Below are 115,343 nucleotides of genomic sequence, written 5' to 3' on the forward strand. Positions count from 1 at the left end.
CCATTCTGATAATTGGAGTAACGGAACGAGTAAAAGTACCTTACTACTTCAAGAGGAGGAGCGACTGATTATTCATTTGTTTAGTGATCAATCATCCATTGAATTGTTTACGGACAACTATAAAACCAATCATAGTCTAAATGTCTTTGCAGGAAGTGATCAAAATAAGAATTTTTTGTCGGTAGATAAAGGGCAGCTTGTAGTAGAAGAGCTTGTCACTTGGAGTTTGGCTAAAACGATGCTGTAATAATGCTGGCGTGAGAGTATAGCTCAAGTATTTTGAAAATGGAGGATTCTAATGAAGACAATTGATGTAACGGCCCTAGGAGAAATTTTAATTGATTTTACCGAAAATGGTGTCAGTTCTCAAGGTAATCCGATAATTGAAGTCAATCCAGGTGGGGCTCCTTGTAATGTCTTGGCAATGCTTCGTAAATTTGATCGGCAGGTAGCATTTATTGGAAAAGTAGGAAATGATACGTTTGGGCATTTCTTAAGGCAAAGAGTTTCTGAGCTGGGGATCGATACCCAACATTTATTTATTGATAAAGAGGTTCATACTACCTTGGCTTTTGTTCATACAATGAAGAATGGGGATCGTGATTTTTCGTTTTACCGTGATCCAGGAGCTGATAGGATGCTAAATGAGTTTGAAATAGATGAAGACTTGATCAAAAAAACGAAAATTTTTCATTTCGGCACGCTATCAATGACTCATGTAGGAGTGCGCAAAGCGACATTGAAGGCTTTATCTATTGCTAAGGAGAGCGGCTGTATCATTTCTTTTGATCCAAATATTCGTGAACCTTTATGGAAGTCATTAGAGGATGCAAGGCAACAGGTGGAAACAAGTCTGGCGTATTGTGATGTTTTAAAGATATCTGACAATGAAATCCGATGGTTTACGGGAGAAAATGATTTTTCTGCTGGAGTGAATAAGCTACGAGAAAAATTTGACCTTCCATTGATTTTAGTTTCCATGGGTGAAAAAGGGAGTAGAGCCTACTATAAAGAGTTGATTGTTGAGTCAGAGGCATTTCGCAATAAAAATACAATCGATACCACAGGTGCTGGTGATACTTTTTTTGGCTGTGTTCTTAACTACATTTTAGACTGGGGCTTGGATGAGCTTGATGAAGGGAAGTTGCGCTCAATGCTTCGCGTTGCAAATGCAGCTGCATCATTGATAACAACGAGAAAAGGTGCGTTATGCTCAATGTTTGAGCAAGAAGAAATTCAGTCATTCATTGAGTCAAGGAAAATAATGAATAGTGAAAAATACTAAGGGAAAAGAAGCTGTATTAACTAACAAAATCAAGATGAGCTCATCATAAAAAAGAACCGATGGAGCATGTCCATCGGTTCCAGAAATTATAACGTCTATAAGGATATTAGACACTTTTTTCAATTAGAAACTATTGTATTGCTTAATTAATAATTTCTATCCGGTTATTAAAAGTACTAGAATAGCCATTAATAAGTTTAGTATCTACATAACATCGGCTTACTTTCTTGTTTTTCAATAGTAATCAATCCGGTTTGCTCCCTGATTATAGTATCTTTATCTGCTTCTGGCATATAATTCGGGTGATATACTTCTATTTCAGACAGACAATGGACCTTGATATTCAATGACTTTGTTGTCTTGAGTGCCATTAGCTCATAAGAAATGGCTGCTATTTCAGTTCAATGCGCTAATTGAATTTCATCACTTGTATTGTTCCTTCTGAACCAATAGGCAAAGGATCGTTCAAGCTATTATTTTTGTGAAGTGCAACACTATAAGTTCTACCTGCAATTAGAGAACTAATATGATTGAACAGGACCTTGTCTTCAGTTACTGTATGTGTACCTAGTGAACCAGATAAGACAAGACTGAAAAATGTGTTGTTATTTCCTTTAGTTCGCTCAACTCTGGTTACATAAAGCTCAGATTCTTCCGGTGTGAAGCTAAACTAATCCAAACCTCCTGAGTATTCTGTAGTAGAATCAACTGCTTCATTTAAGTTCAGTTTTGTTGCAAAGCGGAAATCATTACTGTAATCATCAGAAACTTCAATCCGCTGGTTAAGCACATTAAAAGTGCCTTGAACAAATGTAGTACTCACGTAGTATTGACTTACTCCTTGGTTTTCAGCGGTAATCAGTCCGGTTTGATCGATACTAATATTGTTTTTGTTCCACTCAGTTGCATACTTTAGTTTATACACCTCTATTTCCGGTGGGCAATCTACCTGTACATTCAGGGATTTGGTCGTCCCAAGTGCCATTAGCTCATAAGAAGTGACTGCGGATTTTAGTTCAATACTTCGGCTGAGCTTCATCACTTTTAACGTTCCTTCTGAGCCGGCAGGCAAAGGATCATTCAAGCTATTATTTTTGTGAAGTGCAACACTATAAGTTCTACCTGCAATTAGAGAACTAACATGATTGTACAAAGACTTATCTTCAGTCACTGCATACGCGTCTGTTGAACCAGATAAGACAAGACTGAAAAATGTGTTGTTATCTCCTTTGGTTCGCTCAACTCTGGTTACATAAAGCCCGGATTCTTCCGGTGTGAAGCTAAAATAATCCAAATCTCCTGAGTATTCTGTAGTAAAATCAACTGCTTCATTTAAGTTCAGTTTTGTTGCAAAGCGGAAATCATTACTGTGATCATCAGAAACTTCGATTCGCTGGTTAAGCACATTAAAAGTGCCTTGAACAAATGTAGTACTCACGTAGTATTGACTTACTCCTTGGTTTTCAGCGGTAATCAGTCCGGTTTGATCGATACTAATATTGTTTTTGTTCCACTCAGTTGCATACTTTAGTTTATACACCTCTATTTCCGGTGGGCAATCTACCTGTACATCCAGGGATTTTGTCGTCCCAAGTGCCATTAGCTCATAAGAAGTGACTGCAGATTTTAGTTCAATACTTCGGCTGAGCTTCATCACTTTTAACGTTCCTTCTGAGCCGGCAGGCAAAGGATCATTCAAGCTATTATTTTTGTGAAGTGCAACACTATAAGTTCTACCTGCAATTAGAGAACTAACATGATTGTATAAAGACTTATCTTCAGTCACTGCATACGCGTCTGTTGAACCAGATAAGACAAGACTGAAAAATGTGTTGTTATCTCCTTTGGTTCGCTCAACTCTGGTTACATAAAGCCCGGATTCTTCCGGCGTGAAGCTAAAATAATCCCAATCTCCTGAACGGTGTGTAGTAAAATTGACCATCTCATTCAATTCAATCTCTGTCGCAGAAGTATGGTCATCACCATGATCATCATTTTCTGTAACAGTAATTATACTGGTGGCAGTTTTATTCCCATCTTCTGCTGTTGCAGTGATAGTTGCGGTTCCTGTTTTGATTCCGTAAATGTTGCCTTTGTCATCGACCGTTACAAATTCAGGGTTGGAGCTTGTCCATGTAATTTTTTTATTTGTTGCATTTTCAGGAGTCAGTATTGCCGTCAGCTGTTCTTTACCACCAATCGGAATATCTTTAGATTCCGGAGACAGATGAATAGCTGAGAGTGGTTCCAAATTATCTGTATACGCATTAACGTATAGATTTCCTTTGAAGCTACCACCAAAAAGATCACCATCGGAGATACCACGCCAGAAAATTCTGTTTTCGGCATTTTCATAACTGACAAAAGTTCTACCAGCAGGTAGATCTGGGAAACTACCATTTTCGGCACTTTTGACTGCTTGGAACACTGTATGGAATGAACTGATATCTTTAGGATAGTTTACTTTAATGATGATCGAGTAATCTGATTGTTTCTCTATTTCTACAGATTCTGTTGGAATTTCCTTCATTCCGGCTGAAGTTACTGTGCCGGTGGCAATTTTGGTCATATTAGCATGGTTGTTGATAGTTTCCCAACTACGAATCCCTTTGTTCAAATAGTAGACTTCATAATCAATGCCTTTTTGCTCACTATAGAAAGACACGGCCTTTAGCAATTCGGTCTTTTCTTGTGTACTGTAGGTGCTAGCTAAATAAACGGAATTTGTGTTTGAAGAAAAATTATAATAGTTACTTCGTTCTTTATTGACATAGGTTCTCACGTTATCAAATTGCTCCATTTTTGTATCTGCTGCATAGATCTCTGAACATAGTACATAAATATCTTCATAACTGATATAAAAATATCCAGCACCTATTGGCTCTTCTCCCCAAGAATTCTTCACGAGAAATGCTCCATCGTTAGTTGGTGTAATAGTAAAGTTGTCTTTGCTGTAGGTGTTGTCCCAGCCAACGATTGTAACGCCGTGATTCACACGGGCTAAATCTGTTCCTTGTTTGGGAACTAATGCTGTTCCAACATCTGAGACCGGAACAAAACTACTTTTAAGTTGATTATCGTAATACTTACTATTATGAGTCGATTCCTCGTAATATGAGAAGGCGACTGCCCCATATTCATATATTTTATTTTTCATTTCCTCAATCTTAGCTTTTCGAGAAGCTTCAGAACTATTATAAGAAATTGCTGGAATTTTTTCTATACCTTCAACATATATCGGCGACTTTTTCTCTTTGATTTTTTCAAAATCGGCTAGTGGCATTGGCGTATTCAGCGCTGGGTCTAAGGGTGTTGGAAAGTCTTCTTCCAATGTTCCATTGTTGTTTAAGGCACTTTGAAAGAAAAGAGAAGCATGCGTACCCCCGTCATTCAAAGCTCTGTCTCCGTAAGGATTGACCGCATCAGAGAATGATTGTCTGCCTGAATAATAATTGTAATAATTAGGTGAAAGTGTGTATTCTACACCAAATTCTTTTTTGTTAGAAGAAGTAATGACATCTAATGCAGAATAAGCCCAACAAATACCTACTCGTCCTTGATCCCTCATTATTGTCTGAACATTACCGGAATTAAAATCAAATTTTTCTGGCAATAAATTTTTAGCTTTATTTACTGCTTCATTTGTTTGAGGAATAAGAGGGCCATTTTCTTGGGTTATGCCAGCCCCTTCTTCAATTATCTGCTCAACATTCTCTACCTTAAGTACCTGCTCTTCTGCGAATCCTTGCTGCCCGAAAAAAGACAAACTCAGGAAAAGAGCACTTATACTTAGTAAAGCTCCTTTTTTTACTCTCATTGTATATCCAACTCCTCATTCATTTTTTACTCTCTTTTTTTGGACCAACAACTTTCTTTTCTTTTCAGAGTTCCTCCTCCAATCTTATGTTTATTAGTATAAAACTGCATGGTCCAGACACCTTTATATTAGCAATAGTAGCACATTTTAATGAGTGTTTCCCATCAAAAATATATCATTCAATTTATTTAAAAATGATTTTTTGAAATTTAAATAAAAATGTTAAGGGATTGGTATTCTGTTTTAAGTAGATTTTTTCGAACAATCAAGAGAAGGTGTTTAGATATATCGTCATTCTTGTGTATGTTCGTCATTTCATTTAGTTGTTATTTTTTTATAAATTCAAATCTGAATGGCCATCGAAAAGATTTAAAATGAAAGCAAATAAAGTGACACTTCGTCACCGTCTGTGATATGCTTTTTGTAGATAGGGTGACAAAGTGTCACTTTGCTTTTGTTTAGAGGAACGGGAGGCGTATTATGCCAAAGCAGACATTTTATCATTTGCCGAGTGAAAAGCGCTTGATGATCGAAGCAGCGTTGCTAGATGTTTTTTTCGAGCAACATATCAGTCAGGTGACAGTTACTCAAATCGTTGAAAAGACAGGTATTTCCAGGGCAGCTTTCTATAAATACTTTCCAACTCTTGAAGATGCGCATCTTTATATGATTAAGAAGATAGCGATGACCATCCATCAGGATATTCTGAGGTATATTGAAGAAAATGAACGGGATTTCTTTGGAGGAATCAGTGAGTATTTACGCTATTGCGGGGAACTGGATCATAAGAGTGATTATTGGAAAGGGCTCAAGCTGTTGATCAAAGGCGAGAATACGATCATGCATCAACGAATGTCACCTACAAATGATTCCGAGATGAGTCAGGAGTGGCTGGGCATATTGGAGCGAAATGGATTTCAGATTACGGATTCAGAAGAAGCCATCTGTTTTTTATACTTTGTCATGGACATAGTCATTGATTCGTTGACAGCTTTTATTGTAAACGATTGGGCAACAGAGGAACTGCTCAAGGAATTTTCGTATAAGAAAAAATGGTTGATACGAGGTATCAAGTAAGGACATTGGCAGTGTGGGACAGAAGAGCTTAGGTGAAATAAGCTGCGAGTACATTTGCCGCAAAATAGAGAGAACATGAAGTGATTCAGGAGGAAAGAATGATGAAAAAGCTAGTGCGAGTAAGTATGATGTATATGATTTTAGGCTTAGTATTCGGTGTTTACTATCGAGAATTTACAAAATTGAATGGTTTTACAGGTGTGACACAGTTAAGTGTGCTTCACACGCATACGTTGATTTTAGGAATGTTTTTCTTTTTAATCGTTTTGTTGCTGGAAAAGAATTTTCAACTCATGAAACATAGAAATTATAAGAAATTTTATTTATGCTACAATATCGGCTTAGGTGTCACCTTGTTAATGCTATTCGTACATGGAACGATGACTGTTTTAGGGTATGCAGATCATGCAGCAATAGCTGGAATTGCCGGCTTAGGGCATATTATGTTAGCTGTTGGTTTAGGCTATTTTTTCAATGTACTGTATGGATCGGTCAAAGATTGAATGATTAGGAGCAATGTGGCTTAGAGCACTTGGCTGTCGTGGGTATAAGGCTAGAAGGAGAAGGACCACGAATAGGAGGGCTTAAAATGAAAAGAAGAACCTTGATAGTATGTGCGAGTCTGCTTTTTGTCGTAAGTTGCTTTGTTTTCCTCGCTGTTTCTAAAAAGGATGTAGATCCCTCAATTACAGTCGAACAATTATCATTGGACGCATTGCCATTTGAAATTGCAGAATTAGGAAAAGAGCTCGAGGGTGAAGGGGCTGAAGAGCTTAAATATTTTGAAATAAGTAGTATTGAGGAAGAGCTTTTATATGTAGAGTTATCTGGAAGGCGAGTGTTCCAGAATGGAGATGTCAGTGAGTTTGAGGTGTTTTTACAATTTCCACAGGACAAAGAGCGTTTGGTTTCGAAAACCTATCAAAATAAAACTCTTATAGTTAGCTATAGAACAGAAAGTACATTGCATGAACACATGACAAACAGTCTGTCTACCTCAATGAGCAATGCGGCTTCTGTCGATTTAGGCAAGAAATATTGTGCATTCATACCAGCGATAGGACCCGTAGAAAAGGACGGAACAAGGTTAGGGTATGCTGTTTTCTCCGATGATCAAATGATCATCGACTCTATGAAGGAAGATCCGGATAGTATAGAGAAAAAAATTTCAGAAGATGATTTTGTGTATGAATACCGACTCACTGCTGAACTTATAAAAACAGAGACTTAATTGAGGTAGCTGGATAAAATTTTTGTTATCGAAAAATTGCTTCATTAAATAAGAAGAAGTCGAGGCGTATGGATGCCTTGACTTCTTTTTTCTTTTACTTCATCGTAATCAATCAGCTTTTGTGGGTGGACAAGCTGAGCTGATAGCGAGTGATTGCCGCTTTTGCCAACTTGTCGAAATTAGGTGTAGTCAATGATACGTCTGTCTTCAGCTCATTGATTGTTTCGATGATTGCCGCTATTTCTCCAAAATTCCCTTCTGCCATGTTCATCACCGGTGTAAGGTACAAGAGCTGTAGCACTCGCTTTGCTCTTGTAGGATGACCGAATAGCCATTTTTGTGATCTAGGGACAATTGCGTGCCCTTTTGCTTCGAGTAGTGTGAAAACCTCATGATACGCATGAGCAGCTGCGTTTAGAAAATCTTTAGAGTGTCGGATTTTCTTGGAGTTGTTATCAAAAAGGTAGTCGAGACTATTCATTATCATGATCAACACGCCGTGACTTTTCAGCCAATCATCTAGCTGAGGCTCTTCTTTCCAGGTATACTGGGTTTGTTTAAAGACTTCATCTAGTGTCTTGTGGATGGTCATTTTTTCTACCATCGAATGAATTTTCATATTTCCTTTGCCGAATCGAAGAATCGTGAAGGTAACACCTTTTCGAGTACCGCCAGTGTTTTGAAAACCAAAGAGAATCGTTTTAGCGGTCGGACTTTGGGTCATTATTTTTTGTTCAAGCTTTTTTGCGTTCATTTGATTGCCGACAAAAATAATCGTTTGACTGCAATTTGCTGCTAAAGGCTCGACCACCGTGTTGAAGTCATTGTATTTCATCGTGACAAAAATCAAGTCAAAAAAGCTATCTGGTACTAATTCTGAAATAACGTTGACAGAGTCGTGTGTTTTCTTTTTCTGCAGCTCATGGCTGAGTACTAAACCATGCGTTTCTAAATCTATTTTTCGTTGTCCTCGTGCAAGCATCGTGACATCATTGTTTTTATTCTTTAGTAGTGAGTGGGCCAGAAAGCTCCCTTGGATGCCGGCACCATAAATCAAAATTTTCATTGTATCCCTCCGTTAATGGACAGGTGTTGATTAATCGCCTGTTGTCTATTATAGTAAAGACAATAGAGCGTAGGTACAAGCAACAGTTTGCTTGTTTTGTTGAGTATTAGACAATCAAGAAAAAGTGTTGAGAGGAGTGAGGAACATTGGATCGAAGAAAAAGGAAAAGCCGCTTGGCTATCAAGGAAGCCTTGTTTCATTTGTTAGAGAAGCAGGAATTCAGTGCGATCAAGGTCAGTGAAATCTGTGAGGTGGCTGACATTAATCGTGGTACCTTCTATTTGAATTACTTAGATAAGTACGATTTGCTGGAAAAAATCATTCACGAGCAAATCGATTTGTTAGTCGATTACTGCAAAAAACATCCGCATGATGGTTCTTCTTCGCTGAAACGAACGTTTCAGTATATCGCGGAGAATAAGGGGCTATTTCAACAGTTGTTTACCGCAGATTCTCAAGGTGTATTTAATCAATACCTGACACATCATGTGATGACTGAATTATCAGAAGAGAGCACAAATACCATTCAGGCAATTTTTGCGGCAAGTGGTGTCACCGGTATTTTAGGCTGGTATTTGACGAATGAGACAGTTGAGGTTGAGCAGCTTTATGAGATCGAAGCAGTTATTGCCAAGCTGCAGTAATTTTTTATTTATTGAAAAGCCTGATGTTCGCAGGATTGGACAAAAAACAATAAAAGAAATCGTTTATACTGATTGACTGACCTAGTAAAAGGGAGTGAATGGTATGGATAGAGTAACTGCGGAAGAACAAGCCAATTGGAAAGTGACGAAGAAATTACTGCAGGAGAGAAAAGCTGAGATCGATGCCGAAATATCAGGTTTTCTTAAAGAATCAGAGCAGTTCCAACATTATTTGACAGATTACAGGGGTGAGATAGATCCACATGAAATGTTCACCAATCTCAGACTTCAAGAGCAACAATTTATAGTAGGCAGCTTTCGTTTTCGTCAGCTTGAAAAAATAGAGAAGCAGCTGCAGCAGCCTTATTTTACTCGGGTGGATTTTGTTTTTTCCGGAGAAACGACGGCTGAGATCATTTACATCGGTAGTTTTTCCTTTGCGGCAGGGAATGGTGAGTTGCTTATTTACGATTGGCGCGCACCGATCGCCGGGATTTTTTATGATTTTGATATTGGTTCGGCACGCTATCAAGCGCCGAATGGGATGGTTTTTGGGGAGATCACGCGAAAAAGACAGGTTAAGTTTGTTGAGGGAGCGGTCGACTATGCCATTGAGACAGAGGCGACCTTGTTTGATGAGGTGCTGCAAAAGGAATTGATGAATCAGCGCGGTGGTAAAATGTCGACGATCATTCGCACGATTCAAAAGGAGCAGAATCAAATTATTCGAAATCATGCGAGAAAAAGTATGATCATTCAAGGTGTGGCCGGCTCTGGAAAAACTTCGATTGCATTGCACCGTATCGCGTTTCTTCTTTATCAGCTTCGAGAACAGCTGACCTCCAATGAAATCTTGATTTTATCCCCTAACAAGGTGTTCGCCGAGTATATTTCTGAGGTCTTACCAGAGCTTGGTGAAGAGCCGGTAAACGAGTTCAGCATCGATACATTTATCGCTGAGATGACGGGAGTCCAGCCAGAAATTTCCCGATTAGAGGAGACGGAACAGGCGTTGCTTACTGGAGAGGCTGAGGAAGAGCTCGTCTATTTAAGTACGGCTCGATGTGTGCAAGAGCTGGATGCATTCTTAGAAGCGTTCCAGCGAACAGGTTTTCGACCGAAACCGGTAGTTATCGGAGAGTATACATTTGAAGAAGAGTACTTGCTTAAACGATTCAACGCCTACCGAAAGCAGCCGATTTTGGAACGTCTGGAGCGAATGGCGGGGGATATGCTGGAAGCAGTTGCGACAAAGCCCTTTCAGCCGAAAAAGAAACCGACGATCAGAGGCTTGAGTAATCAATTGAAAAGCCGGCTGAGGTATCGCACAGCCGAAGAAGCCTTCGCAGGATTTAGAGATAACCTGCCTTTTTCTGTTGGTAGAAAAGGGTATTCTGTTTTATTTGTTTTAGCCTATATCCAACTGTTTTTTGAGAGAAATGAGTTGCTTCAGGACATGAAATATATTGTCATTGATGAAATGCAGGATTATACACCGCTTCAATTTAACGTTCTCCAACGAGCCTTGCATTGTCCCGTTCTTTTGATTGGTGACTATACACAGCAGATCGTCGACAGAAATGAGATGACATTGGATAAACTCACGGAGTTGTTTCCAAAAGCCAATGTGATGAATCTGAGCAAGAGCTATCGGTCTACGTATGAAATCATGATGTTTGCGAAGGCGTTGATCAATGATGACGTTATTCAACCAATGGTTAGACATGGGGAAATGCCGAGAAGAATCATTGTGAAAAATGTCGAAGAAGAGAAGGGGGAACTTTTAAATGTGATAGACAAATCACTGAAACTGCATGCAACGATTGCCTTGATTACGAAAACACACCGGCAAGCAGAAAATTGGTATAATGAATTGAAGCACTCAATAAAGCTTGTTTTACTAAATGAGCAGGCGACCACGTTGACGAATCAAGGGGTCGTGATTTGTTCTGTAGCGATATCAAAGGGTTTAGAGTTTGACCATGTGATCGGATTGGATACACAAGAGGAAAATTTTCAGGGAGCAGCGGGGAAGCAGCAATTGTTTGTGATTGCGACTCGAGCCTTGCACCTCCTGACTTTTATCGAAAGGAGCGACGAATGAATAGACGACAAATCATACAAGCGACGGTCGGGTATGTAGAAGAGCATTTGGCGCTTCCGCTGTGTATAGAGGAGATTGCCGCGTCCATTTATTATTCCAAGCATCATTTACTTCATGAATTTTCTAGTTACACAAAATTTTCATTGTATGATTACATCAAGAAGAGACGACTTCACGAAGCAGGGATGTCTTTGTTGGAAACACCTGCATCTATCATTGATGTCGCTTTGGCATCAGGATATCAGACGCAACAATCCTTTTCCAAAGCTTTTTCGCAAATCTATAAGCTCTCACCTAAGGAATTCCGCAAAAATAATCGAGTTTTCGGTATATTAGAATCCATGAATAACAATGATTTTCCAAGGGATCATGAGCTATCGAAAGTTGCGGTTCAGGTAGCAGCCGAAGGAGATAGGAAGGGTATCCTTAATCATATGAAAAGCTGTCAATGGGCTTTTCCGTATTGGGAATCATCTGTATTTGATCAACAAATCTACTCTCGGATAAAAAATCAGGAGGTCGTTATTGCAAAAATAGCGGAACAAATTGTGGGTGTCTTGGTTTTTGATTCGAAGAACAGGCATATCGACGGGCTGTCTTCTTTGCCGCTTGTTTGGGAATATGGGGTGGAACGTTCGATGCTTCAGTATCTTTTTCGAAAAAGAGCAAGCTTGCCCAATGGGGTAACAACTACTAGTTTTCGAGCAGAAGATAAGCTGGATATTGGCTATCATGCTCGTTTGCTGAGTCTAGGGTTTCGGCCCATGGAGCTTCTTGAAGAATATAATTACCCGACACAAAGATTTGTACTTACGAATGATTTACGGCAAGTAAATTGTAAAACGGGTTCTATTTAAGACTTGATACACAACGATTTTCGTCAGTGTGCCAAGTCTTTTTTTTGTGAAACGATTTAGCTGTTCTTACAACAAAATTAAATTTGCCTAATTATTATACTTGTGTTATATTCAACTTGTATAATATAAAGGGGTCGATAGTAATGTCGTTAAAGCATGGATTATTAGGTCTATTGAATGCCGGGCCGATGACAGGGTATGAATTGGATCGTTCATTTAAACGATCGTTGGCACATTTTTGGCAGGCTCAGACGAGTCAAATTTATCGAGAATTAACTGCCATGGAGGACAAAGGCTGGTTGCGAAGTGAGCAAGTCATTCAGACAGACAAACCGAACAAACGAGTTTATTCGCTGACCGAAGAAGGAAGACAGGAATTGCAACGATGGCTTTCAACAACGGATGCAGATATTGCTAAGGCAGTGACCGTCCGAAGTGCCTTTCTGATGCGCGTTTTTCTTGCCAGTGAAATGCCGAAAGATAAGACACTTGTGATGCTCTATGCATTTAAAGAGACCTGTTTACAAGCCTTGGTTTCATTTGATTCTGTTCGAGAAACGATTTTGCAGTATGGTGCTGTAGCGGAGCATGCGGATCGAGTGAAGTATTGGAAACTGACAGCGATGTATAGCGAAGGACAATGCCGAGCGGCTCTGGAATGGGTAGAACGTGCGATCGTCATGCTAGAGGAAGATATAGAGAGTTAAGTAAGTACTCGATGGCCGTGTAAAAGCTCAGAGAGCGAGAAGCAAGAGTATATGAAATGAAAGGAGCAGCACAAATGAGAGATGCAACCTATTGGGCAGAAAAGTTTAAACAAAAGGACATTAGCCTAGTTGAATATTACACAGAGTTGGATAAGCGCGTACGAGAAATCAATCCGGAGCTTAACGCATTCGTCGAATGGGATAAAGAGACAGTCTTGGGGGCAGCGAAAACTTTCTCCTTACGCGAGGATCAGCCGTTTTCTGGTGTGCCGATTCCGTTGAAAATGCTTGGTCAAAATAAAGCAGGGTGGAAAAGCACATTTGGCTCACGACTGCTGGCAGAACACCGTTCTTCAAGAAATTCCAATTTTGTATCCCGCTTGGAAAAGCTTGGCTTTGTTCCGGCAGGACAAACGAATACGCCGGAGTTTGGCCTTAAAAATATTACGGACCCAGTATTGTATGGTCCCGCGCGTAATCCTTGGAACACAGCCTATTCACCAGGAGGCTCGAGTGGTGGAGCTGCTGCGGCTGTAGCAAGCGGTTTGTTTCCAATTGCTGGAGCGAGTGATGGCGGAGGCTCCATTCGAATGCCTGCTGCTTTTTGCGGATTGATTGGCTTGAAGCCAACGAGAGGCGCTATGCCGACTGGCCCAAATGGGTACAGAGGATGGCAGGGAGCGGCCATTGATTTTGCAGTGACGGTTTCCATGAGAGATACTGAAACGCTGTTTTACGCGATGAGAGGAAATGATAAAGCTTCACCCTATCACCCACCGCGTGATGAATGGCAAGTGCATGAGAAGGACAGACCATTAAAGATTGCCTATTTGACGGCTTCACCCGTTGATACACCTGTTTCTGCAGAAGCTGAATTAGCACTGGCGCAGACAGCCACAGAGTTAGAGAAGCTGGGGCACGAGTTGACGGAGGTAACGTGGCCGTTTAATGGCAGAGAAGTGATGGAGAGCTATTATGTGATGATGGGGGCTGAAACATCAGGAATGTTTGATGGGATTCAGCAAACGTTGGCGCGACAGTTGACGATGAATGATATGGAGCTTTTGACTTGGGGGCTGTATAAATATGGGGAAACCATCCCGGTAAAAAGATATATTCATGCCCTGAATGTGTGGGACGCAACATCTTTAAAAATGGAGCAGCTGTTTTCAACATATGATTTGCTTTTGACACCAACTACAGCAAATTCTGCGCCAAGGATCGATCAGGAGTTTCAAAGTGACAGGATTCGAGCAGTGTTAGGCTATGCAGAAGAACTGAAAGAAGCTGAGTTGGCCCAGCTGGTTTATGAGATGTTTTATAAAGGCTTGTCTCTTACTCCATATACCCAACTGGCTAATTTAGCTGGACAACCTGCAATCAGCTTGCCGACTCATATGACCGCAGCAGGAATGCCTTTTGGGGTTCAATTCATGGCATCTAAAGGAAGAGAAGACCTACTATTCCATATTGGAAAACAGTTAGAGGAACAGCAACTGTTCCAGTTACCTAAAGCATACAGCGAAGGATAGTGTAATACTTTAGCGAGCAAATAATAAAGAACCGTATTGAGAAGACTGAGGGCAAATGCCTACTTCTCTATACGGTTCTTTCGTTTATGGATTCAGTAAAGTTGTGTTGAAACCAGCTGGTAACTCATATTCGCTCGGCTCAGCTTGATTTAGTAAAGCCTCTGTCAGCTGAACGGAGAATACCTCTGGTGTAGTATAAGGGTTAAAGTAATAGCATTGATTTTTCGTATCGAGGACAGCACGATACTGTGTATAATCCGTCGCACCATCATTTTTGATATTTACCCCTTTTGGAATGGTCACATTGTCCAAAACATGAAATATTCCAGCTAGAGCGCCTTCGTTTGTTTCAATGTTAGATAAATAATTTCTTAAATAGGTTGCACGAACGAATCGTTCAGGTGAGGTATATCCCCCAGGTAAGCCATAAGTTCCGGAGCCTTGACCAAACGGAGCGGCAGGCAAATTCCCAAAAGTTTTCACAGAGAAATTCTGAGGCTGTAAAAATAGGTAGTTATTGAGATTCTGTAAATGCCATTCAAAGCGAGGACTGTTGGTCATCACATGGACTGGATTTTCTTTGATCGTCAGCGTTTGATCGTGTGTTTCAACAACAACCACTTCTCCGGTAACGTCAGTTAAAATGAAATGCAGTGGAAGAACCACACCAAGCAGATGATTTTCTGCATGAATAATTGCTACTTCATCAATTCTACGCTTCAGCTCGTCGATACTGCCGATATTTCCTAAGACCCACATAATGAATTCGTGAGGAGCGAGTCCTATTTTTTCCGGAGCTGCCGTTTCAAGATAACTGGCTTCTGTTGGAAAATAAAGCTCTGCAATTGCTAATCCTTTTTCGTTGACACCATCCGCAAATAAATAAGAGTTGAGTTTTCTTCCTGTTCCGACAAAGCCTAGTGGAAATGTAAGTGTATCTCCTTGATCGGTAGTGAATGCGTAGTTTCTAGGGATCACGATAGGGCGTCCATCCAGTTCAAAGCCAAAATCCATTGTTCGGGCGAGATAATTCGTTTGTTCATTAGCTAACGTAATACTTGTACACATAAAATTCCCTCCTTTATGCAAAAAGTATACGCTTGATTGAAAAAAATCACAAAGAAGAGGATATTTTTAGAGAAAAATCTTTTGAAAGCTAAGTAAGCTGGATATAGCGTGGTAATGATTGATTCACTGAGTATTTATGAAAGAGTATCTCAACTGTTCGATTGCGAAATAAATAACAGGTAAATCAGCTAAATCATTTGAAGTATTTTCCTACAAGCGTTATTCTATATAAGGATCAGCAGAGGCTGTGAAAGCTGTTTCTATGGTATGAATCACTATAGATCGACCATGTTTTTAGTATAAAATGAACGGAAAAATGGTTGTGCCGTTTTTATAAAGAATGATTTATTCAACTAGTAGGTGGAGAAGACAAAAAGGTCATAGTTTTCTCAATAATAGAAAAAAGTTTGGGGTAGAGGGGAAAGATGCGTGATGAAAAAAGAATCAGAATTTCAATTACCTGAGGAAATATTGCAGGAAATCGATCTTGAGCAACAAAATGAAATGGACTTGGATGTCCAAACTGGAAAATTGACGATCAGAAAAAAAGATAAAGGCGCAATGGAGGGACAGACAATTTCTTTGAGAGGGTTTCTGTTGCCGACAATCATCGCAACGATCATTTTCTTCTTATTCTTTTATCTGAAAGAGTATACGTATGTACCGTTGGTTGGTCGACCATCCATTGGTGAGCTCGTCAATACGGTTGGTGTGCTGACAGGGATCATTACGTTGATCGTCACATTTATCGGTGTCAAAAAAGGAAGAACTTCCTCGCAGGCGAAGAACCTCTATTGGCGAAATTTCCCAGCACTCGTAATTTCTTTTCTGATTATTCTGTTGTTAGGCTCACTATTTCTTTTTAGGCTGTTAGGCTATATGTTTCCCGGTATCTCCTTTGATTTATTTACCGCCACGCTATTTTTCTTTGTGATCATGACTGTCATCAATTATCTGATGATCTATATGGTTTTAGAACTATCACCGATGTTACTGACCAATATTTTGACGATAGTGATTGTTGGCGGGGCCTTAGGTGCCATGCTTACGAATCGAGAAAAGCAATGGTGGCAGCACAATTTCAGCTTTTTGGGGACAGTGGAAGCGACAAGTAGATGGCAGTTCAATTTGACGCTGATTTTATCTGCTGTATTGATGATCGCATTGATCGATTATTTATTTGTTAATTTGAAGCAAAAATACAGTGGAATCAAGCTGACGATCCTGCGTTGGCTGTTGATTCTTGTCGCACTGAATCTTGGTGGTGTAGGTGCTTTTCCTTATCAGGATGACTCTATCTATGGTGTGATCCATAATCAGGTTGCTGCCAATTTGGTCTATCTGATCATTATTTTGATTATCGGTATGCATTGGCTGTTGCCGAAAGTCACCAAAGAGTTTCAGGTGACATCGTATGTGATCATGGGATTGCTTGTTTTGACCGTCGTTCTCTTTCAGGGAGTGCATTATTTTTCATTAACAGCCTTTGAGCTAGTATCCTTTTTGATTGCATTTGTATGGTTATTACTGCTCTTTCAGTACTTGCAAAAACTGATGCTCGAAAATACAGAGCGAGAGCACATAACGATTTATTTAGAAAATACAGGAAAAGAAATAAAATAATAACAGCGCAAATGGAAATAGCCATGGGAAAGACGTTTTCGTCAATACCCATGGCTGTTTATTTATTTAGTCATTCAAATAAGATCCGTCTGTAGAAACCAGCAGATCGATGTCATACTCAAAGCCATTTGAATCACTCAGCTGTTTATAGAATTCGCCACTTTTCTTGATGGTTCTTTTCTGCGTAGCTAAGTCTAATGAAACTAATCCATAGCGATTTTTGTACGCATTGATCCATGACCAGCAGTCAATGAAGGTCCAGAGATGATACCCCTTGATATTGCAGCCATCGTCAATGGCTTTCCACAGATAGGCCAAGTGATCTTTGATATAAGTGATACGATAGTCATCTATTACTTGCCCTTGTTCATCCATGAAGCGTTCTTCGTCAGCAACACCCATCCCATTTTCTGAGATAAAGGCTTCGATATTTCCATAATTGTTTTTGATATCCATGCATAGGTCGTAAATCCCTTTTTCATAGATTTCCCATCCTCGGTATTCGTTCATTTTTCGTCCCGGCATGATATGCGGCTCGAAAAACCATTCCGGAAGAAAAGGACCATCTGGATTAACAGCGCTCAAACGAGCTTTCACGCGGCGCGGCTCATAATAGTTGAGTCCGAGTATCTGTGCTGTATTTTCTTTGATAAGAGCCAAATCAGTCTCTGTGATATCCTCTGGAAGCTGCCCATATTCCTCCAATAGTCCAGTCAATTTCTTTGGGAAGACACCTTTGACCATCGGATCAAGGAAACTACGTGTATAAAATAAGTCTGCGATTTCTGCTGCTTTGATATCTGCCGGATTTTGACTGCGGGGAAAGGTCGGACTAAGATTTAGAATGACCCCGATCTTACTTTGCAGCTGCTGCTTTTTGTGTGCAGCAATTGCTTTAGCGTGGGCCAATACAGTAAAGAACGCTGCCTGAGCACCACGTTTAAAATCGATGATATTTGGGTAATGGAAATCTTCGAGATAGCTTCCTAGAATTGGGCCTAAGGGTTCATTGAATGTGAACCAATGATAGACTAAATCGCCAAATTCTTTAAAGCAAGTATCCGCAAAATGAACGTATGCCTCAACAACGTCTCTAGATTCCCAACCACCTTGATCCTGCAGCTTCGCCGGCATATCAAAGTGATAGAGATTTGCGAAAACCTTGATTCCTTGGGCGTTCATCTCAGTAAAAAGGTCACGATAAAAGGTAATCGCTTTTTGATTGACCGCTCCTGTACCATCCGCTGGAAACATGCGTGCCCATGAGATCGACACGCGAAATGAGTTGTGTCCGGTCGCCTTCATCAATTGAATATCCTCTTTATAACGATGGATATGATCCGTCGTTATTTCTGAGCTGATACGATTATAAAAACGGTAAGGCTCCTGCTTATACCAACGCTCCCAAACGGTCTCTGCTTTTCCGGTCTCTCCACGTCCTTCTGCCTGTTCTGCAGACCATGCAGAACCCCACCAGAAATTTTCCGGAAATGTTAATGTTTGTTTATTCATAGTTGCCCTCCTTCGCTTTCAAGAAGTATCATACCACCAAAAAAAATAAAAATAAACATTTTTAATTAAAGATATATAATTTTAAAGAAAATGATCCGTTTATACTTGGTGGGTATTGAAAAAAAAGATTAAAAGTATATAATAAAGTATAGTTTTATTTGTCAGGATATGGAGAGAATGCTATGAAAAAATTGCCGAAATACATGGAAGTGTATGTAGATATCAAAAAAAAGATTGAAGAGAATGTGTATAAAATCGGGGAGAAGCTGCCACCGGGAGATGTGTTGGCACAAACCTATGATACCAGTAAGTTGACTGTGAAAAAAGGATTGGATCTATTGGTTTCAGAAGGGATATTGCATAGCCGCAGCGGTTTTGGTACAGAAGTCCTGCGCAAGCCAATCGATAATTCCAAGGTATTTGGTCCGAGTGATGGACTGTTCAATGTTGTGGGGGAAGAACATGTCCATTCAGAAATCCATACCTTTTCGATCGAGCTGCCTTCCCAAAAGGTACAGGAAATGTTGAAAATCGGGGAGAAGGAATACATTTACAATATTGTCCGCAGCCGTTTTATCGATCATAATCCCTATTCTCTTGAGCAGACATTTATGCCGCTTTCGATCATTCCCGGCTTAGAACCGAAGCATCTGGAGAAATCAGTTTATTCGTATATCACTAAGGATCTGGGCCTGGAAATAAAGGCTTCACATATCTGGATAAAAGGCGATAAAGCGACAGAGTTTGACGCGAAGGTCTTGGGGATCGCGCGTGATGAGTTTATGATCGAGGTCGAAAAAGTCGTCTCTTTAATCAGTGGCACACCTTTTGAATATTCGGTCACACGACATCTTTATGATGATTTTGTTTTTGAAGCTGTTTTTGTAGAAAACTAATCGAGGTTGGGACAGAAGTGTTCAGCTTCAAGCACCAGGTAGGTACTTTTCATCATCTGTTCTGCTCAAAAGAGCAGTCACAGTGATTCTAAGCAATAAGGCGGAATTCACGAAAATGACAAGAAACACGGAATGTTTCATTCCGATGTTGATTGATTCCTACTTGGTGCATCACAAATTTTTGTTGAATTTTGACTTATTGTCGAAGAGCCTTGAAACACAGTGGTTTACCACTGATGTTGAGCGGACATCGACGCAGCTCGCTGCTAGTAGTTGCTTCTGTCCCACCGTTTATTCGGTTTTAGATGTATAGAGGTGTGTGGGATTGAGTTATGTCCCACACACTTTTTGTTTCTATCGAACAAAAGTGTATATTTTTAAATAAAGTTATTTACTTTATTTGTTTTTGGTAGTATGATGAGAACCAGTAAGTGCTTACAGAAAAAATAGAAGGAGATCAATCATGGAAAAATCGAATAAAAAAGATCAGATTTTTGAGAAATTCGGAATGGTTGCGACAAAATTGGGGAATCAAATCCATCTTAGAACCTTGCGTGATGCTTTTGCTACCTTCATGCCATTCATGATGCTAGCCGGATTTGTTACATTGATCAATTATGTCATACTTGAACCAACGGGCTTCATGGGGAAAATCATCGCTCCGGAAACACTGACAACGATTCAGGAAATAGGGATATCAATAGGGAATGGGACTTTAAGTATCACTACGCTATTGGTCGTGGCTGCCGTTTCTTATCATATGTGTATCAGTCGCAATTATTCCAATCATATCGCTGCTGTTTTAGTTGCTATTTCTACATTTGTTGTTTTGACACCAATGAAAACAATGTTTACTCCGGAAGGGGCAGGAGAGGCGATTGAAGTCAGCGGCGTGATCCCTGTTTCTCATACAGGAGCCTCAGGTATGTTTGTCGGGATATTTGTCGGTCTGCTTGCGACAGAGCTATTTATTAAATTATCCAATAATGAAAAACTGCAGATCAAGTTATCTGGTAATATACCACCAGCTGTTTTGAAATCCTTTAATGTGTTGATCCCAATTATCATTACAGTTACGAGCTTTTCGATCCTGTCTTTTGCAGTTAATCAACTGTTCAGCATGGACGTAAATGGGTTGATCACTCAAATCGTCACTGTACCATTAAGTAAGGTGACAACTGGATTGCCTGGCTTCTTATTGATTACATCGATTGCCAATCTGTTCTTTGGGTTTGGTATCCATCAGGCGGTCATTTCCGGCTCCCTGCTTGATCCATTTTTGATTCAAAATATGCAGGAAAATATGGCAGCATATGCCAATAAAGAAGAAATTCCGCATATCATCAATATGGCTTTTAAAGATACCTTTGCGGTTATGGGCGGTTCTGGAAATACGATTGCTTTACTGATTGCGATCTTCATTTTCAGTCGTAGAAAAGATTATAAGGACTTTGCCAAATTGTCTGTTGCACCGGCGATTTTCAATATCAGCGAACCGATTATTTTCGGTCTGCCAATTGTCTTCAATCTGAGCTTGATCATTCCTTTTGTTCTGGCACCGATTTTTTCTTTAACGATTGCTTATTTCGCGACAGCAGTAGGCTTGATCAATCATGTGGTCGTACAGATTCCATGGACGACACCACCCGTTCTCTCTGCTTTTCTGGCAACCGGCGGCGATTGGAAAGCAGCCGTACTGCAAATTTTGATCATCATTGGCTGTGTATTTATCTATCTGCCGTTTCTGCGAATCGATGAAAAGGTGACCGCAAAAATGGGTAGTGAAGAAGCAGCAAATTAAGAAAAATACGGGAAGCGCAAGTTCAAGACAAGCGACCACATCGTTAATGTCTGGAGCTTAGCGCTTTTTTGTCTTTTATTCCAAAGAACAATGGTATACTGTCTGTGAGAATGAAAAAAGAGAGGTGCCCCATGACACATCGCATATATACAATGAGTTTTGCCAGTGTTTATCCGTTATACATTAAAAAAGCCGAGCGCAAGAACCGGACAAAGGAAGAAGTGGATACGATCATTTTTTGGCTGACAGGCTATGATCAAGCTGGATTGGAGGAGCAGTTGGAGAAGCAGCATGACTTCACCACTTTTTTTGAACAAGCACCAAAGCTGAATCCAAATGTTTCTTTAATAAAAGGGGTCGTTTGCGGGGTTCGTGTGGAAGAAATCGAAGAACCGTTGATGCAGAAAATCCGCTATTTGGATAAACTGATCGATGAGCTGGCCAAAGGAAAGAAAATGGAAAAAATCCTTCGAAGTGACGGATAAATAAGAACAATGAATAAGAACAAGTCCAATCAAAAGCGGACTTGTTTTTTTGTTATCCATTGAATAATTTCAATTTGGCTACATCAAGTAGACGTTAGTATGATACGATTGTTGTACTAGCGTGGATATAAACGATGCTGAACGCGCTCAAATGAAATCATTTAATATAGGGTGCTGAAAAACATGAGGGTGTAAAGCTAAGGAAGAAGGGATGAAGGATGATGTATGAAATGAAGGCAATTGGACAGGTCAGAAATGCGCATTCAGAACGAAAAGATGTCGGGTGGGGCACCGATATTTCTGATATTGTTTTGTTGGAAGAGTATAAAGGAGGCTTGAAAGGATTGGAAGATTTTTCTCATGCAATCATTGTTTATTATTTGCATGAGGCTCGTTTTGATGCGACAAAGCATTTGCAGAGAAGACCTCAAAATAGGGAGGATTTGCCGTGTGTTGGGATTTTTTCGCAAAGAGGCAAGGATAGACCTAATCAAATCGGTATGACTACTGTTGAGATCGTTAACGTTTCAGAAGGCCAGCTGACCGTAAAAGGGTTGGATGCGATAGCGAATACGCCAATATTAGATATAAAACCCTACTATCCAATGTATGATTTAAAAGAGCAAGCTACTGTTCCAGCATGGGTAATGGAATTAATGAAAAATTACTTTTGATATTAGAATAGTTTAACTGAGTTGAAATGAATCGATGTTATTTAGAGCTAAATGAGATATAGGCTGGATCGAAAGATAAAAAAACTTGTTGAGCGTTGCATTCGTTAGATGATTGTAACTAAAAAATTTGTAAAGGAGAACGGTATGAAAAAAGATGATGGTGGTTCTTTAGCAATAGGAATTTCATTAGGGCTGATATTTGGGTTGCTTTTTGATAACCTGGCGATTGGTTTAGCCCTCGGTGTAGCGCTGGGAGTTACTGGTGTATTTGCAAGCAAAGGAAAGAAAAAGAGCAATAAAGAAGACTGAAAGAAGTGTATTCAATGAACCAAGCAAAAGAAACAAAAATAGTCTACATCGCAACCCTCAAGGGTCATGAGATATTCTACTACGATTTTACTTGTCCGGAATGCAAAGAATCAACTGTTTTGGCGACGGGAATCGGACGATATGGGAATTTGGGCGCGTTTAATTGTCCACACTGTGAGCAATCCTTTTACGCGACAAACGATGATTTTCCGAGAGCTTGGCTATACGTGGATCGACCAACAAGAAATATCGTTTTGACGCCTTTAAGCAAGGAGGAGCTGCAAAAATGAACTGCACAATCCGTTCGCTGTATTTATGTGTGACAGATATGGATCGCGCCATCCGTTTTTATGAGGATTTTTTTGAATTACCAGTAACGGAACGGGACGCCATTTATAGTGTTTTTGATATTAATGGCTTTCGTCTAGGGCTGTTTGCATTTAATGAAATGAATGAAAGCCATTCGTTTGGTAACAATTGTTTGCCGAGCATTGAAGTGCCGAGCCTTTCAATCCTTCAGCGAAAACTGAGTGATAAAAAAGTGGTCTTTCCCCTTAAACGAATCGGTATCAACTGGGTTTGCGAATTCTGCGATAGCGAGGGAAACCATATTGAGCTAACTGCTCCTGTGGAATAGAAAATCAGGAACAAGTGGGAGGAATGTAGGTGAAGATCATTATTTATCTAGGCTTGATCGTGCTACTTTTGTGGGGTCTGTTTCGCTATTTGCTTCAGCAATCAAAGCAACCGACTGGAATCGTTGGGGGATACATGATGAAGCTGTGGAATAAAGTCTATCTGCCGATGGTCGAGTGGAGCTTAGCGTATATACCTGAATACGAGATAAAAAAGATATTAGATGTAGGCGTCGGAAACGGTCAGTCTACCAAACGACTTGCCCAAAAATTTCCTCATGCCCATATATATGGGATCGATATTTCAGAAAAAGCAATCGAGCAAGCCAAAAAAATGAATGCGAACACAAAAATTACTTTTGAACGAAAGGATGTTGTGGAAACGAGCTATCCAGCAGACTATTTTGAGTTGATCTGTGTGTATCAGAATCACTTTCATTGGTCTGACCTCGATAAATCTTTGGCTGAGCTTAAGCGTGTGTTGGCCACGGAAGGAACGATCATTATTGCTTGTGAAATCTCAAAGGCCAATTATTATTTGCCGGATTTCAAGAAGGAAGAAAATTTTGCTATCTATTTGCATTCCGTTGGATTGTCTTTGATTCAGATGAAAAAGACAACAAATTGGGTTCTTTATGAACTTAAAAAACTGCATAAGTAATTTTCAGAAGCAAAGTATTCAGCTTGCTTGTTGGGCCATCAAGTGTTCTGTGTATGTTTAAATCATCCTAAACCGCCGAGGCTTCATTTCTTTCAAATGGGCATCTTTGTGCTATGCTTGGAATGAAAAAAGAGAAAGAAGGATGAACATGGCTAAACTGAGACTTTTTGAAACCCCAATCCAGGCAAAAGTAAAGTTGAAAACGATGTTTCCAGTATTAGATGAAATTTTGAGAGAGTATTGTAAAACAGTCACGTATTGGAAAGTGTATACAGTCAATCACACGACGGTTATTTTTGTTAAAAATAATGTGGAAACCGTGGTGCTGTTGGCAAATCCAAAAGTGAAAATCACTGAGGCGGAGGTTGCTTTTGTTAAAGAAAAACTGCTCACAGCAGGTGATGCAGATAAACTGCAAATTCCGCACGAGGTACGAGACAAGTATGAAGCACAGCATGATAAACACTACAAAGATATCGTCCTGTTAAAACAATACTCTATTGATTGATTTCTTGGAACTATTGATTGGCGTTGAAACGAAGACCTGTAAATCACAGCTCTTCGTTTTTTTCTTTAGAAAATAACAGGATCACGGTTTTTTCAATAAACCGATCTCTCTGCTCCTTTTTCATTAAATCAACGCCCAATTCAGTTGAGCTTTGATTACGCCGTAAAAAAGCTGTTTGAATCGTGTTTACCAGAATAAAAACCTGTCCATCCAGCTCATTTTCAGTCGATACAAAAGCTGAAAATTCAGAAATGATTTTATTTGTATTATCGGTTGGTTTTGGACTTCTCATGTCTTCTAAAATCGCTATTTCTGAAACCGCGGCGTGTGTGAATAAACGATCTGCAAACTGTTGGCTGAAAGCAATCAGGTCTTGAAGTGTATCCCCAGTTCGCTGATCTAGCAAATTTTCTTTTCTTTGTTGCTCAATCATTCGCTGAAGGCCTATTTCAATCAGCTTATCTTTAGATCGAAAGTAATAATTGATGGCGCCAACGGCTACATTCGCTTTTTCTGCAATCATCCTTGTTGTCACTTTTTTTATATTTCCGTCAGAAGCTTGAATAAGCGTCATCGTGGTAGAAATAATTCGTTCTACCACATCCTCATGAATCGTCATAAGAGCCTCCTTAAAATTACAGTCTTCTTGTTGCATTGTCTATTTCATTATAGAAGCAAGTTGCTTTTTTTGTCACTATTTATCTTTTGATTTATTTTTTTAAAGAATCTGGTTCTGCAATTCTTACCGGTACCATGATCTCGATCTGAGAATAGCCAAGAGCCTCTGCAGCATCAGAAGGCGTCATGACTGTACAGAGATCATAATGATTTTCTCTTTCATCTAAAATAAATCGTTCACTATCGGCAATATATTTTTTAATTTCTCCATAAACCTGCTGTTCATCCTTAAAGCTGCCGGCATTAGCTGCTGCGCAAGCATATAGACCACCTTCCAACTCCACGACTTCCCACGGGGAGACATCCTGGTCGAAATCATCTGGAACAGCATAGTACCAGATCATCGCATCCTGCTCTCTTCCATACATTAAATAATCGCGTGAATACCAGTTGTCTACTCTACTTTGATCTAGCTTACTCCAAAAGGAATCGAACAGCTCCAGCTTGCCATTTTTTTGAAAAGGCTCCTCATTATAGGCATAGCCTGAAGTTATCGCTTTGCACTTTGGTAATCGAATAAATCTAATAGTCTCCATCTGTTTCATCCTCTCTTCAAAAAAAGTTGAACGTAGTTTTGAACGTTGTTCAAGATAAGTATATAATGAATCCAACTGACTGTCAATCAGCCAAAGTGTACTGGGTCTTCTATAGAAAATATAGAAGCTCAGTTTTTTATGTTTGACCTTAAAGCAACCGGTCTTCCTTTTAGAAACTTGTAAAAAAGTGAATAGGATAATGCTATCTTTTTTACGTGGATTAGGAAATCAACAGTTGTTAAATCTTGTTGATTGAAAAAGTACGATGAAAAGTGGTCAAAAAAAGCTGTTTAGGAATAGGAAAGCAAAATGAACAAGTTCAGCAAAGTGTTGGACTTGTTCATTTATCATCAATTATCTGCCTATTTTCTCTTAAAAAATTGAATTTTGAATTATAAAACGATAAAAAGACGTTTATTTTATCAAAAATGGAAAAATTCATTGACTAAATCCATTTTATCTACGATAAATAGAGGTATACAGTTACAAATGATCGGATTAACTGTATATATGCATAACTAGACCGTTTTTTCTAGGTTTAATTTATGACTAAAAGTATAAAGGAGGGTAGAAAATGAAAAAGAAGTATATTTGGGTATGTCTAGTGCTCGTTTTCTTTTTGAGTGCATGTGCACCGAAAAAGGCAGGGGACATTGAGACAAAGATTTTTAATTTGGAATCTGATTTTAAAGAGAATTATCAGCTTTGGGTGGATATGAAGGCCGATGGCAGTATTCAGTACAAAGAATATGTCACGGATTTGAAATCAGTAGCAACAAAATTCAACACTATTGGGGATAAAGCAAAATTATCAAGCTACAAAAAACTGTTGTCAGAAGAAGACCAAACGATTTATGAAACCTATCGTTTATTGAGTAAAGACATTAAGAACATGGCGACAGCGATTCACAAAAAAAACTATGAAGAAGCAGATAAAATTTATCAAGGGATTTTGGACACAGAAGAAAATTTGAAGGAGTAGAAAATGAAAAAGAAAAATTGGAGAAAAGTGTTAATTTCTTCTATTGTGTTTTTCCAGTTTGGGGCAGTGGTTCCTTGGGGATTGGTACCAGTATTTGCTGAAGAAGTGCTTCCGTCAGAATCGACGTCGAGTCATCCGCCTTTGACAGAAGGGGATAAAGTAACGAAGGATGAGCTTCCGCAAGAGGTGCAGGATAAATTGGAACAGGCGCAACAGTCAGAAGGGTCACCGGAAGCTGGTTCTGCAACTGACGCTGGAAACAATGAAGTATCAGAAGAAATTTCAGAAAAATTTGAACAGTCAAAGCAAACGACGTTAGAGGAAATAAAAGAAAGCGCGCTTCAAGCTGGGAAGGAAGAGGTACTGGAAGATCGTAGTGATTATTCAAAGACCTTCATCCATCCTGAGACAGGTGAAGGTGAAACGATCCTGTTTACCCGTCCGATCCATGAGCAAGACGATCAAGGGAACTGGCAGGAAATAACAACGGAGTTTGTTGAGGATACAGAAGCTATTACGGGCACTGGGGATGTACCGGTCGTTGTCCCGAAAACGGTGACGACAGAAACGCCAGTTCAGATCAAGGATGACAAAGAGGCTGTGGAAATCGTCCTGCCAAAGGAAACCTATGAAGTCTCAGCTGTAAAGGAAGACCGTGTTTTGCTGGCTTCAGATAAAGAGACAGAGCCGGTAGAAATCGCGATGCACGATGGTGTGGTTGAGTTCTTGCAATATGTAGACGCGGATTCCGCGCTTCAAACCATTCGTTACCAGCTACAGTTATCAGAAGGAAAAACAGCGAAGGAAGAAAAGGATAAAGGGATCATTGGGATTTATGAGCAGGAGCAGTTGACAGAGGTCATTCCGATGCCGATGTTGCTAAATCTGGATAATGATCTAATTGCTCCTTTGAACTATACCTTCGATGAAGAAACGGCAACTATTCAGGTGACTGAAATCAAGGAAGAGCAAGTCCAACAAGCAAAACAGGCAAAAGTTTCATTGCAGGTCATGCCATTAACAAAGGTCACTGTAAATGGAGTAGATTCCACAAGTATTCGCCAATATGACGATAAAATGAGCTATGCCTTTCAGCCGTACATGATGATCGGGTATGACAATGGGTATAGCTCTGGTGATGATGGAGCGGGGCACTTTCAGACATACGGTGTATTGAAGATCCCTAATCAGAAATTCAAGGAAATCAGCAAACAGCATGAAATCATGTCCGCTACGCTAAAAATGAAGCGTGTCGGTGATCCCGGCTTTTGGGGCGATACCGCAAAAGATGGTAACGGAAAAGTCGTTACTCGCTTTTTTGAAGCAGCTGGAATAACCAAGGATGTTGGCGCTTTCTCTTCTTTGAGCTATGATAAGTTCATCAGACAGCTAGGCAGTCCCTATGGTCCACCAGCGTATGAAGATGGCAAAGAGACAAAAATGGCAGGGATCGACACCAATAACCGTTGGGTCGATTTCGATATTACTACCTTGGCAAATGATTGGAAAAACGGGTTGGAAAACCACGGTGTATTGGTTAAAAACAACAAAATGTCAGCACACGAAATGCCATATTCTCAGGCAGAGCTGTTCGGCGGAAAAGGCTGGACGGGTGGAGAGCCGTATGTTGTTTTGGAGCATCGTGAAAAACCACCGATCGACAAGAATATGCCGTTAGATCAAACGACCTTGAAGCTGCGACCATTCGTTCGTAGCGACAATGACGGGCTGGTACAATTTGCAGCACTTGGTCTTGATGGGATCGGTCGTCCTGAAGCAGAAATCACTTATCGTTTAAAAGATAAAAACGACAATAATAAAGTGATTTATACAGGAACAGAGCCATCGATCGGCAGAGATTATTTGTACCCGAACTATCCGGTTTTATTTAAAGATGCGCAACGGTATTTGGACTTGTCCAGCAACTGGCAAACCAAAGAACTATTGACCACTGTCTTGAAAGAAAACCATCTGTATCAGGCAGAAGCGACTGTTACGTACAATAAAAACGGGAAAAACGAAAAAGCAGAAAAAACGTATGATAACTTCCAATTGTATAAGGTATCAAGTCAGGATACGTTGTCTCGATTACTGGCCTTTTATGGATTAGAAAAAAATCGTGCCAGCTTCATGAGAGACAACAACATGAAGGATGAGATGCTAACGCAAGGAAATGTCGTGTTTATTCGGAATCCCAAAAAGAATGCCGGAAAAGCGTATACGCCAAAACCCTTGACAGATGCAGAAAAGATCCGATTGGACTCTTTATCTATGGGACGTGGAAAGCACTGTCAGTTCAATTTTGAACCGATCAATATCGGCAGCGGAAATCTTTTGTATGAGATGACAGACGGCACGTGGTATGACAATGAAACAGAAGAACGGTTTACTAGAACCTATAATGCTATGGGCGAGGGCCAGGATAGTCCGATTGGGCGAAATTGGACCTTGAATCAACTACTTAGTTTGAATCAGCTGGCAGATAAAAGCATGATGCTGACATTGGAAGATGGCGGCAAGGTCTTTTTCACTCGTAAAGATAACGGCAGTTATGTGGTCGAAGATGCGTTGCCTTACGAATTGAGCAAAGTAATGGAGACCGTAGATGAAGTGGAAAAGCGGACGTTTGTCTTGAAGGATACACAGAAAAAATGGACGTACACTTTTGATGCGACGGGGCAGATTCGCTCGATTCAGACGAGCAATGGCACAAAGAAAGAGTACAGCTATGATGGCGAAACAGGCTTCTTAAAGGAAATCAAACTATTTAACGGGAAGAAGCTGCAATTTAAATGGGATAGCAATGCGCATTTATCGGAAGTTACTTTCCCAGATGGAACCAAAAACCAGTACACGTATAGTGAAGCAGGAGATTTGACCAAGGTCGTTGATGCATCAGGTAAGAAATTCACCTATGCCTATGACGATCAGCATCGTATGCTCAGCTATGCCGGCGACGATGGTAAAACGATCTATGCCAATGAATATGACAAAGAAAACCGTGTGATTAAACAAACCGATGCCGAAGGAAATGTCGTGACACTTTCATATGGCAAAGGAACAACCACGACAGTTGATGGCAATGGCAATAAAACGATCACTACGTACAATGACCATTATCAACCAACAAAAATCGAGTATGCAGATGGTACAGCAGTAACGAATGTTTACAATGACCAGTACCAATTAACGGCGTTTACTGATCGAGATGGTCAAAAAACGACGTACAGCTATGATGAAAAAGGCAATCTGACTAGCACCGGCTATTCAGATGGAACGAAAGAAACCACAACTTACAACGAATGGAGTCAACCGCTTGTTGAGACGGATCGTCAAGGGAACACTATTCAGCATAGCTATGACGCTAAAGGAAATGAGATATCACTGACCGATCAAAACGGACACACGACTCATTTTGAATACAACGCATCAGGGGAGAAAATCAAAGCAACCAATGCCTTGGGACAAATGACGAGCTATACCTATGAAAATGGGAACTTGACGAGCGAGACAGATGCTTCCGGACTGATCCGAAGCTATACCTATGATGCTCGTGGGCTTTTACTCTCAGAAACAGACGGAAATGGCAAGACAAAAACCTATGAGCGCAATGCGCGTGGTGAGCTGGTAAAAGAAAGTAACTTCAATGGACAATTTAAAACCTACACTTATGACAGTGAAGGCAATCAAACCAGCGAAACTGATTTTAATGGCAATAAGACGAGCTATAAATACAATGCGATCGGGCAAGTCATCAGTGAGACCAATGCTGTCGGAGGGGTGAAAACCTACAGCTATGACGGCAACGGCAATATCATCAGTGAAAGCGACTATCTTGGCAACTTGAAGAAGATGTCCTACAATGCCTTGAATCAACGAACGGAAATAGAGTTTCCGGATGGAACCAAGGCGAAATATCAATATGATAAAGCCGGCAATGTCACGAAGGAAATCATGCCGAATGGGAAGACGACGACCTATACGTATGATGTGAACAACTTTGTAGCGACAGAAAAAGACAGCCTAGGCCATGTGACGACCTACGAACGAATAGCCAATGGCTCACCGACGAAGATCATCTTTGCAGATCAGACGACGGAAGAGTATACGTACGATGCTTCCGGCAACTTGCTGACGAAAAAGGACAAGGGTGGCAAAGTAACGACCTATACCTATAATCAGCAGCACCAACCGATTTCAGTCAGAGATGGCGAAAGAGAAACAAAACAGAGCTTTGACAGTCGGAGCAACCGAACCGAAGAAACGAATGCACTGGGGCAAAAGACTGGGATCACTTACGATGCCGGAGGGTTTGTAAAAGAAAGTACTGCGGCAGATGGTACGAAAACCCTATATGAGTCAGATGGGGAAGGCAACGTGCTGAAAATTACAGAGGCCAACGGTGCTGTCTACCAATTTGCTTATGACGGCAATGGCAACAAAGTAAAAGAAATAGGGCCGGATAAGACAGAAACGTTGTATACCTACAATGCCTTAAACCTTCTTGAAACCCAAGTGTGGGCGACAGGTGCCATCGAACAGTACAAGTATGATAAGAATGGCAGCCTCATCGAAAAAACTGATCCAATGGGCAACCGTACAACATACAGCTATACAAAGACCAACGAAATCAAGACGATGACAGATGCTTTAGGAAACGAGACCTCTTTTACCTATGATGAAGGCGGTAACGTAACGAGTCTGACCGATTCTTTGGGGAGAGTAACGACCTATGCCTATAATAAAGCCGATCAATTAGTGGAAGAAACCACTCCGATGGGGGTTGTAACCAATTATACGTATGATAAGATGGGCAATCTTACCCAAGTTTCCGACAGTACGAAGCAGGAAGAAACGTATTCTTATGATGCGATGGGACAGCTGCTGTGTGTGACAGATAGTCAGAAGAGACAAGAGACGTATGCCTACAATCTGTATGGCGAACTAATCGCTGAAACAGATATCGCAGGGAATAAAACCTCTTATACCTATGATGCACTGGGGCAACTGCTCCAAACGACGAGTCCTCAAGGAACGGTCGAATCGAACACCTATGACAGCCGTAATCAGCTGACAGCGATTCAAAAGCATAACGGTGGAAGTGTCGGCTATGAGTACGACAATGTTGGAAATCTCATCAAAGAAATCAATAATGGGAAAGATACGAAATCCTATCAGTACAATTTAAATCGGCAACTGATCCAACTGACCGATGAGAACAATGGACAAACTAGCTTCGTTTATGATGCATTAGGCAGAGTTATCGAAACCAAGGATGCACAGGGGTCTGTCAGTAAACAGAGCTACGATACCAATGGCAATATCACGAAAGAAATAGACGCTCAGGGCAATGAAACGACGCATGGGTATGACGCACTGGATCGTCTGGTGGAAACTGTTGATGCGAAAGGCTTCAAGCAAGTATTCACTTATGATAGTGCCGGACGTAAACTAACGGAGAGCGATTTTAAAGGGAATCTGACGAAATATGCGTATGATGCTGGCAATAATTTAGTGGAAACGACTGATCCGCTCAATCGTAAAACCAGTTACACGTATGACCTGCGGAATCAATTGACAAGCATCACGGATGCTGCCGGAGCAAAAACCAGCTATACGTATAATGATGATGGAAGCTTGGCGAGTGAAACCAATGCGAAGGGTTATGAAAAGCTATATGCCTACGACAAATTTTCTCAATTAACGGAGATTTCTGACGCGATTCACAAACAGCCGTTAAACACGTATACGTATGATCAATTTGGTCAGTTGACGAAAGAAGTCAAGGCTGGTACGCAGGAAACCAGCTATGTCTATGATAAAACAGGCCGCATGACTCGCATGACCTATCCGAATAAAACCAGTATTCAGTATGAATATGACTTATTGGATCGTGTGCAAAACATGATCGATATTCGCGGCAACAAGACAGCCTTTGTTTATGATGGCTTAGGCAATGTGAAGGAAATGATCGCACCAAATGATGCGCATACGACTTATACGTATGATAAGAACGGAAATCTATTAAAAGAAACGGATCCGCTCGAATTTGCGACTAGCTTTGCGTATAATAAAAATAATCAGTTGATTCAAACCACCGACGCAACGGGAGCTGTGACGAAGCAAACGATCGACAGCAGAAATCAAGTGTCTGGCATTACTGATGCGCGCGGGAACAAGCAAACCTTTGCGTATGACGGCAACGGCAATCAGACGAAAATCACGGACGCAAAAGAGCAGAGTCAGGTTTTTGCTTATGACAAGGCCAACCGCTTAACAGGAATGACCAACCGTTTGGACAAAACAACGACGTATGCTTATGATGCGCAGGACAATCTGACGACGATCACCGATGCCAACAATGGACAGACCAAGTTGGAATATTCACCAGTAGGAGAGCTGGAAAGTCTGACCAGTGCAAATGGGAAAAAAGAAGCCTATAGCTATCGATTGGATGGGCAATTATCTGAAAACACCAAAGTAGACGGAGCAAGGATTGCGTACAGCTATGATGAGCTAAACCGTATGGTTGGGAAACAGATGAACAATCAGGATTTTGTCTTTGAGTATGACGAGAATGATCAGGTGACAGAAGCGGCTCTTACAACGACCTTTGATTTTAGTGAAATAGAAGAGCAGGCAATCAAGGATCAATTGCCTACAGGTCATACGCTGCACTTTGAACGCAATGAATTTGGTGATTTGACGAAGGCTGTGACCAATACGGGAGAAGAAGTGGGCTACGCTTACGATGCTTTTGGCCGTCGTACAGAGATCCACTATCCGAATGGCACAAAAACAGCCTATGAGTATGACAAGAAAAATCAATTGACCAAAGTCAAGGATGCAAATGGGGAAACGACGTATCGTTACGACGGACTTGGACAAATTTTGGAAATCCAATACGCAGATGGTACGAAATCCACGTATAGCTATTTGGCAACTGGAGAAATCAGTGAAGCTGTTACTCAAGATGCTTATGGTCAGGAACAATCCAAGCAGACCTATGCCTATGATGAAAACGGCAACCTTATCAACGAAACACTCAAGTATCCGAAGTTCTCGCTGGAGAAAGCCTATGAGTACGACAAAGAAGACCAACTGATCAAAGCGACGGAGAAAGAAAGCAAGACGACCAGAGTTACCTACTATATTTATGATAATGTAGGGAATCGAGTAGGTGTTAGACAAGAAGTCAATGGCAAGTCTAAGGGCGCACAGGAATGGACGCACAATGCGGACAACCAGCTGGAAGAAATCACCGGTGAAAAAGGTGCTGTTTACGAATATGACGCCAACGGTCATGTGAGTAAAAAACAAAGTGCTTCCGGAGAAGTGACCAGCTATGTCTATGATGCAGAAGGACGTTTGATTCAAGAAAGCAGTACGTGGGGCAAACAGCTATTTTATTATTATGATGCCCTTGGTAATCGCGTGTCTAAAACAACTGGAACAGAAAACGACCGCAAGCTGAAGACGGACATGATGGAATGGATGAAAGGCACAGACAGAGAGGCACAACTACGCCTAAGCAGCAGCGATGTTACGTTGAAGGATGCGTTGACAGCGAAGTTCTCATTATTCTGCTTGCCAATGAAAGATCGGACTTGGCGGATCGACCATGAAGCGAAGCGTCGAGAAGTCAAAGAAGAAAAAATGAAGAAAGCATTGGATAAGGATCATACGATCGAAATGATCCAGTATATCAATGACTATACGCAAGAGTATGTCAGTCCATTGCAAATGACGACGACTTCCTACGACAAGCGAATCAAGACGACCGAAGAAGCCACGCTGTTTTATGATGAGCGAGGGACCGCGATCGGTGACGACCTGGACAATTATCATCAAGACGGTTTGGGAAGCAACATCACTCAGACAGAGAAAGCAACAGGCAGACTTTATTCCAGTAACCTGTATCAGGAATTCGGTCGCAGTGAACGACGGATCGACAACCAAGCAGGCTACCGTAGTCAGTACCATGACAACTGGAAGCAACAACATCTGCGTGCCAGAGAATACGATACAACCACTGGTCGCTTCACTCAGCAAGACACCGTACTTGGTCAACAGGATAAACCAGTGACCCAGAACAAGTACACCTATGCCAATAATAATCCGTTCATGTATCGTGACGATGCCGGACGTTGGGGTTGGTTTGGTAAGGCTGTTAATGCGGTGAAGAATGTGGCGAAGAAAGTCGTCAACACCGTCAAACGAGTGGTGAATACGGTTGTCAACACAGTGAAACGAGTTGTTAACACCGTTGTTAATACCGTACGACGTGTTGTCAATACGGTTTCACGAGCAGTGAGTCAGGTAGTCAGTTATGGCAGCAGTGCGGTTCGAACGGTTCAGCGAACCTATAATGCGGCAGTCAGCTACGCTTCTCAGGGAGTTCGCTACGTCAGCAATCAAGTCAATTACTATGCTGGACAAGCCACACAGTGGGTCGCAACGAAAGCCCAACAAGCGCAAATCGCTTATCAACAGGCACGTGACTATGCGATTCAAGTTGCCCAAGAAACACGTGTGAAAGCAGAAGCACGCATTCGTAAAATGTGTGAAGGCGCGAGTACGTTGTGGAAGGGTGCAACCAAAGCAGTTGGCGATTTTGTGAAAGAGCATGAAGGAGCAATCAAGACTGTTCTAGGCCTGGGAACAATTATCTTAACCGTTATCCCAGTAACTGCTCCATTAGGTGTTGCTCTAGGAACGACTCTAGCAGTTGGTAGCGTGAGTAATGCAGTAACGGGTGAAGATTGGCTGACAGGAAGAGAATTGAGTACCACTGAGCGAGTAGTCGAGGGCGTCTTTGGTACAATTGGAACTGTTGCAGGGGCAGGAACCATAGCTAAACAGGCAATCAATACTGGTTTAGTAGACGATGTCGTGAAGTTGGTCACCCCAAGTGCAAGCGTGGCAGATGATGCGGTAAAAGCCGCTGTTGACAGTGGTAAGACAACTACAGGGACAAAACCACCATTGAAGATGGATCTGCAATATTTTGCGGATAAAGGCGATGATGTGGCGAAAAGTATCAATACGAGTGACATACGATATACACAGGATAGTATTTCCAAGAATTTTAGTGATGGAGCAAACGCTGTGGATGATCTGGTTTCTGGATTGAAATCAGGAGATATAGATCCTAAGTCAATACCAGAAATACGAATATTTGAAAAAGATGGTATCATACACTCTTTGGATAATCGACGGCTATATGCTTTTAAAGAAGCTGGAATAGAAAATATTAATTATAAATGGGCAACTGAAAAGGAAATTCTTGAAGAGAGTTGGAAAATAACTACGAAAGATAATGGATTGAGTATAGTAGTACGGGGGAAATAGAAATGGAAATTAAAATTTTGAATAAGGACATAATTATAAATACAGTGCCATTAGAAAAAATAGTGATAGAAGATAATAACATTGAAATTCATTTTGATGATAACAATGATGTAAGATTTGTTTTTGAGACTTCTTCTTATCAGGCGATTAGAGTAACTACTAGGGACTGCATGAATGCAAGTGACTATATAAATGAACTGAATTTTTATGATGGACGTTATCATAATTATATGCTGGAGATACTAAACTCATCTTGGATAAATGAGTTGAAGCAAGTAAATGAAGGGAAGCAGGTTGAGTTTCTAAATGAATCTCATCATTATTTCTTACTTTTAGGAGATAATGTTGTTGAAATAATCGCATACAATAATTTCAATTTGAAGCAGTTAGGTAATAGTTAATAAATACTTGTTTTAATGTTATTAACTAGATATAAATTTTTTGATTTAGTTCAAGGAGTTTGTTTTTTTATCGATAGATCCGAACTCCTTGACATACATAATCTGCAATAGTGATCTAATAAACACATTGTGGAAGGGTGCAAGTATAGCGATTTAATGTAGACAAAACCGTTGGCGGAGTTATTTCGGATTACAGTAAAGGTGCTGCAGCAGGGGTTATCAACTCGCTTGCTAATTCTAATCCTGGAAAAGCGATGGCAGAATCGGTAACCGGAGAAAAAATTCATGCTGATCTTAGCGGTGGAAATAATAGTCTTGCTTACAATCTAGGAGAACTAACCTCTTCTTTAGTCATCGGAGTAGGTGTCGTTATTTTAGCAACAACTGGAGGAACTGTATTTACTGGAAGTGGGGCGGGAACTGTTTTTTCAGAAGGTTCCGCTACACCAGTAACTGTACTAGGAATGGCAGCAGGTGCTACTATGGTTGTTGCAGGAGGGTCAATAGCAGTTGGAGCAGGAGTAAATGCCATTGAATCCGGACAAAATGTTATTCAAAACATTATTGGTGGAGATGGGGGCTCTGATAGAACAAACCCTACAGATGAAAATTTGGAAAAATGGGGCGAAGGGACTTTTGATTCTCCAGAGGACTCACTGGAATATCATTTTGGCGAACACGGAGAAGAAGTTGGTGCTAAAGATATCGATCAATATATCAGAAAAGCAGAGGATTTTGCTAGAACAGTTAAAAAAGGGTCAAAGAAATCATATCCAACCAATGGAACTCCCGGCGCAATTAGATATACTAAGAATGGTAAGTATGTCATAGTAGGACCTGATGGTAAAATTTTATCATTTGGATTAGAAAGGTAGGCATGATTTATGGGGACACAACATAGTTTCTATTTAGTCAATAAAGAAGTTGGTTGGAAAAATATACCAAGTAATTCTAAATATGTAAAATTATCAGAAAAGTTAATTCTACAGTTATCAGACTATTTATTATGGATAAAGTTTACAAGAGCTAACAGAACAGTTACAAATGGATTGGATCCGTATGGTGTATCAAGTATAGACGGGGACAATTTAAATGAGTTTGCAAGCTTAATAACCAATCTATACAATCTTTTTAAATTATCTCCAGAAACTTTTGAATTAACTGGTGATTTTTTGGCCAACGAGGAGGTATATGAGAAAAATGAGTTTAAAAAGCAAGAAGTTCTAGGCCAACTTATATCATTAAAAGAATTAATTGAAGAAGCAGTTTGTATGGACAAAAAAATTATTCACTGTGGGATATGAGTAGTGCTTAAAAAAATTTCAAGGATTGATTTAGTAATAGGCTTGATATTTACGAGGTGTTGAAGATAGTTTTTTTATGATTATAAGCAAGCTAGAAGTACTAAGTATATTTTTGAAATAATGGCGCTATCGTCATAAATATATTTAAATCATTTGCAGTGAAATAAGTCAATAAAGGAGAGAGGCTGATATACCTCTCTTCGTACATAAGAATAAAATTTTGAGTTAGCTCAAGAAGTTTGGATGTATCTATATGTATCTGAACTTCTTGATGTACACAACCTGCCACGATGATAAGGTAAAACATCTCAAAATGTATAATTAACAGTATGAAAAAGAAGGGTAAAAGAGATTTCTGATTAGAAAAGAAGTTATAATTATTTCGATTAAGATAGATGTTGTTATTGGAGGAATAAAGTGGAAATAAAAATTGTAAACAATTTTATTATGATAAACGATGCACCACTAGAAGAAATACAAATAGATAATAGTAAGCTTATTGTATTATTTGATGATTTTAATGAGGATAGATGGATATTCAAGACAACAAATATAGCATTTAGACTTATAGCCCTTGATTACACCAAACCAAGTGTTTATGTGATAGATAGATTGAATTTATCCCATGGTAGATTTTACAAATATATATTGGAAATTACTGATTCGCCTTGGATAAAGGAGTTAGAAAGAAAATCTAGTAATGAGCCTATAGGATGCTTTAAGAACTTTCATCACTATGTATTATTTTTAGGTGATAATCTTTGCGAAATATTATCTTCTGATATAGGGATACTGAAACAGATGAAACCGTAAAAAGATATCAATAAGCTCAATACAAAAATATAGTTTGTGTTCATAGCTGAGTTTCCTGAAACAAATGTTCTAAACAAGTAAAATCGATAGGAGGGATGGGAACATAGATAATCTAAAAGAACAATGGGAGATTTTATCTGAGGTAGAAGAAAAAAAATTGTGGAATACGGTGTTTGAGTTGTATTCTTTTTCGCCAAACTCAAATTCAGAAGCTTTCAAAGTTAAAGAACCATATGATGTATATTGTTGTAAACAAGCTATTTTTATAGCAGAAACTAATCCAGAATGGTCAAAAGCTGTACGTAGTATATTTTCAAAAGTTCTAGGCGGAGAATCGTATATGTATGTTTTAGATTGGCAACATAACAGCTTTAAATACGATCCTAAGAGTACAAAAGAAAAGGAAAATCCAACTTTTGTTTCAGATGAAAACTTTGCAGGAGGTGGCTATAATGTTTATTTTCCGAGTTTTTATCCAGATGGGGAATACTATTTGTTCATAGCAAAAGATTTCAGTTGGGGATACTTAATTGATCCTAAAAAAGAGCAAATAATTGTGTACGGAGAGCTTCTTAGAAAGCAAATAGAAGAACATAAAGACTTTTTGAAATTTGATTATTTAAGTTCTAAATAGTTTTTCTGAACAGCATAAAGGTTTCTATTGAGAATCAAAATGAAGTGTTTTACAAATAAATGCATCTGGGGCTGTTTCTAATTTTTAATACTCTAATAAACCTAGAAAAAAAGTGGAAATGCTTTGCAATTTGGACTGAAAAATAGGTGATCGAAAAATTAAAAGGTTGTTATGGTGAAAATGAAACGTTTGGAGAATTGATGAATGAAAAAGTGGGCAATAGTTTTAGTGACATTAGTTGTATTGGGAGGATGTGCCTCCGGAACAGAAGAAAAAGCAGGGAGTGCTGAAAGTTCTGAAAAGGTAAGCGAATCTAAGGAAGTTGTTGAATCATCTGTTCAAAAAGCACCTGAATTGGTGGAAAGTAGTTTTGAGATTGAGGGAACAGTGTACAAAATAAATATTTTGGAAAGATGGAAAGAGCAGCCGGAAGAAGAGGGGATTTCTTTCAATGTTGGGAACGCAATAGGATCTGAGGCAGTAGTTTCTTATGGCGTGAAAAAAACAGATATTGACAGCTTTGAAATTTTTAAAGAATTGGTAACGGATCAAATCGTTTCAGTCGATGAGTTTGATGTAGAGGAGGACGAAATTGAAAAATCTTCGTACCAAACGACTCACTATACAGGAGATCTTCACGTATTCACAGAAAAGTCAGAAGGAGTAAAGATCGAGATTCGTTACTATTTCTTAGAAACAGAAACGGATTATGTTGTTATAAATGTATTGGGGGTACCATCATTTTTTGAAAAGAATGATGAGACTGTCACAGAGATTCTCAATTCATTTGTAGCGGAATAGGTGAATGAGGGAGAGAGGTTGATAAACCTCTCTTCGTACATATAGGCGAGAACTACGGGAATTAGATTTGAATGAGGAGAAATAGATGACTTACACCAATGATGATTCGGCATATTTTTGTCAAGAATTAGTATATAGGAAAAGCAAATTATATGTTATAGAATATATGGCTGAGAAAGATTTCTATATCAATGTTCAAAATAAAATCCTTCTTTTTCAGAATAAAAAGGACATTAAAAAATATACAGAGAAGGCAAAAATTTCTATAAAGGAAGAGGATATTTTAGAAGAAAGAATTAATTTAGACAAGTTGGTTAATTGGCTAAAAGAGGAGAACTCAGTTGTTAATAATTCAGAGTTTTTGACCTTGTGGAATTTTTTTGATGATGTCTCTATTTCAATAGGAAAAACTTTTATTGGAAATAACAACGACTATGATTGTGTTTATACGAAGCTTTTTTATGGAAATAACCTGCCAGCAATTAATACTTCTGGAAAGGAATATAATCCGGAATGGAATGAAAGTGAAGTCATTCAATTTAATCGTGTTATGGAAAATGGGTTAAAACTATTTCAAGAGAATATCGAGATATACGTTTTTTTGAATAGGTAAGAAATATTTTGATTGTAGGAACGGGGAAGGGCTATGCTAAAAACTCCTTTAGGTGAGCTAGAGATTTTTGTTAACGACGAAAAGATAGCTTATTCATTTAGAGAGCTGTCAAATAAGAATAGATTATTCACAGTAGATAAGCGTTATGAAATAATTGTACGTCCTTCAAAGAGTCCTTTAAGAGTTTGCATCAATTTAGCAAATCAGAAAAAGGTAGAGATGGAAATTGAAACTGGAGAAGATCTTGAGTTGTTCAGTTTATATAGTAAAAACTTAAAACTGAGTATAGGTACAAAAGAAAATCCTAGAGGATTCACATTTTCCTATTTAACCAATGGTTGGCAAATCGATAGGTCTGAAGATGAAGGAATTAGCGATGTACTTATTTATGTTGCGTGGCTATACGATGATAATCTTAACATCAATGGAATAAATACTTGGTATGCTGCTGATCCGACGATAGTTTAGATAGTAAATTGTTTGATAAATACTTGATTGCTTAATTGGTTAGAATATCAAAAAATCAGATGATGAAAAAATATTAAAAAAAGGAGTTTTATAATGACGGTTGAAGAAATGAATGAGGTTGCGGAAAAAATCGATAGTATTATTCTAGACATTTTAGTTCCTGCAAGAGTGGAAAAACGTATAGGTGAAAAGAGTTTCAGTAAGCTTATAGAAATATTGGATGAATTAAATAGAAAGGTACACGGATCACCGATTATCTCAAGAAAACTGTCCAGTACCCTTTTCTTCATATACTGTTCATTAATAAGTGAGGCGCAATACTGTGAGCCTAGAAGTCCCTTTTTTATGCAAGTTGCGCAAGTAGAAAGTTGTATGGCAGGTATATTTGGCGATACAAAAGAAAGGAAGACGTTATAATGACGATTTACTTTTATAAACGAACAGAAGAATATGGATACATGTCAAACTTTGCTCATTATGAGTTTGAGTTAGATGGAGAGAGATGGCCTACAAGTGAGCATTATTTTCAAGTTGCAAAATTTGCAGATGAGGAGTATCGAAATAAGATACAACAGGAAAAGAATCCCATGAAAGCAGCTGAGCTAGGTAGAAGTAGAGCATACCCTATACGTAAAGACTGGGAAGAAGTAAAAGATGAGATTATGAAACAGGCTTTACTAGCAAAGTTTCAGCAAAACTCTGAAATTCGCCAGCAATTATTGGACACAGGTAAGGAAGAACTTGTAGAAAAAACAAGTACTGATTATTACTGGGGCTGTGGAACAGATGGCACTGGTAAAAATACGCTGGGGAAATTGCTGATGGAAATTCGTAGTATATTAGCAGAAGAAAAAAGGCTAGGCATGTAAGAAATAGAGATAGATACAACTAATTGAAGAGAAGTGATTTTTTGGAAGAAGATATTCTATTATAGGTTCAAAATTGGTATGTAGAGAATTGTGGAGATGATTGGGAAGAGTTATATGGGATACAAATCTATACGTTAGCAAATCCTGGTTGGACTGTAAAAATTGATTTGTTGGGTACCTTAATGGAAGACAAGTTGTTTGCTCCTATTGATAATGATAACAACAAAAGATGGATAAGTTGTAGAGTAGAAAATAATGTATTTATTGGCAATGGTGATGAAACAAATTACAGTGGACATATTTGAATGGTTACAGAATTGGTATAAAAAACAGTGTGATGGGGATTGGGAGCATCTATACGGAATCAAAATTGAGAATATAGATAACCCGGGATGGTCAGTATCCGTGGATTTAATAGACACTGCTTTAACGAATAGAGCGTTTGAAAAAATCCAATATGATCATGGCGATGATAATTGGTTAATATGCCAAGTGAAAGATAACAAATTTGAAGGTGCGGGAGATTCAGATAAGCTAGTAGAAATTTTGAGTATGTTTAAGCAATGGGTTGACAATAGTTAGATAACCACGGATTCATTTAGATGATACTATCAAGGAGGATAATGGCTTGGAGGAATTTTTTCATATCCAGATTAAGCAGAACGATAAAATTGAGGTGTTAGAATTAAATTCCTTCATCTCAGATGAGGACGAGTTGATTTATTTACAAACACAGCTGAACTCTAAAACATATGGTTTTGTTGCAGATAACTATTTTGAGGCACTGCAGAAATTGAGACTGGAAGCTGAGAAGAAAGATATTCAACTTCTTTGTAATGGTGCCGCGTTAAATGTGTATCCCTCACCTATGATGCTGACTATGGGAGAAGGAAGAAAAGCGTATAAACTCACCTATGGCGTACCAGCAAAAAAGCTAGATATTCTGGATATATTCGAGTATGATCCGGCACTGAAAATGGCAACAGTAGATGAGCAAAGTGATTTTTATGAGAAATGGTTGGAAAGTCTTTAGGCAATGATACGTAAATAGAAAGGATGAATAAGATTTTTTCAAAATTGATTATTCAAAAAATCGAAAGCTATTTTAAGCAAGAGCTATCAAAAGAAGAGCTAGGTGTATGGGCCAAAAAAGAATATTACAAAATAATAATTGGTGAGTACATTTTCATTGAAAAGCTTCTGGTGTATTCGTTCTTAAAAAAGATAGCGACTGTCCATATTGAAGAAGATGATGTGAACGATGAGTATCCAGCTAGTATTTCTGAAATGAAAGCTATTTCATCTATTCTCAAAGGAGAAACAGATACAGTTATTTTTGGTGAAGTACGAGTGGATTTGAAATTTTCCAAGAAGCAAATGGATAAGGAAAAATTACATAAAATAAGAGAACTGAAAAGTACTATTGAGTCTTCTATGACGAATGAAGACGAGTTACAGTTATATCTGAACCAATTAGAGACGTATTTTCTTGTTGAACAAACAGCCCTTCCAGTAACAGTTATTGACCTGTTGGAAATCTTTATGAATAATCTATTGATTAAGCTAGGCATACAAGCGTTAGCTAGTGGAGCAGATCCTTATTTTAGTTTGTATCCCAAAAAAGAAAAACGAACAAAGGATTCTGAAATAGAAAAGCTGTTGAAAGTTATTTCTTGTATTCTTGGGGAAGAATCTTTTGAAGTTTGTATGATTTATAAAAAAGGGATAGGGTCAATTTCTGTTTTAGTCTAGGCTTCTAAAATATGGATTCTTGAATACGAAATTATTCTACAGGTGACAGTGTTTCAGGATTAAGTGAAATTTCAACTCTATTGAACTCTGAAGGAATTGAATACTTTATAGCGTGCTTAAACGAAAAATTTAATGAAGAAAATGAATATGAAAAGTTTGTTAATTTTCTTGAAACAGGTCTTTTTAATCATAAGAAGATAGTACATGCAGATGGTAGTCCTAAATTTGGAGGGCTTATTCATAAATTTGTTCTTTGTAACAAGATTCCTGAGCAAGCACAGTCTTCTGATTTTGAAAATGAGCTGATTAAAATACAAGATCAATTCATCGAAGAAAATTATAATGTCTTTAAAAATGTAACTTTCTATTGGAACGAGCTGGGTAATCTTGAACAAGGATTTAATTATTATGGAAGAACAATTATTACACCGGATCAGGCGTCCGAAATGCTCCAAGCGGTTTATGTATTTTTAGAAGAAGATGAGTCGGAACAGGCGGAATATTTTATAGGTAAAGACTGGGATAAATTAGAGAAGATACTTAAAACAGCTATAGCCAAGAAGAAAATGATTCTTCATTTTGGCATTTAGTTGATTCGCACGCATAACGAAAACTAAGATGCTTATGGAATAAAACCAGAAGGAGATGAAGCGAATGCCCCAGATAATGAATAGCCATTTCAAGCAACAAATACAGTTGGAAATTGATTTAATTAAGAATGATTCATTCATTTATGATTGTGAGAACAAGGACTATCTTAATTGGCTTCCGATAGAATTTTGTTTTCAAGTTGAAAACGAACGGTATATTTTCAAAAAATCCCCAACTTTTAGCGTAGAAGGACTAAAGGTATTCTTACGAACCATTGAAACCCTTCTTGAAGAAAAAAAGAAGAAGGGGATGTTACCCTTACATGAAGCGTATGAAAAATTTGAATGTGGAGCGACAGAAGGAGAATTTCATCTCAGGTTAGAAAATATGCGTGATGATTTTGAAAAGGATCAAGTATCAATTGAGCTGTGGCTGAATACTGCTTATATGAGAGATGAGTCAGTAGGCTATGACCAAGGTTTTAGTTTCGCCGTTTTTTCTGAAGATCTCTCTAGGTTTATGAAAGAACTAAAGCAGCAATTGTATGATTTAACCGATGGCAATGAAGGTGAAAAAATGGAAGGAACTTAGTGTTTTTTGTAATCGTTATCAATCGGTGTATGATTGAAGAAACCAACAGAGCGAGGGAAATGCCGATGTTTTTTTATAGAATAACAAAATATGATCCAAATTATAGGGATGAAAAAGGGAGATATGTTGGGCCAGAAACATGGACTTCGGTTTCTGATGTTGGGAAAAAATATAATGGGTCGGTGCTGACTTACGATGAGTATATTTTTTATGAAACGATGTACATTCATTCTATATGCGCAATTATGCAGCTTAATTCCGTTTCTCAAATGAACGTAGTTTCTTTAGAAAAATATGATTTTGTATCATTGGATGATTACATAACGCGTGATGAGTTTGATACTTTAAGAAATAATCAACGCTTGTATAAGAATCAGCTTGCGATTGTTTCGCGAATGATTCTAAGAGAAACTATCTGGGGCAAGCTTGTTGAAGGTGAGAAGCTGTGGATTCATTTCGGCTATGATTATTATATGTATATAGGTTCAGAAAAAGAAATCACGGCTGAGCATATTCCTTCAACGCTATTTATTGAGAAATGTAAGTCACCGTATTTTTAAGTGATTAATGGTAACCACAATAACTCCGAAATGAGAGGACAAGAATGAAAAAAAGCTTAGAAATGGATCTAGAGGACGGAAGGATCCCAAGGTTGATACCAGTCGATCCAGATGAACAGAACCATCATAATGACCTGTGGGCTATGTATTGTCATGCGGAGGATTATGAGGAAATAATGGAGCATGCCAGAACGGAATATTATAAGGTAAGCTTAGATGTTTTTAGTCAAGTGATGGCTAAAGATGATTCTAGGCTGTCTTTACTGTCAAATGATTATTTCAAATTGAGCCAAGAGAAGAAGTTTCTTGATTTCATAGAGCGTGGCTTCAAATTAAATGAGAATGAATGTTATATCGATCTGGGCACATTCAGTGATAGAAAAGCGTTGATTGATTTTTTTACAAAGCAGCTTTCGAATTGCGATCGTATAGATCAAATCATCTTATTAAATCAGTTTGATTTGCTAAAAGAGAGCACTAATACCATTTATTTGATAACAGACAGTAACCTGCTAAAAACGTTTTTTAAATTATTTTTACGTGAAAGCTTATGGAACTGCCTATATTTCAATAAGGTTCCTGTTCTTATCAAATCAAATTACGATATCAGTATCCCTCTAATTTTTAGAAATGAACAGGACAAAAAGACGTATGAGAAATTAGCGAAGCAAAGTGACTTATTCTTCCTTTAGAAAAAATTGTGTACCAACAATCAATTGAGCATTACTTGATTTGAAAATTATTGGACTGTGCAAGCATCAAAATGGGAAAATATGCTGGCAATTAGACAATCACAAACATGAAGAGGCTCGGATTGCTTTTTTCCGAGTCTCTTTTTGTTTTTTTACTAAATAAATGTTGGTGTTTGTTCACCTTCAACAATAAACTGAAAGTGTTCTTTCGCTAAATACGGTTAACTCCTGTTAGGAAATGAATTTTTATTAATCCATTACATTGCCGTTACACCTATCATTCTACTAGAACATCTCATACTAGCGGAGCTGGCGACTCGACACAGTTAGGTTCTTTTAAGTGTTGAGAATTGCTAGTTTGCTGAAAATAAATGACGAACGGCATTTACCTGGTCAGTAAAAATTTGTGAGTCAATTTTCGGAAACCCCATCTTATTGCTTAGAATCACTAGGCTTGCTCTTTTAAGAAAAAATCCCTACTTGGTACTACATCTCAGCATTTGTCTCAGAGTCTTTCCTGCGATGGATCATCAAACTGCATCAAAGAACGTATCGCTATCACTCTGACTATCATTTGATTGAGTATTATTTATTGTCTAATAATGTTAGGCCGGTACTTTCTCTTATATAAGTTCGGACTTCATCGAGAAAAAGTTTGGCATTTTTTTTCGTTCCTGGTTTAGGAAATTTATGAGCCAACACGTAAGCAGTCCTTTTGGGTGGGGGAGAAGAGATGAATTGATAGTCTAACTGATTATTTTTTTTAATAAAGTTTTGCGCAATTGATAAGGGTAAAATCGTCCAATCCTCCTTTTCTTCTAAAAAGTTATATATCATTGCAGCAGTACCAACGATCACTTTTTTTCTTCCGGCATAAGGAAAGTAATAATTATGCCATAGGTTGAATGCTTCACTCCAAAAGGCATAGACTTCATGTTCAGCCTTCAAAAATTCCTTTTCTTTTGTTTCTGAAAATCTCGAATCCTTATGGAATACTAAGACCATATCTTCTTCGTAAAGTGGAAACGAAATAACATTTGGATAATCATGAAGGACAAAAACGAAGCCAAGATCCATTTTTTGAGTTTCGATTTGCTGGTGAATTTCTGTCGCATGCTCAGTTTGCAGCGTTAAAAAAATGGTTGAATGCTTCTTGATAAACTTTCTATAGACATCCTCAAATACAAAAGAACTAATTAAATCGGAAGCACTTATTCGTAGTTCTTTATATGTTTGTCGTTCTTTCAGTTTTTGAGCATCTGACCAAAGTGCGGCCCACTGTTGAGCGATTGGTAGAAAGCTTTCCCCCTCTGATGTAAGAACAGTTTTTCTAACCCCTTTTTGACGTTCCAACAAGATGACGCCCAATTTTCTTTCAAGATTCATTATTCTGGTGCTGGCAGTGCCGTGGCCAATATATATATGTTCGGCAGCTCGTAGTACATTGCCGTATTCAACAACGGCTAAAAAAGTCTCAATTTCTTCTATATTCACTTTGTCACCTCTAAATCAAATGTCGGTATTGCGAACATTATATATCGAAAATATTCGATATACAAAACATTTTTTTCTCATATAATGAAAATGTAAAGTGATTTATCCTAGGTCGATCAAAATACAAGCGTTATCATTCTAGAAAATAACGACAATTAGTATGGAGGAGAAAACATGAATTTCGATGAATTTGCTAAGGAAATCATTGTTGGTGTTGGTGGTAAGGAAAATGTAGATTCACTATCGCATTGTGCTACAAGGCTGCGTTTTATTCTAAAAGATGATAGTAAGGCTGATCTGGAAATGATCAAGAAGATAAAAGGTGTGCTAGGAGCAGTTTATGGTGCTGGTCAGCTTCAGGTAATTATGGGGAAAAATTTGTTAGATTCTTTCTCAGTATTGCAAAAAAAATACAATTTCACAGGTGAAGAAGAAAACGATTCAATTAAGAGGTCGAATGAAAAAAAACACCCAAAAACAATTGCTTTAGATGTTCTAAATTTTATTTCGGGTTCTGTTAGTACTGTAATCACTGGCTTGATTGCAGGAGGAATGTTGAAGTTGGCATTGTTCATCGCTTCAATGATTGCTCCTGGAATCGCTGAAAACAGCACGTACTTATTCTTGACTTTTGTCTGTGATGTTCCATTCTATTTTATGCCCATTTTAGTTGCTTATGGTGCTTCCAAAAAGTTAGGAATGCAGCCAGTTTATCCGATGTTAGTGGCCTGTGCATTGTTACATCCAACTTTTAATGAAATAGTTGCAGCGGGAAATTCAGTTAATCTCTTTGGATTGCCGGTTATGCTGGTTGGTTACTCAAGCTCTATGCTACCAGCTTTATTAAGCACAGTATGTGTTTATTATATCGAGAAATTTTTTAATAAAATTATTCCTGGTATTCTTAAATCTGTTGTTGTTGGAGCTATGACAATAACGATTGGAGCTGTTTTGACTTTTGTAGTGATCGGTCCATTGGGTACGTTCTTAGGAAATTATGTTGTAGGATTTATTATTTGGCTGCAAGAATTGATTGGACCAGTGGCGTTAGGTGTCTTGACTGGTATCTTGCCATTTATGGTGATGATGGGAATGCATACACTTTTAGCACCATTCTTGGTACAAAATATCACGACTTTAGGACATGATTCTTTCTTTCGCCCAGCATTGATTCTTCATGTAGTTGCTGAAGGCGGTGCTGCGATCGGTGTCGGCTTACGGACGAAGAATAAGGAGTTACGTGCAGAAGCGTTGAGTATTGGTGTGGGTTCCGTATTTGCCGGGATTTCTGAACCAGCGATATATGGCATTGCATTAAGATTTAAAAAACCTTTTTATGGTGTAGTTGCAGGAGGTTTTTTTGGTGGAATCATAGCGGGTTTATTTAATGTTCGTGCTTATACAATGAGTAAAACAACACTTTTGGCAGCACCGATTTTTAAGGAAACGATGGTAGGCATGTTGTTTGCATGCGGTGTTGCCTTCATCGTCTCCGTTGTTGTGACTTATATCGTTGGAATCAATGAAGACGAGCTTGAGGCAACAACGCTTGATAGTTCTCCGAAAGCTGCGGAACCGGTTAACAGTATCGTTGCTATAGCTACTGGAGAGACTATTCCGTTAGAAAGCGTAAATGACGAAGTTTTTTCATCTAAGTCATTAGGAGAAGGGGTAGCTTTCAAACTATTAGAAAATCGAATTGTATCACCAATAAATGGAACTGTCGTATCTGTGTTTCCTAGTGGTCATGCGATTGGTCTAAGGTCTAATGATGGAATGGAAATACTTATTCATATCGGAATCGATACTGTCCGACTTAATGGAAAAGGCTTCAAAGTGAAGGTTCAAAACGAAGAGAGCGTCAATGCTGGTCAAGAACTAGTGGAATTAGATATGGATTATTTATCTGCGTCGGAGCTGGATTTGACGACGATGATGATTATTACAGAACAAAAAGGGAAGACAATCACATTGGAGAATTTTGGCTGTGTAACTGCTGGAGAATCACCAATTGCGGAAATGAATATGAGTTAATTACACAAAAAGGAGAGGTATGGATAGTATGAGAAAAGCATATACAGAAAAATTCCCGGAAAATTTTTTATGGGGTGGAGCTGCTGCCGCAAATCAAATTGAAGGCGGCTGGGATGAAGGCGGCAAGGGGCGTGATTTTACTAGCTATTGTGTAAATGGCATTATGGATTGGAATCCTATGAAAGCTAAATCTATGAACTATCATCCAGGTAGAGATTCTATTGATTTTTACCATCGCTATAAAGAGGATATAAAGCTTTTCGCAGAAATGGGTTTTAAGGTTTTTCGGACATCTATTCATTGGACGAGAATTTTCCCGACAGGTGAAGAAGCAGAGCCTAATGAAGCAGGTTTGGATTTTTATGATCGCTTATTTGATGAACTCTTAAAGTATAATATTCAACCATTAATCACTATTTCACATTATGAGATGCCGGTAACTTTAGTTGAAAAATACGGAGGGTGGCGTAGCCGCAAGCTGATCCCACTTTTTGAGAAATATTGCGAAACTATTTTTAACCGTTACAAAGACAAGGTCAAGCTTTGGTTGACCTTCAATGAGCTGAATAATATGCGGAGAAATCCGGAGTATGTTGGTGGAATTATTCCAAAACCTGGTGAGAATAAGATGCAAGCTATTTATCAAGCTAGTCATCATATGTTTGTAGCCAATTCAAAAGCAATAAAGCTATGTCATGAGATTATTCCAGATGCTAAAATTGGTGCTATGTGTTCCCTGAGTAATATTTACCCTCATAATTGTGATCCAGTAGCAGTTTTTGAGACGCAAGACTGTCGTCGTCGCTCTTTATTTTACCCAGATGTAATGTTTAAAGGTTACTATCCAACGTACATCAACAGACTGTGGAAAGAGCATGATGTCGATGTCAAAATGGAAGAGGGGGATTTGGAACTTATTGCTCGATATCGTAATGAGTTTTTGGCATTCAGTTATTATCGAACAACGACTCATGAAGTAGGTCAACCATATTTTGGCGATACAGGCGGTGATTTTGGTTCTCCAAATCCGTTCTTGGAGACTAGCGATTGGGGCTGGCAAATTGATCCATTAGGGTTTCGATTTACCCTAAACGAATTGTGGGATCGCTATCAGGTTCCTTTATTCCCTGTTGAAAATGGTCTTGGAGCAAAAGATATAGTTGAGGATGGAAAAATTCATGATGAGTATCGAATCAGTTATCTTCACGACCATTTAGTTGCATTGAAAGAAGCGATTAAAGATGGCGTAGAAATCATGGGATATGCTTATTGGGGACCCATTGATATGTTGTCAGCTGGAACATTTGAAATGGCTAAACGCTATGGATTCATTTATGTGGATAAAGACAATGAAGGGAATGGGACATTACAACGACTTAAAAAAGATTCATTTGACTACTATAAACAAGTTATTGAATCCAATGGAGAGCAATTAGAGCTACCTGAAAAGCTGTTGCGTTAGTATTATGCAGTATTGTGCTTTAATAGAAAAACTTAGAGACGAACATTTCTGCTATCAATACAATACTTGAATAGGATAGAGTAATTTTTCTTCCTTTAGAAAAAATTGTGTACCAACAATCAATTGAGCATCGCTTTATTTGAAAATAAGAAGACCACACGGAAAGTTAGTTAACCACAAAAAACTCCCCACTAAGACAACGACGATCATTGTTTTAGTGGGGAGTTACTTTCTGTAGCTAAAGCAGTTCTTTGGGTAGCAAGGGAGGTAGAACAGCTTCAGCAAAATAACTAGTTGAACTTAGGACAAATTCCAGCAGCGCTTATTTCTTCAAATCATACATTTGGACGATTTCGGCAGAGGTGTAATCTGCCAAGGCTTTTGAGGCATCGATTTTTTGATCAAGCGCTTGAACTGTAAGGGCATCGCCAACAAATCCATCGTAGTCGGCTGGTTCTAAAATAAGAATATTGGCAACGCCGCCGGAAGATTCACCTAGAACAACATAGCGATTTGCGTTAATTTCATATGCTTTTCCAACCGCATCTGTGATAGTGCTCGTTGCGTCCTTTGAATAAAGGATCGGAAGCTCGCCATCAATTTGTTGTAGCGCAGTAAATTGATACTCTTCATTTTTTTCTGTGACAGACTTCAACGCCTTTTGTTTTAGAAGCTGTTCCGCCTGATCCTTTGTCAAAGCCAGTGTTTTTGTTGAAGCAACCCATTTACCTGTTACTGCTGTCACTTGATTGATATCGGTTTTGTGTTGCTGTGCAAGAGAGTCCAGTTTCCCAGCATCACTATCTGCTAAAATGATCCCATAAACTTCTTTGTGCATAAATTTCATCACCATGGAGTAGCCGCCATAGGCTAAAGCGCCAATAACTCCTAGTGTTACTAACGTTAGTACTAATTTTTTCATTGGTTCACCAATCTTTCTTAAGTATATGTCTATTGTATAGAGGGTCATTGAAAAGGGCGTGCTTTTCTTCGAACAGCGAACGAACATTTTTGTCATACTGTTTGATAGGTAAAGTGAATCAATTGCTTTAACTGAGGTTTAATGGTAAAAATTGAAGAGAATGTCGAGCGCATTTAATAAAAGAATCGTGGGAGTGGGTATTGGGATATGGTGTATATTTCATTGATTCTGCTGGTATTTGGCGGATTGATACTATTAAAAAAAGGAAGAAGTTTTATTGGCGGGGTCGCCTTTGTGACAGGTGGCTTTTTTCTATTGCTGTTTTTGCTCTATTTGATTTTGGATAAGGTGGCAGGTGTTTCATCATTAGCAGAAAGTCTTGTGTTTATTGGTGTTTATGCTGTTGGGTTTTGTTTGTTTTTAGGTGTCTGTCTTTATTTTATTACTAATACACATATAATGAGCACCAAGGAAGGTCGGTCTGTCACAGCAAAACTTTCGGCCGGATTAGGACTTAATATTCTGGTGGTGGTTCCTCTGGCTGCTTATCTTTTGGCAATGGGGCCTCCTCTTAAAATACCAATGGTCATTTCTATTTTGATTTTTACTTTTTTACTGGTCGATTTTTTATTTACATTGTTCTTTGCAGCTTACCTGGTCTATTCTTGGTTCTGTCAAAAATTTCCGATAAAAAAAGCAATCGATTATATCATTGTGCTGGGCTCTGGGATTCGCAGTGAAGAAGTCCCACCTTTGTTAAAAAGCCGTTTGGATAAAGGGATCGAGTATTATAATAAAAATCCGAGAGCGGTATTTATCGTTAGTGGGGGCCAAGGGGCAGATGAACCTGTTTCAGAAGCTTATGCGATGCGGAAATATTTGCTTTCTCAGAATATTCCTGAAGATAAAATCATTTTAGAGGATCAGTCTCGAACAACTTTGGAAAACATGAAATTTTCTCAGGAAAAAATTTTTGCACATTGGCAGGGCGAACGCAAACCATTTGTGATTTTCACGACGAATAATTATCATGTGCTGCGAGGTGCACTGTATGCAGGAAAAGTTGGTTTGAAAGCAGAAGGTGTAGGTGCCCCAACTGCGCTATACTTTTTACCTACAGCATTGATACGAGAATACATTGCGTTGTTGATCCACTATAAATGGTTGACTGGTGGTCTCATCCTCCTATCCCTCATTTTTACCACTGTATCGTTCCTACCTATTTAGATAGACTAAAAAAGATTTTTTGGCTGATTGACCGAAGAATCTTTTTTATTATAGGAAGCTGAAAAAAGGGACAAGAGCGAGAAAAGTGGTAAAAACATTTTTAAATGAATAAAACAGTTGCTTTTCCTGCCAAAAAGGAGTATTCTAATCAGTCCCATGTTTTTTATCGAGAATGCCTTTTCTAAGAAGTCAGATCGCTTGGCTTTTACACTTTGGCAGTCTAAAAAACAAAACGACGAGGAGACAGTATTTCTCATATCTACAGCTGTCGAAAAATAAAGGAGCGTGCCGTATGTCCATCACAGAAAAACAAATGGAAGAGCAGTATTTAAAAAAGGTTTATACGAAGCTGTTGGAAACAAAAGAAGAGCTGGAAGAGCTTTTGGACAATGCCAAGCAAGATGGCATTAACTCGTTACACAATATGACGAGTGATGTGAGTCTTAACTTTGAGAATATCACTGATAATTTGGATACCTTTGCCGTATTGGAGATGAAGAATCGTGAAATCGATCAGATGAATATTCGTTTGCAGACTGCTACGACACTACTTGAAAAAGTGAAGCGGTTATTGGCAGCACCTTACTTTGGGAAAATCACGGTTGATTTTCTGGATGATGAGGAGCTGGAGGATTTTTATATCGGTATCAATAATTTTGCGGATGAAAGTAGTAATAATCTGATTTACGATTGGCGTTCGCCGATTGCGGAGCTTTTTTACAATAACACGATTGGCCCATCTTCTTATTCTGTTCATGACAATACGATCGATGTAGCTATTGAAAACAGACGTCAATTCATCCTGGAAAAGGATCAGCTGATCAAGTTCTTTGATACCTCGATTGCGATTCAGGATGATGTTCTTCTGGAAGCATTGGAACAGGATTCTACCAATGAAATGAAGGACATTACATCCACGATTCAGCAAGAACAAAATGTGATCATTCGTGATACGAAAAATAAAAATATTTTAGTGAATGGGATTGCCGGAAGTGGGAAGACTTCCACAATCATGCAACGAATCGCTTATCTCTTGTATTTATATCGTCAAACGATCACCGTTGATAATATCTTGATTCTGTCACCGAATAGAAAATTTATCGAGTACATTTCCAATGTATTACCATCTTTAGGTGAAAGAAACCCATTGAATTTGACGATGCTGCAATTTGTTGAGCGAATTTCATCTGTCGAGATAGAAAACGAACAGGTTTATTTCCAACGAATCAGTGGAGAAGCACATGACAAGAACGCGGATATCTTGCGTAGTAAGGAATATGTTGCGCATATCAAGCAGTCTGATGACTTGTTCCTTTCAACAGATGCCTTTCTCAAGGATTTGAAGCGAAAGGGAAAAACAATCATTTCGAAAGAGAAAATTGCCGAAATTTATCATGCGACACCTGACTATTCTAGACTTATCGATAAAATACAGGCGACAAAAAAACAGCTTAGCAGTTATTGGGAAGGTCGTTTACTCAAGCAAGCGAAGAGTACGGAAATCCAAAATCAGATCCTATCTTTATCTGAAGAAATGCAGCAGAAATACTTTGGAGAAATCATTTCAGAAGAGACGGAGAATAAGCTGTATTTTTACGGAAAAAAACTACTTCGTAAAAGATACCGCAGTATTACTAAGGGGATTGAAGAAAATGCATGGCTAGATATCGGCTTCTTCTTTGATAAAATATTTGAAGCGTATGAAGGCCATTCATATAGCTTTATGCATACTGACACTTATACGTTAGATGAGGCCGTTGTATTACAGACAATCCAACATAATTTGATCGAAAAAATTGAGGTTGAGCCGATGCGCTTTATCTTGATCGATGAGGTTCAGGATTATACGCCTGCTCAGCTTAGTTTATTGTTCGACCTATTTGAAAAGAGTGCATTTACGATGGTGGGCGATGAGAACCAAGCTATCTTTAATTCCAGTATTTCCTTTGAGAAGATCGAAGCAGCTTTTGATGAACGAGGACTTAGCGTGCAACGCTATGACCTGCTTTACAGTTATCGTTCCAGCGGTTCGATCACAAAAGTATTTAGCAAGCTCGCAACAGACAATAAGAAGATGGACATTATACCGATAAGAAAAGATGGTGCAGAGCCGGTCTTCCAACAATTTGACTCAATGACAGATTTTGTGGGGCTGTTGAAGGATAGTGTTCAACAGCTTGATGGAACGGATTCGAAGCTGACCGTTATTACGAAAAATGAGACAGAAGTCGAAACGATCAAAGCTGCTTTGACGGATAGTGAACTGGATTCCTTGAAGGTCACGATCTTGCCAATCAGCTTGTCGAAAGGGTTAGAGTTCGATCATGTGTTGCTTTATGATGTGTCGGCTGAAAACTATGCAACAGACAGAGAAATCAAGATTCTGTACACAGCAATTTCTCGTGCAATGAAGCAGTTGTTTGTGACCTATAGAAAAGAGCTGCCAACGCTTCTTCGATGAAGCGGAAATGGGCTGTGTTAAACAGGTATGGGGCATTCTTTCTGATGATAGAAACTTCTATAGGTGTTTGCCTTAGCCTTTTTCCTACGATTAGTCAAGAGGAAAGTGGGATAATTAGTTAGGTTCGCTGTAACTACAGGTTATCCGCTTTTATCAATGCGAAACCTGTCTGGATTGTTCGGTACGCGCCCAATGTAAAAAGGCAACATCAAGCCATGCTCGAGTTATTCAAAAAATCGAAAGTGGTTGTCTTATAAAGGACAAATGAAGCAGCTACTTTCAGAGGAAAAGACTGGAGCCATTTATCGTCGCAGAAAAATAGATGTAGAACCTGCCTTCGGATTCTTGAAGGCTATTTTGGGTTTTACTCGTCTTTCAGTCAGAGGCAAAGAACAGGTGAAAAATGAGTTGGGCTTTGCCTTGTTGGCAGTTAACTTAAGAAAACTGACAGTTTCCCAAAGGGAAACGATTCAAAAGAAAGAGAATAACAGAAAAAAGAAAGAATCAGCTTGTTTTTTCTACAAGTAATAATTCTTTCTTTTTTTGCTTGTATAACTTATGTTTCAAGCTCTTGCTCTGCGGCTGTAAGCCTCTATTATCGGCCAGAGCCTGAAAGGCTCACTGAAGAAAAGGTCTCCCACGTGTACCACATTTACTCACAGCTCCTTAAAGGAGCTCTTTTCTATTTCTTCCGATTTTCTTTTCTTGTAAACGGATCAACCTCTTCGAATAAGGTTAGCTGGTCTGCTACGAAGTCCTCTTGAAGTTGATTACGAATATATTCTTATTTCTCCCTATCGTATCCACATAGTATCCTCGACACCAAAACTTTCGATTGCCATAACGATACTTCAAATTGGCATGTCTGTCGAAAATCATTAAGCTACTTTTTCCTTTTAAATAGCCCATAAATTGAGAGATACTCAATTTTGGTGGTATGCTCACTAGCATATGAACATGATCTTTACAGGCATTTGCTTCAATGATTTCTACACCTTTTTTTCACATAGTTCTCTGAGTATTTCACCTATACTTGTCTTGTATTTTCCATAAATAATTTGCCTTCTGTATTTTGGTGCGAATACCAAATGATACTTACATTTCCATACAGTGTGTGATAGACTTTCGTTAACCTTTTTCATAAAGGTACCTCCTAAACTTTTTGATGTGGTGGTCGGGAAACCAACTTCATCTTAACAGTTTGGGAGGCTTTTTTACTACCACGCTGGAAGCTCTCCGGAACCTTTAGCATAGTTAGGGTTTTTCAGAACATACAAAAAAACCTCCAAAAGTTAGATATTCAATCTACCTTTTTTGGGGGCGGCTCACTATTTGGTTATTTCATTGAGTTTCTTTATAAATCTATACCACAGTCCTAAAAAAGTCTAATTTTTTAGCACAATAAATGGTTTGAGTAACAAGCGTTGTAATTCTTTTTATGTTGATAGTCAATATTGCAAAAAAAAAGAGACATATTGCAATGGACTCACATTTCATAAGTCAGATGAAATATAATGAAAATATGGAAAAGAGATACATCTATATTTTGTAAATATCCATTTCGTAAAAGTATCAGTTTTGAGAAAATATCACTTTTATGTTTTAAGTTTTAATTAAATATCAAACTCATTTAAAATTTTAACTTAAAAAACAAGAATGGTCTACAGGTAAATCAATATTATTTTATCATTTTTTTATGTATTTTAACAAAAAATGATAAAATAATATTAATGATAACTAAAAGTTATTTTTTTAAAACATTTGTTTACTACATCAAATCAGCCGTCGGGATAGCCGTCAAATATTTACGTTAGGAAGTGGTCAACTTGGCAAAAAAGGGTGAGAACATTTACAAGAGAAAAGATGGACGTTATGAAGGACGTTACATCAAAAGTCGCTCAGAGAATGGGAAAATTATTTTTGGTTATGTTTATGACAGAAAATACAGTGTAGTAAAGAAAAAGCTCAACTTATTAAAATCACAGCACAACCATTTGGATCGAATACAACGAACATTTCAAGGCAACCTTGCCGATTGGCTACATTATTGGCTCGAATATACGGTAAAGAGAAGTGTCAAGCCCTCGACTCATACGGTTTATCTAGGACGAGTGAAAAAACATATTATTCCCTTTCTGGGCAATAAGAAAATGACGAAGCTTGATACTAGAGACATTAATGAATTTGTTCAACATCTACAGTTTCAACGCTTAGCAGCTACAACGATTCGGGGGATCATCACGGTTTTGAAATATGCGTTGAGTCAAGCGTGTAAAGAGAACTATTTGATGATCAATCCTTGCGAGAATGTTACGCTGCCCAAAGCAACAACAACAAGCATTGATGCGTTATCTATTGAACAGCAAAAGATATTGGAAGAATATGCGTTACAAGATACAGAATGCTCACCGGTTATTCTTTCCTTATACACTGGGATGCGGATTGGTGAAATAAGCGGTCTGAAATGGTCTGATATCGATTTCGAAAACAACGTGATCCATGTCCGACGAACACTGCTTCGAATCAGTTGTGAAGGAGAAAAAGCCCGAACAACATTGATTCTCGGTTCACCTAAAACAGATAGCTCTAAACGAAGTATTCCTCTAGCTGAGAATTTGAAGGACTATCTATTAGAAAATAAGAAGAATGCGACATCTACTTTTGTTATTTCCTGCAAAAACAGTTTTGCGGAGCCGCGTGTCATTAACTACCGCTTCAAGAAAATTACTGAAAAGTCTGGTTTATCCATCCATTTCCACGCATTGAGACATACCTTTGCGACTCGCTGTGTAGAGAAGGGGGTCGATATTGCTTCATTAAGTAAGCTCTTAGGACATGCGTCTATCAAGATGACGCTAGATACGTATACCGACTCTTTATGGGAAAATCGACAAACAGCCATTTCTGTTATTGACGCTGATCTGAATATTGATAGACCTATGAAGAAAGCTTCGTGAATCAATCGCGGAGCTTTTTTTCATTAGAGGATGAAGATTTTGGAGGAATATTATCTTGAAAAAAACATACTATTCTCTAAGTTTACAGGCTAGTTCTCTTTTATCTAGGTGACTCGAAAACTATGAATGTGTTGTTCAATTATATGAATTCAGCTAAGGCTCAAGCCTTCTTTTCTCAAAAATTAAAGTGAATAGTCATTTCTTAAAGAAAGTTTTAGTGGCAACAGTATAGAAAAGTAAATTAGAAGAATATAGGATTCCCAATGGAGAACAGTACTAGTTCTTTAATGCAGAGGCTCTAGCGGAAAGAGGGGAACATCAAGAACTAACTGCCTTGATAGAGGTGAAATAGTCAAAAGTTTATTCAATTATTACTTACTAACTGAACAAATTCGTTCAGTCTTTTTGTTACATTATCTGAAAGCTACAACTACTTTTTGAATGCAAACAGCCGTCAAATCGCCCGTCAATCTATTTTGTTTGGGTCATTTTCCATGCCTTTAAATCGGCTTTCTCAAAACTGATACTTTTAAGAAAAAACTGATGGAAAACAATATGCGAGCGTAGTTATAACAAAGAAAGTGTAATTCTTGATAGTAATTATAGCAGATATCCTCAAAAGTTAGTTTTAAAAGGCATTCAAAATTGGAAAAATAATTTTAAAAAATAAATGTAAAATTATACAAGGAGGAGAATGAGATGTATAACCTTGGTTTTGTATCAAATGGAAAATATCCTAATAATGAATACATAGAGGTACTGAAGAGAAAGACGATTTTCAACATAAAGAACATTTCTTCAGAACAAGCAATTGAAGGTAGTGGGGGCTTAGATGTGCTACTCATACAAAGTGGCTCTGCAGCAGATGTTGGCAATATCTGCGAATTACTTATTGAAATCAGAAAAAGAACAAATACGTTGATTTGGATTCTATCAGATAAATTGCCAAATACAACAAGAATCATTTTCCTTCAATTAGGAGCAGATGGTATTGTCACTAATCAAATTGAACCTGATGAGTACCTGTTGATTCTAAGGAACTCATTGAAACGATATGGCCTTTCTGAAGAAGTTGAAGAAAATCTGGACGATTTCAAATTGATTCCGAATAACTTGAGTGTTGTAATAGAAGGAAATCAGGAGATTAGTTTGACGAGGCTAGAGTTTAAAACAATCGAATTACTCTATGAAAAAAAATCCGAAGCCATTCCGTACCAAGCGATTTATCAACAAGTGTGGGATAACGATGGGGATGATGTGAAGAATTCCAATTACCGTGTAGCAAATCTGATTTTCCATTTGAGAAAAAAATTGGAAAAAAATCCACTTGAGCCAAAGTATATCAAAACGGTACGTTCAAAAGGCTACCTGTTAAATGTTTAGTTTCTATGGTATATGGAAAAGAGTCATGGCAGTTTCTAATTTAAAGAAATGACGGTGACGATTAAACTGTATTTCATTTTTCTACAAAAGATACATCTTAGTTTAACCAAACACAATATGGAAGCCTAAGTTTATCCGTTTGTAGAATTTGAGATAAATCGTCTGACAAAAAGTTGGACATCATTTTTGAGGAAAGGAGGAGAAAGATGAATTTTAGAAAGAAACATATTCTGTTCGCTACTCTAGTCACTATACTTGGTTTGTTTGGCTTCACTTATTTGCAAAATCAGTCTGTAGTGAAAGCTTCGAATGAAGAAACAGCATTCTATTCTCTTGAAAAGGTATCTGAATCAATGAATGAAGTCGTCTTTAATTTAAAAGTAGAAAATCCACAGCAAGGAAGCCAAATTACCTTAGCTATAGCGGAAGAAACTGCACGAATTCTATATGCAGAGGATATTGAAGAATATCTTTCTTTAGAAGATGCTAATAAGACTTCGGAACAAAAGATGAACATCGTTGATAGTGGAGATAAGAATCAAGTCACTGTTACTTTTAATGAATCCAATGAAACGTATGTAATACCGATCGTTTTAAAAACTGATTCATTGAATAAAACGATTAATGGGAGACTGAAAGTTATTAGTGAGGAAGCAGAGGTTGCCTCGGACTCTTTTAATTTGAGCTATGTTGAAGAAGTACAATCGGATGCTACAGAAGTTCCTGAAATAGCACCTTTTGCTGCTCCGGAAGCTAGAATTGCTACAGTAGTCACTGACTGGGCTGGGTTTATAGCTGCGTTGAATAATACTAGTGTTGATGTGATTAATCTTGGTAACGATATTCCAAGAGGATCAGGGACAGCACCTGGGACTATATCCAGAGATTTAACAATCAATGGTAATGGTCATAAGCTAGATTTTGGCGCAAATAACGGCAATGTGGCATTAGGAAATGTCGCTGGTACTCTGACACTTAATGATTTGACTATCACTAAATTAGGAGCAACTGGGATATTTACTTCAGGAACAAGTACGTCTGCTGTTTGGACCGTCAATTTTACAAATGTAGTAACCCCAGAAGATAACATTGCTCCGACAATTACAAGTCAGCGGGCTACAATTAATTTAATGGGTGAAAACAAATTATACTCTACTAATGATACAGTAACTGTTTTAAATGTTCACACTGCTAATGGAGCAAAAAGTCTGATTGCTAGTAATGATACAGGTGGCGGAAGTCTTGCCTGGGCTTTAGGAATTAATGATGGGGACCGCGGTGGCGGAACGGTTACAGTTGATAATGCGACACTTGAGCTTTATGGAAAAACTGTTTCTGGTATACGTCTTCGTTTTGGTGGGAATAAGTTTGTTGTTAGTAACAATGCAACTTTGAAAGCAGTAACTGATAGAAGTACTACAAATGCTGCTACTGTTCGATTCTCGTCTTCCGGTGACGGAAATGAATTCCATATCTCAAATAATTCTGTATTTGATATTCAACACTTAGATGGGAATGCTCCTGCGTTACGTTTGAATGGTAATAATTTTATTACCGAAGTAACAGGTGCTTCCAAGATGAATATCTACAATAAAGGAACTGGAAGCCCAATTGCCGACGCTAATGAAGCATTGAATTTACCAGGTAGAAACAACACCTACACCATTAGAGATAAAGGTAGTCGAGTATATATGATCGCAGATTCTGGACCTTCGATTTATGGTGGTGCTGGTGATTCAACAATCGATGTAGGACCTGAAACTGAATATATTGCTCGTGGGACAACTCCTGCTATCAGTAACGGTACATTCAATATGGGCGCAAGAGCAGCTGTGCTGATTGATAATCCTTATTACTATGATTTCGCCAATACACGATCCGGCGGAGGAAATATTTTCGCTTTAACTGGTAGTGCTGGAACATTTGTTGCGAAAAATACAGATGTCAGTGTATGGACAAAAGGGTCAAGAGTTTATATTGACAACCCTGTTTATGACTGGACCTTGATTGACTTTTCATTGACAGGTTCCAACTTAGCAACAATTTCAAGCTCTAACGATAGTGGATTTAATTCACTGTTTGGTGCGCCGAATAACTACTCTCGTATGAGTGGGAATAACGCCAGACCAGTAGTAGATGATCTGAGAATTCCAACAAATGGTGACAAGAAAATTTATGGACACGCTTCTGTACCAGAAGGTTTTGAAAACAACCGTGATGCATGGTCTGATGAAGTAACTGTATACGTAGTGGTAAGGAATGTTGATGGTTCAGTAGCGTACCCATTGACGGGTAAAACTATAGGTGCTCCTGGTAAAAGTGTCTATGGAGAAAATGCCAGAAATGGTATGTTCGAAATAACTTTACCAGATGGCAAGTTTTTGGAAACAGGTCAAACTGTTGAAGTAGTTGGTGCACATCGTACTGGTGCGAATAGTCTAAATGGTAAGGTACATGAAAGTTTACCTGAAGATATTCTGACAGGCGTTGTTAAAACAATTGATGTCACGCCACCAACACAAGCTGTTTCATCAACTGATTTAAGTAATGCGACGAAGCAAGTTACTGGTACTAGTGATGAAGACGGTGCGAAAGTATTTGTTAAAGTTAATGGAGCATGGTTGAAGGATGCATCTGACAATCTTGTAACAACGACTGTATCGGGTGGTCAATGGACAATCAATCTTCAGAGCTATTTGGCTGAAGGAGATAAAGTTGATATCTACTTGAAAGATATTCTTGATGGTCAATCAATTTTAACGAATAACACGAATTTAAAAGAAGTTGCTGCGGAAGAAGGAATTACTGATTTAACAACAATTCCAGATATCAAAGCATATTTTGGAGATAAATTTTATGCTTTACCAGCAACCTATACACAAGAGCCTGATGGTGTTTATGGAAACATCAGTGAAGAAGTAGATGGCTATGCGAGTTATTCCGGTTACCATGATGCAATTAGGGAGTTGAATGACGAGCGGTTTGATTCAGCTTTGCGTTTGACTGTCAAGGATGTTATTCCAGACAATCCCAAATTGACGAAATCTGTCATATCTAGCGGTGGAGCAACTACTTCTGTTGGGGATACATTGACTTACACTTTGAAAGTCAAAAATGATAAGACTAATTCAATGGATTGGGCTGACGTTGTATTAGAAGACACACTTGCTGAAGGGCTAGTTTTCAGTCCTGAAAACCACGGAATCACAATCAAGAAAATCGATGCTCTTGGCACTGAGACAGAGATTACTCTTGCAGCTGATGCATTTGAGTACAATGAAACGACACGTTTATTGTCCATCAATGTTGGAGACATTTCTACGCTTGCTGAATTCATTGTAACATTTGAAGTGAAAGTGAATAATAGCAAAGTCGGCGGAAATATTTCTAATAAGGTTGATGCAAAGGGATATTCACCACAAGAAGTACCATTTGTAGCAGGCCCGATTAATCCAGATGCTGATCATGCACGGATTACTATCGAATCGAACGAAGTAGGACTACCAGGTGGAGAAGTATATGGTGTTCTAGAGCTGATTTCAGCACCAAGTGTTATTGACTTCAAGAAGCACACCGTCGCAACGAATGATACACGGGTGGAAGAGCCGGAGTTAGATATGCCTCTGACCGTTTCTGACAATCGTGGCAATCTGACGAGTTGGACATTGACAGCGACCCTCACGAAGGAAATGGCCAATACGGGTGATACGACGAAAATCCTACGTGAAGCAATCAAATTCAATGATGGTACATCAGAAGAAGCGTTGGATGGTGAGGCAACGCTCATCAAGACCCACACGCATTCGGATGTCGGAGAATATGTTGTCAGTAATGAGTGGCGTTCCGGAGGAACGGGACTTAAGCTGGAAGTACCAGCTGGGTCTGTAAAAAAACTTGGACAATATCAGGCAGAAATCACTTGGCATTTAGGTGATACGCCTTAAACCTGGGGAGGAGAAACATGAAAAATAACATCGTTCATCTGATTCGACTCTCCATGCTCCTGTTGCTGACTGTCGCAGGAACAGCTGGTGTTCCAACTAGCTTTGCGGCAGAGAACGGTGGAGCAGTCCAAACCAATGGAGTCATTCAGTTTTATGAAGAAACAAGTAGTAGTTCGACGACACCGAGCAGTTCAACAAGCAGCTCTACGGTGGCGAGTACCTCTTCGTCAACACCCATTACGGTACCTTCCTCTTCAGAAGCACCCGTCACAAAGCCTACTGGGAAATATCCCTCTACAGGGGAATTGGTGAAGACAAGCTTGGCAGTGAGTGGTTCTGCACTGGTTGTCCTAGTGGTTCTGTTCTTCTTCTGGAAGCGTAAGAAGGATGCGAAGGAGGAGGGGAACGGATGAAATTGAGCATATTTTCAGTGAGTCTGCTTGCTCTCCTGTCTTTCGGAGTGATCCATTCCGGAACGACCGCTTATGCAGACCCTAATGTGACAAACAATGGTGTCGTAGAATTTGAAGGTGGCTACGGCAAGGATGTACAGGACCCGGAAAAACCGGGAAATGTCGTTGATCCTGGCCCAAGTCCCAGTACCGATGGTCCGTTGCGGATTGAATTTGTTCCTCAACTAGGCTTTGGTCAAAACAAGATCACGAAGGGCGACCGACTCTATGAAGCGAATGCTCAACTGTTCTTTGGCGATACAGGTCCTAGAGGAAACTTTATTCAGGTTTCCGATTATCGGGGAACCCGCGGTGGTTGGACCCTTCAGGTCCGTCAAACGGCACAGTTTGAAAACCCGAACACATTGAACAACCAGTTAAAGGGTGCAGTGATTTCCTTTGATAAATCCTGGGTCAATTCGACATGGGATCTATCAAAAGCCCCAAGTGTGTCTAAGGATATTATTCAACTCGATAATATCGGAGACACCTATACCTTGGCAGAAGCGGCCCAAGGTAAGGGAGAAGGAACGTGGTTGATCGAGTTTGGTGCCTCAGAAGAGAACACCAACGGTCAAGCCAATACCTTAAGTCCAAGTCTGACACCTAGCGGTGAACAGATTGTCGACCCGGCATTTGAAAATAAGCCTGTTTACAAGAACAGCGCTGTTACGTTGTCTATACCGGAGGCAACAAAAATCGACCCGGTACCTTACACCACGGTGTTAACTTGGATTCTATCCGAGTTGCCATAAATGCAACAAACAAACTACACACACATATCTTAGGAGGAAAACACACATGAAAAACACACACAAATTATGCGGCGCTGCCCTATTAGCAGTAATTGGATTCGCAGTAGCAGCACCAAGCGCAACACAAGCAGATACTTCAGTAAAAGGTGACGGTATCGTGGAATTCGAGAAAGGTACAACAAAACCAGTTACACCACCGGATACTGATGGACCAGTATTGCCTTACCCACCGGCAAACCCAGATCCATCGGATCTGAAAATCGTTGCAGTAACACCTTTGGACTTCGAAAAACATGCGATTCTAGCGGACGGAAGCAGCCAGGATTACGATGTTAAGGCATTCAATGATGCAAACTTTGGCGACATGGAAAACTTTGTAGAATTCATTGATAACCGTGTTGACGGCACAGACAACACATACAAAATCGAAGCCGAAATGACACAACAGTTCACACAAGGAAGCAGCGTATTAACTGGTTCTACACTCACGTATAAAAACGTTCGTGTAGCAACAAATGGTACGGATGGTGAGAATGCATTGGCTCCATTAGGTGTAGAAGCTACTCCAGACGCTCTTGAGCTTAACCAAAAAGTGCTATTCCTGAACCATACAGATGCAACTTCAGGCAGAGGATTCGGACAATACAAACTAGCTTTTGGTAAACGTGATATTGCTGCGGATGCAGAAGGTTCAGCACAAAAATCAGTTACTTTAACTGTACCAGGAACTGTAGCTAAAAAAGTAGGCGTATACAAAGCTGAAATCACTTGGTCAATCACTGCTGCGCCATAGATCGCAGAGTAAACAGAAATGATAGTAAAGTAATGAGTTCCCCCCGATTTTATCGGGGGCTCATTTCTGATTGAAGGAAGGGAAATTATTTTGAACAAAAAATGGTCAGTTTTTATTTGTTTTTTATACATATTTTCAGTACTAGGCATTACAATGACCGCTCATGGAGAAGAGAAATCAGAAGTTCTTAGCGGTGGTGGCTTCAGCTTTGAAGTGGTTCAGCCAGAGAATCAACGAGATAAAAATAAGGGCTACTTTGATTTACGGATGACTCCAGGGCAACAACAAACTGTCCAAATCAAATTGGTCAATCCGACAAACATAGAAACAACAGTGAGTGTCAAATTGAATGGGGCGAAAACCAACAAAAATGGGGTGATCGAATATGGACCAAGTACCATTGAAAATGATGCTTCGTTGATCTCCCCATTTGAAAATTTGGTCAAGGGACCGGATGAGGTCAAGATTCCGGCCAATAGCGAGACAACTCTGGATTTGGAAATCACTATGCCGACAGAAGCGTATGATGGGGTGATCACTGGTGGGATCGAGCTGCAGAACTTAAGTTCTGATGCGGAAGAAAATCAAACTGGAGCAGTTATCAATAAATATGCCTATTTGATTGGTATGGTTTTATCAGAAACCGATACAGAAGTGAAACCGGATATGGCATTAAACAAGGTCTATCCAGAGCTAAGCAATTACCGCAACTCGATTTTTGTCAACTTTTCCAATACACAGGCGGCCATTGTTGATGATATGACAATTGATGCGCAGATCAGTAAAAAGGGCTCAGATGAAGTTCTTTATGACACAAAGTCTGCTTCGATGCGTATGGCACCTAACTCAATGATTGATTTTCCAATTTCGATGCAAGGTGAGCGTATGATTGCCGGTGATTATACAGCCAAAATCGTGGTAACGACTGAAGCGGATCGATGGGAATGGACTGAGGAGTTTAAAATCACCGACGAGGATGCCGATAAGTTCAATGGAGAAGACCTAAATCTGCTGCAAGAACAAGGGGTTGATTGGAAGCTGATCGCTATGATCGTGGGCGGAGTCTTTCTTTTAGTCGTTATCGTATTTGTGCTGATTCGTCGATTTAGCAGTAACGGTAAGAAAAAGAAAAAGGGGAACAAAAAACAGTCAAAGAAGAAATCAGGGAAAAATTGAGAGATGAATGTGGAGGATAGATAGATGAGTGTATTGGATTGGCTATTTATAGGGTTACTGTCAAGTGCTATCCTCTTTCTGTTGTTTATGGTATTAACTGTGATAGGTACGTTTTTGACTGGGCGCAGTCTAAAGCAGTTGAAGAAAAAGAGAGTCAGGAATAAAAAAAAGCGGAAGAAGTTGAAACGTACGATCCGACAGTTGCAGGATAAACGAAAACGGCAATGGGGTAACGTCTTTCTCTTACTGATTCTTACACTCGGTCTTGGCGGTGGGGCATTTTATGCCCGCTACTATCAGGGTACGACGTTAAATGAGAGAGATTCCGATGGCATCGTTCAAGGGTACTATTTAGTAGAGGAAATCTCTGGTCAGCTGGAGAGTATTGACAGTGCAGAAAGCGCAACGAAGGTCATCAGTAACATCAAGGAACTGTCTGGTCGTTTGGCCAGTTATGGGTCGCGAAGAGCCAGTGCCCGATTGACGCTGGAGAACCAGCGCTTGTTAAACAAGCAATACACCTATATGAAAGAGTTGGGCATCAATATCAATGGCCAAGCAGAGTCCTTTTTAGACGATGAAGAGAAGCTGACAAGTTTCAAAGAGGATTTGAAACGAACGCAAGACCATCAACAGAAGGTCCTAAAGCAGTTTAAGATTGATGAAAATTCATTGAAGAAAAATGGATAGAAACTAGGGATCACCTATGGGCGAAAAGAAGAAACAGACACGGAAAAAATCAGAAACTTTAGAAGCGATAGGGCATCCAAATGTCGCATCAAAAAAGGCAATACGAAAAAGGCAAAAGAAGCGAACGGTTCATCGAAAAACAAATACGAAGCGAAAAACTATAGCCAAAAATAATGTGAATCAGCTAACGAAAGCTGTAAAACAGAAACGAAAACGACGACCTAAGCAAAAAAAGCAGGTCAAAAAAATTCTGTTTCAATTAGGAATCAGTTTACTTCTGACCGCTGGTCTGGTGTATCTGATTTCCCTATTTACTTTTACTATCCAGCAAATGGAAGGGTACATGATGGCGCCAACAGTCGCTGATGGAGAGATCCTATTTGTCAATAAGCGCCGAGCAATTCGTCGCTTTGATCTGGTGCTTATCAAGGATGAAGGAGACAGCTCTCTTTCGGTGCGACGTGTGATTGGCTTACCTACAGAGCGGCTTTTCTACAAAAATGACGAGCTATTTGTCAATGATATCTATCAGGTGGAGCGCTTCTTAGAGAAGAAACTATATGAGAGCCATCAAATGGGGATGATCCTTACACCAGATTTCACCTTGTCTCAAGTGATCGGAGAAACGGTGATTCCGAAGGAAGAATACTTTGTGATGGGGGATAATAGGACGTATGCACAGGACAGTCGGGACTATGGGACGGTGAAGAAAACACAAATCATTGGTGTGATTAAAATGAGGCTGTTTCCTTTTCATAAACTGAGCGGACTTTAGGTTCTTACTTATAAGGAGTAACGGAATGGAACAAAAAAATAATAGAAGAAAACGAAAAAAGGGTGCTGGAAACAGACCCTACAGAAAAAAGAGAAGCACGCAGAAACAGGCATCCAAAGAACCGCAGTCATGGCTGATCAATGGTCTACTGGTGATGTTTCTTGCTGGGATTCTCTTTTTTTTATTTGCGTTTCAAAAGCATACAGTTGATGGTGTTTCGATGGCCCCGACTTTGAAAGATGGAGATCGGATCATCATTCAGAGGACACAAGAGCTGCAACGCTATAATCTGATTACCTTTGAACCGAAGGATCAACCAGGAAAATCGTTTGTCAAGCGAGTCATCGGGTTGCCTGGAGATGCCATACGAGTAGGGGAGAACACGCTCTATCTGAACGGAGATCAGTCCTTCTCCCCAGATACGGATGATTTACCGGATGGAACGCTCAAAGTATCTATTGCTTACGAGGTTCAGTATGCATTGACTGGATTGACAGAAATTCCGGAAGATCACTATTTTGTCTTAGGAGATAATCGGATTCAATCAAATGACAGTCGGAGTTTTGGGCTGATTTCGAAGAAGCAAATCGAAGGAATCGTTGTTTTTCGTTACTTTCCGTTTGCTTCGATTGGATTGCTTCGTTAAATGAATACCCAATTACTTGTGAAGAGACATTGAAAGGGAAAGGAAGACATATGGATAAAAAAGGAAACACATTTATAAATGAAAAGGGACGATGGCTGTTTTTGGGGTTTGCCTTGCCAGTTGTCATTTTGATTCTTGCCTATGGTCTGATTGGGATTTATCCAGGCAGTGAAAAAAGCATCATGGCTAGTGATTCCTTCAGTCAGCTGAGCAATTTCTTTGCCAGCTATAATACCATGTTAAAGGGAGAGGAGAGTATCTTCTATACCTGGTATGCTTCATTTGGCTTGAACTACTGGTCATTTATTTCCTATTATTTAGGGGGGATTTTTACACCACTGGTGTATTTCTTTGATAACCAGCAGATGCCGGAATTTCTCTATTTCTTAACCTTGCTTAAATTCGGGTGTTCCGGTTTGGCGTTTTGTTATTACAGCTTGGAGACCTTCAAGCTGCCGAAATGGGGGCCTGTTGGGCTGAGTATTTCCTATAGTTTGATGGGGTTTACCTTGGCCTTTTCAGAGATGGTGATGTGGTTAGATACCTTCATTTATTTGCCATTGATCATTCTGGGGATTCATCGGGTACTGGAGAAACGAAAACCAGCACTGTTGTTTGTTAGTTATGTCTTGTTATTTATTTCCAATTTTTATCTGGCGTTCATGGCCGGGTTCTTTACGTTCCTTTATTTCTGTGCACGCGCACTATTGTTGCAAAAAGGGCAACGAAAACAGCCGATCGTTATGTATCTGACGACCTCCTTATTAGCAGGTGGGGCATCCATGGCGATGGTGTTGCCCGCCATTTTGGATTTGAAAAACAATGGGGAAGCGATGTCGAAGGTCCAAACGATCCTGACCGATGGCACCGGTCCATTGGACTTGATTGCCAAGAATTTCGTAGGGGTCTATGATACAACGATGTTTGGGGCAGTCCCTTTTGTATTTGTTGGGTTACTGTCTTTGATCCTCTGTCTGTATTTCTTTGTCAGTAGACAGACCACGAAACGAGAGAAGTTGGTTTATGGCGGTTTATTCGCTGTTCTGATTCTCAGCTTCTACTGGGAGCCGTTGAATCTGTTCTGGCATGGTCTGCACACGCCGAACATGTTTCCGTTTCGTTATAGCTTCGGCTTTTCTTTTCTAGTGATTGCTTTAGCAGGTTATGGCTGGGAGCGACTGGACAAACAGGGAATCGATCGGCTGTTGAATAATGTATTCATACTGGTCTTGTTGTTTACGGGTGTCAAATTAGTCGGTTCGTACAGTGGGTCCTACACTTATGTGACTATATTGTCCTTTGGGGTGACAGTGATCCTCTGCTTTGGCTATTTGGGTCTCTTGTTTTTACAGAAAAAGCGCTACACAAAATGGCTAGGCGTATTGTTTGTTCTTGTTATTAGTGTAGAGAGCGGGATCAATACGTACGGTATTTTTTCCGGCATTGAAGGCGAGTGGTCTTATCCGACAGTTGCGCTATATAACAGCTCTCATAAGGAGATCAAGAACTTGGTGGCGCAGACAAAGGCAGAAAATGAGTCCTTCTATCGTATGGAAACCTTAGATCCAGTGACAAAAAATGATAGCTTGGCTTATGGTTATAGTGGCGTGTCCATGTTTTCATCTATCCGAAATCGGCATTCATTGTCCTACTTACATGATTTAGGGTATCGTTCTTGGGACACAAATCTACAAATCAGTTATCTGAACAATACATTGTTAATGGATGTTATTTCAGGGATCAAATACAACCTGACCAAAGAAGACATGCATAAGTTTGGTTTTACTAAGAAAGCAGAAAGTGGCGAGTATGCGCTCTATGAAAATACGTATGCGATGCCCTTAGGTGTACTGACAGATGAGCAGGTCTATGAGGAAGGGAAAGTACAAAGCCAGACCTCTTTATTCAATCAACTGGCAAAGAAAGACTTTGACTACTACACTTTTATTGAGCCGGAGATGGTGGAACTGGACAATGTCGAGTTGGAAGAATCTGAAGGATTGGAGACCTATCGGGCGGAGGATGAAGAGAAACATTCAAAGAAAATCGTCACTTGGGAAGCTGTGATTCCGGCAGGAAAACAGGCCTATCTCAGCCTTTATCCCTATAACTACGAGGATCTGGAGACAGCGAATATTGAGCTGAAGGTTAATGGGACCAGTCAAAAGACTCGAATCAACATGACGGGTCAATACTACGATTTGGGAATGTACGAAGAAGAAACAACCATAGAATTTTCAGCGACTTTCACAGGTGGTACCGTATTCAGTTTTTTGACACCGGATATCGCTTTACTGGATATTGACTTGTTTGAAGAAGCGGCTACCACGATTCAAGAAAAGGGGGTTGCTTTCACTGTTTCTGGACGTACGGCAAAGGCTGAGGTGGTAACCGACGAAGAGCAAGTATTGTTTACTACAATCCCCTATGATCAAGGCTGGACAGTCTCCGTAGATGGAAAGCAAGTTGAGATACCTCGTTTTAAGGATGCCTTTTTGACTGTGACTATTCCTACAGGAACCCATACAGTTGCGTTTATCTATCTGCCACTTGGGTTAAAAACCGGTATACTACTAACGGTTAGTAGCCTTCTTCTTTTCAGCGGCTATCTGTTTGTCTTGAAGCGAAGAAGAAACGATCCATTTTATCAAGCATCGGTTGTTAGTGTAGGTGGCAATGGTCCGAAGCCAGCAAAAGAGGCTGAAAAAACTGATCCATCTGAATTTTCTAAATTGAAAGAAGCAAGCATTGAAGGCGAGAAGCCAGCGAAGGAACAATTTAGCAATTTTTCCGCTGAGTCGAACTCTAATAAATTTGTTCAAGAGAAAGACCCTTTTGATAATGATTCGTTGATGACTAGCTTTACTTTTAGTGATAGAGAGAATGAGTTTGGTTTTCAAATGGAAACGAAAACGGAAATAAAAGAAGCGTTACTGTTAGATGATCATGTAAATGAAGAACGGGATGAAGTCTCAGAATAACCGATTGGCTGAGCGAAAGCTTTTTTCGTTTATAAATAAATAGTTTTACAGTGCCGAGAGTGGGAGAAAATATTAGAAAAAATATTTGATGATTATTTATACGAATTAAAGATGATTGTATTTATTTTGCTTCCATTTGAAAATTGGCAGTACATCTTCCGTAAAAAATCCAAAAGTGGCTAGTCTATTTATAGAAATAATTTATTACTCAATGATTAGTGTTTGTCTACATGTAACGAATAATCACAAGAATAAAGAAGTAGAATAGCCTAGTTTATCCCTCAAGATCAACTTGATTAATAATTGATTAACGAGCCACTCTGCATTCTTTAATATGACAGAGTGTGGCTTGTCAGTCGATTATTTTCGTTCTGTTTAGCGCTAGCAACCAAAAAGGGGGGACTCAATTCTTTTGTATAGTGTCTTTTATGTCGAGGCAAATTGGCTATTGTATAGATTGGCGTAAAAAGATTCCTGATTCAATAGCTGTTGATGGGTTCCCTTTTCAATAATATCGCCGTCCTTCATGACAAGGATCAGATCGGCATTTTTGATTGTTGATAGGCGGTGGGCAATGATAAAGCTTGTTCGTCCCTGAGTGAGGTGATCCATCGCTTGTTGAATCAGCTTCTCTGTCCGTGTATCTACACTGGAGGTCGCTTCATCCAGAATCAAAATACTTGGATCAGCCAATATTGCTCGAGCGATCGTCAATAACTGTTGCTGCCCTTGAGAAATTTCATTTCCTTCTGAGGAAATCAGGGTATCATATCCTTGAGGCAGCGTGCGGATGAAGTGGTCACACTGAGCAGCTTTAGCTGCAGCAATGATCTCTGGACGTGTTGCATTGGGCTTTCCATAGGCGATATTTTCAGCAATCGTTCCTTGATAGAGCCAAGTGTCTTGCAGCACCATCCCGAATTTTTGACGAATGCCTGCAGAAGAATAGCGTGTGATATCCACATTATCGACCGTGATCTGTCCGCCGTTCAATGGATAGAAACGCATCAGCAAATTGATCATAGTCGTTTTCCCTGCGCCGGTCGGTCCGACAATCGCCACACTTTGCTTAGGTTTGACGGTAAAGCTGACATCCTTCATCAGCTGTTTCTCTGGTGTATAGCCAAAAGCAATGTGCTCGAAAGCAACTTCGCCATCAACCGTTTCGGGAACTGGTAACGGTGTGTCTGTTTCGACTTCCTCCGGTGCATCCAAGATTTCAAAAATCCGTTCCAATGCCGCTAGGGCACTTTGCAGCGTGTTGATGATATAAGATGCTTGAGTTACTGGTTCAGAAACCTGATTGATATATTGGAGATAGGCTTGGATCAATCCAATCGATAGCTGACCGCTGATAACTAGAAATCCACCGACAACGGCACTTATCACGAAGCCGATTTGGTTGATAAAACGAATCAATGGATTAATGGCAAAGCTGACAAACTGAGCTCGTTTAAACGCCTCGAATTGTTGGTCGTTTAGTTTATCCATTTCTTCTTGAACCATGGCTTGCTGATTATAAGCTTTTATGACCAGATTACCGGAATAAAGCTCTTCTGCTTTAGCTCCAACGGCACCTAGCGCTTCTTGATTCTCTGCAAAATACTGTTGGTTCCTCATTGCCAATTTCTTTGTTGTATAACTACTGATCAATAGAATCAACAAAATACCGATCGTCAATAGTGGACTTAATATCAGCATAGCGGCCACACCAAAGACGATACTGATAATAGAAGTGATCAGCTGCATCAAACCGACCTGAAGTACCTCAGATACTTTATCAAGGTCTAAGATCGTTCGGCTAAGAATATCCCCTGTTTTGTACTGGTCATAAAAGCCAACAGGTAGCTTATTTAGTTTATCTGTAATTTGCTTACGCAAGGTCAGGATCAAGGTTTCACTGACACTGGCCATCGTGTACTCCTGCAAGAGAGAAAAGAGACTGATCAATCCCCAGCCTACAAGCAGCAAAATAACCGGTAGTCTTAATTCCAAAACAAAGGTTTCGAAAGTAAAGCTTTCGGAACGGATCAGAGCAATCAGATTATCTAATCCCCACCCTAAGATCAATGGCGTAACAGCCATCAGTGTAGAGAAGCAGAAGGCGGAGAAAATAATCAGGGTGAACTTACTTTTTTGTTGGCTCAAAAGCTGCAGGAGTCTGCGGCTTGTTTGTTTTAATTCTTTTGGCGTATCCATTGTTTCTTTATGATTTTTTTTAGTCATGGCTACTTCCCTCCATTCCTTGTGATACGGCAAATTCCTGATAGGTTTTGCAGGTTTCCAGCAATTGCTGATGCGTGCCTTTACCAACAATTTTCCCTTCATCAAGAACGATAATCTGATCCGCATCTTTGATGGTAGAAATTCGCTGGGCAACGATGACGACAGCTGTTTCCTTTAGGTACGTTTTGAGTGCTTTTCGTAGGTTGGCATCTGTTTGGTAATCCAAGGCTGAAAAGCTGTCGTCGAAAAAGTAAAGGTCCGCTGGCTTGATCAATGCTCGAGCAATACTCAGCCGTTGCTTTTGACCACCGGAAAAGTTACTACCCTTTTGAGCGACGACTGACTGGTATTGTTGCGGCAAGGATTCAATAAAATCCTTTGCCTGAGCAACTTTTGCTGTCATTTCTATTTGTTCAAGCTCCGCATTAGGATTGCCAAACAAAAAATTATCCATGATGGTTCCGCTAAAAAGTAGGGCTTTTTGAGGTACATAGCTGATTTTATCTCGCAGTTCAGCTTGAGTAACTTCACGGACATCTTTTCCAAGAAAATTGACAGAGCCTTGCGCAGCATCCTTCAAACGAAGTAAGGCTTTGGCAATCGTGCTTTTTCCTGAACCAGTTCCGCCGACGATCGCAGTGATTTGTCCGCGGTGAATGTTAAAATGAATATCCTTTAAAACCGGCTCTTCCGCGCCATCATAGGCAAAATCAACATGGTCGAAGGCTGCGACAATGCTTGTAGACTGTTCACTGAAGTGTTCAGTTCCGTCACTGATCTCATTTTCTGTATAGAGGACTTCTTCGATTCGGTTCAAAGAGGTCAATGCTTTTGGAATCATTACGATGACCATTGCAGCCATAGTCATAAACCAGAGACTGAGGACGGTATATTCAATGATTGCTGTGATACTTCCGACGGGCAGATTTCCAGCACCGCTCAACCAACCACCAAAGGAAAGGATAGCAGTCATTGATAGCCCCATGACCAGATTGACGGTTGGATTGAGAACAGCAAACAGCTTGTTGACACGAATCATAACGATCGAATAGTCCGTAAATGCTTGATCGGTACGAGCTTTTTCATCCTGTCCTTTGTCAAATGCTCGAATTACTTTGACGCCTGTGTACATCTCTCTTAGGATGCGCATCATTTTATCAACATTTTTCTGCATAACCTCAGCGAGCGGGATAGCTTTACGAATAACAACTAAAGCAATGACTGAGAACAGGATAATTGCCGCAATCGGTATCCAAATCATCTTGACGGAAACTGTACCCGTCAAAATGATCGAAGCAAGGACGATCAATGGTGCCGGAAGGATCATTTGCAGCGTCATCATAAGAATCTGTTGAATGTTGTTGATGTCACTAGTTGTTCGTGCCAAAAGTGTCGGTGTACCGAACGCTTCAACATCTGTGACAGATAGCTCCTGCGTTTTTTTAAATAATTTTTTTCTCAAAAAATGACCGAATTTACCGGCCAGATGTGCGGAGTAATAGCTGGATAAAATAGAAAGGACACCGGTAAGCAAAGCTGCTAACAGCATCCAGCCGCCATAGATCAAAATGGCCTGTCTATCCTTTTCAAGTATCCCGTAATCGATAATGCTTGCGACAAAGTGGGGAACGAGCAAGGTTCCAAAGGATTGTAAAACCATTAGAAGAACGACTCCGAATACTATTTTGGAATGATTTTTAGAAAATAATTTTAGTTGTTGCATTGTTTTTTCCTCCTTCTTTCTATTGAGGAAGTCAATCGAGTAATACCATGACTTCTCTTTTTGGGTGGTCCGCTATTTGATTCCCTAGCAGTCTAGATAAAAAGGAAATAGGCCTCCCGTATTAGATGAAAAGCGACCAAGAAAGGGTCGGCTTGTTCTCTTTTTTCAGTAATCCATATTTTATGAATACGATGAAATAGAAGAGCCAATTGTTCGTAGTTAGAGCAATTGGTGCTGTTCGCGTAGTGGATTTTTTCGTCCGATTCATGTATATGAATGCAACGAAAATAAATTGTAATTGTTTATACTTATGTCAATTACCACTGTTCGTGCAATGGATTTTTTCGTGTGATTCATGTATATGAATACAACGAAAATTAAATGTAATTGTTCGTACGTATGTCAATTACCACTGTTCGTGCAATGGATTTTTTCGTGTGATTCATATAGAATAAACTGTAACGTTACGTTACAGTCAAGTGGTGGAGGTGAATTTTTTTGGAAAAATTTTTATCAATCAGTGAGGTTGCTGAATATGCGGGGGTTAGTCGCCGGACATTGATTTACTACGATCAGATCGATTTATTTAAACCAAAAAAAATTGGAGAAAATGGGTATCGCTATTACACGTTTGATCAATATGGAGAAATCGATGTGATCCTGATTTTGAAGGCATTGAACATGCCATTAGATGAGATACGAACCTTTTTAAAACGACGCAATCCTGAATACACTCAAAAAGAGTTGCTGAATCAAAGAGAAAAGGTGACTAAAAAAATTCAGGAACTGGAACAGATTCGTACAGCATTGGATAGCTATATCAGTCGCCATGAAAAAATAGAAGCTGCTGATTTTGAGGCACTGATTCTTGATTATCGAGAGAAGGAGCATTTTGTCGTTTCTGAACTCATTGAACCAACAGACGGTTCTTTGGCCTTTCAAGTGTATTCCCGTTTCTATGCTTTGATACAATCTAGAGATATTTTCAGCGGCTATCCAATCGGTTTTTTAGTGGATGGTCGTGTGATTGAAGAGGAAAATATTCATACAGGTCCTTATCGGGCCTTGATCCGAATACCAGAGGAACGGGTAGCGTTGTACTCAGATAATCAACTTATTGTTCGCCCAGCAGGCTATTACCTTTCTGGCTTTGTCAAAGATGAAATTCATCAGTTGACCGATTTCAGTGATCGTTTCAAGAAGTATCTGGATGAACATGACTTGGTGGTCGATGGGGATATATGGGAATTGGCGTGGCAGGATGAGATTGCTACAGCGAATCAAGAACAACAGATTTTTGAAGTGATGCTTCCAGTCAAAAGCCGTTCAGGAAAAGCGTTGGAAAAGCAGTAAAGTATAAGCGGAAAAAGATAGAAGCATGTCAGAAAGGGACATGAAAAAAGGACTCTGTATTTTTGACGATACAGAGTCCTTCAATAAAAAGCTACAAATCAAATCTTTGTTTAAATATATAGGCTAATACATGGTCGAAATTTTCCTGTGAAAAAGTGACACTATAAATCAGTTCAAGCGAACGCAGTTCATTGTATAGACGTTGCTCAGTGTCCGATACAGGGGTGACTAGTTGTTCAAAAACGGACTGGCTGCTCTGCTTCAAACTATCGATCACGCTAGCAAGGTGGCACATCAGGCCGATTTTTATTTCAGTTGAAATCTCCAACGCCAATTGTTGCTCTACGGCAATGATCCAGTTTTTGATATTTTCCAAAAGAATCGTCCCGTCTAGATTTTGAATCAGGGGCGCAACATTTTGAATGGCCAGATTTGAGGTAAAGTCAAAATCAATCAGCTGTTGCATTCGTTCCAAAGCATCACTGTTAAACGCTTGAGAAACATTAAAATAGGGACAGCGAAGGGTTGTGATTTTGAAGGTACTCACGTAACAAAGAATTTCTCCTTGCTGTTTTACAGATAACAGTTCCTTTTCGAGCATCGCTTCATCTGTTATCTGGAATGACCGAATTTCAACAAAATCATCGTACCGGTTCAGTTGCTTGTTCAACAGCTCCTTTAATAATCGTGCAGAGCCGCTTCCCGTTGTACAGGCAGTCAGAATAAAGCTCTTCTTCGGGGAAATTGTTGTTTCGCCTTCTTTAGCTGTTTCTTCCATATGAGTAATCTTGCGAATGTCTGTAACGATTTCATTCAGGGTGTAGCCAAGATGAGCTTTTCGACTGGCTTCAAGGACATGTAAGGTACTTACTAAATCCACACATCGCACGTGCTTCTCTGTATTTTTCTGAAGTTCATCTGCAAAATTTGTTAGTGAGCCCATATCAGATAGTATAAGAATATCTGTATTTGGGATTTGACTCAGATAAGCTTCGATTTCAACCAGCATACTTTTCGGTTTGCAGGTTAATGGCATGTTGAAAGCAATTACTGCTTGATTTCCTAACAAGTCATTGACAAGATCGGCCATACTGGAGGCAGTCGCTTCTCCATGGGCAACAACGAGTATTTTGACTTTAGCAGTTTCCTCATTGATGATTTGTGGAATTAGAAATAATGTTAAAAATCCTACTTCGTCATCGGGGAGTTTAATGGCTAAATCGTTCTCGATGATTTCTTTATTCTTATTTGCGATATCATAATACATTTTTTGCTGCTGCTTGATTTCATCCAGCTTGGGATTGATGATCCGATGTCCGCTTTTGATACGCGTTAACAGATTGTGCAGGTGGATGGCTAACCCTGATACTACACTATCTGAGTAGCTGTCAGGATGCGTCGAGGCTGCTGTCAAAAAACGTTTTGCTGTACTGAAAATCTCATGACCGACCAAATTGACGACGCTGTCATTGTTGTCGGTTGTATGTGTACTCAAAGAATGGAAGAAATCTTGAATCGTCATATCAACCACTTCTTTCGTCGCTTTGGCGTTCAAACCAATTTTTTCCATATCAGTGATTTTGTGATCGATCAATTGGTAAATATCGTGTGGCTCGTTTTGCGAAAAAGGCAAATGGTTTTCCTGATCCTTTTGAAAGTCGACAAAACGGGTCGAGTAAGCGGCAGTCAGCTTCCACAGATCACTTCTTTTCTCAGAAGAATAGAGTCCCTCTTTGATCGTGTCAGGTAGATCATAGCTAGTAATCGTCAAGGCTTCCTGTTTACTGGAAAGAGAACGAGCATAGCTTTGCGCGCACAGCAGCTGGACATCTGTTTTCAATTGTCCAATATTACTTGGACAAGGATAACTGAGAAGGCCACGAAGAGAGTTCATTGAAACCTTTATATTACGGTTTAAGTTATGTGCTTCGTCACTAAAAAAATCTGTAATAAGATTGAGCCGTTCATTTAATCCCCGCTCTTCCAAAGAAGGTAAATGGATTTTCATCGGGATTCGACGGGTAAAGGTTTGTAAAAGTGCTGAGTCGATATCTTCTGTTGTCGCACAAATAAGCTGTACATCAGCTGTTCTGTCAAAGGAGGTTTCACCTAAAGCATGAAACACTTTTTTATCAATAAAGGTGAAAAGCATTTCCTGTGCTTCCGGACTGAGACGGTGGACCTCATCAAGGAAAAGAATACCGCCGTCCGCTTCTTCGATCAGTCCAGTGCGACTGACGACAGCTCCTGTATAAGCGCCTTCACACACGCCAAAAAGCTGACCGAGAATCAGCTGTGGGTTACTTGCGTAATCGGCACAATTGAAGGTGATCAGTTTAGCCGTTGGAGCGATTCGATGCTGTTCCAGGGAAAAGCGGTAAATCACTTCCGCAAACATACTTTTACCTACACCGGTTTGTCCGCTGAGTAAAATATGCATCCGCTGTGGCGGATATAAAACAGCAGCCTTGGCTTGTTCAATGCTATTTTTCAGACTGGGATTTTTTAAGCTGAAAGGATCGATAGATGAGAGGTGTTGCTGCTCGGGCAATGAAAAGTGAACCGGACGACTTCCTTCTTTTTTTAACCGTTCTTGCTTGACCAAGGCGTTGAGATCACTGCTGGCATTGGCTCTGTCTATGTGTAGCTGATTAGCGATTTCCTGTGCGGTCACTGTCGTTCCTTCAGGGAGTTTTTTTATGTATTGATAGATTGTTTCGATTCTTCCCATCGTTTTCCTCCTACTTTGTTCATATTAGATAGATTGTAAACGCTTTAGGTGCTTCTGTCAAAGTTGTGTGTTTTGTTTTCCGAAGTGTGTTGCAGACGACACACTTCGTTGCTTTTTATCAGAAAAACGGATAAAGTGTTTTGTTTTTGAATAGAGAAAAGTCTTTTATAACAGTCAGACATTTTTTAAAATAGGGATTAAAACGGAGAAATAGAGGCTTTTATACGATGAGTAAAGTTGTGAATATCATACAGCAGTGAATAATTTTAGTGTGTTGGCATAGGAATTGCTTATAGAGAATATGTGAAGGTGAAAGGAGGAAATGAATGGAAAACGAAGTAATGCAGATCATTGTTTATGCTGGCAATGCGCGGTCCTTGGCTATGCAAAGCATTCGTGCATCAAAGCAAGGCGATTTTTCAGAGGCAGAACATCTGATGACAGAAGCAAGAAGTAACCTAAAGGAAGCGCACCATACTCATGCGAAAATCCTAAGTGCTGCTTCGGATGAGCAAACACCAATTGATTTAACTCTATTTATGGTCCATGGTGAAGATCATTTGATGTCTGCGATCACAACGATCGATTTAGCTGTTGAATTTACGACAGTTCATGAGGAATTGAAAGAGTTGAAAAAGCATGTCACATTGATGAAAGAAGGAGAGCGCCCATGAAAATTATTTTAGCTTGTGCAGGTGGTATGTCTACGGGAATGTTAGTCAATCGAATGAAGGAGTATGCAGGAAAGCAAGCAATTGAAGCAGATATCGAAGCTTATGGATTAAGTGAACTAGAGGATTACGTGGCTGGAACAGATATCATCCTTTTGGGTCCTCAGATCGGGTTTCAGAAAGAAGAGGTCGAACAAAAATATCCTGGTATTCCTATCGAAGTCATCGATATGATGGATTATGGGATGATGAATGGGGAAAAAGTATTTAAGCTTGCCCAAGCGGCAATCGAGAACAAGTAAAAAAGGAGTGTAAACATGGCAAAAGAAAAGAGTTCATTTGGACCAAAGCTGAATAAAATGATTGTGAAATTTTCGAATAATTTGATTATTAAAACTGTTGCTAATGGGATGATGCTGACCTTGCCGATTACGATTGTCGGCAGTTTACTGATGGTGGTGCAGATGATTCCGAATCTTCCGGATATTATCAATCAGGCTTGTACGATCGGAACAACGATCACCAGTAATTTTATTGCTCTGTATATCGTGTTGGGGATGTCTTATGTTTTGGCAAGAGAAATCAAGAGCGATGTACCGGCATCCATGATTTTAGCTGTCGCAAGTTTTTTGATCGTCACACCGATCACCAATTTTGATGTTGGGGCTGAAAAGCCTGTACAAGCAATTGAACTAGGTTATTTGGGATCAAAAGGGATTTTCGTCGGGATGATCGTCTCGATCTTTATTACTTGGGCTTTTGCAAAGCTCTCAGAAAAGAAATTATCACCTAAAATGCCCGACAGTGTACCGCCGTTTATATCCAAAACCTTTGAAGCGATTGTACCCGCAGCTATTCTGTTTGTTTTGGCAATTATTGTGAGTTTATTGTTCTCCAGCACATCCTACGGAAATGTGCATGATTTTATTTATACGATTCTACAGGCACCGTTACAGACATTGGGTGGTACGATTTGGTCCGCATTGTTCATCATGTTTCTTTCTGAATTGCTTTGGTGGTTCGGTATTCATGGAAGTAATGTCACCGCATCGATTATTACCGTTTTATATGCTTCTCAGGCGTATGCCAATATGGAAGCTGTTGCGGCTGGAGAGACAGCGCAAAACGTGATCAACTCCTTTTTCTTGGATGCTTACAAAGGACCACGTGCTTTGGCCCTGGCAGTGATATTGATTTTTGTTTGTCGGAGTGAGAAGTTCAAGTCTATTGGGAAAGTATCGATTGTTCCGAGTGTTTTTGGTATCACAGAGCCAATGAAGTTTGGTATTCCACAGATTTTGAATCCGGTATTGTTTATTCCGTTGACGCTGGCAGCACCGTTGTGTATCGCTATTGCCTATGTAGCAACACTTATTGGTTTTCTGCCAATTACCAGTTTGAGTGTTCCGCGAAATCTCCCGACCTTCCTGACTGGGTTTATGGCCGGAGGTTGGCAAGGGTTGGTCGTTCAGTTGATTCAATTTGTGGCAGTCGTTCTTCTTTATCTGCCATTTATGAAAAAACTGGATCTTCAAGAGACCGCTCAGGAGCAAGCCGTACTGGAAGAAGCTGAAAAAAATGAAAATACTGTTGATTTAGAAGCAGAACAAGGTACACTGTAATTATGATGAAAATGATAGAAGTATATAGAAAAGAAGACGAATTGTTTCTTGATTTGAAGGCAGATTTTTCGGGTGATCTAGTTGTCTATATTACAAGTGACCTGAACGGAGACACAAAAGAAAAGGAGATACGTTGTACTTTTGAAAAGGGGGTAGCAGGGCCGGTAATTGAACTTAAAATGAAACGCACATTTTATCAAACGGTTTTAGGAGAAGACCATTATTTAGGCGCGGAACGGCGTATTCCAGTCGCTGGTCTTTACAATTGTCGGGACTTAGGCGGTTATTCGACTGTTGATGGGCGTATGACTAAGTGGGGGTTGATCTATCGCTCGGATGCGCCCGATCATTTGGATAGTACAGATTGGACGTATTTGAAGAATATGAAGCTAGCTTCAGTGATCGATTTGCGTTCTCCGGCAGAAATCCGTTTGAATCCGGATATTGCAGTTGGTGAGCGCCATCACTACGAATTCGATCCGCATGCGCTTGTAGCTAGAAAAGCCAGTGAAACACCTTCTGATAAATCTAACAAAGACAAGCAAAAGGTAGAAAAACTCGTTGAGTTAGCAAAAACGAAAGCGGGTCAGGAAAAGCTCGTCGAGATGCAGCAGCAAATGGTTGGCCAGATGCGAGAGCTGGTACTTTCTACAAAAGCGAAGGAAGCTTATGCGGAGTTCATGCAGATATTGCTGCGAGGAGAAGTGCCAAATTTGTTTCATTGCCAAGGCGGGAAAGATCGCACGGGTTGGGCGGCAGCGATCATTCTAGGATTACTAGGCGTGGATCGTGAAACAATCTATGCGGACTACTTTTTGACGGACCGCTATAATCGTCCAAGAAATGAAAAACGAATGGCTATCTATAAGCAATATACGGATGATTCTTTTGTTTTGGATTATCTGGCTTCCTTGCAACAGACAAAAGCCACTTATCTGGACAGTGCTTTCCAAGCGATGGAAGAAACCTATGGCACAATGGAAACCTATGCAATCGAAGCGTTAGGGATGACGCAAGAATCGATTGAAAAGCTGAAAGAGCTGTATTTATACGAAAAATAATAAGTAGAAATAGGAAACACCCGGATCTCTGACAGCATTTCAGCGATTCGGGTGTTTTACTCAATACATTCGGTGAACAGAATGGGCTTAACCGAGATTTCTATTTCGTTGTATTACGGGTTATTTAATAGGATTGATGTAGCTTTAGCGACTGCTTATTTGCTATTCATGACTTAATTCACAATATCTATCTGAGAGACTTCCTTGATGAAGGACCATGTCTTCCCATTGTCTTCCGATCGGAATAAGCAGGCATACATGTCATTTCCGTACTCAGAGGTTTGTTTCAATAAATTAAAGCTTGCTTCAAGAACATTGGGACTGAGTTCAGAGACTTCATCCGGTGATTGAAAAATGTCCAATCCATCTAAGGCATATTCTTCTGGCATATGCAGTATTGCTTTGCTGAAGGAGACTCCGCCATCATGAGTATAATAAATTGTCGTGCGAGTAGCGATGAATCCCAATTCTTGAGAAACAAAGCTAGCATGTTGAATGGGTTGATTGATAGTGGTCACGTCACTTTTTTGCCAGTTTTTTCCTTTGTTTGTTGTATGGTAAACAAAAATGTTCTCACTAGACATGCTATCTGTTGTACAGAAAATCGCTGTGCCGCTAGAGCCGTCGGGGGAGAAGCTCATTTTACGATAGCGGATTGGACCAACAGCTTCACTGATCGTGTGCTTTTGCCAAGATAAGCCAGCATCTGCGGACGTCAGTAGATGAACGCCGTCATCGGAAGGATATAAAAACCATGAAAAATTTGGATCGATCTCATAGGTGTCATCCATCCAATAGCCGTAAGGAACTTCACCTGTCGTGAGCGTGTAGTCTCCTCCTCTCAGCCAATCAGGCTTGATCGGCACAAATCGCCAAGTTGTTCCCTTATCCGTTGTCATATAGAGTTCATCGGCCGCTTGATCGATGTATAGACTGTTCTCCTTTTCAGCTTGATGCTTCGGGAATCCCGCAGGTTGTCGCAGAAGCTGCTCCTCATTGACCCTATCTGGTTCGGAACTGGAAGCGGTCTCCTGTTGCTCCACATCGTCAAACCCTTCCAACGTACGCGCGATACGTTGAGCTTCTTCGAAGGAAGTTGGTCTGAGAGCATAGTAAGAGATGCCGACAAAGCCAAGAACCAGAAGTGTTCCAAATGAAACCCGCAGTTTTTGTTGGAAACCTTGGTCTTTTTTCCCATAATCAACAGCGATCACAGTTTCTTCATCCAGCATAAACAGCTTTATTTGATAAAAGCCTAATAATGTTGGCGTTTGGCCAATCATTATTTTCTGACCATCCAGTGTTGTACTCAGTATCTGACAGGAGTTTTTAACGATCGGGTGGCTTTTCCCGCTTTTAGCTGAATAGAGATAGTAATAATCCTTATCCTGTTTAACGGAAGTGATGGCAAAAATTGCAGCGACTTGTTTTTCCAGCCATGCAGGAAAATTCCTAGCCAAAAACCGCATTTTTACAAAGCTGGTAAGGCTAAAAATGAAACAGGCAATAAGCACAATACCACCAACAATCAAGGATAACTGATAAAGCTGTCCAGCCCTGTGAAAATAAGTATAATTACGCACGATGCTTTCGATATATTGGCGAACAAAAGTAGCAACACCGAAGAAAAATACAGCAGCTATTACGGCTGTGATAGCCATGATCCGTAAAAGTCGTCTATGATTTTTCCAGTAATGCTGCAAGATTTTTCTCTTTTCAGAAAGCAGCTCAATAACCAACAGTTCAGAATTCATAAAATATCCTCCTTTTTATACCCAACTTTTTTAAAACCTTTTTATGTCTATCAGTTTACTGGTTGACCAAGTATCTGACAATCGTTTTTAAATAAAATTAAGAGAGTTATAAAAAAGAAAGAGAAGATCAAGGGGTCTGTTCGTAGGAAATTTTTAGGTTGATTTTCTCAAAAATATACAAGCAGGATCATCGTTTTCTTGGATGGGCATTTGTCATAGCACAACAAAAATAAAGCAAGTTGAAGGAAGTCCTGTTACATACTAGACGCTTTTCCTTCAACTTGCTTTTCAGATAATTCTTCTTGTGGATTATTCAACTGAATAACTTGTTCAATATATCGCTGAGTATATCAAAAGGAACGAGTAGGAAGCTCATAAACAGTTCGATCATGGCCTCAATAAAGTCCATCGCTATTCCCAATAAAAAATCTATCATCTGTCTTCCTCCGTTAGGCCAGTTTTTCTTTTACAGTGCTTGGCAGATCCTTCTCGCTGATTTCTTTCCATGAAGTCACGCCCTTTTCCTCGTTGACGACCATTTTCAAATAGGCGGATAGTCGTAATGGTTTTTGTCGATATTCTTTCAGATGGACTGTTTTTTCTCTCCCTTTTTCATCGTAGGCGACTTGATCGTACTCGTAAAATTGAGTACCATCAGTGATACCGCTGGCTTCGGGTGGATTCGTTATTTTTGTATAATAGCTTGGGCCACCATAGTTTTCCTCCATGTATTTATTCATAGCAAAGTTTATTCCGAATACAAATGCCCCCGAAATAATGGCAAAAATTCCTAGTCGAGTGATTGTTTTTTTCATAGTGATCATCCTTTCGAAATGATCATACAACGAATCGCTTCAAATGAAATCAACCTTAGGTCTGAGCTGAGGCTAACAGCTTTGTAAGGTGAAAAGGGGAGGAATGTCACATCCGTTTTTGGTACTAACTATTTCATGATCTCTGCCATCACTCTACTAAAATATTTATTTTTATGTTTACGGTTTCATTTTTCTATGTTAGAATACACTCAAATAGACAGGCATGTGACTGGTAGTGCAGGCAGGACCTAAATAAGTTGTTATTCTCTTTCTGATTTTATGCAGATACGGAATGTCGATTTATTTAAGTCCTGTCTTTTTGTATTTTCTTCGGCCGGGAAAGTACAAACAATATTAAGGAAAAGAGGAAGCTAACATGAACTATAAAGAGACGGCGACGCAGATCGTGACCTTGATTGGCGGGAAAGAAAATGTTTCTCACTTGGAACATTGCTCCACTAGATTGCGTTTTACATTGAAGGATAAAAATAAAGCAGATATCAAGAAACTTGAAGCGGTAGATGGCGTGATGGGTGTTCGTCAGAATGTCCAGTGTCAGGTGATCATCGGTAATGATGTTGTTGAGGTATATGACGAGGTAACGAAGCTTCTCGGTGAATTAAGTGATAATGGAGAGCAGCCAAAAGAAAAACAAAAAATCGGAGCAGTGATTTTAGATTTTATTATTTCTATTTTTCAACCATTAGTACCAGCAATTGCGGGTGGGGGGATTCTGAAATCGTTGTTGATGTTGGCATCGATTTCCGGAGTGATGAGTGATCAGAGTCAGACCTATCAAATTCTTGATTTGATCGGTGGTGCACCTTTATACTTTTTACCGATTTTAGTTGCTATGACGACTGCAAACAAATTAAAAGTCAACCAGTTAGTAGCTGTTTCAGCAGTTGGTGCATTGATTTTACCAGGGATGACAGCAATGTTGGCAGAAGGGGCAACCCTGTTCTCCTTCGGTGTAGAAAATATTGCCTATGCTTCACAAGTATTTCCGGCAATTTTGACAGTCCTGTTTTATGCACAGATGGAAAAGCTGTTTACACGCTTCTCCCTTAAATCCATTCGAATATTCTTTGTGCCGATGATGAGTTTGTTGATTACTGTACCTGTTGCACTATTGATTTTGGGGCCATTGGGCTACAATGTCGGAACGATCTTTTCTTCAGCAATTATCACGTTGTACAATCAATTTGGGTGGCTGGCGACCGCTTTATTGGCAGCAATTTTACCATTAATGGTTGTGACAGGGATGCACAAAGCAATGATTCCCTATGCGGTTTCTTCAATGAGTGAGCTTGGCATGGAGCTGCTTTATCTACCGGCTTCTCTAGCCCACAATATTGCGGAATCAGGCGCGTGTTTTGCAGTAAGTGTGAAAACAAAGGACAAAAAGCTGCGTTCAACAGCTATTTCTGCTGGTATTTCTGCAATGTTTGGTATTACGGAGCCAGCATTGTATGGTGTAACGATTTTGAATAAGCGGGTCTTGTATGGCGTGATGGGTGCGAGTTTGATCGGTGGAGGCTTTGCCGGTATTGTAGCAATCAAAGCTTTTGCTTTGGTCGGACCTGGGTTGGCGAGTATTACAATGTTTGCAGATAAGAGTAATCCCATGAACCTGATTTGGGCTTTTGCGACACTGGGTCTCTCCTTTGTTGTAGCATTTATTGCTGTACTGCTGTTATTCCAAGATAAAAAAGTCGAAGAAACAGAGGCAGTAAACTTAGAAAAAGCTGTTGGTATGGAGCTGCTGTCTAGTCCTGTGGCTGGAAGAGTCATCCCTTTGAGTGAAGTGAAAGATGATGTGTTTGCAAGCGGAATGGTTGGTGCAGGCGTTGGGATTATTCCGGAGATCGGTGAGCTGGTTGCACCTGAAGAGGGCGAAATCACAATGATCTTTGAAACCAATCATGCAGTGGGAATGAAGTTGAAAAATGGCGCAGAACTATTGTTCCATATCGGTATCGATACAGTTCAACTGGAAGGCGCAGGCTTTACCTCCTTTGTAAAGGCTGGTGATTATGTTCTGCGTGGACAGAGGCTAATTGAATTTGATTTGAAGAAAATTACTGCAGCTGGTTTTGATCCGACGGTGATCTGTGTTGTAACGAACCAGGACCGTTATACTGTCAGCTCATTTAATTTAGAAAATGAAGTGACTAGCGAGTCTGATTTATTGGCTGTTACAACGATTTAGGAATAGCATGTTTAGTGTAGAGGAAATCATTAAAACAAAAAAAGGAACCGGCCTGTTACTTGGGTAGTTTCTTTCAAATAGAGAAGGGGCTTATTATGAATAAACAGACATTTCCAGAGAACTTTTTATGGGGTGGCGCAATTGCTGCCAATCAGGTAGAGGGAGGTTGGAACATTGACGGTAAAGGGCTTTCTGTAGCAGATATGGCTACCTATAAGCCTGCTGTCGATGTGAAAGATTACGCCGCGCATATGGAAGTAACAACAGAGGCTGTAGAAAAGGCGGCAGCAGATTTGACCGATACTTGGTACCCAAAACGTCGTGGCATCGATTTTTACCATCGATACAAAGAAGATCTGGCGTTGTTTGCCGAAATGGGCTTCAAGACATTGCGCCTATCGATCGCATGGACACGGATTTTCCCGACAGGAGAAGAAGCAGAGCCGAATGAAAAAGGTATTGCCTTTTACGAAGCGGTATTCAAGGAAATGAAACGCTTGAACATCGAACCGATCGTGACACTGTCCCACTATGAAATGCCGGTATTCCTAAGCTTGAAATATAATGGCTGGGTCGATCGAAAAGTAATCGATGACTTTGTCCGTTTTGCAGATGTTTGCTATGATCGTTTTGGGAAGTACGTAAACTATTGGTTGACCTTCAATGAAATCGACAGTATTCATCGGCACCCGTTCACAACTGCCGGTGTCATCCCTGACAAATGTGAAGAGGGACAGGTGGAAAGAGATATCTATCAAGCACTGCATCATCAATTTGTCGCGAGTGCCTTAGTCACAAAATCCGCCCATGAAAAAATTCAAGGCAGTCAAGTTGGTTGTATGTTGACAAAGCTGATGACCTATCCATTGACGTGTGCGCCACTTGATGTAGAATTGACCCAGAAGAAAAATTTAGAGAACAATTTTTACGCCGATGTGCAGGTCAAAGGGGTCTATCCAAAAATGATCTTGAAAGATTTAGAAAATCGTGGGATACATCTGAATATGACTGAGGAAGACTTGACAATACTTCAAGCACACACAGTGGATTTCGTTTCCTTCAGTTACTACATGTCTATGGCAGAATCCGGTGATCCAGATGCGGAAAGAACACCGGGAAATACGGTATTAGGAGTTAAAAATCCTTACTTGCCATCAACAGAATGGGGCTGGCAAATCGATCCGAAGGGCTTGAAAATCTCACTGATCGAATTGTATGATCGGTATAATGTCCCCTTGATGATTGTTGAAAATGGTATGGGCGCAGTCGACAAGCTGGAAGATGGGACGATTCATGATACGTACCGCATGGCTTATTTCGCCGAACATTTCAAACAAATGAAGGAAGCCATTGATGAAGGCGTTGATTTGATTGGCTATACCAGCTGGGGGCCTATTGATTTGGTCAGCGCAGGCACTTCTCAGATGTCCAAACGTTACGGTTTTATCTATGTTGATGCAGATGATGAAGGAAATGGGACCTACGATCGGATGAGAAAAGATTCCTTCTATTGGTATCAGAAAGTCATTGAGACAAATGGTGCGTCACTCTATGAATAGAAAATAAAAGGAGGATGACAGGTGATTTCAATTAAAAAGGTTTTGAATTCCAGTGTTGTTCTTGTTGAAAATAATGGCAAAGAAATGATTGCTTTGGGGAAAGGAATCGGTTTTGGAAAAAAAATCGGCGATCAGATTCCCGATGAACAGGTAGATAAAATCTTTCTTGAGGTAGAGGAACAAAAATCGGTTCAGATTGTTGAGCTGGTTGGTGAGATTCCCTTTGAATTTTTTGAAGTGACCAGAGATATTATTGCCGAAGCAGAAAAACAGCTGGGTAAGAAGCTGAACAGCAACCTCTATCTTACTTTGACAGATCACCTGCATTTTGCTGTAGAACGGGCACAGGAAGGTCTGACGGTAGCCAATCGATTATACTGGGAGATCAAAAGCTATTATCCTCAAGAATTTCAAGTGGGTAAACATGCGTTGGAGCTACTCAATGAAAAGTATGCAATCGAGCTGCCGCAGGAAGAAGCGAGCAACATCGCGTTTCATCTAATCAACGCTCAATCAGAAGATACAGAGAACGCGGATGGCTTCAAATATGCAAAAATGATTGGCGGTATCGTTAATATGGTGCGCTATTCGATTCAAAAAGAAATTGACACAAATTCGATTCACTACACACGATTCATCACGCATGTTCGCTTTTTTGTCGAAAGATATTACTCAGACGGACTATTGGAAGATACTGAGGATCAGTTGTATAAGCAAATGTGGACCTTGTACCCTTCGGCGATGGAGACCGCAACGAAGGTCAAGGAGTACTTGGAAAAGGTCTATCAAGCGACGATTCCTGATGAAGAAATCGTGTATCTTGGAGTGCATATCAATCGATTGATGAAGCATTCAACTTAAGAAAAAGGAATACAGCTTCTAAAAATAGAGCAGGACGATGATCAGAGAATTTTTCTGATTATCGTCCGCTCTTTTTTTGCATGACTTACTTTTTGTTCGGGTGGTTTCAACGTATGGACTTAGGTCCAATAGTGCGTGAAGCCATTGTAAGCGGTTTTCGCTGATGGTAGATTAAGGGTGTAGGAGATAGGAGATTTATTCTTTAGACAGCTAGCTGCATGTGTTCCGCTAATATCGTGAGATCAGGAACACCCATCGAATAAATGGGTTAACCGTATTCTTATGACTGCAAAATGAATCAGGAGGTAAATCAATGGGAGAAACAATGAAAAACAGTATGCAAAAATTTTCAAGATCGGCAATCCTGCCAATTAAATTTATGGCTGTTATGGGGTTGTTTTTAGCTTTTTCAGTTATTTTACAATTAGAATTTATGCCGGAAATTATTCAAACTTTTGGAACATTGATTAAAACGATGATGGATGCCATGCTGAATAATCTTGCAATTATTTTCTGTGTGGGGATTGCTTCATCAATGGCGGATAAAAAGAAAGTAGAGGCGGGATTGATTTCGCTGATTGCTTTTCTCTTTTTCTTAGCCGCAAACAACGCATGGCTGGATTTGAATAATATGTTGGCGGAAACCGGCGAGATGGGGCTATTTGGGACAGGGCAAGGAATGGTTCTTGGCTTTCAGGTTGTAGATATGAACGTCTTTTTGGGGATGTTGATTGGTTGTGTAGTCGCCTATGTACATAACAAGTATTCAGATAAAGAGTTTGTTGACTTTTTGAGTATCTATGGCGGTTCACGCTTTACCTTCATTATTTTGATTCCAGTCATTTTGATTTTGGCGATTGCCATGTGTTATATCTGGCCAGTCGTAAATGGGTGGATCGGTTCTCTTTCCAATGTTATTTTGACAGCTGGGTTGTTCGGTGTTTTCCTTTATGCGTTCGGGAATCGCTTCTTGATTCCTACAGGGCTGCATCATTTGTTGTGGATGCCGTTTTGCTTTACTGCATTAGGGGGAACAGCAGAAATCAATGGACAGGTGTATAACGGAGCTGCGAATATCTTTTATGCGGAAATGGCGAATGTTGGAACAATTACTTCATTAGACTCTTCTCTACGCTTTGCGACCTTTGGCTTTGTAAAAATATTTGGATCGATTGCAGTAGGGTTGGCGTTGATTCATTCAGCTAGAAAGGAAAATCGGGAAGAGGTCAAAGGAATGATTTTGCCGTCGATGTTTGTTGGTTCTGTCGCAGGCATCACTGAACCGCTGGATTTCTCATTTCTATTTGCGTCGCCATTGCTATGGTTGGTCCATAGCTTGTTAACGGCAACTTCAGAAGTGATTCTGTGGGCGATTGGTGCTAGAACCTATATGCTGTATGGACTGATTGATACAGTCATTTCCAATGCGGTATTGCCACCAGGACTCACGAAGTTTTATTTGGTGATTATTGTTGGACTGATCATGGGTGTCATTTGGTACTTTACTTTTATGTTCCTAATTAAAAAGTTTGATCTAAAAACACCGGGACGTGAAGTGGTACTTGAGACAGGCGTCGTTCAATTGTCAGAGATACCCGAAGATGAACATATAGTAGAAGAAACAGCTCCAGACGACATTTCATTAGTTATTCAAGGTCTAGGTGGAAAAGACAATATCCAAACAATTACCAACTGTTTCACACGTTTGAGAGTCACTGTGGTTGCCGTTGATCAGGTCGATGCTCCCACACTAGAAAAAATCTCTGCTCAAAAAGGGGTCATCCTGAATGGCAACAATGTTCAGGTGATTATTGGAATGGGCGTTCAACAATTTAAAGAAGAAGTTTGTGACACATTAGGAATAGAAGAATAGAAGGGAAGTCAAAAATATGAGTTTAAAAAAACAATCAGTCGTCATTGCAGGTGGAGGAAGTACTTATACAGCAGGAATCGTTATGATGCTGATCGAAAATCAAGAGAAGTTTCCTTTGCGGAAGCTGAAATTTTATGATAATGATCCGGAGCGTCAGAAAATCGTAGCAGATGCTTGTGCGGTCATTGTGAAAGAACGAGCACCGGAAATCGAATTTTCAGCAACCAGTGATCCTGCAGAAGCATTTACTGATATTGATTTCGTAATGGCGCATATTCGTGTTGGGGGGCTGCCAATGCGTGAAAAGGATGAAAAGATTCCATTGAAATATGGCGTAGTAGGACAGGAAACTTGTGGACCGGGAGGCATGGCGTATGCGATGCGTTCGATTCCAGGAGTCATCGAATTGATCGATTATATGGAAAGGTATTCTCCGGATGCTTGGATGTTGAACTATTCAAATCCAGCGGCGATCGTTGCCGAAGCAACTCGCGTTCTTCGCCCTAAAGCAAAAATCATCAACATTTGTGATATGCCAGTAGCGATCAAAAAATCAATTGCAGATATTCTCGGGTTGAAAAACGAAAATGAAATCGTTGAACGTTACTATGGGTTGAATCATTTTGGCTGGTGGACAGAAATGCGTGATAAGGAAGGAAATGACCTGTTGCCGCGATTGAAAGAGCATGTTAAAAAGTGGGGCTATGCTGCTGCGAATGATGACTTGAATAATCCGTTATTGGCAGAAGCCAGCTGGATGGATACCTTCCAAATGGCCAAAGATGTCTATGCAGTCGATCCGGAAACTATCCCGAATACGTATTTGAAATATTATCTTTACCCGGATTATGTCGTTGCTCATTCTAATCCCGATTACACACGAGCAAATGAAGTAATGGATCATCGAGAAAAAAATGTCTTTGCAGAATGTAAACGTATTGCCTCCGCTGGAACAGCGGAAGGAACGACAATTGAAGCAGGTGAACATGCGGAATTCGTTGTTCAACTCGCAGGGGCGTTGGCCTATAACACGCATGAAAGAATGCTGTTGATTGTACGAAATAATGGAGCAATCGTCAATATTGATAAAGACGCAATGGTCGAGGTGCCATGTATTGTCAGCAAACGAGGGTACGAGCCATTGTGTATGGGTGAGATTCCGAATTTCCAGAAAGGAATGATCGAGCAGCAGGTTGCAGCTGAGAAATTGGTTGTTGAAGCCTATATCGAGAAATCATATCAAAAGCTGTGGCAAGCCTTAACTTTGTCTAAGACAGTACCAAGTGCGAAGATTGCGAAAGAAATCTTAGACGATTTGATAGAAGTGAATAAGGAATACTGGCCTGAGCTAAACTAAGCTTTGTTTCCGAAAGAATTTCATGTTATAAAGAAGTTGTGACAAAGATTTTTCGTCCCTCTAAAGAACTGATTATCTGTTTTTTTGAGAGTTAAGGGATATTTCCTGTCACAGCTTTTTTATTTCTTTAAGGAGTGACAAACATGAGATTCCACGACTTAGTTAATCAGCACTATGAATTGTTAAGTGAAACGGATTTGGAGATCAGTCGTTTTATTTCAGAGCATAAAGAAGAGGTGCGGCAACTGAGCATCAAAGAATTTGCTCACAAAAGTCTTTCTTCTAAATCCTCAGTGATCCGTTTTGCTCAGAAACTTGGCTTTACCGGCTTCAGTGAAATGCGTAACTTTTTGAAATGGGAGGAAGCCAGTCCAGAGGAGCAAGGACAGCTCTCATTCCGAAAACAGGTTCTTCGTGATACCGAAAAAACGATCCGCTATATTCAAGAAGCGGATTGGACAGCGATTTATCAAGCAATTGATCAGGCAGAACATATTTATTTGGTGTCTACAGGTGTGACCCAGAAAAGCCAGGCTTCTGAACTGCAACGACTGTTTTTGCTAATTGGCAAGCCGGCTCAAGTGATTCCAGGGACTGGATCAAGCAATGAAATCAAGCGGATATTGGAGCGGGTTACAGAAAAAGATGTTTTATTCCTACTATCCTTATCGGGGGAAAATACCGGACTGATCGAAATTTTAAATATCTTATCAATCAAAAAAGCTAAAATCATTTCTATAACTGACCATAAAGATAACTCATTATCTGGACGTTCGAATTTTAATTTATATGCGGCGAGTAGTCGGAGTCCGCTTCCTCAACATTGGTGGCTACAAACTGCTTCGACCTTCTTCATTTTGATAGAAGCCTTTGTTTTTGGTTATGTTGATTTTCAAAGGAAGCAGTTGAAAGAAACAGAACAATAATTAAAAAAACTATTTAAAGGAAGCCTAAACAGTTGATATAAGGGGCTTTCTTTTCTTATTAAAAAATTTGTTAGAAAAAGTGTTGACAAAAATAGAGCATGGGTATATTATAAAGACATAGCAAGACCGACGGTCGGTCAAGAGAGTAGGAAGGAGGTCAACCATGAGAACAGTAAAGGAACATGACGAAAGAAAAACAGAAATATTAGATACCGCAAAAACATTGTTTCTTTCAAAGGGCTATGATAAAACAACAATCAATGATATTCTCAAAACGATCGGCATTGCCAAAGGAACCTTATATCATTATTTCAAGTCAAAAGAAGAAGTGATGGAAGCAGTAGTAATGAGAGTCATCGAACAAGATATGCTCACTGCTAAAGAAATTGCAGGAAATAGCGAATTGACTGCACTGGATAAAATTATTCAATTTCTATTAGCACAACAGCCGACTGAAAATGAAGAGAAAAATGAGTTGATTGAACAATTTCCAAGAGTGGAAAATGCGTTGATGAAACAACGCGCGATGGAAGGGACACTACAATATATCTGTCCGATACTGGCAGAAGTGATAGAGGAAGGAAATCAAAATGGAGAATTCCAGACACCCTATCCTTTAGAAGCTATCCAATTTTTGATCGCCGGCATTCAGACATTGATGGATGAGCGAATGATCACACCCGATGAAGAAGCGATGAAACGCAGGATAATGTCTTTTATCGATATCATCTTTAGAGTGATTGGACTCAGTGAAGCAATTGATAAAGAAGAAGTTACAAACAGAATCATGTCAATATTTGCTAATTAAACTCAACAGTAGTTGGGTTTAAAAAATAAACTAAAAATGACCGACGGTCGGTCAAGGAAGAAGGAACGAATTATGAATCATACAGAAGTAATCCAAACAATAGCAGAAAGAAGCAATACAGATTTTCTAACATGTCAAACAATTATGAAAGGCTACGAAAAATATTGTGAGAACAACGTTACTCGTACCTCAAGAAAGCATCTAAAAGCCATCATCGGTCATATTTCTAACGAAACACTGATCGACAGTCTGACTTGTCAAACAGTTATGGAGAACTTTTTCGATCTAATGAAGGCCCAAATCAAATCTAAGATTCCATTTATGAAATAAATCAGTTGCACTAAAAATAAACACAAAGAAGAAAACAATCAAACTAAATGAAAAGAGGAAATCATCATGAAAACAAAAACAATCGCAGTAATCGTAGGAACAGTAATCTGTTTAGGAATGGCATCACAGGTAGTGGAAAACAGTTTGGATAAAGAAGCAATCAAGGATTATTTAACAGAAAATGTGAAGGAGCATGACGAAGAAGAAAGTCCCATCAATTTTGAAATTGGCGATAAGGAAGAACGCAGCTTATTGGAATGGATCGGATTTTAAGTGTATTGAAAAAATGAAGTAACTAGGATCAATAGATAAACCAAAAAAACTATGAAAAGAGGAAATCAACATGAAAACAAAAACAATCGCAGCAATCGTAGGAGCAGTAATCTGTTTAGGAATGGCATCACAGGTAGTAGAAAGCAGTTTGGATAAAGAAGCAATCAAAAATTATCTAACAGAAAATGTGAAGGAACATGACGAAGAAGAAAGTCCCATCAATTTTGAAATTGGCGATAAGGACGAAGCCGGCTTTATAGAAAGAATTGGTTTTTAAGTAAAAAAACAAAAAATAGACTTACTAAGGAGCGAAACTATTATGAATAATACAGAAGTAATGCAATCACTTGCAGAAAGAAGTCACGTCAATCAATCCGCTTGTCAAACAATTGTAAAAAGCTATGAGGAATACTGTGAAAAGAATATTACTCGCTTTTCAAGAAAATATTTGAAAGCGATCATCGATTATATCTCAAGAGAAACCGCTGTGGAACCTTCGATCTGTCAACGTGTGATGGAAAACTATTTTGATTTAGTGGGTGAACAAATGAAAGGAAAGATTCCATTTGTAAGATAAGAAGTAGCAACTATAAATAGAGACAATGGCAGGTTTATCTACACTTTCAATGAGTGGAGGCCTGTCTTTTTTTGAGTCATTGATTTAGCGTCTCTTCTAACGTAGAATTTAAGTAATAGAAAAACTCGTAGTTTCGTTATGAACACAATATTGAAAGCGTTTGATAGGAGTGGATGGTATGACCATGAGAGAAAGAATTCTTAATGGAGAACTATTTTTAGATGATTGTGAAGGCTTGCCTGAGGAGCGGCTGCAAGCAAAAAAGAGAATGATGCGATTTAATCAAACTATGCCTGATGAACTGGAAAAGAGGTTTCAGCTTTTAGATGAAATTTTTGGTGCTCACGTAAATGCATGGATCGAGCCTCCTTTCTATTTTTGTTATGGGAGCAATATCGAGCTTGGGGAAGAATGCTATTTGAACATGGGGTGTACCTTTATCGATGATGGGAAAATCATAATTGGCAATAAAGTTGCCTTCGGTCCGGGGGTCACGATTGCGACAGTGGGGCATCCGATTCATCCGGAGTATCGAAGAGTGATGTATAGTGATCCGGTCGTTATCGAAGAAAATTGTTGGATCGGTGCGAATACAACGATTTGTCCAGGAGTGACGATTGGAAAGAACAGTGTTATCGGCGCTGGCAGTATCGTGACAAAAGATATTCCGGAAAACTCAGTTGCTGTGGGGAACCCATGTAAAGTCTTACGTGAAATCAATGAAAAGGACAGACAGTTTTATTACAAGGATCGTATGCTCACTGAAGAGGATATTGCAGAAGTTTATCGATTAAATGGTGGTTCGGTCGATCAGTGAATCATCTTGACTTCGTTCGTGCGATGAAACATTTAATATGAGAAAGCAATTTTCAAGTGCTTCAAGAGGCGACGACTAGGAAGGACTTGGAGCAGCTGTTTGTCCAATAAAAAGAACACTTCAATCGCTAGAGTTGAAGTGTTCTAGAATGTTTTTAGATCATTGTACAATCCATAGCAGAGAAATTTTTATTATCTATTCTTTTCTACTTGGGAGAATCAGTTACTTGACCGATCCAGTGAGAAATTTTTTTTAGGTAGTTAAGAATTATTTCAGTGAACGGCTTGTGTGATAGGCTCTAAAACAAGAGGTATCAGTTCACTCAGAGTCAGAATACAGTTGTCAGCTCCGGCTGAATAAAAAGTAGTCGCTGCTTTCTCAACAAGATTTTCCCTTTCCTGTACAGATAAGCGTTGATATTCTTCAAATGAAAGACCTAGTTCGGAACTCCCTTCGATAACGGCAATAGTATAGACACCGGCATTTTTTCCTTCTTTAATATCAGAGACAGTATCTCCTACCTTGACGACCTCGTTCACGCTCAAAGTACCAAAGTACTTCATATTTTCAAAAATCATATAGGGGTAAGGTCTCCCTATCGATTGTACATCATCAGGTGTTGCAACGAAATCCGGCTTGTAACCAAATTTTTCAGCTTCCTTTGCGACGACAGTCATCATTTCTTTGGTGTAACCAGTTGTTGATCCAATGTTGAAGCCTTTTTCTTTCAGTGTGTTAAATACTTCGAGTGTATCTGGTTTTAGCGTTGAGTTTTCAGCTAAATCTTCAAAAAGATAGTTTTCGAATGCTGCATAAATTTTTTGGATATCGCTATCTTCAGATGCTCGACCATAATGTTCATGCCAGGCTTTTTTTACATTCGACATCTCAAGTAATGCTTTGATATGATCGATTTTAAGCATGCCCATAGGTTCTCTGATTTGATCAGGGCTAAGATCAATTCCAACATCAGCAAAGGCTTTTTCAAAGGCTTTGACAGGTGCCATACAACCGTAATCCACAGTGGTTCCCGCCCAATCAAAAATAATAGTATTAATTTTCATGCAGCTAACATCTCCTTATATTCTGCGATTATGCGTATCAATTCTTCAATATCCTCAGGGTATATTTCACCGATATTACCAATTCTAAAACACTCTAGTTCACTGATTTTTCCAGGGTAAATAACAAACCCGCGCTCTTTTAAATAATAATAAAAGCTGTCAAACTCAAAAGGAAATGACTTCGGATAATAGAAGGAGGTAATAAAGGGACCTTGATGCTCCTTAACAACCATTTCAAAGCCTAAATCAGACATTTTAGTGCGCAACAACTGATTATTTGCCAAATAACGTAAGTTTCTATTTTTGATGCCGCCTTCTTCTTCTAATTCGATTAGCGCTTGGTGGAAGGCTAGAACAGTATGAGTAGGTGAGGTAAACCGCCACTTACCGTCTTTATCCATTTCTTTGAACTGGCCATAGATGTCTAAAGATAAGCTTCTGGCATAATCTTTCCGTTGTTCGATTTCCGCTTTTTTCCCAATAATGAAAGAAAAGCCTGGCACCCCTTGAATGCATTTGTTAGAGCTGGAAATCAAGAAGTCGATATCAAGCGCTTTGACATCAATGGTTATCCCACCGAAGCTGGACATGGCATCCACGATAAATAATTGATTGTTTTCTTTTGCTAAAGCAGCAATCTCTTCAAGCTCATTTAAAATCCCAGAGGTTGTTTCACTATGAACCATGGCGATTGCAGTGATATCTTCCTGATGCTCAAGATATTTTTTTATAGCACTTGCCTTTGGAATCTCGCAATCGCCTACTTCATAAACAGTATACTTTAGTCCAAGGCGTTCACTCATTTGCACCATTCTTTTCCCATAGGCGCCATTAGAGCAAATCAGTAAATGATCTTCCGGACCAATCTCAGAGCTTAATACAGCTTCCACGCCAAAGGAACCACTGCCTTGCATTAAAACCACGGTATAGTCTGTGCCATCAACGCCGGCTAATGCTAACAAACGTTTTCGGATATCTAATGTGATGGTCTTATAGTCATTGTCCCATGTGCAATGATCGATCATCATTGCTTGTTTCACTGTATCGCTGGTCGTCAATGGACCCGGAGTTAATAATTTGTATGCCATTTTCTTCTCCTTATTCAACCAAATCTTGGTGTTTTTTTAGTAATTCTGCGGTCAAATCTTGCGGAAACACGCGAAGATGCTTTGCCATTTTTGCTTCATCTGCTACTTCATCTTGGTAAATTGGGCTAGGATAGATTTCCAGTAGGTCCTCACGACCTTTGGTTAAAATCAAATCCAGCATCTTGGCAGCTTCCGGATTTGTGTTATCTCCTTTGTCAATGATTGCCAAAGACTCAGTCAGTGTATAGGTTCCTTCGCTAGGCTCTATATAGTCAATGGGCAATCCTTCTTCTTTGTCTTTGACTGCTTGATGACGTAAACCAAAACCGATGGCTACTTCTCCAAGACGAACCTTTTTGATAGGACCTGAACCTGAGCTTTCTAAATGATTCCCGGCATTTGCATAAATATCTTTGAGTATTGTTTGGGCTTCTGCTTCACCGTATTGATCGATCAGTGCTTGAAATAATAACCAGGCAGTGGACGACTGTTTGATATCTGAGATCGAGATGTGTCCTTTATATTCCGGTTTTGCCAAATCTTTTAAGCTTTTCGGAACGGAAATGTTTTCTTCCTTGACGACGTCCGTATTATAAAAAATAGCGCCTTCCTGCATAGTAAATGGTGCGGTAAACTCAGCTGTTTTTGCCAAAGGTTGAAGCGGCAATGTTAACGACTCAAACATCTTGTCCTTCATTTGGGCACTGTTCAAATAGAAGGTACTCATCGTCACTAAATCTGCCTCGATAGAGGTTCCTTCTGCTAATAATTTCCCGCCTAATTCAGAGGTACCAAAGGATTGCAGCTTATATTTATCCTTATAGCCGTTTTCATCCAGAACTTTTTTTATCACCTGAATCGGTTCATCGTCAGCATTGGTGTAAATGATGACTTTTTCGCTGGCGCCATCAGCTTTGCTGCCGCATGCGGTCATTATTCCTAAAGAACCTAGAAATAAAACGAATAGAAGGACTTTTTTGATTTTCATTAGTTGTTATTCTCCTTTTAATTAAATATATGAGTAGTTGCATTGTTGAATTGATTAACAATAAAAACAGTGAAAGAATAAAAATATCATTAAATTTACCAAAATATTGCAACTCTTTAAGTTTCGTGGTGATAAGCATCGTATTTGCACTGGTCAAGAAAACGACGGCACTAATGGTAACCATCGCATTAAAAAAGTAATAGCTGAACATGTCAATAATGGTATTTAATGAGTTTGGCAGCAATACCCGCCAGATTGTTTTAAGCCAGCTATCTCCCATAAGCCTTGCCGTATTTTCCCAATGTCCGTTCATTTTTTGCATCGCCTCTTTTCCCATTTGATAAGGCGTGGCAAAATAATGCACAATTGTTACAATCACTAAAATTGCCAAGCTATTGTGGAGCGGCGTTCTTGTAAAAATTAACAGATAGGAGATTCCTAAAACCATGCCGGGGATAGAATTAGTAATCGTTGCAATGCCATCAATGAGGCGTTCGCTTACAGAGCCAGTCGTTTCTCTAGACGAGCTGACGGCTGCAAAATAGGCACAAATCGTTCCTAATAGTGCGACGAGCAGACCTGCCAGAATCGAATTTTGCAGAGTACTGAGTAAATCTCTATTTTGTAGGAACTGCTCGAAATTGGACCATGTAAAATGGAACTCAAAGGGCCAATTTTTTACAAAAGGGATAATAAATAATGGAAGAAAAATACTGATAATAGCAGTTGTTACACCCAAATACAATAGGCGATAAAAACTATCTCGATAGAAATTTTGCTTCACATTTACTTGCTTAGGCTTATCGTATTTCGTTACTTTCTTTTGCAATCGATTCAAAAGGACAATACTAAAAACAGAAGGCAACAACATCGTCAAGGCGATAACTGCCCCATATTGAAAATCGGGGATAGTCCCCATGAATCCTTCATATAACAAGGTTGTGATGAATGGTGTTTGACCACCCAACGCACTGGGAATCCCAAAATCCGTGAAGCACATAAAGAACCCTTGTAACATGGCAACGACCAGGATTCTTTTTAATGGAATCAGAATCGTTTGATAGAGCGATTTGTACCAAGGGTCGCCTAGTAAACGTGAAACTGTAAATAAGCGAGAATCAAGAAAATGCATGCCGTTGTTGATCAATAAAAATATCGGCGGCAATGTGTAGAGGACGAAACCAATTAAGATACCTGTTTGTCCGTAAATTGAAAATAATTCCTTATGCAGCAGTTGACTCCAGATACCTTGTTTACCAAAAGCATAAATCAGTACATAGCCATAAGTAATTGTTGGAAGCAACATGGGAAACTGAATGATGTTGGTACCAAGTTTCAATCTGTTTTTTCCTATTTTTGTAAAACTATTTCCATAGGCGAGCAAAAATCCAAGAACCGTACTTATTCCACTGGCAACAAGGGCATACTTTACGCTATTTCCAAAAGCGTCCAGCCATTTGGGTGTAAAAGCATGTTTAATGGTTGAAAGAGGCGTTGCCGACTGGTGAGGCCAAGCCGTCCAAACGACTACAAGTAAAGGAATAAACAGGAAACTGAGAAAAAATAGGATCACGCCAAGTTTAACTGTTCCTTTTGCCGAAATCCGTTCATTCATGCTTTTATTCCGATCATTTGAGCGTGCGAATTTTGTAAAATCTGTTGAATATTATGTTGTTTGATTATCAATTGATTGACGATAAATTCTTGGACAAAATGGGAGGATTTCTGGTTAATAATGTCACAAGGCGTACTGCATTGAGCGATTTGACCATTATCGAGAACGACGATTTTATCAGACATGGTCAAGGCTTCTTCAGGATCATGAGTAACGATGATAATCGTTAAGGCCAGCTTTTTCGAAATTTCCTTGATTTTTGTTTTGATCGATTCCTTAATTACCCCATCTAGAGCGCTTAAAGGTTCATCAAGTAATAGAATTTCTGGCTTCATCACCAATGTCCTTCCTAGTGCAACACGTTGTTTTTGTCCTCCAGATAACTGACTGATCGATTTGTCCAAGTGTTTTTCCAATCCCAATAATTGAATCAGTTCATCTACTTCTTCTTTGGAAGAAACTTGCTTTTTATTTCTTAAGCCGTATGTCAAATTCTCATAGGCCGTTAGGTTAGGAAAGAGGGCATAATCTTGAAAAACAACGTTAAATGGACGTTTTTCCATGGGCTTCTTTGTGATATCTGATCCTTGATATAGGAGCTGTCCCCCGCTGATTTCCTCTAAGCCTAAAATGATATTCAATAATGTGGTTTTACCCGAGCCAGACTGTCCTAAAATTGAAACGATTTCCCCTTTTTCAATCTCAAGATCAATATTTTTCAGTACTTCAGATTTTTGAAAACTTTTACTAATATTTTTTAGTTGCAACATCTTGTTCACTCCTTTCATTTGCTAGTATAGAGACTCTATGTAAATTTCCCGTAAATTCCATGTATATTTCTGTAAAAATTATATCCAGATTTGGTAAAGTAGGCGCAAAACGCTGTTTTACTGTAGCGTTCAGAGGAGATTCTCTATTGCTTTGATAGAACAGACAACTTTTCATATAGAAGGTAATAGGGGATCAGCTCTTTTTTTGTTAATTCTAGTCTTGACGAATACAGAAAAAGCGATTACAATTACAGGGACAAAAGTTTTCTTTTAGGACAAAAGTCCGGAAAGGAGAAACCAATGCTGAATGCTGAAACATTGAATGAGAATGAAAAGAAAGTACTGGACCAGATCAAGCGTGACCCGTATATTTCTCAACAAGAGTTGGCTGATGTAGTAAAGCTGTCTCGCTCTGCGGTAGCCAACATCACATCAGGCTTAATCGACAAGGGATTTTTGCTTGGCAAAGCCTATGTAGTGAATGAATGTGAACAGATCGTTTGTATTGGTGGCGCCAATGTCGATCGGAAAATTTACAGCAAAGAAGCAATCCAGCTACATACCTCGAATCCTGCCAATTCCAGCCAAAGTGTCGGCGGTGTTGCCAGAAATATTGGTGAGAATATGGGGCGCTTGGGCTGGGATGTGTCAATGGTCACCGTGGCTGGCAGAGACTCTGACTTTGATTTGATCAAACGTCAATCTGCTGGTTTTATGGATTTTTCACAAGTGGAACAATCGGATCAGGTCACGACCGGTTCGTATACCGCAGTGCTTGATGAGACAGGAAATTTACTGGTGGCGCTAGCCGATATGGATGCTTATCAGCACCTACGTCCGGATTTGCTGGTTCAAAAGGAAAAGCTGTTGCAAAATGCCAAATGTATTATTGCTGATTTGAATTGTCCGCAAGAGAGCTTGGATTATCTATTACACTTTGCCAACAAGCATAAAAAGCCGATGGTTCTGATCCCGGTGTCTTCGCCGAAAATCAAGCATTTACCTGAGAAACTGCAAGGCTTGACCTGGCTGATCACGAATTGTGATGAATCAGAAACGTATTTCAATTGCACGATAACATCGAATGAAGAGTGGGAACAGGTCGTACAATCATGGTTGGATCTAGGCATTGAAAATGTGATCGTTACAAAAGGAACAGATGGCGTTTTAGCCGGAAACAAGGAAGGCGAGCTGATTTATCAGCCGACGCTCGCAGCTTCTAAGGTAGTGGATGTTACCGGTGCGGGTGATGCTTTCTGTGCCGCTGTTATTGATGCTTGGTTGGAAGAGCGCTCTTTGGCGGACTCTTTAAAACAAGCAACTGTTAATGCTGTTAAAACCATTGAATCAAAGTATACAGTCAGACCTGAGCTGACTAAAAATCAATTAATCAAAGACATGGAGGAATTACACCTATGAAAGAATATGTTGTTTTATCAGAAGAAGTGAAGAAAGCAAAAGAACAAGGGCTACCTATCGTTGCGTTGGAATCAACAATCATCTCACATGGTATGCCTTATCCGCAAAATGTTCAGACAGCCAGAGAAGTAGAAGCGATCGTTCGTGAAAATGGGGCAGTACCAGCAACTATTGCCTTGATTGATGGGAAAATCAAAATTGGCCTTTCTGATGATGAATTGGAAATGTTTGGCAGCAGCACAGGAGTAGCGAAGGTTTCTCGTCGTGACATCGGTTTCTTATTGGCTTCTAAAAAGTTGGGTGCCACAACTGTAGCAGCAACAATGATCTGTGCAGCTTTAGCGGATATCCATATCTTTGTTACTGGCGGTATTGGTGGTGTCCATCGTGGCGCAGAAACGACAATGGATATTTCAGCTGACTTGGAAGAATTGGCTAAAACCAATGTTGCAGTCATCTGTGCTGGCGCAAAATCTATTCTTGATCTGAATCTGACAATGGAATATTTGGAAACAAAGGGTGTGCCTGTCTTTGGGTACAAAACAGATGTATTGCCTTCTTTCTTTTCAAGAACCAGCAGTATCCAACTGGAAAACAACATAGATGATACAGCTCTTCTAGCGCAATCTCTGAAAGCAAAATGGGACTTGGCTATTGACGGGGGGGCAATCATTGCGAACCCGATTCCGGAAGAATATTCGATGGATGAAGCATTCATCAATGATGCCATCGAAACAGCACTAAAAGAAGCCGATGAACAAGGTGTTTCCGGAAAAGATATCACACCGTTTTTGCTTGGCAAGATCAAGGATGTAACTGACGGAAAGAGTTTGGAATCCAATATTGCCTTAGTGAAAAACAATGCAGTGATCGGATCAAAATTAGCAGTAGATTTTAATAATTTGAGTAAGTAAGCACTGCTTTTAGTTGCTTTCTTAAAAAAGGAACAAAAAAAGGGAATGAAAAAGTGTTTTTATAATGAACAACCGGATCATGGGGGTGATCCGGTTGTTTTTGTGTGGTTTCTTTTTGAATGATTCATTTTTTTAGAAGCAGCACCTTTCCTACCACTAGGAAAAAAGTCGGTTTGTTTGTCGTAAGGAAGCTCCCTATAATAAAAGTATATAAAACCTGTTAAATTTTTTCGCTTACGAAAACGTTTTGACCCTGGGATAAGTAAGCCATTGAATGGGATAGCCTGTTGATTTAGCAGAATTTATAGCAGAACGCAGAAAGTGGTGAAGGAAATGAAACACGTGTTGTTGATTTGTGGTTCAGGTGCATCAAGTGGATTTATGGCTGCTGCTATTCGTAAAGCAGCAAAGAAAAGAGGCGTGGAGATGTCGGTCAAAGCGGCCAGTGAATCTCAGCTAGATGAACGAATAAATGAAATCGATTACTTACTGATCGGTCCTCACTTGTCCTATATGCTGACGGATATTCAAGAGCAGACGAAGGACAAGAAAGTGAAGGCAGCAGTCATTCCCCAAAGTACGTATGGGACGTTAAATGGAGAGAAAGCATTGGATCTGATAGTAAGCTTGGAGGAGTAAAAAAATGAATAAAATTATGGATTTTATGACGAATACATTTGCTCCAAAGGTCAATAAGGTAGTGAAAAATCCGTGGGTATCTGCGATTCAGGACTCGATCATGGCTGCACTACCATTAGTATTTGTGGGTTCGTTGGTAACGGTTGTTTCACTACTGCAAAATATTTTCAAAGGGATGCCGGACTTTTCATTGATCAGCACCTTTTCATTTGGGATGTTTGCGCTAGTTGTTGCATTTTTGATTCCATACTATTTGATGGAGAAAAAAGGACACAGTGGACAAAAACTGATTTCAGGAGCAACGTCTATGGTATTGTTCATGATGTTGATGTTTCCAACAATTACTGCTGAAGGGGATATTACCTTCATTTTATCAAGATTTGGTGCGACAGGGATGTTTCTATCGATTATTACCGGTTTATTTGTCGCTTTTGTTATGAATCTTGCTGCGCAAAAATCATTTTTCGATGAAGATACACCGATTCCGGATTTCGTTGTTGGCTGGTTCAATAGTTTACTGCCGATTACGATTGTTTTACTGATCGGCTGGTTGATCACGGTTCAGTTCAATATCGATTTCTTCGATGTTGTTGTTCTTTTGTTCAGTCCGTTGGCAAAAATCGTTCAGTCTTATCCAGGGTTTGTTCTTTCAGTATTTATTCCGATTTTCTTATACACCTTTGGGATTTCCGGTTGGGTCATGATGCCTGCGATTTACCCTGTCTATATGGCTGGACTTGCAGCAAATGCAGAAGCTGTAGCGGCAGGTGGTCAAGCGGTCAATATTGCCACACAGGAAACCTGTTATGCTTTTTCTTCTATGGGAGGTGTAGGTACGACATTGGCATTATCTGTGATGATGTTCTTACTGAGTAAATCTGCACAGCTGAAAGCTATTGGTCGGGCGGTCATCGTACCATCGATTTTTAATATCAATGAACCGTTGGTATTCGGAGCACCGATTGCTTTTAACCCGTATTTGATGGTACCTATGTGGATCAATGGTCTGTTGGTACCGACGATTTCCTATGCAGCCATGTACTTTGGCTTTGTGAATATTCCTTCGCAAACCTTCTTGTTATGGTATATGCCTTATCCGATCACTTCTTATTTAGCAACACAGGATTGGCGGGCAATCATTGTTTGTATCGTGATTTTCATTGTTACTTGGCTGGTATTCCTACCATTCTTCAAGGCGTATGACAATTCGTTGATCAAGCAAGAAGAGCTAGAAGCACTGGAAGAAGGACAAGCAGAAATCGCATAATCAATCATTGGAGGACGACACGATGGAAAAAGACTACATTGAAGAGAATGACCAGCTGAACCAGTTATCGATGAATATTCTGGTACACGCCGGCAACGCGAGAGATCACTTGGTTCAGGCTTTGGAAAAGCTGGAAGCAGCTGATTTTGAGCTGGCAAAGATAGAGATCCATGAAGCACGAAGAGAAGTAGTAGTTGCCCATGGCTTGCAGACGGATACGCTGCAGCTGGAAGCTTCGGGTGAGCAAATACGCTATTCAACGCTGTTCTGTCATGCCCAAGACACATTAATGACAGCGCAAAGTGAGATATTGATCGGCGAGCATTTGATCAAATTGTTTGAGAAATTCAATAAAGAAAACTAGGAGGCGTTTCGATGTTAAAAGACTATAAGATGCCGGAGAATTTTTTATGGGGTGGAGCGATTGCGGCAAATCAAGCAGAAGGAGCCTTTGGGGTAGATGGAAAGGGAATCAGTTTAGCTGATCTTCACAGGTATTACCCGGAGAAATCGAATGAGGAAATCAGTGCGGCACAGCACAAAGGAATGAGTCTGGCTGAGATTAGAGAAAACTTGAACGACCAAGAGGGCTATTATCCGAAGCGTCACGGGATTGATTTCTATCATACGTATGAACAGGATCTTGAGCTGCTCAGCGAAATGGGTTTTAAAAATTTTCGAACGTCGATCGACTGGACACGGATTTTTCCTACAGGAGAAGAAACAGAGCCGAATGAAGCAGGACTGGCTTACTATGATCGATTGATCGATAAAATCATCGCTCTTGGCATGGAACCGATCATCACGATTTTACATTATGAAACACCTGTAGAAATCACCTTAAACTATGGCGGTTGGAACAATCGAAAGGTGATCGATCTGTTTGTGAAATATGGGCAGGTTGTACTGGATCGTTATAAGGATAAAGTGAAGTACTGGATCGTGATCAATCAGATCAACTTGATTCAATTTGAGCCATTCAACTCGACAGCGGTTCCTTACGATACAGTAGACAACTATGAAGAAGCCAGCTATCAAGCAGTACACAACCAATTCGTGGCAAGTGCCAAATTAGCTGAATATGGGCACCAAATCAATCCGGAGATGCAGATAGGGACGATGGTGGCAGATTGCACAGCCTATCCATTCTCCTGTGATCCGGAAGACGTCATGCTGGCGATGAAACGTAATCGGATGGAGTACTTTTATACAGATGTTCAATTTAACGGAGAGTATCCGCAGTATGCCCTGAACTACTTTGCAGAAAATGATATCCACCTTGAAATAACACCAGAGGATAAGGTATTGCTAAAAGAGCATACAATGGATTATCTGGCGATTTCTTATTACTATTCTCAGATGGTAGATGCGACAAAAAACACGATGGATCCGTCGTCTGTCACACCAAATCCAAATTTAAAAGCAAACCCATGGGGCTGGGCGGTCGATCCTAAAGGACTATATAATTCCTTGTCTCAATATTGGGATAGATACCACAAATCAATCATTATCGCTGAAAATGGGTTTGGGATGTATGATAAATTGGAAGATGGTACGGTACATGATGACTACCGAATTGCGTATCTTTCTGCCCACATTGCCGAAATGAAGCATGCGATGTACGATGGGGTGGACGTGATTGCTTATTGTGCGTGGGGGCCAATCGATATTGTCAGTTGTTCTTCGGCTCAGATGGAAAAACGCTATGGCTTTATTTATGTGGATTTAGATAATGAAGGAAAAGGGTCTGGTCAGCGGATCAAAAAGGATAGTTTTCATTGGTATAAAAAGGTCATCGAATCAAATGGGGAGAGCTTATAAATACTTTGGAAATTGGTTATGGAAACATGGAAAAGACAGGTGTATAGACACCATATAATCCTTTGAAATCGAATAAAGGAAGTTAAGGAAAGTAACTATTTTGTTGTTCCTACAGATGGCGTGCCGCCAGTTAAGCTCTAATTCTGCGGCAAGTCATCACAGGAGCCCAGCACGATGTTTTCATTGGTTTCTGATAAAAAAACGCGTCGCTATTTCTATTTCACCAATTTACTAAAGCTGGATAAAACCTATCTGTTTCTCCAAGCCTGACACTTCTGCTCCAACGAAAAGCTCGTCGTATGGAGCGACTTTGTCATAACCTCATATAGTAGGAGCTGTTGATATGTGGCATGCAAAGCAAAAAGAAATACTTGCCTTTTTAATGAAAAACCAAGAGCAATGGGTAACTGCCGGACAATTAGCTGAGTTTTGCGGGTGTACGACACGTACTATCCGCAACCATATCGCGAAAATGAATCAGGAGATTTCGGAGCTGATCATTGCTAGCAATCACGGATATCAGCTCAATTCAGAGGTTGAGTTGACTATGCTTAATCGTGAAACGGAAGATCGAAAAGCACGAATATTTTTAGAATTATTGAAAAATTCTTCTGAAGGCGTTAATATTTTTGATTTATCAGAACGGTTGTTTATTTCAGAATCTACGCTCAAAAACGAGCTCCAGCAATTAAAGCAAGAAATCACAGATGCAGCGATTCAAATCGTCACGGAGCAAAATCACGTGAAGCTGACGGGACCGGAACGTTCGAAACGTCGGTACATGATTTCTCTTTTATATAATGAAAGTGATCTGCAGGAGCAGCTAAAGTTAACGATTCAAGAGATGATTGGCTATATTTCGTTGGAACAGCTGCAACAGACCATCTGGGACGTTTTACAGAAGCATGGGATTCGAATCAATCAATACTCTTTGAACAATATCGTCCTTCATTATGCTATCAGTATTGAACGTATTCGCCAGGGCCATGTTATCAAAAAGAGCAAAGAGTATTCGAGTCTAGTGAACCAAAAGGAGTATCAGCTAGCTGGGGAAATTGCGAAAATGCTGGCAGTGGAATATGAAATCCATTTTTCAGAAGCGGAGCTGGAACAGCTATCTTTGTTATTTATTGGTTTGCAAAATGAAAAGCTGGCAAATGGGGCGGATGAAAAGCTGTCTGAGTTTGTCGATCAGCGAATCATTGAGACGTTGCATGGGGTCTTGGCACAAGTGGAAAAAACCTATCTGATTAAACTAGATGACCCGGAGTTTTTTACCAAATTGGCGATCCACGTCCAGAGTCTGTATTATCGATCCCACTATGAAACCTTTACTCGGAACAGCAGTCTGTTGGATTTGAAGACGGGCTATCCCTTGATTTACGACCTATCCGTCTATATTTCATCATTGATCCAAGAAGAGCTGGATATTTGGTTCAATGATGATGAGATTTCTTTTATCGCCCTTCATATCGGTTCGTTTTTCGAAACGAGGAAAAAGCAGCCAGATAGGATCACGGTTCTTCTGGTTGTGAATGAGTACCATGATCTTAAACGAAATCTTCTGGAGAAGCTAGAACAGGATTTTGGTGGGGAAATCACTTTGCTCACAGGAAATCATGATACGGTCAGCGAGGAGCCCTATGATTTATTGCTGACGACGGATCGCCAACTCGCCTCGCATTATTCCGGGGCAGTGTTTATCCATCCATTTTTAACGGAAAAGGACAGTAGAAAGATAGAGAAACGTTTGTCCGCTTTGAAAGCGCAAAAAGAGAAAAAAAGAATGTACCGCTATATCGATCAGTTTGTCTCAGCAGAACTGTACTTTAATCAGATTGACCCATCTGATTTGACACCGAAGGAAATCCGCAGTCAAATCAATGAACGAATGTATGAGCTGGAGTATGTCGATACAGCTTTTGCTCAAAATGTAGAGAAGCGAGAGACGATGTCTCCAACGAGCTTTCCTTCTGGGATTGCCGTTCCTCACTCGGTAGAAGTGGATGCATTGAAGAGCGGAGTGGCGATCATGACTTTGCAAGAGCCTGTTATTTGGTCGGCGTACCCCGTCAAATTGATTGCATTGGTTGCGATCAACAAAGAAGAGGCAGCTGCATTCAATGAATTCTTTGAGCGGTTTATCGAAATCGTTTCTGAGCCAATCAATACAAGGCAACTGAGCTTAGCTGAGGATTATGATGCGTTTCTTTTGAAGTTAAAAATGTTGGTAGATACTGATGAATAAGGAGCGTAAGAAGCTTATTTATAGAGTATTGGTCGTTTTTTTTGGGACACTTCTGATGGGGATTGGGATACAGCTGATTGTTTCTGCCAATCAAGGTTTTGATTCTGTTAGTACATTGATCTTGGGATTGATTAGACATACTTCGATTCCTTTCAGCCGTTGGAGTCAGTTACTTAGTATGCTCTTTTTGATTCTTACGTTTGTCTATAAAAAAAGTCTCTTGGGGATCGGCAGTCTGATTAATGCCCTATTTGTCGGTGAAGCGATTCGTATCAGTGAGCCATTTCTATCCCGACAACCATTTATCCAGAACAGCCTATTCTTTGCATTCGTCGGTTTTACGTTTATGGCATTGGGAACGGCTATTTATCTGTCAGCTGATTTGGGTTCGGGTCCCTTAGAAGGAATGATGCTGAGCCTCTGTGGGCTACTCCATCTATCCTTGAAATATGGTCGGATCGTATTGGATTTTTTGATTGTAGTTATCGGTGTTTTATTAGGCAGCACAGTAGGGATCGGCACCTTGCTCGCGGTATTTTTACTAGGCCCGATGATTGCAACATTTTTATCGTTGCTTCGTCGATTAGTGAATTCAGATGGAAAGATTTTATCGGAAGTAACAGATAAAGAGCAATGATAATATATGGATTATTTAGCAAAAAATAGCAGCGTCATGGCTTTCATATTGGCAATGACACTGCTGTTTTTTTATTTTATCTATTAAAAATTAGGTGCAAGTGCAGCAGAATTGAGCATATATGTTTTTTGTTTCGTTGTTTGGTAGAAATCAGAGACAGCTACAAGTGACACATTGCCGCGAAAATCTACGCGATAAATCAGAACATCTTTCGTAAAATCCCAGATGACGATGTCACGATCATAGTTTCTAGCCTCGTAATTCATCTCGACCTCTGTTGTTTGTTCGTGTTTTTCAATATATTCATCAATATTGGTCACACCATAGGAAGCACTGATTTCGGCTTTTACTCCGGAAGCTTCTGCCCCAACCGTTGATTTCAAGCTCATTTCTTCTTTAGTTTCTTTTCGTGTTTGCGAAGAGTGCGTAATTGTTATTTTTTCCTTCAGGCTTTTTCCTTCCGGTAAATTGATGTTTTTGATGCGATGGAGTGTGTAGCAGCAAATCATGAAGTAATCACTGATATAAGGTTCCTTATTATCTGACTTAACTTTGGGATCGATCAATGTCGGCCATTGGTTTTTCGGGAGTTGTTTTGGTTCTGTTCTTCTAAGTAAGATTGTTCCATTCATGAGGTCTTTGTTTGGAAGCAGAGAATCATAGTCATCGGCATCTTTTATCAAAGGTAACTGACTGATTTTTGACCATTGGAATCTGGGATTGAAGCCTTCTGCTAATGTTATCGGGTCAAGTGTTTCTGTCAAGGTCAAGTTGTTTTCCCAATTATGCACACCATCAGTAACTGCTTTGTATCCTGCAACATGGATAATTCCAGAGGTAGTACAAAACGAATTGTTTTCATGCTTCCAATAAGGAATATCAATTCCTAAATCTACTGTACCGAAGGATGGAGAGCCAACAGCTTTTAACGTTAAATAGTACTCAGGACCCCAAGCTTTTCCAGAAGGAGAGTAGACATCGAAGAGAAAAGAGTCATTTGGGGCAATGTGTCCCGGGAAATTTGCTTTCTTTACCCCGTATGGAATACGTGCTTCGACCTTGAGCGACTGGGTTAACTTGTTTGTGACCTTGATTTTTGCATGCCATTCTGCCATGATACAATTCCTCCTAAAAATAATTTCAGTCATATAGTTATGCCTGATTCGTGATTAGTGTACCATCGTAAGAATGCGCTTGCAAAGTCAATAATAAGACAAAAACTTACCTGTAGAGAAATAAATAAAAAGGCAATCAAGTAAGAGAATGACAGAGACAAAAAGAAAGAAAAAAGTTTTTCGGAATCAAAAAACTTCTCTCTTTCTTTTGTTCAGATAACGCGACATCAACTCCATATGATGCATGACAGCGGCTTTACGCATAACGCCCATCCCAGGAAATTTATCTTTGGCTGCTGCCTCTAACAAAAGTTGAATACCTAAGGTCACTTGATTGCCGCATAGCTGCTTTTCCCAAACCATGATTTCAGTCATCAACTCAAAAAATTTCTCTTTTTGCGAAGGTGCTTCTTCACTGGAAAGGAAGTGATGGATTCTCAAGTTAGTCTCTTCAAAATAAACAAGATGTAGGCTAAGGAATTTTGACGGGTAGCTGTGCTCATAATAGATACGGCTATCGATAGAAAAATCACTAAAACCGACAAAATCCCTCTTTTGAAAGGTCAGATGAGCAGTAGAGAAAAGCTCATCCGGGCATTCCTGATAGAAGCGAGATTTGGGCAGTCGAGTAAACACATCCTGTGAAAGGATTTTTGCTCCCTCGATTTTTCGCAGCAAGCGGAATTCTTCTGGAACAAGGACCTTCACTTGGTTGCCTTGCCAATCGCTTTCCAAAGCAGGAACAGAAGAATGACCAACGATGAACATTTCTGGTGATTCAGTCAACGTTTCTATGGGCTGTTCGATGATCATTGCTTTTGTTAGCGGAAGTTCTTTTAGTTGCTGTAGTCCATCCGCCGTTAGGAAGTCTCCGGATTGGGGATTTTGAATCAAATAGAACGGCTGCTTCTTTTGTTGCGACAGGCTGATAAATTTCTTTAAGGCATTCGAATTCTTCACTGGTTCAATGATCGGCTGAACAGCAGATGAAAGAAGGTCGTTTTCCAGAAGTGCCGTCAATGCAAAGAGGTCATATTGCTTCCCTCTGAAATAAGGATAGTACATTTATTCATCCTCCAATAGGCGTTGCTCTAACTCAAAATAGGCCGCACGTGTGGCTTCAAGCTCATCCTTCAATGCTTCGACTGCTTGCTCTTGCAGCTCCTCTATAAAACGGTCATAAAAATTGACTCCTCCACCGAATAAGTCGTAATCTGGTTGGCGCTTTTTCAGTTCTTTATAAATTTGGTCTGTTGAGAAAACACGCAGTCCGCGTGCTGTTTGCTTAGCTTTTCCGACTTCGCGGGCCTGAGCACCGATCAAACGAAAAATCAACGCTTGCTCATTGACGAGCAGCTCTTGCTTTTGTGGTTTTTTATCTATCGTAAAATAGCCTGGAAGTGCCTGCTCCTCGGGTGAAAGATATTGATGATAAACCATCACGCCAATATGTGAAGGAATTTCTTCCCTTACTTTTTCAAACAAGGCTTCGGGCAGAACAAAATAGTTGTAGTGGCCAACAAAGGAAAGCTTGGCTTTTGAACGAAAATCCGCTTTACTGACCTTCAGTTCGTAACAGCGCCATTCGAATTGATTGTCAGGTAATAGTCGGCAACCTAACGTATCAACAATTCCTTGATCATCAGGCATCCCGACCTCTTCAATCACAATATCGCCATTCTCACGGCAGTAATAATAAAGTGCTTCCTCCATTTGGATCGTCAACGAAGTTTTCATGACAGTCTCCTTTAGCTTTAAATATTTCTTCAGTTGTTTCTCTACTATAAAACATATGTTCGGGTATGTGAAGAGGGTTTATGGATATTTAAGGATAAATATTTTTCTAAAATACAGGTAAATGGCCCTCTTTTTATATAAATAATCCATATGTTTCAACTAGTTCCAAGCAGTTTTTAGAAAACCGTTAAG

Annotated in this window: 102 protein-coding genes and 2 pseudogenes (1 of these 104 only partly in view); 81 read left to right on the forward strand and 23 right to left on the reverse strand. The window is 39.7% G+C overall.

Features of this window, described 5'->3' with window-relative positions; translation table 11 throughout:
• Together A5888_RS15870 and A5888_RS15875 are read left to right on the forward strand one after the other, a co-directional pair.
• Positions 1–247, forward strand: partial view of a glycoside hydrolase family 32 protein gene (locus tag A5888_RS15870; protein ID WP_086350844.1) — the 3' portion only. 1,253 nt of this gene lie to the left of the window's left edge; only the last 247 of its 1,500 coding nucleotides appear in the window; its start codon lies beyond the left edge, outside the window; it ends in the stop codon at positions 245–247.
• Positions 248–298: 51 nt separating this feature from the next.
• Entirely contained in the window at positions 299–1,285 is a 987-nt protein-coding gene (locus tag A5888_RS15875) for a carbohydrate kinase family protein (RefSeq protein ID WP_086350843.1), read from the forward strand.
• Positions 1,286–1,955: 670 nt separating this feature from the next.
• On the opposite strand, the gene A5888_RS15880 is transcribed toward A5888_RS15875, so the two are convergent.
• Entirely contained in the window at positions 1,956–5,102 is a 3,147-nt protein-coding gene (locus A5888_RS15880; protein WP_339101691.1) for an Ig-like domain-containing protein, read from the reverse strand.
• A gap of 480 nt (positions 5,103–5,582) precedes the next feature.
• Between A5888_RS15880 and A5888_RS15885 the strand changes: the two genes are divergently transcribed.
• From A5888_RS15885 to A5888_RS15895, 3 genes are all read left to right on the forward strand, one after another.
• Entirely contained in the window at positions 5,583–6,179 is a 597-nt protein-coding gene (locus A5888_RS15885) for a TetR family transcriptional regulator (protein ID WP_086350840.1), read from the forward strand.
• Positions 6,180–6,280: 101 nt separating this feature from the next.
• Positions 6,281–6,682: a DUF2871 domain-containing protein gene (locus A5888_RS15890; protein ID WP_086350839.1), complete on the forward strand. Its 402-nt coding sequence runs from the start codon at positions 6,281–6,283 to the stop codon at positions 6,680–6,682.
• A gap of 86 nt (positions 6,683–6,768) precedes the next feature.
• On the forward strand, positions 6,769–7,410 hold the full coding sequence (locus tag A5888_RS15895; RefSeq protein ID WP_086350838.1) for a hypothetical protein: 642 nt from the start codon (positions 6,769–6,771) through the stop codon (positions 7,408–7,410).
• A gap of 112 nt (positions 7,411–7,522) precedes the next feature.
• Here the strand turns inward: A5888_RS15895 and A5888_RS15900 are convergent, their stop codons facing one another.
• Complete coding sequence (locus tag A5888_RS15900) at positions 7,523–8,476, reverse strand: ketopantoate reductase family protein (RefSeq protein ID WP_086350837.1); 954 nt, start codon at positions 8,474–8,476, stop codon at positions 7,523–7,525.
• Between the two features lie 146 nt (positions 8,477–8,622).
• On the opposite strand from A5888_RS15900, the gene A5888_RS15905 reads away from it, so the two are divergent.
• The 5 genes from A5888_RS15905 to A5888_RS15925 all read left to right on the forward strand — a co-directional run bounded on the left by A5888_RS15905 (position 8,623) and on the right by A5888_RS15925 (position 14,320).
• The gene (locus A5888_RS15905) at positions 8,623–9,120 is read left to right on the forward strand and encodes a TetR family transcriptional regulator C-terminal domain-containing protein (protein WP_086350836.1); all 498 of its coding nucleotides are present in this window, start codon (positions 8,623–8,625) and stop codon (positions 9,118–9,120) included.
• 103 nt (positions 9,121–9,223) lie between these two features.
• Positions 9,224–11,224, forward strand: a complete 2,001-nt coding sequence (locus tag A5888_RS15910; protein ID WP_086350835.1) for a HelD family protein — start codon at positions 9,224–9,226, stop codon at positions 11,222–11,224.
• Positions 11,221–12,081, forward strand: a complete 861-nt coding sequence (locus A5888_RS15915; RefSeq protein WP_086350834.1) for a helix-turn-helix domain-containing protein — start codon at positions 11,221–11,223, stop codon at positions 12,079–12,081. Before A5888_RS15910 ends, A5888_RS15915 begins: the two co-directional genes overlap by 4 nt.
• A 143-nt stretch (positions 12,082–12,224) precedes the next feature.
• Positions 12,225–12,788: a PadR family transcriptional regulator gene (locus tag A5888_RS15920; protein WP_086350833.1), complete on the forward strand. Its 564-nt coding sequence runs from the start codon at positions 12,225–12,227 to the stop codon at positions 12,786–12,788.
• Positions 12,789–12,862: 74 nt separating this feature from the next.
• The gene (locus tag A5888_RS15925; RefSeq protein ID WP_086350920.1) at positions 12,863–14,320 is read left to right on the forward strand and encodes an amidase; all 1,458 of its coding nucleotides are present in this window, start codon (positions 12,863–12,865) and stop codon (positions 14,318–14,320) included.
• 84 nt (positions 14,321–14,404) lie between these two features.
• Here A5888_RS15925 and A5888_RS15930 read toward each other — a convergent pair whose 3' ends face one another.
• Positions 14,405–15,388: a choloylglycine hydrolase family protein gene (locus A5888_RS15930; RefSeq protein ID WP_086350832.1), complete on the reverse strand. Its 984-nt coding sequence runs from the start codon at positions 15,386–15,388 to the stop codon at positions 14,405–14,407.
• Positions 15,389–15,820: 432 nt separating this feature from the next.
• Here A5888_RS15930 and A5888_RS15935 point away from each other — a divergent pair, with 432 nt between their 5' ends.
• Positions 15,821–17,011 (forward strand): DUF998 domain-containing protein, encoded by a 1,191-nt coding sequence (locus A5888_RS15935; RefSeq protein ID WP_086350831.1) that lies wholly within the window; start codon positions 15,821–15,823, stop codon positions 17,009–17,011.
• Between the two features lie 66 nt (positions 17,012–17,077).
• Here A5888_RS15935 and A5888_RS15940 read toward each other — a convergent pair whose 3' ends face one another.
• A complete protein-coding gene (locus A5888_RS15940; protein WP_086350830.1) occupies positions 17,078–18,523 on the reverse strand; it encodes a glycoside hydrolase family 1 protein in 1,446 nt (481 codons plus the stop codon).
• A gap of 182 nt (positions 18,524–18,705) precedes the next feature.
• Here A5888_RS15940 and A5888_RS15945 point away from each other — a divergent pair, with 182 nt between their 5' ends.
• The 9 genes from A5888_RS15945 to A5888_RS15985 all read left to right on the forward strand — a co-directional run bounded on the left by A5888_RS15945 (position 18,706) and on the right by A5888_RS15985 (position 24,492).
• Entirely contained in the window at positions 18,706–19,419 is a 714-nt protein-coding gene (locus A5888_RS15945) for a GntR family transcriptional regulator (RefSeq protein ID WP_086350829.1), read from the forward strand.
• A 463-nt stretch (positions 19,420–19,882) separates the two neighbouring features.
• Complete coding sequence (locus A5888_RS15950; protein ID WP_086350828.1) at positions 19,883–21,220, forward strand: PTS sugar transporter subunit IIC; 1,338 nt, start codon at positions 19,883–19,885, stop codon at positions 21,218–21,220.
• A gap of 131 nt (positions 21,221–21,351) precedes the next feature.
• Positions 21,352–21,705 carry a DUF2200 domain-containing protein gene (locus A5888_RS15955; protein ID WP_086350827.1) on the forward strand — a complete coding sequence of 118 codons (354 nt, stop codon included), beginning with the start codon at positions 21,352–21,354 and terminating at the stop codon, positions 21,703–21,705.
• Positions 21,706–21,923: 218 nt separating this feature from the next.
• On the forward strand, positions 21,924–22,379 hold the full coding sequence (tsaA, locus tag A5888_RS15960; RefSeq protein ID WP_086350826.1) for a tRNA (N6-threonylcarbamoyladenosine(37)-N6)-methyltransferase TrmO: 456 nt from the start codon (positions 21,924–21,926) through the stop codon (positions 22,377–22,379).
• Between the two features lie 144 nt (positions 22,380–22,523).
• The gene (locus A5888_RS15965; protein ID WP_170924897.1) at positions 22,524–22,688 is read left to right on the forward strand and encodes a hypothetical protein; all 165 of its coding nucleotides are present in this window, start codon (positions 22,524–22,526) and stop codon (positions 22,686–22,688) included.
• A gap of 14 nt (positions 22,689–22,702) precedes the next feature.
• Positions 22,703–22,978, forward strand: a complete 276-nt coding sequence (locus A5888_RS15970) for a hypothetical protein (RefSeq protein WP_086350825.1) — start codon at positions 22,703–22,705, stop codon at positions 22,976–22,978.
• Entirely contained in the window at positions 22,975–23,325 is a 351-nt protein-coding gene (locus A5888_RS15975; RefSeq protein WP_086350824.1) for a VOC family protein, read from the forward strand. Before A5888_RS15970 ends, A5888_RS15975 begins: the two co-directional genes overlap by 4 nt.
• 29 nt (positions 23,326–23,354) lie before the next feature.
• Positions 23,355–23,984, forward strand: a complete 630-nt coding sequence (locus A5888_RS15980) for a class I SAM-dependent methyltransferase (RefSeq protein ID WP_249274554.1) — start codon at positions 23,355–23,357, stop codon at positions 23,982–23,984.
• A gap of 148 nt (positions 23,985–24,132) precedes the next feature.
• Complete coding sequence (locus A5888_RS15985) at positions 24,133–24,492, forward strand: DUF1827 family protein (protein WP_170924896.1); 360 nt, start codon at positions 24,133–24,135, stop codon at positions 24,490–24,492.
• A 43-nt stretch (positions 24,493–24,535) separates the two neighbouring features.
• Here A5888_RS15985 and A5888_RS15990 read toward each other — a convergent pair whose 3' ends face one another.
• Entirely contained in the window at positions 24,536–25,111 is a 576-nt protein-coding gene (locus tag A5888_RS15990; RefSeq protein WP_170924895.1) for a TetR/AcrR family transcriptional regulator, read from the reverse strand.
• Between the two features lie 91 nt (positions 25,112–25,202).
• Positions 25,203–25,706, reverse strand: a complete 504-nt coding sequence (locus A5888_RS15995; RefSeq protein WP_086350821.1) for a hypothetical protein — start codon at positions 25,704–25,706, stop codon at positions 25,203–25,205.
• Between the two features lie 574 nt (positions 25,707–26,280).
• On the opposite strand from A5888_RS15995, the gene A5888_RS16000 reads away from it, so the two are divergent.
• The 20 genes from A5888_RS16000 to A5888_RS16090 all read left to right on the forward strand — a co-directional run bounded on the left by A5888_RS16000 (position 26,281) and on the right by A5888_RS16090 (position 46,128).
• A complete protein-coding gene (locus A5888_RS16000) occupies positions 26,281–26,688 on the forward strand; it encodes a hypothetical protein (RefSeq protein ID WP_170924894.1) in 408 nt (135 codons plus the stop codon).
• A gap of 3 nt (positions 26,689–26,691) precedes the next feature.
• On the forward strand, positions 26,692–36,039 hold the full coding sequence (locus A5888_RS16005; protein WP_086350820.1) for an RHS repeat-associated core domain-containing protein: 9,348 nt from the start codon (positions 26,692–26,694) through the stop codon (positions 36,037–36,039).
• 2 nt (positions 36,040–36,041) lie between these two features.
• A complete protein-coding gene (locus tag A5888_RS16010; RefSeq protein WP_086350819.1) occupies positions 36,042–36,440 on the forward strand; it encodes a hypothetical protein in 399 nt (132 codons plus the stop codon).
• 254 nt (positions 36,441–36,694) lie between these two features.
• Positions 36,695–37,315 carry a hypothetical protein gene (locus A5888_RS16015; protein ID WP_086350818.1) on the forward strand — a complete coding sequence of 207 codons (621 nt, stop codon included), beginning with the start codon at positions 36,695–36,697 and terminating at the stop codon, positions 37,313–37,315.
• A 9-nt stretch (positions 37,316–37,324) separates the two neighbouring features.
• Positions 37,325–37,744 carry a hypothetical protein gene (locus A5888_RS16020; RefSeq protein ID WP_339101692.1) on the forward strand — a complete coding sequence of 140 codons (420 nt, stop codon included), beginning with the start codon at positions 37,325–37,327 and terminating at the stop codon, positions 37,742–37,744.
• Positions 37,745–38,161: 417 nt separating this feature from the next.
• Positions 38,162–38,557 (forward strand): hypothetical protein, encoded by a 396-nt coding sequence (locus A5888_RS16025; RefSeq protein ID WP_339101693.1) that lies wholly within the window; start codon positions 38,162–38,164, stop codon positions 38,555–38,557.
• Between the two features lie 157 nt (positions 38,558–38,714).
• On the forward strand, positions 38,715–39,191 hold the full coding sequence (locus tag A5888_RS16030) for a DUF2716 domain-containing protein (RefSeq protein WP_170924893.1): 477 nt from the start codon (positions 38,715–38,717) through the stop codon (positions 39,189–39,191).
• A gap of 204 nt (positions 39,192–39,395) precedes the next feature.
• Positions 39,396–39,992, forward strand: a complete 597-nt coding sequence (locus A5888_RS16035) for a hypothetical protein (RefSeq protein WP_086350814.1) — start codon at positions 39,396–39,398, stop codon at positions 39,990–39,992.
• 85 nt (positions 39,993–40,077) lie between these two features.
• Positions 40,078–40,605 carry a hypothetical protein gene (locus A5888_RS16040; RefSeq protein WP_339101694.1) on the forward strand — a complete coding sequence of 176 codons (528 nt, stop codon included), beginning with the start codon at positions 40,078–40,080 and terminating at the stop codon, positions 40,603–40,605.
• 33 nt (positions 40,606–40,638) lie between these two features.
• The gene (locus A5888_RS16045; RefSeq protein WP_339101695.1) at positions 40,639–41,073 is read left to right on the forward strand and encodes a hypothetical protein; all 435 of its coding nucleotides are present in this window, start codon (positions 40,639–40,641) and stop codon (positions 41,071–41,073) included.
• 93 nt (positions 41,074–41,166) lie between these two features.
• Positions 41,167–41,490: a hypothetical protein gene (locus A5888_RS16050; protein ID WP_339101696.1), complete on the forward strand. Its 324-nt coding sequence runs from the start codon at positions 41,167–41,169 to the stop codon at positions 41,488–41,490.
• Positions 41,490–41,942, forward strand: coding sequence for an NADAR family protein (locus A5888_RS16055; protein ID WP_339101697.1), 453 nt, complete (start codon positions 41,490–41,492; stop codon positions 41,940–41,942). The genes A5888_RS16050 and A5888_RS16055 overlap by 1 nt, the downstream gene beginning before the upstream one ends.
• Before the next feature lie 125 nt (positions 41,943–42,067).
• The gene (locus A5888_RS21520; RefSeq protein ID WP_422389753.1) at positions 42,068–42,247 is read left to right on the forward strand and encodes an Imm53 family immunity protein; all 180 of its coding nucleotides are present in this window, start codon (positions 42,068–42,070) and stop codon (positions 42,245–42,247) included.
• Complete coding sequence (locus A5888_RS16060; protein WP_339101698.1) at positions 42,198–42,524, forward strand: immunity 53 family protein; 327 nt, start codon at positions 42,198–42,200, stop codon at positions 42,522–42,524. The genes A5888_RS21520 and A5888_RS16060 overlap by 50 nt, the downstream gene beginning before the upstream one ends.
• Before the next feature lie 46 nt (positions 42,525–42,570).
• On the forward strand, positions 42,571–42,975 hold the full coding sequence (locus A5888_RS16065; RefSeq protein WP_339101699.1) for a hypothetical protein: 405 nt from the start codon (positions 42,571–42,573) through the stop codon (positions 42,973–42,975).
• A gap of 23 nt (positions 42,976–42,998) precedes the next feature.
• A complete protein-coding gene (locus A5888_RS16070) occupies positions 42,999–43,694 on the forward strand; it encodes a hypothetical protein (RefSeq protein WP_339101700.1) in 696 nt (231 codons plus the stop codon).
• Between the two features lie 80 nt (positions 43,695–43,774).
• A complete protein-coding gene (locus A5888_RS16075) occupies positions 43,775–44,284 on the forward strand; it encodes a hypothetical protein (protein WP_339101701.1) in 510 nt (169 codons plus the stop codon).
• A gap of 64 nt (positions 44,285–44,348) precedes the next feature.
• Positions 44,349–44,876, forward strand: a complete 528-nt coding sequence (locus A5888_RS16080) for a WapI family immunity protein (protein ID WP_086350813.1) — start codon at positions 44,349–44,351, stop codon at positions 44,874–44,876.
• Complete coding sequence (locus A5888_RS16085; protein WP_086350812.1) at positions 44,876–45,436, forward strand: hypothetical protein; 561 nt, start codon at positions 44,876–44,878, stop codon at positions 45,434–45,436. The genes A5888_RS16080 and A5888_RS16085 overlap by 1 nt, the downstream gene beginning before the upstream one ends.
• 44 nt (positions 45,437–45,480) lie before the next feature.
• Entirely contained in the window at positions 45,481–46,128 is a 648-nt protein-coding gene (locus A5888_RS16090) for a hypothetical protein (RefSeq protein ID WP_086350811.1), read from the forward strand.
• A 585-nt stretch (positions 46,129–46,713) separates the two neighbouring features.
• On the opposite strand, the gene A5888_RS16095 is transcribed toward A5888_RS16090, so the two are convergent.
• Positions 46,714–47,622: a LysR family transcriptional regulator gene (locus A5888_RS16095; protein WP_086350810.1), complete on the reverse strand. Its 909-nt coding sequence runs from the start codon at positions 47,620–47,622 to the stop codon at positions 46,714–46,716.
• Between the two features lie 174 nt (positions 47,623–47,796).
• Here A5888_RS16095 and A5888_RS16100 point away from each other — a divergent pair, with 174 nt between their 5' ends.
• Together A5888_RS16100 and A5888_RS16105 are read left to right on the forward strand one after the other, a co-directional pair.
• Positions 47,797–49,656, forward strand: coding sequence for a glucose PTS transporter subunit IIA (locus tag A5888_RS16100; protein WP_086350809.1), 1,860 nt, complete (start codon positions 47,797–47,799; stop codon positions 49,654–49,656).
• A gap of 28 nt (positions 49,657–49,684) precedes the next feature.
• Positions 49,685–51,118 carry a glycoside hydrolase family 1 protein gene (locus A5888_RS16105; protein WP_086350808.1) on the forward strand — a complete coding sequence of 478 codons (1,434 nt, stop codon included), beginning with the start codon at positions 49,685–49,687 and terminating at the stop codon, positions 51,116–51,118.
• A 322-nt stretch (positions 51,119–51,440) separates the two neighbouring features.
• On the opposite strand, the gene A5888_RS16110 is transcribed toward A5888_RS16105, so the two are convergent.
• Positions 51,441–52,040: a lipoprotein BA_5634 family protein gene (locus A5888_RS16110; protein ID WP_086350807.1), complete on the reverse strand. Its 600-nt coding sequence runs from the start codon at positions 52,038–52,040 to the stop codon at positions 51,441–51,443.
• Between the two features lie 207 nt (positions 52,041–52,247).
• Here A5888_RS16110 and A5888_RS16115 point away from each other — a divergent pair, with 207 nt between their 5' ends.
• The 3 genes and pseudogenes from A5888_RS16115 to A5888_RS21525 form a co-directional block, all read left to right on the forward strand.
• Positions 52,248–53,267 carry a YdcF family protein gene (locus A5888_RS16115; RefSeq protein ID WP_086350806.1) on the forward strand — a complete coding sequence of 340 codons (1,020 nt, stop codon included), beginning with the start codon at positions 52,248–52,250 and terminating at the stop codon, positions 53,265–53,267.
• A gap of 292 nt (positions 53,268–53,559) precedes the next feature.
• On the forward strand, positions 53,560–55,728 hold the full coding sequence (locus A5888_RS16120; protein ID WP_086350805.1) for a HelD family protein: 2,169 nt from the start codon (positions 53,560–53,562) through the stop codon (positions 55,726–55,728).
• Between the two features lie 136 nt (positions 55,729–55,864).
• Positions 55,865–56,256, forward strand: a pseudogene (locus A5888_RS21525) (transposase); the annotation flags it as partial.
• A 154-nt stretch (positions 56,257–56,410) separates the two neighbouring features.
• Here the strand turns inward: A5888_RS21525 and tnpA are convergent.
• Positions 56,411–56,870: pseudogene (gene tnpA, locus A5888_RS16130) on the reverse strand (IS200/IS605 family transposase).
• Between the two features lie 684 nt (positions 56,871–57,554).
• Between tnpA and A5888_RS16135 the strand changes: the two are divergent.
• The 11 genes from A5888_RS16135 (at position 57,555) to A5888_RS16185 (ending at position 72,280) form a co-directional block, all read left to right on the forward strand.
• Positions 57,555–58,685, forward strand: coding sequence for a site-specific integrase (locus A5888_RS16135; protein WP_339101702.1), 1,131 nt, complete (start codon positions 57,555–57,557; stop codon positions 58,683–58,685).
• 699 nt (positions 58,686–59,384) lie between these two features.
• On the forward strand, positions 59,385–60,068 hold the full coding sequence (locus A5888_RS16140; RefSeq protein WP_339101703.1) for a response regulator transcription factor: 684 nt from the start codon (positions 59,385–59,387) through the stop codon (positions 60,066–60,068).
• Between the two features lie 206 nt (positions 60,069–60,274).
• The gene (locus A5888_RS16145) at positions 60,275–64,012 is read left to right on the forward strand and encodes a pectate lyase-like adhesive domain-containing protein (protein WP_339101704.1); all 3,738 of its coding nucleotides are present in this window, start codon (positions 60,275–60,277) and stop codon (positions 64,010–64,012) included.
• A gap of 17 nt (positions 64,013–64,029) precedes the next feature.
• On the forward strand, positions 64,030–64,425 hold the full coding sequence (locus A5888_RS16150) for an LPXTG cell wall anchor domain-containing protein (RefSeq protein WP_086350803.1): 396 nt from the start codon (positions 64,030–64,032) through the stop codon (positions 64,423–64,425).
• Positions 64,422–65,219, forward strand: a complete 798-nt coding sequence (locus A5888_RS16155; protein WP_086350802.1) for a WxL domain-containing protein — start codon at positions 64,422–64,424, stop codon at positions 65,217–65,219. Before A5888_RS16150 ends, A5888_RS16155 begins: the two co-directional genes overlap by 4 nt.
• A gap of 46 nt (positions 65,220–65,265) precedes the next feature.
• Positions 65,266–66,012, forward strand: a complete 747-nt coding sequence (locus A5888_RS16160; RefSeq protein WP_086350801.1) for a WxL domain-containing protein — start codon at positions 65,266–65,268, stop codon at positions 66,010–66,012.
• Between the two features lie 90 nt (positions 66,013–66,102).
• The gene (locus tag A5888_RS16165; protein ID WP_086350800.1) at positions 66,103–67,188 is read left to right on the forward strand and encodes a DUF916 and DUF3324 domain-containing protein; all 1,086 of its coding nucleotides are present in this window, start codon (positions 66,103–66,105) and stop codon (positions 67,186–67,188) included.
• Positions 67,189–67,212: 24 nt separating this feature from the next.
• Positions 67,213–67,878, forward strand: a complete 666-nt coding sequence (locus tag A5888_RS16170) for a hypothetical protein (RefSeq protein ID WP_086350799.1) — start codon at positions 67,213–67,215, stop codon at positions 67,876–67,878.
• A gap of 16 nt (positions 67,879–67,894) precedes the next feature.
• Complete coding sequence (lepB, locus tag A5888_RS16175; RefSeq protein WP_086350798.1) at positions 67,895–68,653, forward strand: signal peptidase I; 759 nt, start codon at positions 67,895–67,897, stop codon at positions 68,651–68,653.
• A gap of 25 nt (positions 68,654–68,678) precedes the next feature.
• On the forward strand, positions 68,679–69,299 hold the full coding sequence (gene lepB, locus A5888_RS16180) for a signal peptidase I (RefSeq protein ID WP_086350797.1): 621 nt from the start codon (positions 68,679–68,681) through the stop codon (positions 69,297–69,299).
• Between the two features lie 50 nt (positions 69,300–69,349).
• The gene (locus A5888_RS16185; protein WP_086350924.1) at positions 69,350–72,280 is read left to right on the forward strand and encodes a YfhO family protein; all 2,931 of its coding nucleotides are present in this window, start codon (positions 69,350–69,352) and stop codon (positions 72,278–72,280) included.
• 426 nt (positions 72,281–72,706) lie between these two features.
• On the opposite strand, the gene A5888_RS16190 is transcribed toward A5888_RS16185, so the two are convergent.
• Complete coding sequence (locus A5888_RS16190) at positions 72,707–74,506, reverse strand: ABC transporter ATP-binding protein (protein WP_086350545.1); 1,800 nt, start codon at positions 74,504–74,506, stop codon at positions 72,707–72,709.
• On the reverse strand, positions 74,499–76,229 hold the full coding sequence (locus A5888_RS16195; protein WP_086350546.1) for an ABC transporter ATP-binding protein: 1,731 nt from the start codon (positions 76,227–76,229) through the stop codon (positions 74,499–74,501). The genes A5888_RS16190 and A5888_RS16195 overlap by 8 nt, the downstream gene beginning before the upstream one ends.
• Before the next feature lie 498 nt (positions 76,230–76,727).
• On the opposite strand from A5888_RS16195, the gene A5888_RS16200 reads away from it, so the two are divergent.
• Positions 76,728–77,582, forward strand: coding sequence for a MerR family transcriptional regulator (locus tag A5888_RS16200; RefSeq protein WP_086350547.1), 855 nt, complete (start codon positions 76,728–76,730; stop codon positions 77,580–77,582).
• 91 nt (positions 77,583–77,673) lie between these two features.
• On the opposite strand, the gene A5888_RS16205 is transcribed toward A5888_RS16200, so the two are convergent.
• Positions 77,674–80,313, reverse strand: coding sequence for a sigma-54-dependent transcriptional regulator (locus tag A5888_RS16205; protein ID WP_086350548.1), 2,640 nt, complete (start codon positions 80,311–80,313; stop codon positions 77,674–77,676).
• Between the two features lie 326 nt (positions 80,314–80,639).
• Here A5888_RS16205 and A5888_RS16210 point away from each other — a divergent pair, with 326 nt between their 5' ends.
• From A5888_RS16210 to A5888_RS16225, 4 genes are read left to right on the forward strand one after another with little or no spacing between them, the layout of a single operon-like run.
• Positions 80,640–80,987, forward strand: coding sequence for a PTS lactose/cellobiose transporter subunit IIA (locus A5888_RS16210; RefSeq protein WP_086350549.1), 348 nt, complete (start codon positions 80,640–80,642; stop codon positions 80,985–80,987).
• Positions 80,984–81,286: a PTS sugar transporter subunit IIB gene (locus tag A5888_RS16215; RefSeq protein WP_086350550.1), complete on the forward strand. Its 303-nt coding sequence runs from the start codon at positions 80,984–80,986 to the stop codon at positions 81,284–81,286. The genes A5888_RS16210 and A5888_RS16215 overlap by 4 nt, the downstream gene beginning before the upstream one ends.
• A 15-nt stretch (positions 81,287–81,301) precedes the next feature.
• Positions 81,302–82,606, forward strand: a complete 1,305-nt coding sequence (locus tag A5888_RS16220; protein WP_086350551.1) for a PTS sugar transporter subunit IIC — start codon at positions 81,302–81,304, stop codon at positions 82,604–82,606.
• Positions 82,607–82,608: 2 nt separating this feature from the next.
• Complete coding sequence (locus tag A5888_RS16225) at positions 82,609–83,667, forward strand: tyrosine-protein phosphatase (RefSeq protein ID WP_086350552.1); 1,059 nt, start codon at positions 82,609–82,611, stop codon at positions 83,665–83,667.
• Between the two features lie 173 nt (positions 83,668–83,840).
• On the opposite strand, the gene A5888_RS16230 is transcribed toward A5888_RS16225, so the two are convergent.
• From A5888_RS16230 to A5888_RS16240, 3 genes are all read right to left on the reverse strand, one after another.
• The gene (locus A5888_RS16230) at positions 83,841–85,421 is read right to left on the reverse strand and encodes a WD40/YVTN/BNR-like repeat-containing protein (protein ID WP_086350553.1); all 1,581 of its coding nucleotides are present in this window, start codon (positions 85,419–85,421) and stop codon (positions 83,841–83,843) included.
• Positions 85,422–85,734: 313 nt separating this feature from the next.
• Entirely contained in the window at positions 85,735–85,857 is a 123-nt protein-coding gene (locus tag A5888_RS16235; protein WP_283160601.1) for a hypothetical protein, read from the reverse strand.
• 13 nt (positions 85,858–85,870) lie between these two features.
• Complete coding sequence (locus A5888_RS16240; protein ID WP_170924870.1) at positions 85,871–86,236, reverse strand: YxeA family protein; 366 nt, start codon at positions 86,234–86,236, stop codon at positions 85,871–85,873.
• 376 nt (positions 86,237–86,612) lie between these two features.
• Between A5888_RS16240 and A5888_RS16245 the strand changes: the two genes are divergently transcribed.
• The 12 genes from A5888_RS16245 (at position 86,613) to A5888_RS16300 (ending at position 97,829) form a co-directional block, all read left to right on the forward strand.
• Positions 86,613–88,448 (forward strand): beta-glucoside-specific PTS transporter subunit IIABC, encoded by a 1,836-nt coding sequence (locus A5888_RS16245; protein WP_086350555.1) that lies wholly within the window; start codon positions 86,613–86,615, stop codon positions 88,446–88,448.
• A 95-nt stretch (positions 88,449–88,543) separates the two neighbouring features.
• Positions 88,544–90,007 (forward strand): glycoside hydrolase family 1 protein, encoded by a 1,464-nt coding sequence (locus A5888_RS16250; protein WP_086350556.1) that lies wholly within the window; start codon positions 88,544–88,546, stop codon positions 90,005–90,007.
• 21 nt (positions 90,008–90,028) lie between these two features.
• Positions 90,029–90,868 carry a BglG family transcription antiterminator LicT gene (gene licT / locus A5888_RS16255; RefSeq protein WP_086350557.1) on the forward strand — a complete coding sequence of 280 codons (840 nt, stop codon included), beginning with the start codon at positions 90,029–90,031 and terminating at the stop codon, positions 90,866–90,868.
• Between the two features lie 313 nt (positions 90,869–91,181).
• Positions 91,182–92,741 (forward strand): PTS transporter subunit EIIC, encoded by a 1,560-nt coding sequence (locus tag A5888_RS16260; RefSeq protein WP_170924871.1) that lies wholly within the window; start codon positions 91,182–91,184, stop codon positions 92,739–92,741.
• A 16-nt stretch (positions 92,742–92,757) separates the two neighbouring features.
• Complete coding sequence (locus A5888_RS16265) at positions 92,758–94,098, forward strand: 6-phospho-alpha-glucosidase (protein WP_086350558.1); 1,341 nt, start codon at positions 92,758–92,760, stop codon at positions 94,096–94,098.
• A 143-nt stretch (positions 94,099–94,241) separates the two neighbouring features.
• The gene (locus A5888_RS16270; protein ID WP_086350559.1) at positions 94,242–95,024 is read left to right on the forward strand and encodes a MurR/RpiR family transcriptional regulator; all 783 of its coding nucleotides are present in this window, start codon (positions 94,242–94,244) and stop codon (positions 95,022–95,024) included.
• Between the two features lie 163 nt (positions 95,025–95,187).
• Positions 95,188–95,832 (forward strand): TetR/AcrR family transcriptional regulator, encoded by a 645-nt coding sequence (locus A5888_RS16275; protein WP_086350560.1) that lies wholly within the window; start codon positions 95,188–95,190, stop codon positions 95,830–95,832.
• A gap of 72 nt (positions 95,833–95,904) precedes the next feature.
• A complete protein-coding gene (locus A5888_RS16280; protein WP_086350561.1) occupies positions 95,905–96,162 on the forward strand; it encodes a hypothetical protein in 258 nt (85 codons plus the stop codon).
• Positions 96,163–96,228: 66 nt separating this feature from the next.
• Positions 96,229–96,435: a hypothetical protein gene (locus A5888_RS16285; RefSeq protein ID WP_086350562.1), complete on the forward strand. Its 207-nt coding sequence runs from the start codon at positions 96,229–96,231 to the stop codon at positions 96,433–96,435.
• A 70-nt stretch (positions 96,436–96,505) separates the two neighbouring features.
• On the forward strand, positions 96,506–96,712 hold the full coding sequence (locus tag A5888_RS16290; protein WP_086350563.1) for a hypothetical protein: 207 nt from the start codon (positions 96,506–96,508) through the stop codon (positions 96,710–96,712).
• 42 nt (positions 96,713–96,754) lie between these two features.
• Positions 96,755–97,012: a hypothetical protein gene (locus tag A5888_RS16295; RefSeq protein ID WP_086350564.1), complete on the forward strand. Its 258-nt coding sequence runs from the start codon at positions 96,755–96,757 to the stop codon at positions 97,010–97,012.
• Between the two features lie 178 nt (positions 97,013–97,190).
• On the forward strand, positions 97,191–97,829 hold the full coding sequence (locus tag A5888_RS16300) for a sugar O-acetyltransferase (protein ID WP_086350565.1): 639 nt from the start codon (positions 97,191–97,193) through the stop codon (positions 97,827–97,829).
• A gap of 272 nt (positions 97,830–98,101) precedes the next feature.
• Here the strand turns inward: A5888_RS16300 and phnX are convergent, their stop codons facing one another.
• The 5 genes from phnX to A5888_RS16325 are packed head-to-tail and all read right to left on the reverse strand — an operon-like array spanning position 98,102 to position 103,354.
• A complete protein-coding gene (gene phnX / locus A5888_RS16305) occupies positions 98,102–98,893 on the reverse strand; it encodes a phosphonoacetaldehyde hydrolase (protein WP_086350566.1) in 792 nt (263 codons plus the stop codon).
• Positions 98,890–99,981 (reverse strand): 2-aminoethylphosphonate--pyruvate transaminase, encoded by a 1,092-nt coding sequence (gene phnW, locus A5888_RS16310; RefSeq protein ID WP_086350567.1) that lies wholly within the window; start codon positions 99,979–99,981, stop codon positions 98,890–98,892. Before phnW ends, phnX begins: the two co-directional genes overlap by 4 nt.
• Positions 99,982–99,991: 10 nt before the next feature.
• A complete protein-coding gene (locus tag A5888_RS16315; RefSeq protein WP_086350568.1) occupies positions 99,992–100,969 on the reverse strand; it encodes an extracellular solute-binding protein in 978 nt (325 codons plus the stop codon).
• The gene (locus A5888_RS16320; RefSeq protein ID WP_086350569.1) at positions 100,890–102,584 is read right to left on the reverse strand and encodes an ABC transporter permease subunit; all 1,695 of its coding nucleotides are present in this window, start codon (positions 102,582–102,584) and stop codon (positions 100,890–100,892) included. Before A5888_RS16320 ends, A5888_RS16315 begins: the two co-directional genes overlap by 80 nt.
• A complete protein-coding gene (locus A5888_RS16325) occupies positions 102,581–103,354 on the reverse strand; it encodes an ABC transporter ATP-binding protein (protein ID WP_086350570.1) in 774 nt (257 codons plus the stop codon). Before A5888_RS16325 ends, A5888_RS16320 begins: the two co-directional genes overlap by 4 nt.
• A 300-nt stretch (positions 103,355–103,654) precedes the next feature.
• Between A5888_RS16325 and A5888_RS16330 the strand changes: the two genes are divergently transcribed.
• From A5888_RS16330 to A5888_RS16365, 8 genes are all read left to right on the forward strand, one after another.
• Entirely contained in the window at positions 103,655–104,773 is a 1,119-nt protein-coding gene (locus A5888_RS16330) for a carbohydrate kinase (protein WP_086350571.1), read from the forward strand.
• Positions 104,770–105,687, forward strand: coding sequence for a pseudouridine-5'-phosphate glycosidase (locus A5888_RS16335; protein ID WP_086350572.1), 918 nt, complete (start codon positions 104,770–104,772; stop codon positions 105,685–105,687). Before A5888_RS16330 ends, A5888_RS16335 begins: the two co-directional genes overlap by 4 nt.
• A gap of 333 nt (positions 105,688–106,020) precedes the next feature.
• A complete protein-coding gene (locus A5888_RS16340; protein ID WP_086350573.1) occupies positions 106,021–106,326 on the forward strand; it encodes a PTS sugar transporter subunit IIB in 306 nt (101 codons plus the stop codon).
• Positions 106,327–106,330: 4 nt separating this feature from the next.
• Complete coding sequence (locus tag A5888_RS16345) at positions 106,331–107,593, forward strand: PTS sugar transporter subunit IIC (RefSeq protein WP_086350574.1); 1,263 nt, start codon at positions 106,331–106,333, stop codon at positions 107,591–107,593.
• 22 nt (positions 107,594–107,615) lie between these two features.
• Positions 107,616–107,957 carry a PTS lactose/cellobiose transporter subunit IIA gene (locus tag A5888_RS16350; protein WP_086350575.1) on the forward strand — a complete coding sequence of 114 codons (342 nt, stop codon included), beginning with the start codon at positions 107,616–107,618 and terminating at the stop codon, positions 107,955–107,957.
• 11 nt (positions 107,958–107,968) lie between these two features.
• Positions 107,969–109,414: a glycoside hydrolase family 1 protein gene (locus tag A5888_RS16355; protein WP_086350576.1), complete on the forward strand. Its 1,446-nt coding sequence runs from the start codon at positions 107,969–107,971 to the stop codon at positions 109,412–109,414.
• Positions 109,415–109,757: 343 nt separating this feature from the next.
• Positions 109,758–111,662, forward strand: a complete 1,905-nt coding sequence (locus tag A5888_RS16360) for a BglG family transcription antiterminator (protein WP_086350577.1) — start codon at positions 109,758–109,760, stop codon at positions 111,660–111,662.
• Positions 111,655–112,299: a YczE/YyaS/YitT family protein gene (locus A5888_RS16365; protein ID WP_086350578.1), complete on the forward strand. Its 645-nt coding sequence runs from the start codon at positions 111,655–111,657 to the stop codon at positions 112,297–112,299. The genes A5888_RS16360 and A5888_RS16365 overlap by 8 nt, the downstream gene beginning before the upstream one ends.
• A gap of 83 nt (positions 112,300–112,382) precedes the next feature.
• On the opposite strand, the gene A5888_RS16370 is transcribed toward A5888_RS16365, so the two are convergent.
• The 3 genes from A5888_RS16370 to A5888_RS16380 all read right to left on the reverse strand — a co-directional run bounded on the left by A5888_RS16370 (position 112,383) and on the right by A5888_RS16380 (position 115,151).
• Complete coding sequence (locus A5888_RS16370; RefSeq protein ID WP_086350579.1) at positions 112,383–113,414, reverse strand: hypothetical protein; 1,032 nt, start codon at positions 113,412–113,414, stop codon at positions 112,383–112,385.
• Positions 113,415–113,600: 186 nt separating this feature from the next.
• Positions 113,601–114,479 (reverse strand): sce7725 family protein, encoded by an 879-nt coding sequence (locus tag A5888_RS16375; RefSeq protein ID WP_086350580.1) that lies wholly within the window; start codon positions 114,477–114,479, stop codon positions 113,601–113,603.
• Positions 114,480–115,151 (reverse strand): hypothetical protein, encoded by a 672-nt coding sequence (locus A5888_RS16380; protein ID WP_086350581.1) that lies wholly within the window; start codon positions 115,149–115,151, stop codon positions 114,480–114,482.
• Positions 115,152–115,343 lie beyond the last annotated feature (192 nt).

This window comes from Enterococcus sp. 9E7_DIV0242 (genome assembly GCF_002140975.2).
Taxonomy (GTDB): Bacteria; Bacillota; Bacilli; order Lactobacillales; family Enterococcaceae; genus Enterococcus_L; species Enterococcus_L clewellii.

Excerpts from the sequence above, each read along its gene's own strand:
- A5888_RS16225 (WP_086350552.1), top strand. The coding sequence starts at position 82,609 with ATGATGAAAATGATAGAAGTATATAGAAAAGAAGACGAATTGTTTCTT.
- A5888_RS16015 (WP_086350818.1), top strand. The coding sequence starts at position 36,695 with ATGGCAGAATCGGTAACCGGAGAAAAAATTCATGCTGATCTTAGCGGT.
- A5888_RS15890 (WP_086350839.1), top strand. The coding sequence starts at position 6,281 with ATGAAAAAGCTAGTGCGAGTAAGTATGATGTATATGATTTTAGGCTTA.
- A5888_RS15930 (WP_086350832.1), bottom strand. The coding sequence starts at position 15,388 with ATGTGTACAAGTATTACGTTAGCTAATGAACAAACGAATTATCTCGCC.
- A5888_RS15915 (WP_086350834.1), top strand. The coding sequence starts at position 11,221 with ATGAATAGACGACAAATCATACAAGCGACGGTCGGGTATGTAGAAGAG.
- A5888_RS15895 (WP_086350838.1), top strand. The coding sequence starts at position 6,769 with ATGAAAAGAAGAACCTTGATAGTATGTGCGAGTCTGCTTTTTGTCGTA.
- A5888_RS16090 (WP_086350811.1), top strand. The coding sequence starts at position 45,481 with ATGAAAAAAAGCTTAGAAATGGATCTAGAGGACGGAAGGATCCCAAGG.
- A5888_RS16160 (WP_086350801.1), top strand. The coding sequence starts at position 65,266 with ATGAAAAACACACACAAATTATGCGGCGCTGCCCTATTAGCAGTAATT.
- A5888_RS16190 (WP_086350545.1), bottom strand. The coding sequence starts at position 74,506 with ATGACTAAAAAAAATCATAAAGAAACAATGGATACGCCAAAAGAATTA.
- A5888_RS16185 (WP_086350924.1), top strand. The coding sequence starts at position 69,350 with ATGGATAAAAAAGGAAACACATTTATAAATGAAAAGGGACGATGGCTG.
- phnW (WP_086350567.1), bottom strand. The coding sequence starts at position 99,981 with ATGGCATACAAATTATTAACTCCGGGTCCATTGACGACCAGCGATACA.
- A5888_RS16230 (WP_086350553.1), bottom strand. The coding sequence starts at position 85,421 with ATGAATTCTGAACTGTTGGTTATTGAGCTGCTTTCTGAAAAGAGAAAA.
- A5888_RS16270 (WP_086350559.1), top strand. The coding sequence starts at position 94,242 with ATGAGATTCCACGACTTAGTTAATCAGCACTATGAATTGTTAAGTGAA.
- A5888_RS16195 (WP_086350546.1), bottom strand. The coding sequence starts at position 76,229 with ATGCAACAACTAAAATTATTTTCTAAAAATCATTCCAAAATAGTATTC.
- A5888_RS16285 (WP_086350562.1), top strand. The coding sequence starts at position 96,229 with ATGAAAACAAAAACAATCGCAGTAATCGTAGGAACAGTAATCTGTTTA.
- phnX (WP_086350566.1), bottom strand. The coding sequence starts at position 98,893 with ATGAAAATTAATACTATTATTTTTGATTGGGCGGGAACCACTGTGGAT.
- A5888_RS16215 (WP_086350550.1), top strand. The coding sequence starts at position 80,984 with ATGAAAATTATTTTAGCTTGTGCAGGTGGTATGTCTACGGGAATGTTA.
- A5888_RS16070 (WP_339101700.1), top strand. The coding sequence starts at position 42,999 with ATGAATAAGATTTTTTCAAAATTGATTATTCAAAAAATCGAAAGCTAT.
- A5888_RS16335 (WP_086350572.1), top strand. The coding sequence starts at position 104,770 with ATGAAAGAATATGTTGTTTTATCAGAAGAAGTGAAGAAAGCAAAAGAA.
- A5888_RS16350 (WP_086350575.1), top strand. The coding sequence starts at position 107,616 with ATGGAAAAAGACTACATTGAAGAGAATGACCAGCTGAACCAGTTATCG.
- A5888_RS15955 (WP_086350827.1), top strand. The coding sequence starts at position 21,352 with ATGACACATCGCATATATACAATGAGTTTTGCCAGTGTTTATCCGTTA.
- A5888_RS16340 (WP_086350573.1), top strand. The coding sequence starts at position 106,021 with ATGAAACACGTGTTGTTGATTTGTGGTTCAGGTGCATCAAGTGGATTT.
- A5888_RS16150 (WP_086350803.1), top strand. The coding sequence starts at position 64,030 with ATGAAAAATAACATCGTTCATCTGATTCGACTCTCCATGCTCCTGTTG.
- A5888_RS15945 (WP_086350829.1), top strand. The coding sequence starts at position 18,706 with ATGAAAAAATTGCCGAAATACATGGAAGTGTATGTAGATATCAAAAAA.
- A5888_RS15900 (WP_086350837.1), bottom strand. The coding sequence starts at position 8,476 with ATGAAAATTTTGATTTATGGTGCCGGCATCCAAGGGAGCTTTCTGGCC.
- A5888_RS16240 (WP_170924870.1), bottom strand. The coding sequence starts at position 86,236 with ATGAAAAAAACAATCACTCGACTAGGAATTTTTGCCATTATTTCGGGG.
- A5888_RS16280 (WP_086350561.1), top strand. The coding sequence starts at position 95,905 with ATGAATCATACAGAAGTAATCCAAACAATAGCAGAAAGAAGCAATACA.
- A5888_RS15990 (WP_170924895.1), bottom strand. The coding sequence starts at position 25,111 with ATGACGATTCATGAGGATGTGGTAGAACGAATTATTTCTACCACGATG.
- A5888_RS16145 (WP_339101704.1), top strand. The coding sequence starts at position 60,275 with ATGAATTTTAGAAAGAAACATATTCTGTTCGCTACTCTAGTCACTATA.
- A5888_RS16060 (WP_339101698.1), top strand. The coding sequence starts at position 42,198 with ATGTATTTATTGGCAATGGTGATGAAACAAATTACAGTGGACATATTT.
- A5888_RS15910 (WP_086350835.1), top strand. The coding sequence starts at position 9,224 with ATGGATAGAGTAACTGCGGAAGAACAAGCCAATTGGAAAGTGACGAAG.
- A5888_RS15950 (WP_086350828.1), top strand. The coding sequence starts at position 19,883 with ATGGAAAAATCGAATAAAAAAGATCAGATTTTTGAGAAATTCGGAATG.
- A5888_RS15880 (WP_339101691.1), bottom strand. The coding sequence starts at position 5,102 with ATGAGAGTAAAAAAAGGAGCTTTACTAAGTATAAGTGCTCTTTTCCTG.
- A5888_RS16000 (WP_170924894.1), top strand. The coding sequence starts at position 26,281 with ATGAAAAAGAAGTATATTTGGGTATGTCTAGTGCTCGTTTTCTTTTTG.
- A5888_RS16250 (WP_086350556.1), top strand. The coding sequence starts at position 88,544 with ATGAATAAACAGACATTTCCAGAGAACTTTTTATGGGGTGGCGCAATT.
- A5888_RS16275 (WP_086350560.1), top strand. The coding sequence starts at position 95,188 with ATGAGAACAGTAAAGGAACATGACGAAAGAAAAACAGAAATATTAGAT.
- A5888_RS16265 (WP_086350558.1), top strand. The coding sequence starts at position 92,758 with ATGAGTTTAAAAAAACAATCAGTCGTCATTGCAGGTGGAGGAAGTACT.
- A5888_RS16360 (WP_086350577.1), top strand. The coding sequence starts at position 109,758 with ATGTGGCATGCAAAGCAAAAAGAAATACTTGCCTTTTTAATGAAAAAC.
- A5888_RS16140 (WP_339101703.1), top strand. The coding sequence starts at position 59,385 with ATGTATAACCTTGGTTTTGTATCAAATGGAAAATATCCTAATAATGAA.
- A5888_RS16325 (WP_086350570.1), bottom strand. The coding sequence starts at position 103,354 with ATGTTGCAACTAAAAAATATTAGTAAAAGTTTTCAAAAATCTGAAGTA.
- A5888_RS16320 (WP_086350569.1), bottom strand. The coding sequence starts at position 102,584 with ATGAATGAACGGATTTCGGCAAAAGGAACAGTTAAACTTGGCGTGATC.
- A5888_RS16345 (WP_086350574.1), top strand. The coding sequence starts at position 106,331 with ATGAATAAAATTATGGATTTTATGACGAATACATTTGCTCCAAAGGTC.
- A5888_RS16300 (WP_086350565.1), top strand. The coding sequence starts at position 97,191 with ATGACCATGAGAGAAAGAATTCTTAATGGAGAACTATTTTTAGATGAT.
- A5888_RS16035 (WP_086350814.1), top strand. The coding sequence starts at position 39,396 with ATGAAAAAGTGGGCAATAGTTTTAGTGACATTAGTTGTATTGGGAGGA.
- A5888_RS16080 (WP_086350813.1), top strand. The coding sequence starts at position 44,349 with ATGCCCCAGATAATGAATAGCCATTTCAAGCAACAAATACAGTTGGAA.
- A5888_RS15940 (WP_086350830.1), bottom strand. The coding sequence starts at position 18,523 with ATGAATAAACAAACATTAACATTTCCGGAAAATTTCTGGTGGGGTTCT.
- tsaA (WP_086350826.1), top strand. The coding sequence starts at position 21,924 with ATGATGTATGAAATGAAGGCAATTGGACAGGTCAGAAATGCGCATTCA.
- A5888_RS16155 (WP_086350802.1), top strand. The coding sequence starts at position 64,422 with ATGAAATTGAGCATATTTTCAGTGAGTCTGCTTGCTCTCCTGTCTTTC.
- A5888_RS16170 (WP_086350799.1), top strand. The coding sequence starts at position 67,213 with ATGAGTGTATTGGATTGGCTATTTATAGGGTTACTGTCAAGTGCTATC.
- A5888_RS16040 (WP_339101694.1), top strand. The coding sequence starts at position 40,078 with ATGACTTACACCAATGATGATTCGGCATATTTTTGTCAAGAATTAGTA.
- A5888_RS15985 (WP_170924896.1), top strand. The coding sequence starts at position 24,133 with ATGGCTAAACTGAGACTTTTTGAAACCCCAATCCAGGCAAAAGTAAAG.
- A5888_RS16330 (WP_086350571.1), top strand. The coding sequence starts at position 103,655 with ATGCTGAATGCTGAAACATTGAATGAGAATGAAAAGAAAGTACTGGAC.
- A5888_RS15965 (WP_170924897.1), top strand. The coding sequence starts at position 22,524 with ATGAAAAAAGATGATGGTGGTTCTTTAGCAATAGGAATTTCATTAGGG.
- A5888_RS16375 (WP_086350580.1), bottom strand. The coding sequence starts at position 114,479 with ATGTACTATCCTTATTTCAGAGGGAAGCAATATGACCTCTTTGCATTG.
- A5888_RS16315 (WP_086350568.1), bottom strand. The coding sequence starts at position 100,969 with ATGAAAATCAAAAAAGTCCTTCTATTCGTTTTATTTCTAGGTTCTTTA.
- A5888_RS15970 (WP_086350825.1), top strand. The coding sequence starts at position 22,703 with ATGAACCAAGCAAAAGAAACAAAAATAGTCTACATCGCAACCCTCAAG.
- A5888_RS16290 (WP_086350563.1), top strand. The coding sequence starts at position 96,506 with ATGAAAACAAAAACAATCGCAGCAATCGTAGGAGCAGTAATCTGTTTA.
- A5888_RS16100 (WP_086350809.1), top strand. The coding sequence starts at position 47,797 with ATGAATTTCGATGAATTTGCTAAGGAAATCATTGTTGGTGTTGGTGGT.
- A5888_RS16370 (WP_086350579.1), bottom strand. The coding sequence starts at position 113,414 with ATGGCAGAATGGCATGCAAAAATCAAGGTCACAAACAAGTTAACCCAG.
- A5888_RS16120 (WP_086350805.1), top strand. The coding sequence starts at position 53,560 with ATGTCCATCACAGAAAAACAAATGGAAGAGCAGTATTTAAAAAAGGTT.
- A5888_RS16295 (WP_086350564.1), top strand. The coding sequence starts at position 96,755 with ATGAATAATACAGAAGTAATGCAATCACTTGCAGAAAGAAGTCACGTC.
- lepB (WP_086350798.1), top strand. The coding sequence starts at position 67,895 with ATGGGCGAAAAGAAGAAACAGACACGGAAAAAATCAGAAACTTTAGAA.
- A5888_RS16210 (WP_086350549.1), top strand. The coding sequence starts at position 80,640 with ATGGAAAACGAAGTAATGCAGATCATTGTTTATGCTGGCAATGCGCGG.
- A5888_RS15995 (WP_086350821.1), bottom strand. The coding sequence starts at position 25,706 with ATGGAGACTATTAGATTTATTCGATTACCAAAGTGCAAAGCGATAACT.
- A5888_RS16380 (WP_086350581.1), bottom strand. The coding sequence starts at position 115,151 with ATGAAAACTTCGTTGACGATCCAAATGGAGGAAGCACTTTATTATTAC.
- lepB (WP_086350797.1), top strand. The coding sequence starts at position 68,679 with ATGGAACAAAAAAATAATAGAAGAAAACGAAAAAAGGGTGCTGGAAAC.
- A5888_RS16105 (WP_086350808.1), top strand. The coding sequence starts at position 49,685 with ATGAGAAAAGCATATACAGAAAAATTCCCGGAAAATTTTTTATGGGGT.
- A5888_RS15935 (WP_086350831.1), top strand. The coding sequence starts at position 15,821 with ATGAAAAAAGAATCAGAATTTCAATTACCTGAGGAAATATTGCAGGAA.
- A5888_RS16010 (WP_086350819.1), top strand. The coding sequence starts at position 36,042 with ATGGAAATTAAAATTTTGAATAAGGACATAATTATAAATACAGTGCCA.
- A5888_RS16260 (WP_170924871.1), top strand. The coding sequence starts at position 91,182 with ATGGGAGAAACAATGAAAAACAGTATGCAAAAATTTTCAAGATCGGCA.
- A5888_RS16055 (WP_339101697.1), top strand. The coding sequence starts at position 41,490 with ATGACGATTTACTTTTATAAACGAACAGAAGAATATGGATACATGTCA.
- A5888_RS15975 (WP_086350824.1), top strand. The coding sequence starts at position 22,975 with ATGAACTGCACAATCCGTTCGCTGTATTTATGTGTGACAGATATGGAT.
- A5888_RS16365 (WP_086350578.1), top strand. The coding sequence starts at position 111,655 with ATGAATAAGGAGCGTAAGAAGCTTATTTATAGAGTATTGGTCGTTTTT.
- A5888_RS16235 (WP_283160601.1), bottom strand. The coding sequence starts at position 85,857 with ATGATAGATTTTTTATTGGGAATAGCGATGGACTTTATTGAGGCCATG.
- A5888_RS16005 (WP_086350820.1), top strand. The coding sequence starts at position 26,692 with ATGAAAAAGAAAAATTGGAGAAAAGTGTTAATTTCTTCTATTGTGTTT.
- A5888_RS16245 (WP_086350555.1), top strand. The coding sequence starts at position 86,613 with ATGAACTATAAAGAGACGGCGACGCAGATCGTGACCTTGATTGGCGGG.
- A5888_RS16115 (WP_086350806.1), top strand. The coding sequence starts at position 52,248 with ATGGTGTATATTTCATTGATTCTGCTGGTATTTGGCGGATTGATACTA.
- A5888_RS16355 (WP_086350576.1), top strand. The coding sequence starts at position 107,969 with ATGTTAAAAGACTATAAGATGCCGGAGAATTTTTTATGGGGTGGAGCG.
- A5888_RS16110 (WP_086350807.1), bottom strand. The coding sequence starts at position 52,040 with ATGAAAAAATTAGTACTAACGTTAGTAACACTAGGAGTTATTGGCGCT.
- A5888_RS15920 (WP_086350833.1), top strand. The coding sequence starts at position 12,225 with ATGTCGTTAAAGCATGGATTATTAGGTCTATTGAATGCCGGGCCGATG.
- A5888_RS15925 (WP_086350920.1), top strand. The coding sequence starts at position 12,863 with ATGAGAGATGCAACCTATTGGGCAGAAAAGTTTAAACAAAAGGACATT.
- A5888_RS16020 (WP_339101692.1), top strand. The coding sequence starts at position 37,325 with ATGGGGACACAACATAGTTTCTATTTAGTCAATAAAGAAGTTGGTTGG.
- A5888_RS16205 (WP_086350548.1), bottom strand. The coding sequence starts at position 80,313 with ATGGGAAGAATCGAAACAATCTATCAATACATAAAAAAACTCCCTGAA.
- A5888_RS16220 (WP_086350551.1), top strand. The coding sequence starts at position 81,302 with ATGGCAAAAGAAAAGAGTTCATTTGGACCAAAGCTGAATAAAATGATT.
- A5888_RS15875 (WP_086350843.1), top strand. The coding sequence starts at position 299 with ATGAAGACAATTGATGTAACGGCCCTAGGAGAAATTTTAATTGATTTT.
- A5888_RS16050 (WP_339101696.1), top strand. The coding sequence starts at position 41,167 with ATGACGGTTGAAGAAATGAATGAGGTTGCGGAAAAAATCGATAGTATT.
- A5888_RS15885 (WP_086350840.1), top strand. The coding sequence starts at position 5,583 with ATGCCAAAGCAGACATTTTATCATTTGCCGAGTGAAAAGCGCTTGATG.
- A5888_RS16045 (WP_339101695.1), top strand. The coding sequence starts at position 40,639 with ATGCTAAAAACTCCTTTAGGTGAGCTAGAGATTTTTGTTAACGACGAA.